General features: G+C 39.5%; 83 protein-coding genes and 1 tRNA gene (1 of these 84 running past the window's edge). 51 read left to right on the forward strand and 33 right to left on the reverse strand.

The annotated features are described in order from the left end of the window. Window positions 1-243 precede the first annotated feature (243 nt). From M2408_RS23120 to M2408_RS23160, 9 genes are all read left to right on the forward strand, one after another. Complete coding sequence (locus M2408_RS23120) at window positions 244-702, forward strand: hypothetical protein (protein ID WP_259186961.1); 459 nt, start codon at window positions 244-246, stop codon at window positions 700-702. 317 nt (window positions 703-1019) lie between these two features. Further along, complete coding sequence (locus M2408_RS23125; RefSeq protein WP_259186962.1) at window positions 1020-1997, forward strand: DUF3347 domain-containing protein; 978 nt, start codon at window positions 1020-1022, stop codon at window positions 1995-1997. An 11-nt stretch (window positions 1998-2008) separates the two neighbouring features. Beyond that, window positions 2009-2440: a hypothetical protein gene (locus M2408_RS23130; RefSeq protein WP_259186963.1), complete on the forward strand. Its 432-nt coding sequence runs from the start codon at window positions 2009-2011 to the stop codon at window positions 2438-2440. A gap of 11 nt (window positions 2441-2451) precedes the next feature. Further along, on the forward strand, window positions 2452-3102 hold the full coding sequence (locus M2408_RS23135) for a DUF3347 domain-containing protein (protein WP_259186964.1): 651 nt from the start codon (window positions 2452-2454) through the stop codon (window positions 3100-3102). Between the two features lie 4 nt (window positions 3103-3106). Then, window positions 3107-3571 carry a DUF2231 domain-containing protein gene (locus M2408_RS23140; RefSeq protein WP_259186965.1) on the forward strand — a complete coding sequence of 155 codons (465 nt, stop codon included), beginning with the start codon at window positions 3107-3109 and terminating at the stop codon, window positions 3569-3571. A 10-nt stretch (window positions 3572-3581) separates the two neighbouring features. Beyond that, window positions 3582-5858 (forward strand): multicopper oxidase family protein, encoded by a 2277-nt coding sequence (locus M2408_RS23145; protein WP_259186966.1) that lies wholly within the window; start codon window positions 3582-3584, stop codon window positions 5856-5858. Between the two features lie 345 nt (window positions 5859-6203). After that, a complete protein-coding gene (locus M2408_RS23150; RefSeq protein ID WP_259186967.1) occupies window positions 6204-7319 on the forward strand; it encodes a clostripain-related cysteine peptidase in 1116 nt (371 codons plus the stop codon). 367 nt (window positions 7320-7686) lie between these two features. Continuing rightward, window positions 7687-9333, forward strand: a complete 1647-nt coding sequence (locus M2408_RS23155) for a fimbrillin family protein (RefSeq protein ID WP_259186968.1) — start codon at window positions 7687-7689, stop codon at window positions 9331-9333. Between the two features lie 19 nt (window positions 9334-9352). Further along, complete coding sequence (locus M2408_RS23160) at window positions 9353-10801, forward strand: fimbrillin family protein (protein WP_259186969.1); 1449 nt, start codon at window positions 9353-9355, stop codon at window positions 10799-10801. A gap of 136 nt (window positions 10802-10937) precedes the next feature. Here M2408_RS23160 and M2408_RS23165 read toward each other — a convergent pair whose 3' ends face one another. Together M2408_RS23165 and M2408_RS23170 are read right to left on the reverse strand one after the other, a co-directional pair. Continuing rightward, entirely contained in the window at window positions 10938-11936 is a 999-nt protein-coding gene (locus M2408_RS23165; protein WP_120259534.1) for a beta-ketoacyl-ACP synthase III, read from the reverse strand. A gap of 305 nt (window positions 11937-12241) precedes the next feature. Continuing rightward, window positions 12242-13681: a PLP-dependent aminotransferase family protein gene (locus M2408_RS23170; protein WP_259186970.1), complete on the reverse strand. Its 1440-nt coding sequence runs from the start codon at window positions 13679-13681 to the stop codon at window positions 12242-12244. Between the two features lie 221 nt (window positions 13682-13902). Between M2408_RS23170 and M2408_RS23175 the strand changes: the two genes are divergently transcribed. Both M2408_RS23175 and M2408_RS23180 read left to right on the forward strand, forming a co-directional pair. Then, entirely contained in the window at window positions 13903-15069 is a 1167-nt protein-coding gene (locus M2408_RS23175) for an aspartate aminotransferase family protein (protein ID WP_259186971.1), read from the forward strand. Window positions 15070-15296: 227 nt separating this feature from the next. Then, complete coding sequence (locus tag M2408_RS23180) at window positions 15297-15713, forward strand: NUDIX domain-containing protein (RefSeq protein WP_259186972.1); 417 nt, start codon at window positions 15297-15299, stop codon at window positions 15711-15713. 20 nt (window positions 15714-15733) lie between these two features. On the opposite strand, the gene M2408_RS23185 is transcribed toward M2408_RS23180, so the two are convergent. The 3 genes from M2408_RS23185 to M2408_RS23195 all read right to left on the reverse strand — a co-directional run bounded on the left by M2408_RS23185 (window position 15734) and on the right by M2408_RS23195 (window position 21039). Further along, a complete protein-coding gene (locus M2408_RS23185) occupies window positions 15734-16267 on the reverse strand; it encodes a hypothetical protein (protein ID WP_259186973.1) in 534 nt (177 codons plus the stop codon). An 80-nt stretch (window positions 16268-16347) separates the two neighbouring features. Then, window positions 16348-17616 (reverse strand): hypothetical protein, encoded by a 1269-nt coding sequence (locus M2408_RS23190; protein WP_259186974.1) that lies wholly within the window; start codon window positions 17614-17616, stop codon window positions 16348-16350. 252 nt (window positions 17617-17868) lie between these two features. After that, window positions 17869-21039, reverse strand: a complete 3171-nt coding sequence (locus M2408_RS23195; protein WP_259186975.1) for an AsmA-like C-terminal region-containing protein — start codon at window positions 21037-21039, stop codon at window positions 17869-17871. A gap of 178 nt (window positions 21040-21217) precedes the next feature. Here M2408_RS23195 and M2408_RS23200 point away from each other — a divergent pair, with 178 nt between their 5' ends. The 7 genes from M2408_RS23200 to M2408_RS23230 all read left to right on the forward strand — a co-directional run bounded on the left by M2408_RS23200 (window position 21218) and on the right by M2408_RS23230 (window position 35893). Further along, complete coding sequence (locus M2408_RS23200) at window positions 21218-22567, forward strand: sensor histidine kinase (RefSeq protein ID WP_259186976.1); 1350 nt, start codon at window positions 21218-21220, stop codon at window positions 22565-22567. Window positions 22568-22877: 310 nt separating this feature from the next. Beyond that, the gene (locus M2408_RS23205; RefSeq protein ID WP_259186977.1) at window positions 22878-25481 is read left to right on the forward strand and encodes a zinc-dependent metalloprotease; all 2604 of its coding nucleotides are present in this window, start codon (window positions 22878-22880) and stop codon (window positions 25479-25481) included. 34 nt (window positions 25482-25515) lie between these two features. Then, complete coding sequence (locus M2408_RS23210) at window positions 25516-28854, forward strand: SusC/RagA family TonB-linked outer membrane protein (RefSeq protein WP_259186978.1); 3339 nt, start codon at window positions 25516-25518, stop codon at window positions 28852-28854. 20 nt (window positions 28855-28874) lie between these two features. Beyond that, window positions 28875-30194, forward strand: a complete 1320-nt coding sequence (locus M2408_RS23215) for a RagB/SusD family nutrient uptake outer membrane protein (RefSeq protein ID WP_259186979.1) — start codon at window positions 28875-28877, stop codon at window positions 30192-30194. A 76-nt stretch (window positions 30195-30270) separates the two neighbouring features. After that, the gene (locus M2408_RS23220) at window positions 30271-30996 is read left to right on the forward strand and encodes a LytTR family DNA-binding domain-containing protein (RefSeq protein WP_259186980.1); all 726 of its coding nucleotides are present in this window, start codon (window positions 30271-30273) and stop codon (window positions 30994-30996) included. A gap of 263 nt (window positions 30997-31259) precedes the next feature. After that, window positions 31260-34370 (forward strand): TonB-dependent receptor, encoded by a 3111-nt coding sequence (locus M2408_RS23225; protein WP_259186981.1) that lies wholly within the window; start codon window positions 31260-31262, stop codon window positions 34368-34370. A gap of 38 nt (window positions 34371-34408) precedes the next feature. Beyond that, entirely contained in the window at window positions 34409-35893 is a 1485-nt protein-coding gene (locus M2408_RS23230) for a RagB/SusD family nutrient uptake outer membrane protein (RefSeq protein ID WP_259186982.1), read from the forward strand. 309 nt (window positions 35894-36202) lie between these two features. On the opposite strand, the gene M2408_RS23235 is transcribed toward M2408_RS23230, so the two are convergent. Both M2408_RS23235 and M2408_RS23240 read right to left on the reverse strand, forming a co-directional pair. Then, a complete protein-coding gene (locus M2408_RS23235; protein WP_259186983.1) occupies window positions 36203-37384 on the reverse strand; it encodes a PepSY domain-containing protein in 1182 nt (393 codons plus the stop codon). Then, window positions 37385-39715 (reverse strand): TonB-dependent receptor, encoded by a 2331-nt coding sequence (locus M2408_RS23240; protein WP_259186984.1) that lies wholly within the window; start codon window positions 39713-39715, stop codon window positions 37385-37387. A gap of 485 nt (window positions 39716-40200) precedes the next feature. On the opposite strand from M2408_RS23240, the gene M2408_RS23245 reads away from it, so the two are divergent. Continuing rightward, window positions 40201-40971 carry a glycerophosphodiester phosphodiesterase family protein gene (locus M2408_RS23245; RefSeq protein ID WP_259186985.1) on the forward strand — a complete coding sequence of 257 codons (771 nt, stop codon included), beginning with the start codon at window positions 40201-40203 and terminating at the stop codon, window positions 40969-40971. Here the strand turns inward: M2408_RS23245 and M2408_RS23250 are convergent. The 4 genes from M2408_RS23250 to M2408_RS23265 all read right to left on the reverse strand — a co-directional run bounded on the left by M2408_RS23250 (window position 40968) and on the right by M2408_RS23265 (window position 48381). Then, window positions 40968-41393, reverse strand: coding sequence for a hypothetical protein (locus M2408_RS23250; protein ID WP_259186986.1), 426 nt, complete (start codon window positions 41391-41393; stop codon window positions 40968-40970). The two genes, M2408_RS23245 and M2408_RS23250, sit on opposite strands and share 4 nt — an antisense overlap. A gap of 103 nt (window positions 41394-41496) precedes the next feature. Then, window positions 41497-43044 carry a SusD/RagB family nutrient-binding outer membrane lipoprotein gene (locus tag M2408_RS23255; protein WP_259186987.1) on the reverse strand — a complete coding sequence of 516 codons (1548 nt, stop codon included), beginning with the start codon at window positions 43042-43044 and terminating at the stop codon, window positions 41497-41499. Window positions 43045-43048: 4 nt separating this feature from the next. Then, the gene (locus M2408_RS23260; RefSeq protein ID WP_259186988.1) at window positions 43049-46264 is read right to left on the reverse strand and encodes a SusC/RagA family TonB-linked outer membrane protein; all 3216 of its coding nucleotides are present in this window, start codon (window positions 46262-46264) and stop codon (window positions 43049-43051) included. Between the two features lie 584 nt (window positions 46265-46848). Further along, window positions 46849-48381: a sulfatase gene (locus M2408_RS23265; RefSeq protein ID WP_259186989.1), complete on the reverse strand. Its 1533-nt coding sequence runs from the start codon at window positions 48379-48381 to the stop codon at window positions 46849-46851. A 90-nt stretch (window positions 48382-48471) separates the two neighbouring features. Between M2408_RS23265 and M2408_RS23270 the strand changes: the two genes are divergently transcribed. Continuing rightward, the gene (locus M2408_RS23270; RefSeq protein ID WP_259186990.1) at window positions 48472-49653 is read left to right on the forward strand and encodes an exo-alpha-sialidase; all 1182 of its coding nucleotides are present in this window, start codon (window positions 48472-48474) and stop codon (window positions 49651-49653) included. Between the two features lie 406 nt (window positions 49654-50059). Here the strand turns inward: M2408_RS23270 and M2408_RS23275 are convergent, their stop codons facing one another. The 4 genes from M2408_RS23275 to M2408_RS26315 all read right to left on the reverse strand — a co-directional run bounded on the left by M2408_RS23275 (window position 50060) and on the right by M2408_RS26315 (window position 54015). Then, window positions 50060-50338: a hypothetical protein gene (locus M2408_RS23275; protein WP_259186991.1), complete on the reverse strand. Its 279-nt coding sequence runs from the start codon at window positions 50336-50338 to the stop codon at window positions 50060-50062. Further along, window positions 50335-51042, reverse strand: coding sequence for a hypothetical protein (locus M2408_RS23280; protein WP_259186992.1), 708 nt, complete (start codon window positions 51040-51042; stop codon window positions 50335-50337). Before M2408_RS23280 ends, M2408_RS23275 begins: the two co-directional genes overlap by 4 nt. A gap of 130 nt (window positions 51043-51172) precedes the next feature. Beyond that, window positions 51173-53410, reverse strand: a complete 2238-nt coding sequence (locus M2408_RS23285; protein ID WP_259186993.1) for a Tex family protein — start codon at window positions 53408-53410, stop codon at window positions 51173-51175. A gap of 86 nt (window positions 53411-53496) precedes the next feature. Beyond that, window positions 53497-54015 carry a twin-arginine translocase TatA/TatE family subunit gene (locus tag M2408_RS26315; RefSeq protein ID WP_310447568.1) on the reverse strand — a complete coding sequence of 173 codons (519 nt, stop codon included), beginning with the start codon at window positions 54013-54015 and terminating at the stop codon, window positions 53497-53499. Window positions 54016-54255: 240 nt separating this feature from the next. Here M2408_RS26315 and M2408_RS23295 point away from each other — a divergent pair, with 240 nt between their 5' ends. Next, on the forward strand, window positions 54256-55629 hold the full coding sequence (locus M2408_RS23295; RefSeq protein ID WP_259186994.1) for an MATE family efflux transporter: 1374 nt from the start codon (window positions 54256-54258) through the stop codon (window positions 55627-55629). A 138-nt stretch (window positions 55630-55767) separates the two neighbouring features. Here M2408_RS23295 and M2408_RS23300 read toward each other — a convergent pair whose 3' ends face one another. The 3 genes from M2408_RS23300 to M2408_RS23310 form a co-directional block, all read right to left on the reverse strand. Next, complete coding sequence (locus M2408_RS23300) at window positions 55768-57117, reverse strand: dihydrolipoamide acetyltransferase family protein (protein WP_259186995.1); 1350 nt, start codon at window positions 57115-57117, stop codon at window positions 55768-55770. Between the two features lie 112 nt (window positions 57118-57229). Further along, complete coding sequence (locus tag M2408_RS23305) at window positions 57230-58489, reverse strand: competence/damage-inducible protein A (protein ID WP_259186996.1); 1260 nt, start codon at window positions 58487-58489, stop codon at window positions 57230-57232. A 145-nt stretch (window positions 58490-58634) separates the two neighbouring features. Further along, a complete protein-coding gene (locus M2408_RS23310; protein ID WP_259186997.1) occupies window positions 58635-61265 on the reverse strand; it encodes a putative LPS assembly protein LptD in 2631 nt (876 codons plus the stop codon). Window positions 61266-61466: 201 nt separating this feature from the next. On the opposite strand from M2408_RS23310, the gene M2408_RS23315 reads away from it, so the two are divergent. Continuing rightward, window positions 61467-62267, forward strand: coding sequence for an N-acetylmuramoyl-L-alanine amidase (locus M2408_RS23315; protein ID WP_259186998.1), 801 nt, complete (start codon window positions 61467-61469; stop codon window positions 62265-62267). A 62-nt stretch (window positions 62268-62329) separates the two neighbouring features. Beyond that, on the forward strand, window positions 62330-63277 hold the full coding sequence (locus M2408_RS23320; protein ID WP_259186999.1) for an MlaD family protein: 948 nt from the start codon (window positions 62330-62332) through the stop codon (window positions 63275-63277). 68 nt (window positions 63278-63345) lie between these two features. Here the strand turns inward: M2408_RS23320 and M2408_RS23325 are convergent, their stop codons facing one another. The 5 genes from M2408_RS23325 to M2408_RS23345 all read right to left on the reverse strand — a co-directional run bounded on the left by M2408_RS23325 (window position 63346) and on the right by M2408_RS23345 (window position 68622). Continuing rightward, on the reverse strand, window positions 63346-65427 hold the full coding sequence (locus tag M2408_RS23325; RefSeq protein WP_259187000.1) for a S9 family peptidase: 2082 nt from the start codon (window positions 65425-65427) through the stop codon (window positions 63346-63348). 252 nt (window positions 65428-65679) lie between these two features. Beyond that, a complete protein-coding gene (creD, locus tag M2408_RS23330) occupies window positions 65680-67164 on the reverse strand; it encodes a cell envelope integrity protein CreD (RefSeq protein ID WP_259187001.1) in 1485 nt (494 codons plus the stop codon). Window positions 67165-67168: 4 nt separating this feature from the next. Then, window positions 67169-67660 (reverse strand): Coq4 family protein, encoded by a 492-nt coding sequence (locus tag M2408_RS23335; RefSeq protein WP_120259564.1) that lies wholly within the window; start codon window positions 67658-67660, stop codon window positions 67169-67171. A 51-nt stretch (window positions 67661-67711) separates the two neighbouring features. Further along, window positions 67712-68014 carry a transcriptional regulator gene (locus M2408_RS23340; protein ID WP_259187002.1) on the reverse strand — a complete coding sequence of 101 codons (303 nt, stop codon included), beginning with the start codon at window positions 68012-68014 and terminating at the stop codon, window positions 67712-67714. Continuing rightward, window positions 68011-68622 carry a hypothetical protein gene (locus M2408_RS23345; protein ID WP_259187003.1) on the reverse strand — a complete coding sequence of 204 codons (612 nt, stop codon included), beginning with the start codon at window positions 68620-68622 and terminating at the stop codon, window positions 68011-68013. The genes M2408_RS23340 and M2408_RS23345 overlap by 4 nt, the downstream gene beginning before the upstream one ends. Window positions 68623-68771: 149 nt before the next feature. On the opposite strand from M2408_RS23345, the gene M2408_RS23350 reads away from it, so the two are divergent. Both M2408_RS23350 and M2408_RS23355 read left to right on the forward strand, forming a co-directional pair. Beyond that, window positions 68772-68853 (forward strand) — tRNA-Leu (locus M2408_RS23350). A 68-nt stretch (window positions 68854-68921) separates the two neighbouring features. Next, the gene (locus M2408_RS23355) at window positions 68922-70247 is read left to right on the forward strand and encodes a trigger factor (RefSeq protein ID WP_259187004.1); all 1326 of its coding nucleotides are present in this window, start codon (window positions 68922-68924) and stop codon (window positions 70245-70247) included. 227 nt (window positions 70248-70474) lie between these two features. On the opposite strand, the gene M2408_RS23360 is transcribed toward M2408_RS23355, so the two are convergent. Then, on the reverse strand, window positions 70475-74860 hold the full coding sequence (locus M2408_RS23360) for a translocation/assembly module TamB domain-containing protein (RefSeq protein WP_259187005.1): 4386 nt from the start codon (window positions 74858-74860) through the stop codon (window positions 70475-70477). A gap of 51 nt (window positions 74861-74911) precedes the next feature. Here M2408_RS23360 and tsaD point away from each other — a divergent pair, with 51 nt between their 5' ends. After that, a complete protein-coding gene (gene tsaD, locus M2408_RS23365) occupies window positions 74912-75913 on the forward strand; it encodes a tRNA (adenosine(37)-N6)-threonylcarbamoyltransferase complex transferase subunit TsaD (protein ID WP_259187006.1) in 1002 nt (333 codons plus the stop codon). 54 nt (window positions 75914-75967) lie between these two features. On the opposite strand, the gene M2408_RS23370 is transcribed toward tsaD, so the two are convergent. Beyond that, complete coding sequence (locus M2408_RS23370; RefSeq protein WP_259187007.1) at window positions 75968-76789, reverse strand: hypothetical protein; 822 nt, start codon at window positions 76787-76789, stop codon at window positions 75968-75970. 72 nt (window positions 76790-76861) lie between these two features. Between M2408_RS23370 and M2408_RS23375 the strand changes: the two genes are divergently transcribed. After that, a complete protein-coding gene (locus tag M2408_RS23375) occupies window positions 76862-77767 on the forward strand; it encodes an energy transducer TonB (protein ID WP_259187008.1) in 906 nt (301 codons plus the stop codon). A gap of 128 nt (window positions 77768-77895) precedes the next feature. After that, on the forward strand, window positions 77896-78402 hold the full coding sequence (locus tag M2408_RS23380; RefSeq protein WP_259187009.1) for a hypothetical protein: 507 nt from the start codon (window positions 77896-77898) through the stop codon (window positions 78400-78402). 124 nt (window positions 78403-78526) lie between these two features. Here M2408_RS23380 and M2408_RS23385 read toward each other — a convergent pair whose 3' ends face one another. From M2408_RS23385 to aspS, 3 genes are all read right to left on the reverse strand, one after another. Next, complete coding sequence (locus tag M2408_RS23385) at window positions 78527-79663, reverse strand: acyltransferase (RefSeq protein ID WP_259187010.1); 1137 nt, start codon at window positions 79661-79663, stop codon at window positions 78527-78529. Between the two features lie 70 nt (window positions 79664-79733). Beyond that, on the reverse strand, window positions 79734-81122 hold the full coding sequence (locus tag M2408_RS23390; RefSeq protein ID WP_259187011.1) for a LutB/LldF family L-lactate oxidation iron-sulfur protein: 1389 nt from the start codon (window positions 81120-81122) through the stop codon (window positions 79734-79736). 96 nt (window positions 81123-81218) lie between these two features. After that, complete coding sequence (aspS, locus tag M2408_RS23395) at window positions 81219-82970, reverse strand: aspartate--tRNA ligase (RefSeq protein WP_259187012.1); 1752 nt, start codon at window positions 82968-82970, stop codon at window positions 81219-81221. Window positions 82971-83403: 433 nt separating this feature from the next. Here aspS and mraZ point away from each other — a divergent pair, with 433 nt between their 5' ends. From mraZ to M2408_RS23465, 14 genes are all read left to right on the forward strand, one after another. Then, the gene (gene mraZ, locus M2408_RS23400) at window positions 83404-83865 is read left to right on the forward strand and encodes a division/cell wall cluster transcriptional repressor MraZ (protein ID WP_120259576.1); all 462 of its coding nucleotides are present in this window, start codon (window positions 83404-83406) and stop codon (window positions 83863-83865) included. Window positions 83866-83869: 4 nt separating this feature from the next. Next, a complete protein-coding gene (gene rsmH / locus M2408_RS23405; RefSeq protein WP_259187013.1) occupies window positions 83870-84784 on the forward strand; it encodes a 16S rRNA (cytosine(1402)-N(4))-methyltransferase RsmH in 915 nt (304 codons plus the stop codon). A 15-nt stretch (window positions 84785-84799) separates the two neighbouring features. Next, entirely contained in the window at window positions 84800-85213 is a 414-nt protein-coding gene (locus M2408_RS23410; RefSeq protein ID WP_120259578.1) for an FtsL-like putative cell division protein, read from the forward strand. Between the two features lie 8 nt (window positions 85214-85221). Beyond that, window positions 85222-87339: a penicillin-binding protein gene (locus M2408_RS23415; protein WP_120259579.1), complete on the forward strand. Its 2118-nt coding sequence runs from the start codon at window positions 85222-85224 to the stop codon at window positions 87337-87339. Further along, on the forward strand, window positions 87339-88799 hold the full coding sequence (locus M2408_RS23420; RefSeq protein ID WP_259187014.1) for a UDP-N-acetylmuramoyl-L-alanyl-D-glutamate--2,6-diaminopimelate ligase: 1461 nt from the start codon (window positions 87339-87341) through the stop codon (window positions 88797-88799). Before M2408_RS23415 ends, M2408_RS23420 begins: the two co-directional genes overlap by 1 nt. 3 nt (window positions 88800-88802) lie before the next feature. Beyond that, on the forward strand, window positions 88803-90047 hold the full coding sequence (gene mraY / locus M2408_RS23425; RefSeq protein ID WP_259187015.1) for a phospho-N-acetylmuramoyl-pentapeptide-transferase: 1245 nt from the start codon (window positions 88803-88805) through the stop codon (window positions 90045-90047). A gap of 2 nt (window positions 90048-90049) precedes the next feature. Further along, window positions 90050-91423, forward strand: coding sequence for a UDP-N-acetylmuramoyl-L-alanine--D-glutamate ligase (gene murD, locus M2408_RS23430; RefSeq protein WP_259187016.1), 1374 nt, complete (start codon window positions 90050-90052; stop codon window positions 91421-91423). Between the two features lie 31 nt (window positions 91424-91454). After that, entirely contained in the window at window positions 91455-92660 is a 1206-nt protein-coding gene (locus M2408_RS23435; RefSeq protein ID WP_259187017.1) for an FtsW/RodA/SpoVE family cell cycle protein, read from the forward strand. Window positions 92661-92674: 14 nt separating this feature from the next. Beyond that, the gene (gene murG / locus M2408_RS23440) at window positions 92675-93778 is read left to right on the forward strand and encodes an undecaprenyldiphospho-muramoylpentapeptide beta-N-acetylglucosaminyltransferase (protein ID WP_259187018.1); all 1104 of its coding nucleotides are present in this window, start codon (window positions 92675-92677) and stop codon (window positions 93776-93778) included. Between the two features lie 9 nt (window positions 93779-93787). Continuing rightward, entirely contained in the window at window positions 93788-95143 is a 1356-nt protein-coding gene (gene murC, locus M2408_RS23445; RefSeq protein WP_259187019.1) for a UDP-N-acetylmuramate--L-alanine ligase, read from the forward strand. After that, window positions 95136-95972, forward strand: a complete 837-nt coding sequence (locus M2408_RS23450) for a cell division protein FtsQ/DivIB (RefSeq protein WP_259187020.1) — start codon at window positions 95136-95138, stop codon at window positions 95970-95972. Before murC ends, M2408_RS23450 begins: the two co-directional genes overlap by 8 nt. Before the next feature lie 25 nt (window positions 95973-95997). Then, on the forward strand, window positions 95998-97371 hold the full coding sequence (gene ftsA, locus M2408_RS23455; protein ID WP_223580597.1) for a cell division protein FtsA: 1374 nt from the start codon (window positions 95998-96000) through the stop codon (window positions 97369-97371). 141 nt (window positions 97372-97512) lie between these two features. Beyond that, window positions 97513-99213, forward strand: a complete 1701-nt coding sequence (gene ftsZ, locus M2408_RS23460) for a cell division protein FtsZ (RefSeq protein ID WP_259187021.1) — start codon at window positions 97513-97515, stop codon at window positions 99211-99213. 89 nt (window positions 99214-99302) lie between these two features. Next, window positions 99303-100445 (forward strand): sugar phosphate isomerase/epimerase, encoded by a 1143-nt coding sequence (locus tag M2408_RS23465; protein ID WP_259187022.1) that lies wholly within the window; start codon window positions 99303-99305, stop codon window positions 100443-100445. 23 nt (window positions 100446-100468) lie between these two features. Here the strand turns inward: M2408_RS23465 and M2408_RS23470 are convergent, their stop codons facing one another. Next, window positions 100469-101110, reverse strand: coding sequence for a response regulator transcription factor (locus M2408_RS23470; RefSeq protein ID WP_120259589.1), 642 nt, complete (start codon window positions 101108-101110; stop codon window positions 100469-100471). 284 nt (window positions 101111-101394) lie between these two features. Between M2408_RS23470 and mscL the strand changes: the two genes are divergently transcribed. From mscL to tsaB, 5 genes are all read left to right on the forward strand, one after another. After that, on the forward strand, window positions 101395-101802 hold the full coding sequence (gene mscL / locus M2408_RS23475; protein ID WP_120259590.1) for a large-conductance mechanosensitive channel protein MscL: 408 nt from the start codon (window positions 101395-101397) through the stop codon (window positions 101800-101802). 240 nt (window positions 101803-102042) lie between these two features. Then, on the forward strand, window positions 102043-102201 hold the full coding sequence (gene rpmH / locus M2408_RS23480) for a 50S ribosomal protein L34 (RefSeq protein ID WP_075991291.1): 159 nt from the start codon (window positions 102043-102045) through the stop codon (window positions 102199-102201). 60 nt (window positions 102202-102261) lie between these two features. Next, window positions 102262-102678 (forward strand): ribonuclease P protein component, encoded by a 417-nt coding sequence (locus tag M2408_RS23485; protein ID WP_259187024.1) that lies wholly within the window; start codon window positions 102262-102264, stop codon window positions 102676-102678. Continuing rightward, window positions 102641-102895, forward strand: a complete 255-nt coding sequence (yidD, locus tag M2408_RS23490; protein WP_120259592.1) for a membrane protein insertion efficiency factor YidD — start codon at window positions 102641-102643, stop codon at window positions 102893-102895. Before M2408_RS23485 ends, yidD begins: the two co-directional genes overlap by 38 nt. Before the next feature lie 14 nt (window positions 102896-102909). Continuing rightward, entirely contained in the window at window positions 102910-103611 is a 702-nt protein-coding gene (gene tsaB / locus M2408_RS23495) for a tRNA (adenosine(37)-N6)-threonylcarbamoyltransferase complex dimerization subunit type 1 TsaB (RefSeq protein WP_259187025.1), read from the forward strand. Here the strand turns inward: tsaB and M2408_RS23500 are convergent. Next, on the reverse strand, window positions 103606-104511 hold the full coding sequence (locus M2408_RS23500; protein WP_259187026.1) for a CorA family divalent cation transporter: 906 nt from the start codon (window positions 104509-104511) through the stop codon (window positions 103606-103608). The genes tsaB and M2408_RS23500 overlap by 6 nt on opposite strands. A 170-nt stretch (window positions 104512-104681) precedes the next feature. Then, the gene (locus tag M2408_RS23505) at window positions 104682-105299 is read right to left on the reverse strand and encodes an OmpH family outer membrane protein (protein ID WP_259187027.1); all 618 of its coding nucleotides are present in this window, start codon (window positions 105297-105299) and stop codon (window positions 104682-104684) included. A gap of 191 nt (window positions 105300-105490) precedes the next feature. On the opposite strand from M2408_RS23505, the gene gyrB reads away from it, so the two are divergent. The 4 genes from gyrB (at window position 105491) to M2408_RS23525 (ending at window position 113627) form a co-directional block, all read left to right on the forward strand. After that, complete coding sequence (gene gyrB / locus M2408_RS23510) at window positions 105491-107449, forward strand: DNA topoisomerase (ATP-hydrolyzing) subunit B (RefSeq protein WP_259187028.1); 1959 nt, start codon at window positions 105491-105493, stop codon at window positions 107447-107449. Between the two features lie 156 nt (window positions 107450-107605). Further along, on the forward strand, window positions 107606-109642 hold the full coding sequence (locus tag M2408_RS23515; protein WP_259187029.1) for a helix-hairpin-helix domain-containing protein: 2037 nt from the start codon (window positions 107606-107608) through the stop codon (window positions 109640-109642). Further along, window positions 109639-111729, forward strand: a complete 2091-nt coding sequence (locus M2408_RS23520) for a ComEC/Rec2 family competence protein (RefSeq protein WP_259187192.1) — start codon at window positions 109639-109641, stop codon at window positions 111727-111729. Before M2408_RS23515 ends, M2408_RS23520 begins: the two co-directional genes overlap by 4 nt. After that, window positions 111726-113627, forward strand: a complete 1902-nt coding sequence (locus M2408_RS23525) for an ATP-dependent DNA helicase RecQ (RefSeq protein ID WP_259187030.1) — start codon at window positions 111726-111728, stop codon at window positions 113625-113627. The genes M2408_RS23520 and M2408_RS23525 overlap by 4 nt, the downstream gene beginning before the upstream one ends. Here M2408_RS23525 and M2408_RS23530 read toward each other — a convergent pair whose 3' ends face one another. Together M2408_RS23530 and rpsA are read right to left on the reverse strand one after the other, a co-directional pair. After that, a complete protein-coding gene (locus tag M2408_RS23530) occupies window positions 113628-114467 on the reverse strand; it encodes a sulfurtransferase (RefSeq protein ID WP_259187031.1) in 840 nt (279 codons plus the stop codon). A gap of 99 nt (window positions 114468-114566) precedes the next feature. Then, window positions 114567-115343 carry the 3' portion of a 30S ribosomal protein S1 gene (gene rpsA / locus M2408_RS23535; RefSeq protein WP_259187032.1) on the reverse strand. It continues 1155 nt past the right edge of the window, so 777 of the gene's 1932 nt are visible here — the last part of the coding sequence; its start codon lies off the right edge, out of view; its stop codon occupies window positions 114567-114569.

Here is a 115343-nt window from a genome sequence, read left to right on the forward strand (position 1 = left end):
ATTGATTGATTGATTGATTGATTGATTGATTGATTGATTGATTGATTGATTGATTGATTGATTGATTGATTGATTGATTGATTGATTGATTGATTTTCCCGTCAGAAATTTTATAAAATAAAATAAAAATATTACAACAGCTGTTTCGGAAATAGTAACGATCTTTATCCCGTAATAGCTACATACAGGGTTATTTCCTGTAAATAAGGTATTATAGCATAAATAAAATAAATTTGAATTCCTATGTGGGCAAAAGTCAACATCTTGTTGGTCATCTGTATTTTGGGGCTATTTTTAGCACCAAGTCTGGGTTTTGCCTGCCATTCAGTCCCCGAAAAGCCGAAGCAGGAGAGGAAATCCTGTTGTGCAGAAAAAGGTCAGGATGTAAAGGATAGCGAGCAAGGTCAAGATCCAAAACATAATGACAAAGCGCAAGATGTAAAGGAGACTGACACGAAAGATTGCTGTAAAGATAAAAAACAGGATTCTGGAGCTTCAAATGATCACGGAGATGACTGTGGTAAACACTGTGCCGAAAAATCATGTCGTACTTCGATGCAATGTAATCCGATGATCTCTTTTTATGAAGTGGATCTTATTTTATCATCGGACACAGATCAGCTCAAATTGTATACCTTGTACAAGCAACCGTTTTGCTCGGATGCTTATTTTTCGATCTGGCAGCCTCCCAAAATAGCCTAATTATCGATGGTAGCCCATGCTACGTCTTTTTGGATCGCCATCGGCGTTCAAAACCCCTCTTAATATATAAGATGAAAATACCCATTAGATGATATGATCTAGTGATGGTCTAAGGCTTTTAGCGATGAATAACTGGCTATTGAGGAAGTTTTCGTTATTATTTATTTAAAATTTATTCGTCACCAGGTACTCTTATTTGAAAAGCATAAATACGAATCAAATTTTAGGGGGTATATCCTATACTATTAAAATATAAACTGAGTGTAATGCGTTCATTGATACCAATGAAAACAAACACCATCAATAAAAATTTACAGATGAAATATCCATGTTGGAAAAATACAAACACGTATGAAAATAGACGGGATATTCCATATGGCCATTTAAAAAAATATTTACAGATGAAATCCATTTCAATAATTGGCTTAGTAATCCTAGTATTACTGACCAATAACACGATACAGGCACAGATCAAAAATGCGAAAACAGCAACGGTAAAAGTCTTCGGAAATACCCCTGCCGCAAAAACTGTCATCGAGCAGGAGGGTAAGGCCGGAAAGACCGCCCAAGTAGACTGGAACCAGGAAACTAAAATTGCGACGATCACCTATGATGCTTCAAAAACAAATGAAGATGAGGTTTTAAAACGTATTGCCTTGGCAGGATTTGACAGTGAGAAGTTTCTGGCACCGGACGATGCTTATGCCAAGTTGCCCAAAGCAGATCAATACACAAGAACATTAAAACCTGTATCAAAATCGCAGGCTGCAACAACTGCAGAACCTAGTGGACAACATCAGTCGGGGCAAACAGATCATTCAGCTCATCAAAATGCTACAGCAGCAGCTACGGTAACCGGAAAAGTAACACAATTGACAAATGTGGTCGATCAATACTTTGCTTTAAAAGATGCGTTGGTCAAGACGGATGCCCAGACGGCAGCGACCAAGGCGGCGGCATTGCAGGAAGCGATCAAGGCTGTGGATATGAATAAGCTTGCATCCGCTGAACATACTGTCTGGATGAAGGTGATGAACAATTTGACTACTGATGCTACAACCATTGCGAAGAGCAAGGATGTGACCAAACAACGTGTTGCATTTGCCTCGCTTTCGACGAAGCTCTATGAACTGGCCAAAGTGAGTTCTTTCGGGAGTCCTGTCTACTATCAACATTGTCCAATGTTTAACGAAGGGAAAGGTGCAAATTGGTTGAGCAAGGAAAAGGCCGTTAAAAATCCATTCTACGGATCGCAAATGATTACTTGTGGAAGTACAGTTGAAACGCTTAACTAATAGCTGACCCCATGAAATATCTAGTTGCTATTATAGCAGTGTTTGTCCTCACATTGATGGCATGCACCAATCCACAAAGCAATTCAAAAGCAGCGCTTAAAAGTCCTGAAAAAGATACAACGATGCAGGTAACAGCTGCTGCAAAGCAGTACAAAAAAGGAGATCTCGTGCCTACTGAAGAGGTATGTATGGTCAACGATGCTTTTATGGCCAAGAAACAACTGCTGGTCAAACATGAGGGCAAGGCTTATTATGGCTGCTGTGAAATGTGTAAGGAACGAATCCCTAAAGAAGCCGCTGTTCGTGTTGCTATTGATCCCTTGTCCAAGAAAGAGGTTGATAAAGCCAATGCAGCGATTGCCATAACGGGTGATCAGGGTGAGGTTTCTTACTTTGAAAACGAAGAAAATTATCGGAAATACGTTGAAAATATAAACCAATAAATAGACTTAAAATGAAAAGAATAATACTGATTGTAGTTGCAGCAATGACACTTGCTGCCTGCAACAACTCAAAGCCGAATCATACGCATGCCGCACATACGGCGAAGGAAGATGAGGAGACAAGCGCAGCTACGGATAAAACGAAAGCAGATGCAGTAGTCGATACAACAGCAAAAGCGGTGGTTACTGAAACTGCTGCTAAGACAAAGACGGATGCTGCAGTCGCAAAGGATAGATCTCTTGATGAGGTGTACAGTGCTTACTTTGAATTAAAAGATGCGCTGGCAAGAGATAATGGGCAGACCGCACAGCAGGCCGCCAAAAAGATGCAGGCTGCCGTTGCGAAGATCGATGTCGCCAAGCTGGAGACCGCTACCGCTGCTGCTTGGAAACAGTATCAACGGAAATTGGCCTTTGATACAGAACATATCGCCGGGATTGATGAAAATGGACATCAACGTGAGCACTTTGTGACGCTATCCAAAAATATGTACGCATTGTTAAAAGTAGTGAAACCGGAAGCTCCGGTCTACTACCAGCATTGTCCGATGTATAATGAGGGTAAAGGTGCGCATTGGTTGAGCAAACAAAAGGCAATTGATAATCCTTATCTGGGCAAATCAATGCCTACCTGTGGATCTACTGTAGAAACAATTCAATAGCGTGATGGAGAAATTGTTTGAAGGGTTTCCCAGCTTGCACCCCTTGGTGGTTCATTTCCCTATAGTGCTGCTGCTTTTAGCTTTGCTCAGTCAGGTGGTGGCTGTAAGCTATAGCCGATATCGGCAGGAGTTAAATATAGTGACTTTTGTCCTATTGCTTTTGGGAACAATGGGGGCTTTTGCAGCAATCCAGACAGCATCCCATATTTCGGGAGATGCGGATGATGAAGCCTTTGCCGTTTTTGATATCCACCAACGTTATGCCTGGATCAGCTTCTGGCTGGCGGGGATAACCACAGTGGTGCGCTTCGTGGCATTGCGATGGAGTAAAGTCATCTGGACAAACTATTTGATCGTGATTTTGTTGATAAGTTTGTCTGTGACACTATTTATCACAGGACACCATGGCGCACGGCTGGTCTATCAGTATGGTGTGGGACCTAAAAGTAATGGAGTTTTAATTAAGTAATCGCATGAAAATGAGTAATAAGAGAAATATATTAATAATTGTTTTACTATTGATGACACAGGCTGCTGTGTTTGCACAAAAGGTGGTGCGTCACGAACTGTATGTTCGGGACACCATTGTGAATTATGCAGGCAAAGCAAAACGGGCTATTTCCGTAAATGGACAGATCCCTATGCCGACGTTGACATTTACTGAGGGGGATACCGCGGAAATTGTGGTTCACAACGAGTTGAAAGAAAGTACATCGCTGCACTGGCATGGTATCTTTTTGCCAAACAAAGAGGATGGTGTACCGCATCTAACGCAGGAGCCGATTAAGCCGAACTCAACTTATACCTATCGTTTCCCGATTATTCAACACGGAACTCACTGGTATCATTCGCATTCGGGCTTGCAGGAACAGATCGGCATGTATGGTAGCCTTATTTTGAACAAACGTGCGGATGACAAGACTTTTCGCAAAGGAATAGATGATTTACCGACTATTCCATTAATCATAAGTGAATGGACAAATTATAATCCAGATAATATCCAGCGGATGCTCCATACGGGAAATGACTGGGCGGCTATTAAAAAAGGGGCTACCCAATCTTACGCGGAGGCAATCAAAGAGGGCAAGTTTGGGACGAAAATTACCAATGAATGGAAGCGTCAGCTCGCCATGGATGTCAGTGATGTGTACTACGACAAGATCCTGTTGAATGGTGCCCATTCTACGGATCTAAAGGAAGTAGATGGAAAGAAATTGAAAGCGGGAGACAAGGTACGTTTGCGGATTTCCAATGGTGGTGCCTCATCTTATTTTTGGTTGCGCTATGCGGGTGGGAAAATTACCGTAGTTGCAAACGACGGGAATGATGTGGTACCTGTGGAGGTGGACAGACTGATGATCGCTGTTTCGGAGACCTACGATGTGGTCGTGACGATCCCGAATGAAGGGACGTCCTACGAGTTTATGGCGACAACGGAGGATCGGACGCAATCGGCAAGTTATTTTGTGGGTAATGGCATCAAGCAATTGATTTCACCACTCCCTCGTCTCAAATATTTTGAGGGAATGAAGATGATGAATGACATGATGAAGATGGATGGTAATCTGAATGATATGGGCATGAATATGAGCCTGAATCAGATGGATATGAATGTGGTCATGTATTCGGAAATTACCGGAGATGGAAAGAAAAAAGAAGATCACAGAAAGCATAGTGGTATGGATCATGGGAAGATGAAGGCGGAAGAGGACCCAAACCGTTACAATGCGAATGCACTGGGTGATATTGTCACATTGAATTATGCAATGCTGGAATCTCCCCATGAGACCGAATTGCCGAAGAATGCTCCTGTGCGGGATCTTAAATTTACCCTTACCGGAAATATGAGCCGCTATGTGTGGAGCATGGATAATAAAATCCTTTCAGAAACGGATAAGATTCCGGTGAAGAAAGGGGAAGTACTACGGATTACCATCTACAATAACTCCATGATGCGCCACCCGATCCATTTGCATGGCTTTGACTTTAGACTACTGAATGGCAAAGGTTCAAAAGCTCCATTGAAAAATGTGGTCGATATCATGCCAATGGAAACAGATACCATAGAATTTTTGGCAAATGAAGAAGGAGATTGGTTTTTTCACTGCCATATCTTATACCATATGATGGCCGGAATGAACCGGGTATTTGCTGTAGATGACTATAAAAATCCCTATTTGCCGGATAAAGCCAAAGCATATAAGGAGCTGCAACATGAAAGCAATATGACGCATTTTATGGCGCAGAATGACTTCGCGACCAACGGAAATGATGGTCAGGCAATGTTCCAGAATGCGCGCTGGCAACTGGGATCGGAATGGCGATTGGGTTACAACGACATGCATGGTTACGAGGTGGAGACACACTTGGGACGTTTTTTTGGAAAGATGCAGTGGTTTATGCCTTTTGTAGGTTTTGATTACCGTTACCGCCGAATGGGCGACGATGAACATGAAAAGAATATCTTCGGTCAGGCAAATAAAAAAGATAGCCGCAAAGCGGTGAGTCTGGGTTTTATGTATACGCTGCCGATGCTGGTGAATTTTCAGGCTGAAGTGTACCATGATGGTATTGTCCGATTGCAGATGATGCGTGAGGATATCCCGATTTCACGAAGAATACGTGGTGATTTTATGGTCAACTCAGATCTTGAATATATGGCCGGACTGAATTATATCATCACGAAGAATATGGCCTTCAGAACACATTACGATAGTGATATGGGCTTTGGTGTGGGCTTATCGTTGAATTACTAAAAAGCTTATTAAAGCAGGAAAAACAGGGTATCTCATGATGAAATACCCTGTTTTTTTATTAGATTCTCGATTACATGTCTATTTCAATAAACCCTTTGGAAATTTTAATACGCCTTCTATTATGTTTGTTCCTCTCAAAAAGACTTCTCCAATATAATTCATCATTAATATATAAATTATAATGTTGATTAGGATAAACTTTTACAAGAGATGCATCTAAACCAATTTAATCAAAGAACCCTCGTGACAGATCCTATGTTATGAAATTGTTATCAAAGCACAATAGTAATTGCTTTTATGTAAGTTTGAAATGATCTTGAGAGGTTTTAGATGAATGTAACTTGTATGAAGCTTTTCCTTTTAAATGGGCTTTTGGCTTTTGCTCTTTTCAGTAGCTGTAACGATAAAGAAGAGCTGGCTGTCAAAAGCGGCAATCGTGCGATTTTAGTTTATATGGGTGCCAATAACAATCTGGTCGCAGATGCCTACAACAGTATCAATGCAATGGAAGAGGGGCTAAGCGACTTGGATGCTGATATCTATGTCTATGCGACATTGGCAGGAACGACACCTAAAATCTATAAAATAGTTGGAGATCAAGGATCTGATATAAAGAGCAGGGTAATTAAATCTTATGAGCCTCATAATTCAGCAGATCCTGCTGTTATGAAGGAAATTCTGGGGACGATGCAAGGCTATGTTGCTGATAGGACTACAGGACTTATATTATGGTCTCATGCGACGAACTGGTTGCCTGATGCACCGGTTAAATTAATGTCTTTTAATAATGATAAAGGACGTAAGACTGACCTGAAAGATCTGGAGTCGATCTTACCTACTGGTCTTGATTTTTTAATGTTTGACGCCTGCTCAATGGGCAGTGTAGAAGTGCTCTATCAACTACGGGATAGAGCCCGATATACCATAGCTTCTCCGACCGAAGTGCTATCTACGAGTATGCCTTATCAACAGGTTTTAAAACACTTGCTCAATCCAGACCTTGAAAGCGGGGTAAAGTCTGCAGCAGCATCGTATTTTACATTTTATGATCAGCTATCGGGCCAATATCGCTCGGCGACCATCGCTGTCATCAATAATAGCCATTGGACTGAGCTTGCGGGCGAAATGAAAAAAACATTGATCCAACACCCACTTGCTACCATCTATCGAGATGGCCTACAGCGGTTGGATCTTGATGAAAAATCACTGTCGGCAGAGTTTGACTTCCTTGATTTTACCCATCAAAATATAGCTTCTTCGGCAACAGCAGACATTGATCGTGTTGTTGCTAAACTGGTCATTTATAAAGCACATACACCTACATTTTTAGGGAAACCGATCTTAAAGTTTTCAGGCCTATCCTGTTACGTTCCGGATGATCGCAATAAATGGGTACATCCTTACTATAAGTCCCTGCAATGGGCGAAGGATAGTGGCTTTGATTCCTTTGTTACGGAATAACGACAGGGGATAAATAATGTCGTCCAGACTCTTGTAATCTCAGGCTTATCCCAATAGCGGATTTTCTATTTTTACCCCCCCCCAGGTATTGATTTTTATAAAATTTGTTCTTCTTGCTTTTATGTTGTAGTCTATTGTTAATGTTAAGTTATCAATAGGTCGTATTTCTTTATATTATTAACATAAACTTGTTTTTGTATTAACTCTATTTATATTTCTAATGGTTTATTTTACAGCTGTCCATTATAATATATTGCTAGCGGAGTGTTGATTACTGTTTATGAATTTAAAGCAGTAGCGATTGCTCCAAAATGCTAGCATTAACCCTCATAAATAAAAGTCAATTTTTAACATAATCAAGTAAATAATGAAAATTAGAAATTTACATGTTGCATCGATTGCTGCACTCTTTCTATTAGCCACAGCCTGTAAAAAGGATAACACCATTGTGCCGGAAATTGTTAAGGACAATCGTATTGCGGCCCAATTTTCCGCATCCATTGATGGCGATATCCAAACCAAGGCTGCGGAAAGCAAGTGGGATGCCAATGATGCGATCGGCGTTTTTATGAAGACGGGAGATGGACTGACAAATGTACTTTCCACAAACAAAAATTACAATACAACAGGGGATGGTGCATTTAAAGCTGCAGCCACAGACCAGACACTTTTCTATCCCGAGAACGGGAGTACAGTAGATTTTGTTGCCTATTATCCATTCAAACAACAACTGGTCAATAATAGCTATCCTGTAGACATCGAAAACCAAAATAATCAGGCTGCAATTGATCTGATGTATTCGACCAATGCGGTTGGTCTGAGCAAAACAACCACAGCTGCTAATTTAATTTTCGCCCATCAGCTAGCTAAAGTTCAGATTACGATTAAGAACGGAGCGGGTGTGCCAGATCTGAATAATCTGACGACTAGTATCGTTGGTGTAAAATCGAAAGCCGATTTTGATCTATCCGCTGGTGTCATCAATGTTCAGAACCCAACAGCTACAATTTTGACTAAGACGAGTATTGCTGCTGGTACGGCTGTTTCAGAAGCAATCTTGATCCCTACGACGGATGAGACCAATACCAAAGTTGTCTTTGCTATTGGTACAAAAACATTCACCTGGACTCTACCTGCGGGTACAAAATTCGAGAAGGGTAAAAAATATAGTTATGAAATAGAGCTTAAGGGGTCGGGTAGTACAGCTACAGCGGTGGCGCTAAATGCAACGATTACCAATTGGAATACGGTTCCATCCGGAAGTTATAGCCTTGACCAGGAGACAGAGGTCAATCCGCCGGTAAGATATGGTTACATGGAAACCCCGCTTGTAAAAACCGACGAAAATACCATGTATGTGGCACATCCCTACCCTGGCAAATCTGGTGTACGTAACTATGCCATGTTATACGATAAGAGGTATAAGATGGCGTATTGGGTCGCCTATCCCATGCATACTTCATACATCGGTGGTTCGGGACGTTCTGATGCATGGGCTTTTGATCCGTCGATCGCAGCAAGCTTTCAGGTTGATCTGAGCAGCTCCTTTGGCAACGGCTACGACCGTGGTCATCAGATTCCCAGCGGAGACCGCACAGCGAGTAGAGACCTTAATGCGACCACCTTCTATTATTCCAATATGACGGCCCAGATTTCATCGATGAATCAGGGAATCTGGAACAACCTGGAACAGCAAGTACGGGTTTGGACCGCGCAATGTGATACGCTTTATGTAGTGACCGGAGCAGCGATTACCTCTGCAAACGATCAAAATATCACTTATTTAAAAGGGTCAGCCATTCCTAAATATTATTACAAGGCTCTTGCAATGAAAAAAGGTAATAATTATTACACGATCGGATTTCGCATCAATAACCAGATTATTCCATCGACTAGCAACTATAACAGCTATCGCGTCAATGTAAGTGATTTGGAAAAAGAGACCGGGTTTACATTCTTTCCCCAATTGGCCGGAAACCTAAAAGAAACAATTGACTCTAACATCTGGAAATAAATAAGAAAATAATAACGACATGAAAAATAAAAAAATTCTATCTGCAGCAGTTGTTATGCTGTTTGTCCTGTTCGGCTCGTGTAAAAAAGAAGGGTCGACGGGGACCGGAACTGAAATCGCTACAGGTATCAAATTTGCATCATCAATCAATGGGCAGATCAAAACCAAGGCCGTCAACGACGTTTGGGAAACAAATGATGCAATCGGTGTTTTTATGAAAACCGGTAATGGACTTAGCAATGTGCTCGCTGCCAACAAAAAATACAATACGGCAGGAGACGGGCAGTTTGCAGCTTCTTCGTCCGATCAGACGCTATATTATCCTGAGAATGGGAGCAATGTAGATTTTATTGCCTACTATCCTTTTAGACAGAATCTTGCAAATACGATTTATTCAGTTGATGTCAACAATCAAAGTAATCAGAGTGCAATAGATCTATTATATGCCAACAACGCTACAGGTCTAAATAAAACAAGTACAGCCGCTAACTTAAACTTTGTCCACCAATTGGCTAAAATCGAGTTCACCATTAAAGCGGGTGCTGGAATTACTGATCTAACAGGTTTAAGCGCGACTATTGCTGGTTTAAATACAAAAGCCAATTTTGATCTTGCGACAGGCACGTTGGGAACACAGACCGAGGTAGGTGACATTGTTGCAAAAACCGGTACCGTCAATAATGCTTTAATTTCTGAAGCGATTGTTTTGCCGGTTGCAGATGCCTCAGGTAAAGTAGTGACCTTTAGGCTGGCCACCGGTGTTTTCAAATTAACACTGCCAACCGCTACAAAATTTGAGCAGGGAAAAAAATATACCTATGCGATCGAACTGAAAAATGATGGAACAGCAACACCTCAGGCTGTTGCGTTGACCGCGACAATTACGGACTGGAATAATGTCCCATCTGGTTCTTATACAGTTGGTCAGGACGATGAAGTCAATCCGCCAGCAGGTGAGGATAAAGTGCTTGTTACTGAAACTTTTGGTACAGGAACTATATCAAGTACAGCGCGGCCAAAAATAGCGACATACAGCAACTTTGATAACAAGACCCTAAGTTTTACAGATAGTTACGGTACAGCAGACTTACGTACAATTTCTACCTATGGCGAAGGAACAAATGCACATGTCTGGTTACCAGCCAATAAAGATGCTTCACTCATGATTGCTGGAATTGCTGTTTCGGGCTATACAAAATTGAAGATTAAATTTGATGCTGCTGCAAATATCACTGGGACCAATACTGGAAATTTGAATATCATGAAAGTAAAGGTTAATGGTGTTGAATACGGAGTTACAGATCAGCCGATAGTGGGATCCACTGACGGAAATAAATTTTACACATTGGAAGTTTTGGGCAATGTTCCTGCCATAGCTATCAATACGGTTGAGTTTTATGGAGCAGCCAGCGCCAATAGTTTGGGTTTACGTTTGGATAACATTGTCATTACCGGTACAAATAAATAAGAAGAGCTGTTATTTAACGTGATAGATAGAATCCATCTCGCCGAAAAAAATATAAACAAAAAGCGCCAGAAATTGTTAGTTTCTGGCACTTTCTTTATGTTGTTCCGATTCTTTTAACAGATCGGGTTTTGATGTTTTAAATCATCCATTTAAATAGACTCGCTCCCCAAGAGAATCCTGCCCCAAAAGCAGTCAGCATCACTAAGTCTCCAGTATTCAGTTTTTTAATATTCTGCCAGATACACAAAGGGATTGTCGCGGCTATGGTATTACCTAGATATTCGATATTACTAAGTGCTCTATCTTCAGGAATATTGAGACTACGACCAACCGCATCGATGATACGTTGGTTGGCTTGATGTGGAATTAACCAGTTGATATCTTCAATTTTTAAGTTGTTGCGCTGTAAAACAGTATTGCAGGCATCACTCATCGATTGAACAGCATGTTTGAAGACTGTTTTGCCATCTTGTTTGAGAAAACGGTTGTCATTTACGGGTAGGTTGCTGTCGATCGGGTAGAGGGAACCACCGGCTTCGATCTTCAAAAATTCACGTCCAGCACCATTGCTACGCAGGTAGGCATCCATAACACCACCTTCGATTGAGGGTTCAAGCCAAATTACGCCAGCGCCATCTCCGAATAGAATATTAGTAGAACGGTCTTTTAGATCGACATAAGTACTGATGTTATCTGCGCCGACAACAAGCACATTTTTGTAACGTTGTGTCTCCACGAGCGACGAAGCCATATCCAACGCATAAAGGAAACCTGAACAAGCGGCATTGACATCAAATGCCCATACATTGGTCAGCCCCAATTTTTCGAGAATAATATTAGCCGTTGCTGGCATAGGCATATCTGGTGTAGATGTTGCTACGATAAGCGCATCTACATCCCGCAAATCTTTATTATATTGTTTTGCTAGATCCTGAATGGCTTTGACGGCCATATCCGATGTGGCAAGATTTTCATCCAATATCCTTCGCTCCTTAATTCCCGTACGTTTGATAATCCATTCATCGGAGGTCTCGCAAAACTGCTCTAAATCGGTATTGGATCTTCTGTTTGGTGGAATATATCCACCAACCCCAGTTATTGCTGCATACGGCCTGCTCGGTATTCTTTCAGTCATAAAATAATGTACTCTTTTCTCTCTTTTTCTACAGCCAAATCTTACAAATTAGTCAAGTTGTGATTTTGCGCCGTAAAACTACGGTTAATTTGTACAACTAAAGGGTGAAAAGATAGGTTTTTGACAAAATAATTACGTTTTTGAATAAAATTAACCGTTTTTAACTTTTGTCCTATACTATTCTTTTAATCGGTCTTGATTAGGCGAAATTATATGCTGCTGGTGGTGTATTTGTCGAAATTTTAATCTTTTTGATCTTTTCAAAAGGTCAAAACGGTCTAGCAATTTTTAACGTATTAGCGCACTTATCCAGAAATCCGGGCAAGTTTGAGCAGCTCCGCCAAGCTCCTGATTCCCTCTTCGATCAGCTCTTCTGAAATGGATCCATAACCTAGACGCAAGCCACCGTAACTATCGTCTTTATGATAGTTGTCGGGATGGGGAATATGAATTGATTTTTCTTTCAGCTTTTTGAAGAGCAATGTCCAGTCTACCTGATGTTTGAACGCAAGCCAGACTGCTAATCCACCTTGGGGACAATGGTAACTTACATGCTCTGATAGATGGAGATCGAGTTGCTTGACCATAAAGTCCCGCTTGCCTCGATAATAGTTGGTTGCTTTGCGGATATGTCTTCTTACGGTGCCATCCTGAATAAGTTCCAAAACAGCCTGCTCCATAATATTATCGCCTTGTATATCGATGAGGTAACGTAGTTGAGCAATAGCTTGCAATAAATGTTCATTTTTGCTGACAAGATAGCCTATACGAAGTGCAGGGGCTACGACTTTGCTCAATGTTCCGATATAGATCGAATGTTGCAATTCGGCAGCAGAGGCCAGCGGGTGATATGGTGTGTGATCGAAATGAAATTCGTAATCGTAATCGTCCTCGATAATCGTGAATCCATATGCATTGGATAACTGAATCAGCTCCGACCTACGGGCGGGGCTTAACGTAGCTGTTGTTGGATATTGTCGATGCGGTGTAAGGTATACAGCTTTGCTATTTTTTTTATCCTTTAGATGGGGTATCATTTCTTCGACAATGATACCCTCTGTATCAACAGGGATTTGTATAAGTTTTGCTCCGGTATGCTCGAATATCTTCCAGGCAGCGTGATAGCCGGGAGACTCTACAAAAATATAGTCATCCTTCTCCAGTAGACATTGTGCAATAAGATACATGGCCATTTGGCTCCCTCTGCTGATACATAGATTGTCCAGGGTAATATTCATATTGCGTTCCTGGTTGAGCATGTCGGCTATGGCTTGCCTAAAATCAATATGTCCCCTTGGGTCAGCGTAGCCCATCATCTTCCATCGGGCACTCCGCTTGAAAATTTGCCGATAAGCGCGTCCGAGCTGGTCGATCGGAGCAATCTTACTGTCAGGATTACCATCATCGAAAATAATGCGCAACGGTGCCTGAAGAGTGGATAGGGGGATGCTTTGGGTGGAACTTTCAGCTTTGGAAAGCAAAGACGGGAGCTGCTGGGCCACAAAAATCCCACGCCGCTGTTGACTAACCACCCATCCTTCGCTTAGGAGCTGTTGGATAGCTTCAACAACCGTATTACGGTTTAGCTTCAATTGTGTAGCAAGGGCTCTGCTGCTCGGTAAGGCTGTGCCACAAGCTAGTCTGCCCGATTGTATATCAGCGGCAATACTATCTGCCAGTTGTAAATAAATCGCCTTTGTGGAAGATCGGTCTATCTCCATTGTCAAATTCCAGGGTCTGAGCATGGGTCAATTTTATTCGGTAATTCACCCAAAGATACAATTGTTCTTTTGGATTGAAACCCTTTGCGATGATTCGATCGCACTTGTTGTTCGGGTATTGGGTTTGAGATGAGCTGTTTACTTCTGGTGATAGTAACTGGACTATTTGCTTTAAATTGATCCTGGACTACCTGTAAGGAAGGATTTAATCTGATTTTTGGGTTTAACTAAATCTTGACCATTTGATGAAACCATTTCCTGTATTTGAAAAATTGGATATCCAGATTGAACGTGCGGCTGGCTGTTTCGTATATGACCATCAGCAACAGGCCTATTTGGATATGTATGGCGGACATGCTGTTGTCGCTGTGGGGCATACACATCCGCATGTTGTCGATAGTACCTTGCAACAGTTGGGCAAGATTGGCTTCTATTCGAATACGATATACAATGACTTGCAGCATCAACTTGCACATCAATTGGGCCTGATGAGCGGATACACCGACTATGCGGTATTTTTTTCGAATTCTGGTGCCGAAGCAAATGAAAATGCTTTGAAACTAGCCTCGTTTTTTACAGGGAGAAAAAAGGTCTTATCCTTATCTAATGCCTTTCATGGCAGAACCTCCGGTGCTGTATCAGCGACTGATAATACGAGCCTCCGTGCTGCTGTAAATGATAATGGTCATTACTTTTTCAGTCCATTCAATGAGTTGTCCAGTTTGAGAAAACAATTGGAAACCGAGGCATATTGCGCAGTGATTGTGGAACCGATTCAGGGAGTAGGTGGAATTCAGGTCGCCACAGATGAATTTCTACAGGAAGTCAGAGCGATCTGTACAAAAACAGGCACCTTGCTTATTCTCGATGAAATCCAATCGGGATATGGCCGTACCGGAAAGTTCTTTGCGCATCAGCATGCCGGAATAAAGGGGGATCTGGTTACTGTGGCGAAGGGAATAGCCAACGGTTTCCCTATGGCTGCGACTATTATTTCTCCTGCTATCAATCCACTCATGGGGCAATTGGGGACGACTTTTGGGGGCAATCATCTGGCCTGCGCCACTGCAATAGCGGTATTGGAGGTTCTCCGGGATGAAAAGCTGATTGATAATGCGGCGCAGGTAGGTGGTTTTTTAATAAGTGAATTGAAGGATATCGCTGCTGTGGCTGAGGTGAGGGGCAAAGGGTTGATGATCGGCGTAGAGTTTGATGCTGATATACAACAACTGCGACAGGAGCTGCTATTTGACGAGAAGATCTTTACTGGATATGCCGGTGCTTATACATTAAGGCTGCTGCCACCGTTAAGCTTTACAATGGAGCATGCACAGATTTTTTTAAGGAGCTTAAAGAAATCGCTTGAAAAAAATAGCCGTTATTTCCAAAACCGTTCTTATCACATGGGATAGTTAGTGAAGAACTGTATACTGAAGCCTTTTATGCGAATAAAGGGAATTGCCTATCAGTTGTAATTCGTGAAGAACTGCATGTCGCTTTCCAGGGCCGTATTCTATTAATGAACCCTGTCTGAGGGGATGTTTTTTGAATGGGTGAGTTTAGCTTTTTTCTTGTATTAATGACGTCAAAAAAGTAATTTCACAACAGATACTTTAATTAGATAGATATACGGAAACAGATGTCGACAATTACAAAGGGTTTACCAACAGCCGGATTGATTAGTATAGCGGATAACAAAATATTACTGGCCTACAGCAATAATAAAAAAGCTTGGTACCTGCCGGGTGGTAAAATAGATGCGGGGGAGGATTCTTTACAATCACTCCGTCGTGAGATTTCAGAGGAATTGAACATAGATCTTGACCCGCAAAAGATTTCATACTATTGCCATATTACTGCTCCGGCCTATGGTATGATCCCTGAGCTGATCATGGAACAGGATTGTTTTCTGTATCCACTTACGGAAACGATACAACCAAGTAACGAAATAGGAGAAGTGAAGTACTTCTCCCATGAAGATTATTTACGCGAACCTATTCAGGTTATCGGTGTGTTGCATGTTTTTGATAAGTTGAAAGCAGATGGCCTGATTTAAGTTAAAGGCCATAACTATGCTTAAATACCATAGCCCTCATTGGCACAATTGATTGTTTTGGTATTTTGTATTGGATCTATCTTTCCAGTCTTGGTATTCAATCGCCAAGCTTTGAGAATCTTGTTGAAATATTCTTTGTCCTCCTCGACAACGCTAATAGCAACGATTTCGCTGTCAAATTTGTTGCCTATCCTACAGTTGCAAAGGCTAAGTTGTTCGTTGGCTTTGAGCTTACGAATATTGATTGTATCCAAGATCTTATATTTCACCTGGCCCTTTCCATTCTCCTTGTCATCAAGCAGTTCATTTAAAATACAGATCCCGTTTTTATCGCTGGTATAATATCCCGCCGCAAAGCGATAGTCACCACTTGCACTTTTGTTTGCGTCTATTACTGCACCTGATGCATGGGCATAGTTGGCCAATCCCGGAATTTCATTAATCTCCCGAAATATTTTTCCATATAATGGATTTTTCTGATTTTGAACGGTGTTAAAACCTGACCAACTGCAGATGGCCAATAATGCAAATAGTATACTTGTTAAATAACGCATAGCTTCGATTGATTTAAATACAGTATTAAAGATAATAAATCTCGTTAAATTCTTAAATTAAGATATTTATATTTTGCTCATCAACCTGTTAAGATGGACCATTCATACTTGGAAAAATCTACGGCAAATATACAGCGATTGACCTGACTGCCATTCTGTGCCCCGGCATTGGGTTCAAATTCGGTCAGACTCCAGAGATAACCATAAGTTGCTTCATAATATAGGGATTCGGCACCATAGGGCCATCTGTAACGGACGGTGTCATCTGCGCCATCGCTGTAGCGTGCCAATCTTGCATTGGATCCGTAGGAATTGCTCGGAGATCCTGTGCAGGATAGCCATGTCCGGTTTCCTTTTCGGAATACACCTTGGATCCCATGGGCATGGTTATCAGTAAATAGGCTGTTTTTTGGTGTAACTGTAACAATACCTGAATTTTGGAGTTTACCATCCGTATCAATGGGAAAGCCAAAAACTTGGGGTACGATTGCGGCATCAGCGCTGCCGGCATAGTATTGCCCGGTCCAAAATTGGGTTCCTTCATCATTGACTTGAATAGTTGAAAAGGGACTGGCATTATTGATCTTTTGATATCCTATTTGTGGTAGTATATACCGATAGTTGAATGCATATAAATTGCCATTGGCATCTTTTCCGCATTTCTCGCTGGTATCATCACCCGTGCTTACTTCAATAATTTTATCAAGATCGAACACCCTGACGCCCAGATTTGTGCTACTCAGGTATATTTTTCCTTTGAAGTAGGCGATTCCACCGGCATGTACTTTAAGTGGAGCATAAGTGCCATATTGTGTATGGCTTGTCGTTCCGCTAGGAATATCGGGTTGAACCAGAAGGATATGGCGGTAGGTCAGATAGGTACTCGAACTTGGGCTAATGTCGATCAGGGTAATACGGGAACCTTTGTGTTCAGCATTATTCCGAGCATACCAGCTGACCAAAAGATAACGGACTCCATCTTTTGTGAATCCGGCAATACCCTGTGGCCGCCAGATTGCCGTGGTTTCATCATCACTATTCCACCGGATACCCCGAACCCGATTTTCTTCGGGAATATTGAACCCATATACCTCGGTGTAAGCACTCCCACCAATGGCCTGACGGTTTTTGTTTACTTGGGAAGGATTTAGAAAACTGAATCCTGAATTGATATAGGTACTGGTATTGACATAATTGTTGACACTGACAGCTGCAGCAGTTGTGCTTGCTTTAAGTTTCGAAGCTGTTTCAGTTTCTGTGGACGTTGGAGCTATTTCATTTTTCTGACAGCCGACGCTCGCCACTGCAAGCGTAATAATCAATCCAAGTGTTTGTCTCTGAATCATCATTGTAGGTTTATGTAATCGTATACAATCCGAATAGCAAATAGTTTGTATGTTAATTGCGAAACTAAATGATTCAACTATTATTTGGATAAACGTAATATTAAATCTGTATTACGTTTGTTGTCTTTTTGTTTATAGTCGTTATTTTATGGGTTTTAGTGTTCCAACCTGCTGTAAATGAGTAGCCCCCTATCACTGATGTTATCTCATTAAACAAGATCAGTGATAGGGGGGTATATTTATCCGAAGCGCAACTTATTTTGCAGCCTCTGTTTTTTCTTTTTGGGATTCTTTGTATACTTTGCTATCTTCATCGTCCATGTCCATGTCGAGGTCCTCTTCTTTGTATTTTCCCATTTTAAGTTGAAAATTATCGGCGGTACCAGTGATGCGCATCGGTATTCCGAAGATTCCAAATGGTGGCAGTCCAAGTCTGAACCCGAGATTCATCCGTCCATCAAGTGTAACCTGGCCTTCAAATCGTGGTCTGAATCCCATCATCTTCATTTTGGTACGTTGGATGGTCATGACATTGTTCTTGATATGCGATTTGATGACGACTTTTTTCACTTCACCGTCTTTCAATTTTTCTTTTGAGGTGGATTCGCTGATGCCATTCAGTAATTTGAAACCTCTGAATTTAATCTGGTTCAAGGTCAGGCTACCCTCACCGACAATGGAAGGCATGACAGGTTGCATATTACCATTTAATAAACCGCCTAATTTATAATCCAGTGATACAAGACCATGTGCGTTTTTGGCAGCAGTGACCATTTCTCTAAACATTGGAATTTCCTTATAGGCACGTTGAATATCAAAGCTGTCCGCTTTTACGGCGTAGTCGAATGCGGCTCTGCGGGGATTTATTGGTCTATAATTTCCATTCATAGCTGCTTTTAATCCCGCTAGTTCAAAAGTGGTATTGTTGAGCGCCAGTTTGCCTTCTTTGACCTGTAGATCTCCCTTGAAATCTTTGATGTTCATGTTGTTGTAAGAAACAGTGTTGACTAAGCCCAGTACCTGAACATCCAGGTTTTTAGGCAAAAGGACCACACCTGTTTCTGAAGAAGAGGATGCTGCTGAAGGATTATCCGCGAAAACCATGAAATCATCAACGGTGATTTTTTTACTATTGAGTGTGAACTGTCCTTGTAAAGCGGCGTTGCTATTTGTCAGGTAGTTGATGATATTATTCATGTAACCTTTTACGGAGATCGAATTTCTACCGTAGTTGACCAGGAATCTGTCAAAGTTCATTTTCTCCTGATGGAAGCTAAAGTCACCACTTTTGATTGCAATAGGTTGAGGGAGTAGATCTGTCTGTACCTGGATCTTACCGATGTTGATGCGTCCACTATTGTGGAGTCTGGCATAACGGCCACTCGTCGCATCGCTCTGAAGACCTTTGAGACTGAAATCTGTATGGATAAAACCATCAACGTTGGTTCCGTCCAAAGCAAAAAACTTATAGATAGGACCAAGGTTGAGTTTTCCTTTGGACTGAATGTTATAGTTGATGTTATTGAAATTGCGCAGATCTGCATTTAGGAAAAATGGTTCTCCTGCGAAGGTAAATGAAACGGGTAGTATCTTGACGCTCAGATCACGTAAAGATCCCTTCTCGCTATTCACGAAGGCTTCAATATGTATATTTTCCATTGGAATAGGATACTCCTTGGATTTGATAAACCCATCTTTCATTACAATGGAAGTATTGGTTTCCGGAAAAATATTCCGTTTAAGATCAACATAACCTTTTGCATTGAGGTTTACATCGATCAACCCTGCTAGTTCGATATCTTTGATCGGGTAGAAGCTTTTGATATCGGCCAAATTGAATAAGGCTTTGAGATCAGACTGTACCGCAATTTTATTGAAATCTGTTATCGAAACATAACCTTTAATATAATTGCTGAGCGCCTGAATCGAGATATCGTGAATAGAAATGGATGCGCTTTTCATTTTGCCATCCGGATCTTTTGCTTCGAGACGATAAGCGATCTTGTCAAGTCCTTTTGGGAGATCAGCTAGTTTGAAATGGCCGTCTGTGAGGGTGTTTTTGATATCAAATGTCGGTATGGAAGCGATATACTCCTGCTCGCGTTTTTGAAGACCAATTTTGCGGATTGCTTTGGCATAGGTTCCGTTGATTTTTGCGTCAAGATTCCATCGTCCGCCCAAAGAGAAACCTGGGAATTGTAGTGAAGAATATAATATGCCCAGGTCGAGGTCGCTTTTCATATCAGCATGTACAGTCACAGGGTGCAGTCCTGCGATTTGTCCTTTTGCGTTGAAGTAACCCGATGCGACTTTAAAGTCAAATTGTTTCAGGTCAATCCTGAGCGAGTCAGGGTTTAAGGCCGGAAGATCAATCTTTAATTTTGCGTTCCAGTCAGTCAATGGATTATTGGATTGTTTATAGGCCATATATCCGTTGTTGATGGTGAGTCCCAGGGATAAATCAGGCATCTCATTATTGTCAACAATATAGTCGCCAATTAAATTCACAAATACTTCGGAAGTACCTTTGACGGATAGATCTTTTATCCATGATGCGTAACTATTGGGAACCAATGACAGCAATTCACTCAGGGTGCTCTCCTGGGATTTTAACTTGAAGTCCAGGTGGTAACCGTGCGATATAAAGGATAATAATCCCCGGAACCGAACTGGTAACTGGTTTATTTTTATGTCGTTTCGTTCGAATATGAATGATAAATTATCGGTATTGATGCGTGTCAATAAGTTGGCATCAATTGATTTTTTGTCGACATAGAGTTCATTGTCAAAGGAAAAAGAAAAAGCGGCAATCTTGGCTCTGGTATTTAAATCAAAGATATTCGACATCAGATCACCTTTACCCTCGTAGTCCAGATCTTTTGCGTCAATCCACAGTGGAATAGATTGGTCTTCGTAATGCAGATTGGTCTTTTCAAATTTAATCAGTTGAAAGGCCAATGCGTTACTCTCGGAATTATCTTTTGTCTTGGTGGAATCCGTTGGTGTAGACTTGTATATGTTGTAGTTGGCGTTACCTAAGGAATCAACCAGAATATTGATTTTCCCCTGGTTAACGATAAACTTGTCAATAATGATTTTTGATTTGAGTAGGCTCATGAGGTCAATCCCAAAGCTTACCTGCTTGGCTGCAAGCAGGGTGTCTTTTTTGAATGGTTCCGAGCCCTTTAACAACACATCATCCATTGACGCTGTCAATAGCGGGAATTGATCAAAGAAGGTCAATCTGACCTTTGTATAGTTGAGCTCCCCATTGATATGCTCGTTTGCCAGCGACTTAACTTTGTCGTTTACTTCTTTTTCGAAGACGTAGGGAATGGATAATATACAAAGAATGCATAGTGCTATGAAGCTTACTAACCCGATAGAGATTCGTTTGGCAAGCTTTAGAAATGTTGCTTTTGACACAGTGTTGTTTTTTTGTGGCTACAAAAGTCCGAAAATTATTGCTAAAGTCCATTGATAGACAGATTTATTTTGATACTACTAAAGAAATATGTGGTTTTTTATTGACAAATGAGTGGGCAAAGTCCTTTCTTATCAGGTAGTTTTGTATTGCTCGAAAATTTTCCTGTATTTTTGCAGGGTGAATTTTCGATTTAAAAATGCTGAACAGAAAAATAGTACCATCCTGATTTTCTGTTTGCTTTTGTTGTTGTTGATAGGTGGGGGGCTGCTCGGTATTATCCACCATAAAATAGATCGACTGAATAAAAGAATATTGGTAGATTTTGCCGATGAAAACATGTTGCTGGTGAATAAGCAGCTGGAATTGTTACAACAGGAGCTATACAAGTCTGAGAAAAGATTGGTTGATGCCGTACCATCAGGGGATATCCGTCGTGATTCCTTACTTATCCTCATTCCGGCTAGTCACTTGGACCGTGTCGACAATAAGATGTGGATACTGCTTAAAACGCGTACAATACAACATCGTTTATACCATGTCTATGTCGATATTGAAAAATTAAATGCTTATTTCGCCAATCTCTATTTTGGCAGAAGGGCTTATTTTGAAATATATAGCGATAAAGGGATCTGTATCGTTTCACCTGAAAACCGAAAATGGGGGCGCCCGAAGGATAGTGATATTATTACACAGGGAAAGATCGTCAAGTCGGATTACCTAAAGCTGGATGTGATGGTTACTTCCTACCCCTGTTCCATTATTTTTGTGGGCGGTGAAATTCGGGTAAGTGTCTTGTTATTGACTATTGAGGAGGAAGTCCAGGAGGTGATGACCTATAGTATTTTACTTGGAGTTGGTTTGATGCTTGTTGCACTAGCACTTATCTATTTTAATGTGCTTGAGCGGCGCAAAATTCAGCAGCTCAAATTAATGGCTTTACAGCAGGAAAACGAATATACGCAGATGCGTCTGGTCCAATTGCGGCAACAGATCAATCCACATTTTTTGTTCAATACGTTTGGTTCACTCCAATATCTCATCGGTAAGGATAATGATCTGGCCAAGTCATTCGTTGGCAAGATGACCAAGGTCTATCGTAAAATGCTGCGTACGGATGAGTCGGACTGGTCTTCGCTACAAGAGGAACTGGAACTGGCCAGAGCTTATTTCTTTTTGCAGCAGGTGCGTTTTGGAACAGCGTTGAAGGATATGGAGATCTCCATTCCAATGGATGTGATGGGAGCGAAGCTACCACGGTTGGCCTTGCAGATGCTGGTGGAAAATGCGATCAAACATACACGGATTTCGACGGAAAATCCACTTCAGATCCATATTGTTTATCTATCGGATGCCAATATTATCAAAGTAAGCAACAATTGGCAGCCACGACAGGGGACAGAGGTGGAAGGTGAAGGATATGGGCTTAATTATTTGGTATCTATGTATGCCCACTATACGTTGGATGGTTTTGACTTTGGAACAGAAGAAGGACGTTTTTTTGTCAACTTACCCTTGCTAGATCGTTAAAATAGCGTAAGGACAAGTCTGTTAAGCACGTGTTCATAGTTTCGATGCGCGTGTTCATACGTTGGAAATACGGGCTCGTCCCTTTCGTGATGATTCTGTACAATATTTTTAACAAATTTGGCTTCTGATCTAGGAATTTAATTGCAAGATTAACCTAATCTTATTCGGACGAAATGATCTTCAGCTCAATAGCGCTTGATAAGAGAACTATCATGAGTAGGTGATCACTACAATGCCATTGAAAAACAAACCGGGTGCAACAAATGCATGTATGCTATTGAAAAACAGCACTCAGAAATAATTATTCTAAATGAACAACACTTATACCAAGCTAGCCCTTAGCCTCTTGTTTTCGGCAGGCCTCATGCAATCTTGTTCTGTATTGCAAACTGTAGGTTTACGAAAAAAAGAGACTGTTACCTCTGCGAAAGATTCTACCGCCAAGAAAGATACGACGATTGCCTATGACAAACTGTTTAAAGACGCGCGCGTGGATAGCGGCATGTTTGGTGTGATCCGAAAGGAAAATAATTATTACTTTGAAATTCCATTGAAAAAAATGGGACAGGACATTCTCCTGATCCAAAAATTGTCTTCCGTTCCCTTGGCGCTGAATGAAGCTGGTGTAAATAAGGGAATGAATTATGAAAATAAGGTCATTCGATTTACCCTGCGCAAAGAAAAGAAAGAAGTCTGGGTTTCGGAGATTAAACCTCAGGTAGAAGTGCCTAAAGCTGATGCGATTGCTGCATCGGTTAATGATAATTATCGTCCCTCTTACATTGAATCGTTTAAAGTTGAGAGTTATTCAAAAGACTCAAGTGCCGTGGTGATAAAAGTCAATAAAGTGTTTGACGGATCGGAAAAGAGCTTTACGGATGTTTTCACCTCTTTGGGTTTAGGTACTTCTCCTAAAACCAGTATATCCACGATCGAAGAAATTAAGTCGTATTCCAATAATATTGTTGTGAAATCGGTACTGTCGACAAAAGTAACCGAAGGAAATGAATCGGTGCCGGTTTCATTAGAGGTTACAAGTAACCTTTATGAACTGCCTGAAACGCCGATGGTGGCGCGTTTTGCGGATCCCCGTATTGGCTTTTTTACGTCACCACGTTGGTACTTTAACGATAAACAACAGGAGCTGGATAAAAAAAAACTGGTTAACCGCTGGAGGCTTGAACCGAAAGATGAGGACAAAGCCCGTTACCTGAAAGGTGAATTGGTAGAACCAAAGAAACCTATTGTTTTTTATCTGGATCCGGCCACACCAAAACAATGGCGGCAAGCCATCATCAATGGTGTTCACGATTGGCAGGAAGCCTTTGAGGCGGCAGGTTTTAAGAATGCGATTTTGGCAAAACAGCAACCGGATAGTATCAAATTTGATCCCGATGATGCAAATGTATCTTCCATTGTATACGCTGCGTCAGCGCAGGCCAATGCGATGGGGCCATCTGTAGTGGATCCACGGTCTGGAGAAATTTTGGAGGCGGATGTTATCTGGTGGCATAACGTGATGACGATCCTAAATAGCTGGATGCGGATACAAACAGGTATCGTCGATACTTCAGTGCGATCGAATGTATTTTCGGATGAAAAAATGGCCCATGCCATTCGTTTTGTTTCTTCACATGAGATTGGACATACCTTGGGGCTGATGCACAATATGGGTTCGTCGGCAAGTTTTCCGGTAGATTCACTTCGTAGTAAAAGCTTTACCGCAAAAATGGGCGGTACGGCACCATCAATTATGGATTATGCGCGCTTCAACTATGTGGCGCAGCCTGAAGATGGTGTTGAACAGATTACACCAGTGATCGGAACTTATGACAAATATGCTATTGGATGGGCTTACCGTTGGTATGGCAAAACACAGCCTTGGGATGAAATACCGTTGTTGCGCAAAGAAATTGATGCCCATGTGCATGACCCGATATATCATTACGGTGAACAACAAGATTCCAAAAATATTGTTGACCCAAGGGCACAGTCCGAAGATCTTGGTGACGATGCAATGAAAGCCGGTGAATATGGGATGAAAAATTTGCGTCGCATGATGCCAAATATCATCAACTGGACCACGAATACGGGGGATGACTATTATCGTGCCGGTAAATTGTATATGGGCGTCGTTGGTCAATGGTATGCTTATGCTGACCATGTGCTCAATAATATTGGTGGTATTTATCTTGAAAATGCTGTTTTGGGCGACCAGAAAAATGCGTATAGCCCAGTACCTAAAGAGAAGCAGGTAGCTGCACTGGAATATTTAAAGAAAAATGTGTTCTATATGCCAGAGTGGTTATTTGTTCCGGAACTGATGGCGAAAACTTTCCCTTTAAGAGATTCACCTATGGGACCGTTTGAATATGCACCCTATAATCTGCAGCGCGAATTTCAGTATGCTATGCTCTACAAATTGGTCAACGATGAGCGCCTATTGCGCATGGTCGAAATGGAAAATCTCTTTGGCGACAAGAAAGCATGGAGTGCACCTGCATTTTTAGCATCGGTACGTAAAGAGATCTTTGCAAAAACGATCAGTGGACAGGCATTGGATCTCAAAACGCGCATGTTGCAACAGAATTACGTGGATGTACTGATGGTCTCTACGAATAAGTCCATGGAGAAATTAAATGCGAAGAAATTAGCTGGTGTCGAACAATTGATTGAGGGAACTCAACCTAATCTATGCTTGCATCCGCATCACACTGCTTCTGCTCAAACGGGTTTACGTAATGTACATGTCACAGGAATGATCCGTACATCGGATATGCTGACCTATAAACGTGCTGAACTGTATGAGATCTACCAATTGTTGAAACAGAAACAACGGACAGGAGATGCCACAACAAAGGCACATTATATGGATCTGCAATTGCGTATTGCAAATACCCTGGAATTGAACTAATATATTAACATCTATTATATCAACATCTACCAAAATGAATAAGTTTTTAATACCGCTGACCTTTATGTGTGTGCAAATGGCGCATGCACAGGAATCCAAGGAGCTGAAAGGAAAGGTACTGGATGCGGTCACATTAAAGCCAGTCGTGGGGGCGACGGTTGTTGTCGAAAGTTCGGCAGTAGCGGAAGACATTGGCGTACCCAATCAGGTACAACAATCTGCATTGGGGTCTTTGACTGACGCTTCGGGCGAATTTCGCCTAAAAGTTCCAGGAAACTTAAAATACGTCACCATTAGTTATGTGGGATACCAACGTATTCAGGTTCCGGTATTTCAGGATCACAGAACGATTTTGCTACAACCGAGTGGTGAATCACTGGATGAAGTAATCGTAACAGGGTATACCGATATCAAAAAACGTAAAAATACAACTGCATATAATAAAATCAATGTAGCTGATATCAAGCAGACAGGCGTTGCATCTATTGATGAAATGCTTGCTGGTCAGGTAGCAGGTTTACAATTGAGCAATTTTAATGGTGGTCCAAATAGCGCACCACAGATCCGTATTCGCGGTACAGTATCACTCAATGGTACAAAGGATCCATTGTGGGTTATTGATGGATTACCCATAGAAGGGACAGAATTGCCGAATCGGATTGATAAGGATAACCTGAATAGTCTGAATAATCTTCCGATCGCAGGAATCAATCCCGATGATATTGCAGATATCACGGTATTAAAAGATGCGGCAGCAACTTCGATCTACGGTGCACGTGCTGCTAACGGCGTTATTGTGATCACAACAAAAAGAGGTAAATCCGGTCCGGCGAAATTGCAGGTCTCAGCGAATACCTTTGTGACCGAACGCCCTGACTTTGGCAAACTCAACTTGATGAATGCTAACGAGAAGGTGGATTTTGAGCTATTGATGGCTAACCGCACCGACTTGAATTATCGTACAGGTAAGGGGGCAGTTATGCGTATCCTGGATAACGCAGATGCATTGGATGCTTATCGTTCGGGTGGATTAGCCGCTTTATCTCCGGATGTGCAGCAATCTATCAATCAATTGCGCCTTCAGCAAACAGACTGGGGAAAAGAGTTGTACCGTCAGGCATTAAACCAGCAGTATTCAGCCTCGATATCTGGGGGTAATGACGCGCATCGTTATTATCTGTCCAGCGGTTTTTATGATGAAAAAGGAGCAACTAAAGGAGCAGATCTACGCCGTTATTCATTGACATTAAACAATGATTTCAATATCAACGATCGGTTTAAAGCGGGAATTAATCTACTAGGGTCGATTTCAAACAGACGAAACCCGATCCAGGATGACGATGCATTTACCAATCCGAGTAATTATATGCGTTTGGTTAATCCATATTTGACTGTACGCGATCAATCTGGGAAGTATAGCTACGATCCGGATATCGAAGGCTATGAAAAAGATACTTACATTCCTTTCAATGCAATAGAGGAGCGGGAAAATACCAAATATGCATTGACAAATAAGGCATTGAAAGCGATTGGTTACCTGGAATATACCATTATACCACAATTGTCTTTACGTACCGAATTTGGCTTGCAGTTTGATGAAAATAGTATGGAACGATTTGCCGATCAGGAAAGTTACAACACCCGTAAATTGCGTGCTGCAACAAGGTATTACGATTCCGCGAGTAAAACGTTTAAATATTTTTTACCTACGGGCGGTAAAATTGAAAATAACCATAATAGCATTTTTCAATACAACTGGAAAACTTACTTAAAATACAACAAAACCTGGAATGAAAAGCATGAGCTGGAACTCATGGGCGGAACAGAACTGAGACGGAGTAAGAATACAATGGTTTCATCCAAAGGTTTTGGGTATAACCCATCAACTTTGACCACACAGAATATTGTTTTTCCGAATAGCAACTATCAGGATGATCAACGATTTAATCCCTACAAAAAAGGGTTTATAGAGAATTCATATGCCTCTTTTTATGGAAATGCGACTTATACCTTTGACCGCAAATATAATGTCTATGGTAGCATTCGTTATGATGGTTCCAATATGTTTGGGGTAGATCCGCAATATCGTTTTCTGCCGATCTGGTCATTGTCTGGATCATGGAATGTGTTGGAAGAAGAATTCATCAAAGGCAAGACGGCTTTATCTGATCTCCGTGTCCGTGCTTCCTATGGTATTCAGGGAAATGTGGATCGCAATACCTATCCGTTTATTGTTGGAAACTATGACAATTCAACGATACTACCTGGATATCCAGAAGGAACAGTAGTGGTAGGTATGCCTGCCAATGACAAATTACGTTGGGAACGCACACAATCTTATAACGCTGGAATTGATTTGGGGCTTTGGAAAAATAGGCTGAATATTACAGTTGATTATTACAATAGAACAAGTAAAGACCTGATTGCAAATAGTGCCTTACCTATGGAAAATGGTTTCCAGGATGTCCAGGTAAACTGGGCTTCGGCAAGAAATCAGGGGGTGGAATTGACTATATCAAGCCGTCAGATTCAGACCGAAAAATTCTCCTGGTCAACGGATTTTAACATCGCCCACAATAATAATAAATTATTGAAGGTTATGAATAATCCCAAAGCTTATGCACCAGAGACACAAGAGGGGCGTCCGATCAATGGTATGTATGTACTGGAAACAGCTGGATTGGATAAAGACGGTGTGATGCAGTTCAGAAATCAGGATGGCTCTGTTTCGAGCTTTGAAGAGTTTTACGGATTATATGATCCTTGGGCAGATTTCTTACCAGGATACACCTCCCAAACGAGCATGACTGCAGCAGATTACCGTGCTAAATTTAAATATAAAGGCAGTAAAGATCCGAAATTTGTAGGTGGTATGACCAACCGTTTCCGCTATGCGAATTTTGATCTGGCGATTTCAGCTGTATTCAATTTAGAGCGTTGGGTAAGCCGTACACCAACTTACAATCCGGCTAAAGTAGATCGAGGGCAAAATTATACGAAGGATCTCCTGATGGCACTTCAGGGGAAAGCAGCCCTGCCAGCATTGGGAAGTATCAGTTCGGAACTAAATGACCGTTGGATGGCTTATGGTTGGATGGAAAGCAATGATCCGATCAATTCATTTAATCAGTACGATATCTGGGCGAAGAAAATGAGTTATGTTCGTATCAATAGTATCCGTCTAGGGTATACGTTGCCAGCGGCCATGAGCAAGAAGATTGGTGCTAGCAATTTACGTGTGAATGTAGAGGGACGAAACCTGTTTGTTTTCGGAGCGAATTATGAAGGATATTTTGATCCAGAAACCTACGGTAACTATTATGCACAGCCGATCAGCAAATCTTTTGCTTTTGGTCTTTCGGCAAGTTTTTAATTCTTTTAATTGATTATAAAATGAAGAAGATAGTTTATTTTGGAATGATCATGACAGCTAGTGTATTGACTTCCTGCAATAAATACTTAGATATACAACCGGTGGGGACGGTCATTCCTACCTCGGAAAGTGATTTTAGAGGCTTGATGACGAGCAGTTATGTTGGCTTTCCGGCACATAAATCGTATCTGTCTTTACGTACTGACGAATTACTTTTGGATGAAAGTTCTACAGATGCTGCCCGAACCAAAGATATTTATCTCTGGAATGATCAAAATCCCGATCCGGCAACCATTGCTTATCCGTATTTGGCCTTCTATAAGAGTATTTTCTATAGTAACCAGATCATCAGTACGATTGACGAAAAATTGACGAGCAACGCTAACGTCGATCAGATCAAAGGTGAGGCTTACCTGATGCGTGCCTATGCGCATTTTGAATTACTGAATTGCTATAGTGAAGTCTATTCACCAAGCAATGTAGGTTTGCGAGGAGTTCCGCTGTCGACCAAAATCGACCTGGAACAACGTTTTGTGCCGGCAACCATAGGCGACTCGTATACTCAGGTGTTATCAGATATGGAGAAGGGGACAGCATTGCTTACGGTAGACGATCAGGCCAAAGGCGCAAATTACCGTTTTAGCAAGCGTGGAGCATATGCAATGGCATCACGTCTTCATTTGTATCGCGGGGAATGGAAAGAGGCAATTGAAACAGCTGAAAAAGCATTGACTATAAATAGTAAATTGGTCGATCTAAACGCTATTGGAAGTAAGCTGCCGAACGATTTTGAGTCGGAAGAGATGATTATGGCGTTGGAGAAAGTATCTATTCCAGAAGTTCGTTCGAGTTCATTTATTTCGCCCTCTCTATTGTCGTCTTACTCAGATGGTGATTTGAGAAAGGGACGTTACTTCCAAAAAAGAGGTGGTGACTATGTATCTCTTAAAGGCGGAGAAAATCGCTTTAATGTCAGTTTCAGAAACGCTGAACTTTATTTGACGATCGCCGAATGCAATGTGCGTTTGGGAAATACGGCGGAAGCGCTAAAATATCTATCCGCATTGAAGAAAAACAGATTTACGGCTGATACCTATACAGAACAAGTCAAAGCTGACGCGAATTTGTCCAAAGAACAATTGCTGGATGCTGTATTACTTGAACGTAAACGTGAATTAGCACTCGAAGGTTTACGTTGGTATGATTTAAAACGCACAACGAGACCTACCCTAACACATACTAGTTTTGGTAGAACGGTGACCTTGCAGCAAAACGATCCGCGTTATGTGATCCGTTATCCACAGGAAGCGATCAATAATAATCCAGATCTATTAAAATAAGGTCAATTTTTTTTAATCCTTTATATATTAATCCATTTTCTTTCTTAGGAAATGGATTTTTTATTACATTCAACCCATGGGATGGAATATATTGATTGTCGAAGACGAAGACTGGGCTTTTGTAGGCTTAAAGGAGATGTTGACAGACCTTTATGGGGACAGCACATTGACCTTTACCAATGCAAAGGAGATCCAGGAAGCCGTGAAGACCATCAATAAGCATCATTTTGACCTGATCTTTATGGATATCCATCTGATGGATGGACTGAGTTTTGAAATATTTAAACAGGTATCGATTGATGTGCCGCTTATTTTTACAACTGCCTATGAACAATATGCATTGGAAGCTTTTCAAAATCAAGGTTATGCCTATCTGTTAAAACCTTTCGAGGCAGAGGAACTCGCGCAGATCATGAAACGTATTGAGCCACTATTACCCAAAGCTGAGTTGCGTCTAAAGAAGCGCTTTTTGGTGAAGTATGGTAACTTTTTAAAGTCCTTGGCGATTGCCGATATTGCCTACTTTATGGCAGAAGATAAAGAACTATATGCGGTGGAAAAAGAGTCAGGTGTAGCCTATATTATTGAAGATAGTCTGGTCCACTTGGTGACTCAGGTAGATCCATTCGTTTTTTTTCAAATTAATAGAAAATTTCTTATTCGTATTGATTCCATTCAGTCTATGTTAAAAATAAGTCGGAATAGAATTAAATTGGAACTAATTCCCCAAACTCCAAAGGGAATTGAAGTTATTGTTAGCGAAGAGCGTTCCCCAAATTTTCAGCGCTGGCTAGATCAATAATAATTTGTTAGCTTGCTTACTATCAACTTGTTGTCCTGGGTGGCATCTGTAATCGTTTGTTTTTCAATTATTTATTTTTTTATAAAAAATGTATAGTAAATTAGTATAGATTATATTATATTTGCGATCTGATAAAATCTATCAATTTAGTAGATTTTTAAACACACTACGTTTTGCCATATTTTTTGGTGATATAATTACATTGAATTTATTTATTTTCTATATATTTATTATACTTAACTCATTTATTAAATATCCTTAATATGCACTCAACATTCAAATACATTCCTATTGTAGCATTAGCGCTGTCTAGTACCAGTATGAATAAACTGTATGCACAGCAACGTTCCATTCAGGGGAAAGTGACCGATGCCAATACTGGGCAGGCACTTCCTGGCGTAAGTGTGCGTGTATCTGATCAAAATAAATCGACACTGACGAACGCTAAGGGGGAGTTTACGATCAGTACCACAGGTAAAGATGACCCGTTCCTGGAGTTTTCTTTTATAGGTTACGAATCGCAACAACTGAGAGCCACCGGAGGTACTATCTCTTTGGCTTTGAAACCATCAAGTACAGACCTGGATGAAGTCGTCGTGGTGGCTTATGGCACTTCTAAACGTACAAATATCACGGGGTCAGTGAGTACTGTGAGTAGTAAAGCGATCGAGAACAGACAGGTTTCTAATATTACTAAAGCACTGGAGGGGCAGGTACCGGGATTACAATCGGTCGCGTCTTCAGGTCAACCAGGAACTGGGGCTAGTATACGGATTAGGGGTATTGGATCAGTCAATGCTTCGAGTGCACCATTGATTGTTGTGGATGGGAGTCCGTATATGGGGGATATCAATTCATTGAATCCAAACGATATTCAGTCTATTTCGGTATTAAAGGATGCTGCCTCCAGTGCACTTTATGGTTCTAGAGGGGCTAATGGTGTTGTTATTATTACCACAAAATCAGGTAGAGCTTCTGACGATACCAAAATTACGCTCAATTTTACACAGGGATATTCAACACGAGCGGTTCGTGATTACGATAAGGTGACCACAGATGAATATTTTCAATTGTATTGGGAAGCTTTATATAACAAAGAGTTGACCAATCCAAAAAATACCGCAGAACAGGCTGCCAAAAATGCAAGCGCATTGGTGCTTGAAGATTTAAATATCAATCCTTATGGTAGCAACTTTCCACAACCAGTAGGATTAGATGGAAAACTTGTGGCTGGGGCGAAGGCGCTTTGGGATGACCCCTGGACAGATGTTCTACAGCGAACAGGTGTACGTACGCAGGCAGATTTGGGTTTTAGTGGTGGTGGAGCAAAAAGTACCTATTATATTTCTGGTGGATATCTGAATGATCAGGGAATTGCAATAGAATCTGGTTTTAAACGCTATAACCTGCGGGCAAATATTGACAGTAAAGTCAAATCCTGGTTGAATGTCGGTCTAAATATCGGTGGTAGCAGTACACTACAGAAATATCCGCAATCGGAGGACAGTAATACAGCCAATATCATCAACTTTACCAGACTGGTTCCTTCCTTTTATCCGTATTATGAACGCAATCCTGATGGATCCTATGTGGAGAAAGATGGAAAAAGGGTCTATGATTTTGGTGAGTATAGGCCTAGTGGTGCTACTCCACGAAATAATCTAGCCGCTTCATTGCCACTGGATAAAAATGATATCCGTAGAGACAATCTGTCAGCACGTGCTTATCTGGAGGCCTTATTGACCAGTAATCTTAAATTGAAATCGACTTATAGTGTTGATTATATTAATGGGAATACACATAATTATACAAACCCATTGCTGGGTGATGGTGTAAATACGGGCGGTTCGGTATCCCGTTCAAGTGCACGTACTGTTTCCCAGACCTGGAACAATCTATTGACCTACGAGAAACAGTTCGGGCTGAATTATATCAATGTGTTGGGTGGGCAGGAATATTATACTTTTAATAGTAGTAATATCAGTGGTAGCCGCGATCGTTTTGTTCTGCCGGGCTTCTATGAGCCTGCAGCTGCCTCGCAATTAAATGATTTTACGGGATCTAGTGTTGACTATCGCTTATTGAGCTTTTTAGGAAGAGCAGAATATAACTACAATAGCAAGTATTATTTATCAGCTTCATTACGAACTGACGGTTCTGCTCGTTTTCATAAAGATACTCGTTGGGGGACTTTCTGGTCTGTCGGTGGTTCATGGAAAATAGCGGAAGAGGAATTTTTGAAGGGTAAGACGGTATTGGATCAATTGACGCTTAGGGCAAGTTATGGTGGGCAGGGAAATGATAATTTACCCACATATTATGAGTATCAAGCACTCTATGAAATTGCCAATAATAATGGTAAAGGTGGAACTTATACGGAAAGGTTGGGAACACCACTCCTGAAATGGGAGTCCAACCTCAATATGAATGTGGGGCTTGATGTTTCGGCTTTTAAAAATAGAGTTGCCTTAAATGTCGAATATTATATCAGAAAGAGTAAAGATCTTTTATTCACCATGCCAATGGTTCCTTCTACGGGTTATACCGGATACAGTGCAAATGCGGGGGCAATGCAAAATACAGGGATAGACGTTGATATCCGTACAATACCTGTACGTAATGAGAATTTCAGGTGGAATCTAGATGTGAATTTTTCCCACTTTAAAAATAAGATCACATCCCTGCCTAAGGATAATAAACCGATCAATACAGGTAATAAGTTGATGCGCGTAGGTGGAAGTTTGTACGATTTTTTTATTCCTGAATGGGCTGGCGTTAATTCGGAAAGTGGGCTGCCAGAGTGGTATATTGCAGATAAGGACGGTTATAGGACGGATGCAAAAACCTCCGAGTATGGAAAGGCGGGCAATGTTATTGGACCAAGCGCTTTGCCTGATCTTATGGGTGGTATCCAAAACAGTTTTACTTACAAAAATTTTGATCTGTCCGCATTAGTCAGTTTCAGCTTGGGTGGAAAAATTTTAGATAGCGATTATGTTCAGGTGATGCATAATGGTAGTAATCCCGGGAGAGCCTGGTCAAAGGAAATATTGGAGCGTTGGACACCTGAAAATACACAGACTGATGTGCCTAAATTAACAACAGATAACCTGAGTTGGACATCATCATCGACACGCTTTTTGTACAGTGCGACCTATGCACGACTTAAAAATGTAAGTCTGGGCTATAGCTTACCTGCAGCTCTTACCAAGCGGATTAATATTGATAAGCTTCGTGTATTTGTTACTGGTGAAAATTTATTGACGTTCTATGGTCATCAGGGAATGGATCCAGAGCAGACTGTCAATGGTGCTACTTATTTTCGTTATCCAGCAATGCGCACGATTTCAGGAGGCCTTCAACTTGCTTTTTAAACCGCTGGACTGTTAATTAAAAAAATCAAATAAGAATCATGAAACTAAAAATTGTATATATCGTATTGGCACTTTCATTGGCAAATACCGCCTGTAAAGATGCTTTGGAGACATCTCCAACTACATCAGTGCCAGCGGATGAGATTTATAAGAATACGGACAACATTGCTACAGTGATCAATGGAACCTGGGGATACCTGAATGAAACGTTTAATACTTTTGCAAATCCGGGGTATACCGCTGTGATGAGAACAAGCGATGCCATGGGAAGTGATGTTGCGGTGACCACAAAATATGGGTACAGGGATGCTTATGCATTCACTGAATTAAGCAATAGTCGTTCAAGTCGTGTAGCCTTTTTTTGGACCTTATTTTATAAGGTGATCGACAATGCTAATAATGTGATCGCAAAAGTTGATGGCGCTGTCGGACCAGTGGAAGCTAAAAATGTATTAAAGGGGCAGGCTAAAGTATTACGAGCTTTTTCCTACCTTAATTTGGCTTCTTTTTATCAGTTTAGCTATTTGAAAGACAAGAGTGCGAAATCGGTTCCGATTTATACCGAGCCCAGTACATTGGAAACTCAGGGACATCCAAAAGCAACACAGGAAGAAGTTTATAAACTTATAGTGCAAGATTTGAAAGATAGTGAAACCCTTCTTGCGACTGCTAAACGCGAAGCAAAGTATGATATTAACATTGATGTCGTGAACGGATTGCTTGCACGGGCGTATCTACAGATTGGAGAATGGAAGCTTGCAGCTGAATACGCTGGCAAAGCTGCCAAAGGTTATCCACTGATGAGTGCCGCCGCTTATAATGAAGGGTTTAATGATCTGGGTAATTCGGAATGGATCTGGGGACACTTACAGACGAATGAACAGAGTGTAGCGAGTTATTCATTCCATTATATGGATGTGTCGTCTGCAGGCTCTTATTATTATAGCTATATGGCTGATCCATATTTTAAACAATTATTTGACAATGGTGATATTCGTACTAGCCTGTTCGAGTGGGATGGTTTAAAAGGAAGAGAAGGATTTTTACGTTATAAAAAGTTTAAGTTTAAATCGAATTTAATCGGTGATATCGTTTATATGCGTTCGGCTGAGATGGTTTTGATCGAAGCAGAAGGTTATGCACAAGCTGGAGAAAAAGAAAAAGCGATAAGCGCTTTGAATACATTGCGCAAAGCAAGGAATGCAAAGCTATTTGTTGACGGTGACCAGGCTAAATTGATTTCAGAGATTTTAATTGAGCGTAGAAAAGAGCTTTGGGGTGAGGGGTTTGCACTGTCGGATATCCTTCGGACACAAGGAAAGGTTGATCGGAAAGCGTACGTCGATGATAAAGGCAATTCAATTATGGTCGATGTAGTTGGAGAAGATGGAGTTGTAAAAAAAGTTAGCGCCAAAGGTCATCGTGTCATTCAGTTTCCTAACAATACCCAATTTGTAGAAAATAGCCCTTATTATTTGTTTTCGATTCCGTTTACGGAAATTGATCGAAATGAAAACCTGTAAGAGGTATGGTCACTTATTCGTGTAGGTGGCATATGCCTGAAAGGTGATAGTACCTCTAAGACGGGAATATTTAAACAAAATATTGCAGAGGAGCGAACAAAGTTAAAGGAGAAAAGGGTTGTCCAAATGTTGGACAACCCTTTTCTCAATTTTGGTTCAATTTGTTTTATTACGATCGCTGGATTCGAACCTATTCAGCTTGTTCATTTACGACTATAAGCTATTACGAGTTGAAATCCTGATTGCTTACTTTTCCACATTATGTTGATAACTGTGTTGAGAAACTGTTTAAAAGAAAATACCCGGTTATTAACAGCACTTATTAACATTATGTTGATAACCCTTCTTTTTCTTTGTCTTCTTGCTTTTGTTCAGCCAGATAATATACCCTGTGATTGGCAGGGAAGCACAAAAAAGACTGGCGATAAAAGCAATAATCTTTGTTCCCAAGCCACCGATACTGCCGGTGTGGATGTCATAATTGAGCGATCCAAGTTTATCTCCGAACCGCAAGTTGTCACCGCTTTTGATTTGTTTTAAACTGGCCTCTTTTCTGTCGAAATATAACCAGTTAAAGACACCGCTTCGTTTTTCATACCTTCTGATTTGAATATCGACTTCTTGCTCTGTTTCTTTTTTCAACCGGATGGAAAGCATTTCGGCCTGCGGATAATTTTTGAGACTATAGTGCAGTGCATTGTCCTGAAATTTTTCATAAGCTAAGGGGATTGGTGTCGGGACAGCTAGCGTTTTAGATGTCGCTTCCTGTTGAAAAAGATTAAATGTAGCGATATAGGTCTTTTTGAATCCCGGAAATGCGAATGCCAAACCTGTAATAGCAAAAGCCAGTGCAATAAAAAGGCTATAGAAGCCAATCACATTGTGCAGATCGTGATTTAACCGTTTCCATTTAACTTTTGTGTCTACCCAAAAGCTCCTGCGGAGATTTTTTCCCTTCCATTTTTTCGGCCACCACAATACGATCCCGCTCAATAGAATGACAATAAATAGCGCTGTAGACCAACTGACTAAAGCATGACCATATTTTTTTCCCAGCAACAAATTGAGATGGAGTTGTAATACCAGTTGAAAAAACTCTGTCTTTGTGTTTTCAACCTGTTGCACCTTACCTGTATAAGGATTGATGAATACCCTTTTATAATAGCGAAAGTAATTCCAATGGCCAAAGGCTGTCTCATCTGTTTTCATGGCACGAAATACCCAGGTTCGATCTTTCGCGGGATAGAGGTCTACACGGGAGATTTTCTGCCCCTCGTCAAGACTATGCTGCGCATTATGCAGTAAGGTGCTTAAAGGGAGTGGATCTGAGGAGCTGTCAACAAGGGATATAAAATACTTTTCGGGATAAGCCCATAGTTTGAGCTCATCCTGAAAGGTATATATACATCCTGTTATACTTAAAATGAATACAATAATGCCGGTGATTATCCCGAGCCATTTATGCAGCCAAAGTATGCTCGACTTGATCATCTAAAATTTGTAATTGATATTAAAGGAAGCCATCATTCCCTGACCTCTTACATATTCCTCATTTAACGCACGGTATTGACTTACAACTGGGTAGTAGTTCTTATTGAAAAGATTTTCAACGCCTAGTCCCAATGACCATTGTTTGTTGATCTGATAATTACCATTTAAGTTAAAAAGATCTACTGGTTTAACCGGCCCCTCGCTGTTTTTATATACACCTTTGTCGTTAGGCAGGAATCTGTCACGAGCCCCGGTATGTACCCAGAATAATTGAAAGGTCAATGGTTTGATCGGGGTATAATAGATATATCCCGTCGCTTTGATCGGAGCGATACGTGAGCCATTGAGGTAGGATTTCGTGCCGTCTTCTTTTTTCGATTTTCCCTCCACATAAGCATAAGTTCCACCTACAGTCAGTTGGGGACTGATGGTTGCACTTAGGGCTACTTCATATCCATAGACATCCTCAGGAAGTCGTTGTGGCATCAGATAACCACCAATGTCTACAAGTTCCACACCCATTTTTGAAGTACTATAATAGTAGGAAGCAGATAATTGGAAAATACTGTAGTTGCTGGAAAACCCGATTTCATAGTTATTGGTAATGATGGGATCTGTTTTTAGACTATCTAGATCGTTGTCGGTTGCCCTGCGGACAATTCTGCCAAGTTCATTGATGGCAAAACCCTGTGAAAAGCTTATGAAAGGGTTAAAGAACGAATATTTATTATAACGGAGACCGGCATTGAACGTAGCTCCTTTATACGGTATTTCGCCGCCTTTAACAGCGATGCTACCCGCATTGTCCGGACCTGTAGCAATGGTGTTGAAATCTTTTATTTTGACGGTTGCATTTTCATAACGGACCCCACCTTTGAAAATTAGATTTTCTAGAAAATCAATCTTTACTTGGGCATAAGGCGCCACGTTGAGCATATTCATATAAGGAATATAGACTCTACCGTCTGTCAGGTTTTGATCCGTGACATCATTCAGGAGATCAATTCCGTAAGTGACATCCGCGTTAGAACCAAATACTTGAAAAGGCGTGTTGAGATTGATACGCAATCCTTTTTTCTCGGAGTTGATCTGTGTTTGGCCGGGACCATACCATGCCGATGCTTTTTCAACATAACGATTCATGGATCGAAAGGTGTTGTAATAGGCCGATGCAACGAGAGAAGTGGAGGCAAAAAGATTATTTTTCGTATAAGTCAGCATCGCATTGTGGTTGTAAGGCGTGCCGGCAGGTTTGCCAGGATCATCTCCTTTTACACCGATAGTCGGGGATTGTCCATAGACACCCGTTTGGCTGATGTATCTGTTGTGCTGGTTGCTTCGATAAAAATTATATACAGCGGATAGATTGGAACTGTTATCGATGCTGTAGCCAAGTTTGAGGAATGCATTGTATTGATAGGTATTTGAAAGACCATCTGTCTGACCGAGGGCTGTTCCATCACCATCGCGCTGAAGACCCACATAATCCGCCGATCCGCTGACGGTGTAATCCCAGCTGTTTTTTCGGCCATATAATGTTTGGGCGGCACGATAGCCCAACGTTCCGCCACTGTTTATAGGATTGAAGGTTGTTCTCAGGCTGGTAATTCCTTGGATAGGAGCTGAATCTTTTGCTGGATTGCGCGTGATGTAGTTGATAATCCCGCCGGCTGAGCCATTTCCATAGATGGAGGTTGCTCCTTTAATAACTTCCACGCGTTCAATAACACTGGGATCAATAGTGCGTAGATCGCGCTGTCCATTCATTAATGGTGTGGATTGTGGGATCCCATCTATTAAAACCAGTACAGATCGCCCGCGTAAAGTCTGACCTGAATTGGTTGCTTTGTTGGTAGCCGTACCCAGTCCTGGAATTGTATTGCCAAGTATTGTTGAAAGATTGGTGCTGATCTGGCTCTGTGCCTCGATCTCTTTTGTTGTTAAAATGGATACAGACGAGGGAACTGTAGAGATACTTTCGGCTTTACGACCAGCGGTAACAATAATCTCGTCTAAAGTCTGTGTTGCATTTAACTGAAATAGGATAGGACCACTGACCGTATCTAAACTCACCATTTTTTCAAGGGCTGAGTAACCGGTATAGGAAACACGAAATTGAAGTGGGCCATTTGTCGGTACTTTAGCGAGATAAAATTGCCCCTGCTGATTTGAGTAACCAATGTTTTTCCCATTGAGCCTGATATTAGCTTGAGCCACTGGTTGATTTTCTGTATTTTTAACGAGGAGAGATAACTCTTGTGCATGTAACTGAGTCCCGAGAAGGACAAGGCTTCCTGCTGCGAACATCATATATCGTGTTCTATTCTTCATGGTAGTTTATTTAGATCAAATATAAATTGATGCAAATATAGAATATTTAATTTTTCTTCATCTAAAAAACTGCTATTTTTTTCGCTTAATATGCTCATCTAGCGGCTGTCTCATTCAAAAAATTACCAACTATAAATAGGAATACAATTTGGAGGGGCTTTCTTGATCATCAGGAATATTAAGGAATAGAGGAATGTTTTACCATCGTATAGGGGCTGTAGCAGAAAATCTATTCGATGTTGTTAAGCTGCTCGTTTTATTTTCTTTATTTTGAGTACATATTTTGTTTACGATTTATTGATATAGGATGGCTATTTTAGCAATTCATATTTCCATAATTAAATAGGTAGATGGCTGCTTCAGATCACAATGATATACGGTTGAAAACGATTTCTGTATTTCTATTATTATTTTTATCTAGTTTATTATACACGAAAGTTTTAGCTCAAAGCAACCAGAGGCTAAAGTTTGAATCTGTAGAAGCCATGCGTGCATACTTTAAGTATGCTGAAGGAAAGAAAATCATAAGCGGTCACCGCGGGACGATAGAAGATGGTCTTCCTGAAAATTCTATTGCGGCTTTTGAGGCTGTGTTACGTAAAACTCCAGCAATTTTTGAAATAGATCCACGCTATACGAAAGATAGTGTTGCGGTATTACTCCATGATGCAAACTTGGAGCGGGTGACAAATGGGGGCGGTCGGGTGTCGGATTATACATGGGCTGAATTGCGTACACTTCGTCTCAAAGACCATGCTGGAAATATTACTAAATATCCTATAAATACCCTAGATGAAGTTATTGAATGGGCAAAAGGGAAAACCATTTTAAATCTTGATAAGAAAGATTTACCACTGTCAGCGACCGCAGCTATATTGCGAAAGCATAATGCATATAGTTGGGTTTGGGTAACCGTACATAATGTTGAGCAGGCGGCCTACTATTTGGCTCAAAATCCGGATCAGTATATGTCTATGCATATCAAAGATCAGTCAGCCTTAGCTAAATTTAAGGCTTCGGGATTGCCTTATGACCGGATGATCGTCTATATAGGTCCTGAGTTAAAAGAATCGAATGCAGAAATGTATCGCTTTTTTAATGGGAAAGGGGTGATGTGTATGATTTCGTCAGCGCCAACTTATGACAAGCTAACAAAGAAAGAGGAAAGAAAGGAAAAATATAGGGCGATATTCGCCCAGGGTGCATCTATTCTTGAATCTGATTTACCAATGGAGGTGGCAGATGCAATTGATTAATCCAATTCGACGTTATCAGCCAGAAAATTAAAATATTTTGGTGATTCCTCTTCAAAAATTTCCTTTCCTTCCATCATATAGGCGCGAAGAAGGTATTCTTGTGCAGATTCGGTATTAGCTGTTTCCAGGTAACACTGTCCTAATCGCAGCATGATAAAAGGATTTTCATAAGCATTTTCGATGATATTGCCTTTGGCATTTTCAAAGTGTGGAAGTGCATTTTCGAAGTCGTCCTCTAAGAAATAAGCATCTCCAATGGAGGCTTCCAACCAAAGACTTTCAGCGTGGACATTTTGTGGGTTAGGGATTAAATTGAGCGCCTCAGTCCATACCCTAATTGCTTCGCGAAAGTTCTCTTCATCACAATAGGCATTACCCTCTTCACTCAGTTGGTCGATTTTATCTAATATTTGATCATCCATGGCATTCTTTCTTAATGGTCTTTTACGAAGTTAGGAAATAATTGGAAAAAAAAACACCTGAAATCTTAAACTTCAGGTGTTCAAAGGGGTAGAAAATGCTTTTTTATTTATTCCACCATACTTTGGTGTTGATCACATCATCTCCTTGTTGTGCCAGGGCTGCTTGATAATTTGATCTATTTGTACTTTGTTCCTTTAACGGGTAAACAAAACGACTGGGTATTTCTTTTCCCACTTCTGGTGTAAAGTAATAGGTGACAGTTTCACCATTAATAGTCCCTGTCCAAAGTGCATCGCCTGCTTTTGTCAGGAATAATGGATATCCCGTTCTTCTGATCTCTGACCACGCTTCGATACCTTGATTGAAAAGTGCCAGGTATTTCTGAGTAAGCACGTACTCTTTGTTCGCAGCGGGAAGTTTGCTTATATAGGCTGTGATATCGTCTTGTGGGACACCCCATTTTTCCAAAGAGGCTTTTGTGCCTTTTTCGTAATTGATTTGATCCCAGTTGCTATTTTCGGCTTGGATAAATGCTACTTCTGCATATTCCATAAGAACTTCGCTATAGTCTGCCGCATTGATCAGGTCACTTGGCAACGATATTTTATCGACCGGAAACAGATTTCCAGCAGCTAAAGGCAGGCCGTAGGGTTGGCCTACAAATTTTCCATCTGCGGCTGTTGGCTTGGCAAATTTAGCTAACCTTGGATCTGCAATTTTAAAAGGACCACGCGTACCTTGAAGGGTTTTAATAAGCACATCGGAGATCGCGAAATCTTTCCGGTTAGCCGTTACAGTGGCGCGGAATAAAGGCGCTTCGTTGGGTGAGGTTTTCGAATATTTGAATACAGCGTTGTCACTATTGGACGTAAAAACTCCTTTTGCCAGTGCATCTGCAATATGTGCTGTAGCCAAAGCGGCATCTTTGATCTTGATACGATTGGCTACCCGTAAGCGGAGGGAATTGGCAAATTTTGCCCAGTTCGCATTAGACCCCTTATAGATAATATCGGCATTACCAAATGTGGTTGCTGTTGCATATTTCGTTAAGGTATCAGCTGCTTGTTGTAGTTCATTGAGGATATCTTTATATATTTTCTCTTGACTCGCATATTTAGGAGTTAAGTTGTCGGGGTCCTGTTGCAGAGCTTGGAAATCAGCATCTTTATTGCCATAGGACTCATAGGGGATATTTCCAAAGACATCGGTTAATGACTGAAAAGCATAAGACTTGAGAATTCTTACAATGGCAATTTGATTGGCATTGGTACCAGCTGTCCCTGCCGTGGCGATTGCTCTGGTGCTTTCATCCGTATTGAGTTTGATAATATCATTCAGGTTATTCAACGATTTGTATGTTGCTGTCCAGTAATTATCCGAATAACTCTGATCTATTCTGTAGCGGGATTGGTCAGTATAAATATTCTGACTGAAATATTGGGCGAATAATTGCCCCCCCCGAAGACTAATCTCTTCACTCCGTAAGGCATTGATCAACTGTTTCTCCGCAGTAACCAATAACGTAGGCGTTGGTACCGAAGCCGGACGATTGGGATCGGTATTAATTTCAGCAAATTTAGCTTTGGAGCACGAAGACGCAAAAAGTGAGATGCCGATTGCACCTGTATATAGTATATTTAATAATTTCATTTTTTTAGAATTTTAGATTCACATTAAAACCATAAGTAACAGGCAATGGAATAGCACCGCCTTCGATGCCTTGTACATTACCACCACTCGACGTGAATTCAGGGTCAATGTATTTACTTTTGGTATAGATATTCCAAAGATTCCGGCCATAGACACTAACGCCAATATTCTTAATGACTTTGACATTGGCTAGTTTGAAATTATAGCCTAAAGTGACTTCTCTGAGTTTGACGTATGTTGCATCGAAAATGGAAAAAGTTGTAGGCCCATTGTATTCATTGCGGGCCCACTGCTGTGCATCAATGTTGGTTGTGTTTGGTGTAATATTTTTGACATCGTAGGTTCCGTCACTATGAAAGGTAACATCTCCTTTGACACCATCGAGTACAATACCTGTTTCGCGGATGTTATTGGCAGCTGTTTTGTCCAGAATACCGGAGTACATGCCAACTTTATATGTTTGGGAGAAGAATTTTCCACCTACACGACCGGATACTAAAAAGCCGAGGGCGAAGTTTTTATACCGGAGGCTGTTTTGGATACCAAAGGTGAAATCAGGCAGAATAGATCCCAGAGGAACCAATTGAGAGGTCTTCATATAGGTACTATTCTTAATTAATTTACCATCTTTATCTTGCGTATCTTTTTCTAGTACACGTTGTCCATCTGGTGCATACACGAAATCATTTCCAAGGAATTGGCCATACGATTCCCCTTCACGTGCGACCAATTGAACCAGTGAACTGCTTAAGCTTAATGTATTCACTTGATCGTCTAATTTGACCACTTTGTTTTTGTTCTTCGCCCAATTGATTGTTGCGTCCCAGGAAAAGTTTTCGCGTTTGATTGGTGTGCCGTTAAGCACAATTTCAATGCCTTTATTGTTGATTCTACCTGCATTAAGCCATTTGCCTTCGTATCCGAAAGAAGACGATACCGGTACAGCCAGAATTTGGTTTCTTGAGTTGTTATTATAATAGGTCAGATCCAGGCCTAATCGGTTTTTGAATAACTGAAGGTTGATCCCGGTTTCCCATGAACTTGTTCGTTCTGGAAGCAGGTTGTTGTTTGGTTTGATCGGTGGTAATGTATAGGAAGGATTACCTTCAAAAGGCTGATCCGGGTTATAAGCCTTAGCCAGCTGGTAAGGATCTGTATCATTTCCAACATCGGACCAGCCTAATCGCAGTTTACCAAAGCTTAACCAGGATAAGTTTTTGAAAGCCGCTAAATTGCTGAATAGAAAGCTTCCAGCCACGGATGGATAAACATAAGACCAGTTAGAAGTAGGAAGAGTAGAAGACCAGTCGTTTCGAATGGTGGCATCGATATAAAGCAGGTCATTATAGCCCAACGACACACTGCCGAAAACCGATGCGATCCGTTTATGATAACTGAAATTATCGACCTTAATCGCACTTGCATTTTTGAGGTTATAGTAGTTAGGGATAATCAGTCCGCCTTGTGTAATCGCATAATTGTTTTGCGATTTCTTATCTCTGATATTACCGCCAGCAAAAGCAATGAGTGAAAATTTATCCCAATTTTTTTTGGCTGTTGCAATAAACTCGTAATTATATTCATTGAGCTTGTTGTTTGTTTCTTCGTACTGTGAAGCGCTCCGTGAATATACAGCGATACGGTCCTGTGCCTGTAAGGAATAGATATCGGCGTGAACTTTGGCCCCGAGCGTTAACCAGCTATTGACATCATATTCTGCTCCGATATTACCATAAAACCGATCTCTGTTATCTTCCATATACGATTCGTAGGCCGACCAATAGGGATTATCGATAAAACGTGTTGCTTCGGCAGCGGGTGTATTTTGCCAACCAGTACGGTTCCACGCTAGTGGGGTTCCGTCAGCCCGTTTATAGTTCTCCAGTATCTTGTAATCGACCTGTACAGCCCCCCATTGAAATGCTTCAAGGATAATATTTCTATTGGAAGCACCAGTCCAAGGACGTCCTAGAGAAGAACTGCGGATATAATTAAATGTCGAGTTGATTTTTAATTTACCTAATTGCGTACCACCCGAAAAATTAAATGCATTTCGATGTAAATTTGAGTTAGGCGTCGTACCTGTTACATTTTTGTTTGTATAGGAGAAACGATAATTGGTGTTTCCACTATTGCCTCCTATGGAGAAATTATTGGTATTCGCTACGCCTGTACGGAAGAAATAACTGACATCATTTTTTGGATAAAGCCAGGGCGAAGGCTTGAGATAATTTGCCTCATCTTCGGGATTGAGATTGTACCACTGTAAAACAGGGGTGCCATCCAATTTTGGTCCCCAACTTTCATCGGAAGCATAATCTACGATTTTATAGTCAGTACCAGCGATATTTTGTGTTTGGAAGCTGGTAGAATAACCCTGACCGTAGAGATGCTGTCTTTTTGGAAGACGAACAATATTTTCGAAATCGATCCCTGTATTCAAGGAAATTTCGACTTTCTCACCTTTTGAAGCACGTTTGGTCGTAATCATGATAACCCCATTTGCTGCTCTGGAGCCATACAATGCTGCCGCTGTCGCTCCTTTTAGAACAGAGATGTTTTCAATATCATCCGGATTAAGGTCCTGTATCATGTTTCCAATATCCTTACCAGCGCTTCCGTTGATTGTAGCTGATGAATTGAAGTCAGTATTGTCGATAGGTGTTCCATCAACAACATACAGCGGTTGATTGTTTCCTGCGATTGAATTGATGCCGCGTAATACAACATGTGTCGAACCGCCCATATTGCCGCCTGAACTGGTCACCTGAAGTCCTGCAACTTTCCCTGAAAGTGCGCTTAGCGCGTTGGTTGGACGAGTCTGCAATTCGGTGGATTTTACCTCCTGTACAGCATAACCTAGGGATTTTTTCTCTCTGGAAATACCCAAGGCTGTTATAACAACTTCATCCAATTGGGAACTCGTCGGTGAAAGTTGAATTGTGGTAAGCCCGCTGGGATTGGTTTGGACGGTTTTGGAATCAAAACCAATATATTGAACTTGGATGCTGATGGAATTACCATTTGATGGTAATTCGAATAGGCCACTTGCATCCGTTTGCACCTGTTTTTTGCTTATTATTTCTGTAATCGTTGCACCTTGAATAGGGGCATTGTTGTTGTCGACTACTTTTCCTTTTATGGTGGATTGAGCGTATAGCGTGCTGCTGCTTAAGCAAAGCGCTGCCAGTACGACAAAATTTATATTATTTTTTGCCATATTAATTTAATGATAATGAATGGTTTTTTTTGTTTACGGTTATAGGAGATCGTTTGAATCGAACTGGAAAACATCTCCTAGAAGCATTCGTTTTACAGGTATATGTATTGCACTGATTTTCATGTGTTAAAAAATGTTAATGCAAATATATAAAATCTACCTAATAACTATACTTTATTTTTTATTTTTTTGTAATTATGATGTCAGAATGCCCATGATAATCTTATTGGCTAGATACGACTACCGTTTTTACCTCAATGGAATACTGAGCGGATATCTTTGTCATAAAATAACTTGTTGGAATTACGCTTATAATACAAATGGAATACCAGTAAAGCACCTTTGTCGTATAGGTACAGTATAGATACAATATAGAATAAGTATTCATAAAGTATTGCTATGGGTACATAAGCTAATGTTTAACCAGTACCATATTTTTGCCAGAAGCGTGTTTATAAGTTGGAGACTATAGATAATTCAGGGAACAATACAGTGGAAGAAGGGATTTCCTTGCGGATTAACAAGAATAGGATGAAGGTCTGAAATGAAACAGGGTATCTCATTTATGGATACCCTGTTTTTGTTTAACGGTCAATGTTTACTTGATAAATTGTTTCGGCTTCGTCATCATCAAATTGCCGGATTTGCGCGATGAGTTTTTGTTTCATTTTAGTGACTACGCGCTGATAGGTTGGGTCTTTATAAACATTTCGAAGTTCATTTGGATCTTTTTGAAGGTCGAAAAGCTCCCAGTTTTCAATACGTTTATAATAACGAATCAGTTTGTAGCGATCATCTCTGACGCCAAAATGAGGGCTCACAGCATGCTCTCCGTTTTCGAAATAATGGTAATATATATCCTTGCGATGTTCTTCTTTTGTATTTTTTAGGACATGAACAAAGGATTTTCCTTGTATGTCAACAGGTTTTTTGATTGCGGCCAACTCAAGTAGGGTGGGAGCGATATCGGCATTCACCAATTTTGCTTCGATTTTTGTCGCAGGTTTAATCAATGGGGGGTAACGCATTAACATCGGTGTCCGGAATGACTCTTCGTACATCCATCGTTTGTCAAACCAGCCGTGTTCGCCCATATAGAATCCCTGATCCGAAAGATAGATCACGATGGTATTTTGGCGGAGAGATTTCTGATCCAGATAGTCCAATACTTTACCTATATTGCGATCCATAGATTGAGCGGTATTGAGATAATCGATCATATAACGTTTGAACTTCCACTCGGCAAGCTGTTTGCCTGTTAGCTTGCCTTGTTGCAGTTGTTCATAAATGGGGCGGTAATAGGCAACGTAACTATCCTTTTGTGCTTGGTCCATTCGTTTGAAATTACCATCATTCATCATTTCTTCCAATGAGTTGAACATTTTGAGATCATAACCCATCTTCATATCCTTATCGATTGACATTTCCTGTAACGCGGCGGCCTGTCTGCTTTGGTAATTATCATAAAATGTTGATGGTAGGGTAAAATTCACGGTATCATAGGTTCCGAAGTCTTTTGGGTCGGGCATCCATGTGCGGTGTGTCGCCTTATGACCGATGACCAGACAGAAGGGCTTGTTTGAATCTAGGGTATCCAGCCAATTGATCGATTTTTCTGTCACGATATCTGAAACATAGCCTTCAGTGCGCTTACGCCCTTGTTTGCTTATGAAATCTGGATTGAAATACGTGCCCTGACCCACCAGGATATCATAATAATTGAACCCTTGGAGCTTTTCTCCCAAATGAATTTTGCCAACCCAGGCTGTTTGGTAGCCCACCTGTTGTAACTGTTTGACAAATAAATCCTGGTTGAAGTCAAATTCGGAAGTTTCATTGTCCTTAAATCCATTCTTGTGGCTATACTTGCCTGTTAGTAGTGTGGCTCTGGCTGGACCACAAATGGAGTTGTTAACATATGCATGGTTGAAAATTGCCCCTTCAGTCGCAATACGATCAATTTGCGGCGTTTTAGCATAAGTTGAGCCATAGGCACTAATGGTTTGATAGGCATGGTCGTCTGATATAATGATCACGATGTTAGGCCTATTCTGCCCCAGTACCTGGCTGCATATGCTCCATAGTATAAGCGCTAAACAAATAGAGGTAAATTTCATTGTAATAATGGTTTTATTGTTGATTATGATATCGTTTCTTTAAAGATAGAAGATTATTCTATTTTTATAGTTAAAAAGTGAAAAGTAAGTATGATAAACACAATTTGGATCCGAATAAGAAAAGTCTTTGTGACTGCAATATTTGTAGGATTGTATGCCTTGGTAGGTGCACAGGAGGTAAATGTTTTTGTATCTGGCGAAGATGGTTATAAAAGCTATCGAATACCGGCAATAGTAAAGGATAAAACAGGACAATTGATTGCCTTTGCCGAGGGAAGAGTGGATCATGCGGGGGATTTCGGTAATGTAGATATTGTTTATAAAATCAGCCCGGACGATGGTAAAACTTGGGGTCCATTGCATATTGCTGTTGATAATGATAATTTGCAGGTCGGAAACCCTGCTCCCCTAGTAGATTTGTTAGATCCGGCATATCCGAATGGACGACTGCTACTTTTTTACAATACAGGTGATAATCACGAAGGCGAGGTTCGTAAAGGCAATGGTATACGCGAATGTTGGTCAATTAGTTCAACAGATGGTGGTAAAACCTGGTCCGATCCACGGAATATCACACTTGAAACTCATCGCCCGAATCAGCCTTCAGTAAATACACGATATACTTTTCATGAGGACTGGCGGGCCTATGCGAATACTCCAGGGCATGCATTGCAATTTGATTCTGGTAAATATAAAGGACGTATCTATATTCCTGCGAATCATTCCGAAGGGAGCCCAAAAGAGAATGGTAAGGATTATTTTGTCCATTCTTACTACTCGGACGACCACGGTAAAACATTCCAGATAGGGGCTAGTGTGAAATTCGAAGGATCAAATGAAACTATGGCTGCTCAGATCTCTGAAACAGGATTGTATATGAATTCCCGTAATCAGCAAGGCAATGTGAAAGAGCGAATCGTATCCTACTCGAACGATGGCGGAGTGACCTGGGATACGACCTATTTTGATAAAAACCTTCCCGATCCCGTTAATCAGGGATCTGTGCTCTCTTGGCAAAGGAAAGGAAAATATGTGTTAGCTGTTTGCAATGCTGCAACCACAAATAGAAGAGATAATTTAACGCTTCGATTAAGCAGGGATCAGGGAAAAACCTGGTATTTCAATCATGTCGTTTCAAAAGCTCCTGCGGATGTAAAAGGGGATTATACAGCCTATTCCGATTTGGTGCTTTTAAATAAAAATAGAATAGGTGTTTTATTCGAAAAGGAGAATTATCGAAAGATTGTGTTTGTGCCGGTCCAACTAAAATAGTTGTAATTATATAACAAAATACATCGTATCTGATTTTTATGCTATAAAATCTGGATGTAACTTATTAAAGAATAAATTTTTGGTTTAGTGACAACAGCTTATAAGTGTAATTAACGATAATCTATAACTATAAAAAAACACCTGAAGTGGGGAACCTCAGGTGTTTAACCTAACCAATTATTAACCTAAATTTATGAAAAGTATACTTTTTAAAGTATAGAAAGTTATATTCAATATTCATGCCATTTTGAGTTCTGACCTACTGTAGTTTTTCTTTTGTGTTATTTTTGTTACTAAAATTACTTCTTCAATTTGTTTTAGTAATATTAATATACTATACTTTGTTGTTTTGTGATAATTAATAAATTATTTTGGTTTACCTCCGTAAAGCAGCTACAAATAAAATTCATGTCAAATATAATCGGAACAATTCCTCCCATTCGGCATCTAGACTGCCAGTATATACTGCCTGTCGAGCTCGATTATACCAATAGCGGGCATTCCAAGGGTCTCCTTCCTTGCGGTGAAGGTAAGCATGTACGTGAGCGGCTTCAATACCATCTAACTGATCGATGAGGTCGTGTGCGGTTTTCCAATCCCCCTTTTTGTCATACCACAATGATTTTTGTACAGTAGACCACTGATGAATAGGACTGTCTAATAATTGAAATTCTTCTATTGTCATTTTGTTAATTCTTTGCTCCAGATTTCATAAATATCATCTCCTTTAGAGCTTTTTCCACTGTGATGCCATTTGTTATCTTCCAGCTTTCCATTAAAATTCAGTTCTTGCCCGACCTTATTATTGTCTCTTGAAAAGAATTGTATTGTCTCTGTGTAACGATTGTTTTTGTAACTGTAGCGTCCGCCACCGGTTCCATAAAATCCTTTTTGGGCCGGATTAATGGCAATCCATTGGAAGTAACCGTCGACCAGAATCTTTATTGTTTTGCGATCTGCTTTTGAAATCTCGTGCATCTTTGCATCTTGTTGTCTACCCGTAATTCTCCACAAAGCATCTAAATCTTGGCTGATGGTTTTCTGTTTGACAAAGATCTTATTGGAATCGGGCAACTTTATCTGGATGTTACCTTTTTCGGTTTTAACATACAAGTTGGTTGATTTACCGATGTCGATACTGTCTTTCGTGTCATATTCGATAACTACACTGATCGTGTTGTCTTGCTGCTGGATTGCGCCGCCCCAAGTATAACCAAAATGCTTATTGGTCTCATCATATTGTATGAAAGAAAGGTAGTGATCCTTGATCAAAATTAGGTTTTTGGTGGTTCCTGCCGTGGAAATATATGCGCCATCAGCAAGTTGCGCCTTAGCTTGGAAATGTACAGCTACAAGCGATAAGCACAATAGTAAAATACAGTTTCTCATAACAAATCAAAGCATGTTGTCTTTTAAAGATACAAAATAAAAATGTTGAATAGTGTACTGGGGATTGCAGACTCATAAAAAAGGCTGATTCTTTGTTAAAGAATCAGCCTTTTTTAGCGGAATATATGATTTATTTGAATTTACTCGCTAATGCGGCAAGCTTACTAGCCATATCCGTTTGCGGTTCTGGCTGTCTTTTGCCTTCATTTCTCTTATTCTTTGGAAGAACAGGTTTTTCATCTGTTTTCATCGATAAAGCAATGCGGTTACGTTTCTCATCCACCTCTGTAACCGTGACTGTGACATGTTGTTGTACTTTGACCACCTCATGTGGGTCGGAGATATAACGGTTGGACAGTTGGCTCAGGTGTACTAAGCCATCTTGATGTACGCCAATATCAACAAAAGCGCCAAAGTTGGTAATGTTGGTCACGATGCCGGGAAGTTTCATGCCAATACGTAAATCGCCAATGCTATTGACACCGTCAGTGAACGAAAAGGCTTCAAACTTTTCCCTTGGATCAAGACCGGGTTTGGCTAGTTCATTAATAATATCATTTAAGGTTGGTAGGCCCACTTCCGCAGAGATATAGTTTTTCAACGGAATGGATTTTCTTAATTCAGCATCTTTGAGTAGGTCTTCTACTTTTTTACCCAGGTCTTTTGCCATTTGTTCGACCAGTGCATAACGCTCAGGGTGTACAGCCGAAGAATCCAATGGATTGGCAGCATGTCTTATCCGAAGGAAACCTGCAGCTTGTTCATATGCTTTGTCACCAAGACGAGGTACTTTTTTCAATTCTCGACGTGAGGAAAATGGACCATTTTCATTTCTATATTTAATAATCTGCTGGGCTAGAGATGGTCCTAATCCAGAGACATAAGATAGAATTTGTTTTGAAGCGGTATTCAGTTCTACACCAACCGCATTTACACAGCTGATGACGGTATCGTCCAACGATGTCTGTAGCTTATTTTGGTCTACATCATGTTGATATTGACCGACACCGATTGATTTTGGATCGATTTTAACCAACTCGGCCAATGGATCCATTAATCTTCTTCCGATTGATACTGCACCACGTACGGTGATATCATGGTCCGGAAACTCTTCCCGTGCTGTTTCTGATGCGGAATAGATTGAAGCTCCACTTTCATTGACCATAACAATGGTCACATTGTCGAGGCCTAGTTTCTTTATAAAGTCTTCAGTTTCACGTCCTGCCGTTCCATTACCGATCGCAATGGCTTGAATATCGTGTTTGGATACAAGATAGTTGATTGTCTTTTGTGCTTCGGCAAGTCCATTTGCTCCATTGTGTGGAAAAATAGCCGTATTTTCTTTCAGTTGGCCTTGCTCGTCCAATACAACGGTCTTACATCCAGTTCGGAAACCGGGGTCTATTGCAAGTAATCTTTTTTGTCCTAATGGTGCTGCTAAAAGTAATTGACGAACATTGTCCGCAAAAACTTTGATAGCCTCTTCATCCGCTTTTTGACGGGTCAATACACGGATTTCTGTTTCCATAGATGGTTTCAATAATCGCTTATAGCTATCTGTCAATGCCAATCTTACTTGTGCGGCAGCATCGTTGGATGCTTTGATATAAAGTGATTCAATGGTCGGAAGGATATTTTCTTCATTGATGTCGATATCCAGATAAAGTAATTCTTCTTTTTCGCCACGACGCATCGCCAAAACGCGGTGTGAGGGGGCGTCTTTTAGCGATTCGGACCACTCGTAATAATCTTTGTATTTAAGAGCAGCTTCTTCCTTTCCTGGAACTACTCTGGATACGAATTCAGCCTTTTCTAGGAATATTGCTCTCGATTTGGATCGTACTGTCGCGTCTTCGGCAATGATTTCAGCAATGATGTCTCTTGCTCCAGCTAGTGCTTCGTCGCTATTGTTTACTCCTTTTTCTGCATCTATTAACGAACTTGCAAGTTCCAGATAATCTGTTTTGTCCTGCACTAAAAGAAGATCTGCCAGTGGCTGAAGTCCTTTTTCTCGAGCGACGCTGGCTCTTGTTTTACGTTTGGGTTTGTAAGGCAGGTAGATGTCTTCCAGGTTCGCCATAGTCTCGGCTGTCAAGACCTGTTGTTCAAGTTCATGTGTCAATTTACCTTGATCATTGATGGATTTTAAAACAGCTTCTTTACGTTTATCCAGATCCTTCAGTTGTTGGGAACGATCTCTGATGTTTGTAATCTGAACCTCATCCAGACTTCCTGTCATTTCTTTCCGGTAACGGGAGATAAATGGAACAGTAGCGCCTTCTTCTAATAGTTGAATTGTCGTGCGAACCTGTTTTTCGCTTATGGATAGCTCGTTAGCAATAGTAATTTCGTGTGATAATAAGCTCATTGTAGATTTTACTTTAAAAAGGAAAGCTGTTGAATGGTTATTCAACAGCTCTATGAAATATCTGATTGTAAATTAATGCAATGGAATTACGCAGGTTTGTTTGTGTTTTCCTCTTGTTCTGTAGGTTTCTTTTCTTCTACTTCGTTGTTTTTGGCCTCCGCAAAGTGGTCATTGTATCCGTAAGTGATATGAGAAGGTTCCTCTCCGTAATCTAATTGCTTATGTGGATTGTGTTCCACGACTCCCGCAGGAGTTGTAAATTCATACTTTTTCTTCGCTGGTTCAGATTCTGAGCTTTCAGCAGTTTCTACGGACTGGGATTCTTGCTCAGCTTTGGCTTGTTCTTCCGCAACTTTTACATCACTAGGGACGGTTTCCTCTTTGACTTCCGTCTTAACGTCTATGTCTTTTTCAAAATTATTGATCTGATCTGAAATCTCACGCTTGATGCCTTCGGATGCATCTTTGAATTCTCGTATCCCTCTTCCTAAACCTCTTGCCAATTCAGGAAGCTTCTTGCCACCAAAAAGTAACAAGATCGCAAACACGATTAAAATCATCTCCTGTGTTCCGATGTTTAGAAATGTTATTACTGGATTGTACATACTCTTTTCCTCTTCTTTTGATTACTAACTAGATGCTAAGTTACACTTATATTTCTATAGTTCTTAGACTAACAGGTAAATTTAAGATAATTTTAAGGTATTTGAAACATAAAAATTACTTAACAAAGGGGCCGTATTTGGTGAGTAAATTTTGTTATATTTTTGCTAAATATTTTTTAATATGACGATAGAGCGGAAATATCTTTGTATTTTTGTGCCTATTTTTTTGAGGAATTGATTATGTTGGGAAAATTTAAAACATTCAAGCCGTATTACAAAAGTACGATCGTATTGGCCGGTCCAGTTGTCATTTCGCAATTGGGACATACATTGGTGCATACTGCGGATAGCGTTATAGTCGGACATTTTGCTGGAACGATTCCATTGGCCGCAGTGTCATTGGTGAACGCTGTCTTTATGATCGTTATGGTAGTCGGATTGGGAATTGCCTATGGGATCACACCATTGATCGCACAGGAAAATGGTCGCGATAATAAGGAGGAGTGCGCTGTATTATTATCAAATAGCTTTTGGTTGAATATCATTACCGGTATATTGTTGTTCTGCTTGGTCTATTTTGGTTCTATGCTCGCAATTGATCATCTGAATCAGGATCCAGCTGTTGTAAAGGAGGCGAAACCTTATTTACTGATTTTAAGTCTTTCTATGTTACCGCTGATGGTATTCAGTACATTTAAGCAATTTGCCGAAGGTCTGGGCTTTACCAAGCAAGCGATGAATGTAACCATCTGGGGAAACGTACTCAATATTATATTGGCAATCATCTTTGTCAAGGGTATGTTCGGAATTACGCCGATGGGTGTAAAAGGGGTCGGATATAGCACGCTGATTGACCGTATCTTGATGATGGCGGTGATGATGACCTATGTGTTGCGATCGCAAAAGTTTAAGGGCTATATACAACATTTTAAAATTACAGTAATAGACAAGGTAAGACTAGGGAAAATATTGCGGATCGGTGCACCTGTTGCAATGCAATATGTTTTTGAAATTGGTGCGTTTGCCGGAGCGTCTTTACTGGCCGGAACGATCAGTGCTACTGCACAAGCTTCCCATCAGGTAGCAATCCAGTTAGCTGCAATGACCTATATGATGGCCAGCGGTATTGCTGCTGCTGCAACAATTAAAGTGGGCAATAGCTATGGAAATAGAAACCTGTTCCGCTTGGAGCGTTTTGCCATAACTTCTTATCAGTTGGTTTTGATTTTTATGTTGATTACGGCGTCATTGTTTGCGATTTTCAATAACTATCTGCCTTACATTTTTACGTCTGATAAGGCGGTAGTCGTTATCGCTGCTCAATTACTGATCATCGCTGGTCTTTTCCAGTTATTTGATGGTACACAGGTTGTGGGACTAGGTGTTCTGAGAGGTATGGGCGATGTCAATATCCCTACGATCATCACTTTTATTGCTTATTGGATTATCGGACTGCCAAGTGGTTATGTGATGGGGATACTTTTTGATTGGGGTATTAAAGGGATTTGGTACGGCTTGACCCTTGGTTTATTGACTTCATCGGTATTGCTCTATTTGCGGTTCCAATTAGTGATCAAGAGAAAGAAGGTCCAATTTGAAAAGAGCATATTATAGAATCGTAAATGAAAGTTTCTGGAAGATAAAACACCATTTTATAGCTGAGAGTATATTCAAATGAGAATATATATATATGGTATTAAATAAAAAAGTGGCTGTCCTTTTGGACAGCCACTTTTTTATAACTTGTTGCTGTTAAATTTCTCTGTTGCTATCCCAGTTTTCGAGATAGTCTGCAACCCGTTTCAAGAATGTGCCGCCTAGGGCGCCATCTATTGCACGGTGATCGTAGGATAGGGACAGATACATCATATGTCGGATTCCGATCATATCACCATATTCTGTTTCGATTACCGCAGGTTTCTTTGTTATTGTACCGACTGCCAATATCGCCGCTTGGGGCTGATTGATAATAGGCGTTCCCATAATATTACCAAAAGCACCAATGTTGGTAAATGTGAATGTCCCATCTTGTGTATCATCGGGTTTTAATTTATTTGCCCGTGAACGCTGTGCAAGGTCGTTCACTGATTTGCTTAGCCCCACTAGACTCAACTGATCAGCATTCTTTATTACCGGTACGATGAGATTGCCATTTGGCAGCGCTGCAGCCATACCGATATTGATATTTTTCTTTTTAATAATATTATAACCATCTATTGATATATTAACCAAAGGAAAGTCTTTTAAAGCCTTGGTAATGGCTTCTATAAATAGTGGTGTGAACGTAATATTTTCTCCCTCACGTTTCTTATACGCATCTTTTACTTTATTGCGCCATAGTACTAGGTTGGTTACATCTGCTTCCACAAATGAACAAACATGCGGGGATACTTGGACACTCTTGACCATATGATCGGAAATCAAGCGTCGCATACGATCCATTTCAATAATTTCGTCGCTACCGTTTACAACAGTGTGGACTGTTGGAGTCGGTGTAACTTGAGTCGGTTCATTTTTGATCAGAGGGGCATTTGTTGGTTTCGCATGATCTGTGTTTTGCTGAGTGCCTCTATTGGCTACGTACAACAGAATATCCTCTTTCGTAACTCTACCCTCGGCTCCTGTGCCTTGGATACGATCAAGTTCTTCCTGAGATAATCCCTCATGACGCGCGATGTTTTTTACTAGCGGCGAATAAAAGCGGACACTTTGTTCGTAATGTGTATTTGTTGTTTCTTCGACTGGACTACCCAATTGCGCTATCCCTGGTATTTCCAAATTGGTAGTTTCGCTTGAAAATGTAGGTTGATCGACTATGCTCTCCTGCGATTGAACAGTAGGTTCGCTTGTTTCGGTATCTCCTTCTATTTCTATAATTGCAACAACATCACCAACCTGAACGATTTGGTCTGCAGTATAAAGTTGTTCCTTCAAAATTCCCCTAACAGGAGAAGGTACCTCTGAATCAACTTTATCCGTTGCGATTTCCAATAAAGTGTCATCTTCTTCAATCAAGTCACCAGGTTGTTTCAGCCATTTGGTAATTGTTGCCTCCGATACACTTTCTCCCATTTTTGGAAGTAAGAGTTTATATAAAGCCATATTTTTTAGCAATCTCGTTATAGAAAAACGAAGTTAATTAAATTGTGGTTTACTTTCAACAATTTGAAATATTATTCCTTAAAAAACGATTTTATTAAAATTTTATTTTAAGTTACTCAAATTTTGCCCCTTCTTCTTTTACTAGTAGTTTCCAGAGTAGGAGAAGCGCATTCATGCGCGTACGTTCGATGTTTATGCGCCTATCATTGTTGAATTGAAATTTCTTTGTGATCACTTCTTTTTTTCCCGCTACGGCCACCCAGACTGTCCCTACAGGTTTCTCAACAGAACCGCCGCCCGGACCCGCTATTCCTGTTGTCGCAATGGCATAGTCCGTGTTAAATTTTGCTTTTGCGCCCGCAGCCATTTCTATGGCCGTCTGCTCACTGACAGCGCCAAATTGCCCCAACGTTGTTTCATTGACATTTAGCAATTGCTGTTTTAGTTTATTGGAGTAGGGGATTGTTCCTCCGACGAAGATTTCGCTACTTCCGGGATTCGCAGTTAATGAAGCCGCCAGACTTCCGCCTGTACAGCTTTCAGCTGTAGTCAAGGTAAGTCGTTGTTGAGTAAATTGCTTAATTAAATATGCTTCAATAGTGGTGTCGTAATCCGTAATTACATAATTTTTTAAGCGATTCAAAAGTTTGCTCTTAAAGAGCTTTACTTCTTGAATAATATCAGCTTTGTTTTTACTTTTCCCGGAAAGCCGTAGGCGAATAAAAGCTAATGTGGGTAAATAGGCCAATTTAATAGTTGAAGGAAGTTCTTCTTCAATATCCTTTATTTCTTCAGCGAGATAGGACTCTCCGATACCGCCTACAAGTATCGTTTCGTGATGGATGAAGATATCTTTATTTTGTTGTTCGATCAAAGGAAAAACACGCTGTTCCATTAGATGTTTCATTTCAAATGGTACACCGGGCATAAAAATATAGTGTTTTTGTGCCTCAGAAACCAACATACCTGGTGCTGTACCATAATCGTTGAATAATATTTCACAGTTTGCCAAAACATCTGCTTGCTGTCGATTAATCTCTAGCATTTCCATATTGCGGGACTCAAAGAAACTTGTTACATGTTGGAGCACTTTTTCGTCACGGATTAATGTTGTGCCAAAATATTTTGCCGCAGTTTTTTTCGTAACATCGTCTTTCGTTGGACCAAGCCCCCCAGTAATTAAAATCAAATCGGCTCTTGTGGATGCGTTTTTTAATGTGTTGAAAATTGCTTCCTCCGTGTCGGGAATGGATGTCATCTGGACAATATCTATCTCGAATTTTCCCAATTGTTGTGCAATCCAGCTGGAGTTGGTATCGATAATCTGGCCTATCAGAATCTCATCTCCGATCGTAATAATTTCTGCTTTCATAGTATAAACTTACATAAAATTACGGATCAACTATACGCTAAAATTGTTTTGATTAAAAGAATTTAAAGATGGTCTTTTTCGCGTAGTAACTGGGTTTGAATTTTTGGGTGTATACCGGATTAATTGTATAAAAAAAGCAGTTATTTTAAAAATAACTGCCTCCAGAACTTGCTCTTTTTGTCAATTTGAGATCTTGCAATATGGATGCCTTCGCTCGAATGGTGACATTATAACTTCGATATCGTCCAAATGGCATCCACCCAAAGGACATATCCCAACAGTGTAAATCTCGATAGATATTGAAGGAAGTCATGACAACTTCTTTTTGTTTAAAATCGTACCCGGATTGAAATGTTACTTTCCATTTAGGTGTAACACTAAAGTCTCCATGTAAATTCAGTGTACTCGTAATCTGATTGTCCATGCGTCGTGTACTCGTATTAAAGAACTTGGACATATTAAAACTGAACGAAGCTGCTAGGTTCCAGGGAATATTAAAGTCTACAAAAGCATTTGGATCGGAACTGATTCGGGCCAAAGCCTGTGCCTGCTCTGGTGTCATTCCAGCATTGGACATTTGCTTTCTCAGTGAATCGATGTTGTCACCCCGTGATTTGGCTGCTTTCGGATTTAGACTATAGTCAAAGGATAAACCGAAATTTGTCAGACGGGCCAAACTTCCATCTTTAATCGCATATCTGTTGACGCGGACACCATTGTCATTTACAGAATAAGGGTCAAATGTACCATTGAAGTTTACATTCATCTTCTGATCGAAAAATGCTGTCCGACCAGAGAAAGTTATCGGAGATAGTTTTAATGAATCTGCAACAAAATTATAATTTCCACTAAAAGTCAAGCCTTGGAGAATCGGTATCTTTTTGAAGCCACCATCGGTGGTGTCAGATTTGCTCTTCACCTTGGCCTCAATATTGTTGTCAATTGAGAAGCCTATACCCGCAGATTTTCCGGCAGAAGGCGAACCATATACTCCCTGCGAAAAGATGGAATATACATTACGATTGCCATATTGATCATTATATTGTTGATAGAATCCATAACGTGGATCGGAGAAATCCGGTCTGTAGTTAAAATTGATGGATGGTGTGACCACATGTCTGATCGCTTCGATTTTTCCGATCTTTGGATACATACCGTATATCTTGGTCGAAAGACCAGTAGATACAGAGTAATCGTAAGCACGATTAAATCCCTGTAGTGTATCAAGCCGTTGTTTGTAGCCTGCAGGTGTGTTATCAATACGTTGTCTGGTACTTTGTAGATACCAACGTTCGGTGTAGTTTACACTGGTATTGAATTGAAAGTATTTAAATGCGTTAAGCGATAAGCTGATAGGAATGTTATGCTGGAAACCATTCTGGAACCTCTTGAAACCTCCAGAACTGAATAACAAGCTGTCTTTGGTATTGACTGTATTTTGCGCCTGAAAACTATAACCAACATTAATACGTTGGTACCATTTCTGTTCGCCTACACGATCTTTGCTATCAAAGGGGTTGAATGAAGAAACGTTTAAACTGATATTTGGTAAGCTTAACTGAATACTTCTGTCAGCCATATTCTGACTATGGGTTAAACTTGCTGTTAGATTCACTTTTCCATCGGCAAACACTTTTCCATAACTAATGGATGACCCCATTCTGTTCTGGGCCAGATTTTCATAAGTTGTTTGATTACTTCCTGTACCTGTGTTGCGGAAATAGGAGGCGGTACCAAAGTTTACACTAGCAGAAAAAGATGTTCCCGGGTTAGCTTCTTGACGTTGGGTATGATTCCAGGTTACATTAAAGTCTTTATTGGAACCGTAATCTTTTGTTCCTTCCACCCCTGTTTTCGTATTTGCATAACGTATATTAAATCCACCGTTGAATTTATAATTTACGGTATAACGTGTGTTCATGGATACTTCCCATGAACCTTTTGAATACAATGATCCTCTAATTTCACTATCCCAGTAATCGTTGAAAGCGAGATACCAACCAATGTCGCGCATGGAGAAGCCTCGCGTATAATCTTCACCAAAAGATGGGAAAAGAAATCCTGAGGCTCTTTTGTCGGGTTTAGGGAAAAAAGCAAATGGGAAGGCTACAGGCATAGGGACACCCATTACCACTAAATAAGCAGGACCAGAAATGATCTGATTTTTGGTCACAATTCCTTTGGATATATGTATACCAAAATGGGTGTGTGGCTCCGGTAAATTACAAGTACTATAGAGTCCCTTGTAGATTGACATCTCATCATAGATATTCTTTCGGACGATATTGGCTTGGATAAAGCCTCCATCTACCTCGGTCATAATACCATAGGTATTCCCTTCCTGCTTTTCGTAGTCATAATAGAGGGAATCTACTGTTTTAGGAGATTCTCCATTTCCCATGATAACAATAGGACGGCCTACATATTTGCCGTTTTTATCATAGATACCTGATGCGAAAATCTTTTTTTGATTGCGGTCGAGTCGGATGTAATCAGCGGAAAGTTCAAAATCCTGATACTTTACTTTTGCACCACGATATAAATGGCTAATATTCTTTGCTACTTCCGATTTTTGGGAATCGACGGCGATGATGCTGACTTCCGCCTGCAATCCACTGCCTTTTTTCTTAGTGGTATCCTGTCCGGATTTAGTAGAATCAGCAGGTTTTATTTTTGTTGTATCCTGCAGTTTACTGGTCGTCGAGACAGGGTCCTTACTTTGAAGTCCGTTCTGTTTTAATGGAATATTGCTCTGAGCTAATGTTGAATTGCTCATTGCAAGAATGATAAATAGTGTTAAAATGTTGATTAACGACTTCAAAATTAAAGACAAATGTTATTTTTGTGAAATAATGTTAAACTTCGAAGGACAAAATTAGTCAAAAAACAAATAGAAAATATGTTAAATATCGTTATCTATTAAAGAAATAATATTGACTCATTTTGTATCGTTTATAGTAGAGCAAATAATTATTCAATGAAATCAGATTTAAGAATTAGAAAATGGTGTAGCATTATGTTGGCTACTTTGGGATTTTTTTTATTGAATTCTTTCAAATTAAACAACGGCCAACCCGAACCACCCGACTATCAGATTAAAACAATCGTTATTGATGCTGGGCATGGTGGAAAAGATACCGGTGCACAGGGCCGTCGATCCCTAGAAAAGAATGTAGCGTTGGACGTGGCGTTAAAGCTCGGACGACAAATTCAAAAAGATATTCCGGGAGTTAAGATTATCTACACACGGACTTCTGATGAATTTGTGGAATTGTATAAACGTATTCGTTTGGCGAACGCTAACAAAGCGGATTTATTTATTTCCATTCACTGTAATTCCGGTGGTTCTAGCGCCCATGGGACGGAAAGCTTGGTTTCTGGTTCGCATCGTTTAGGGCAACAGGATGCTGCTGTCCGCGAGAATGCATCGTTATTGCTCGAATCAAATTATAAAGAAAATTACCAGGGATTTGATCCTAAAGACCCCGAAAGTGCTATTATTTTTTCATTGATGAAGAACAGATTCCGTGAAAAAAGTATTCGTTTGGCACAGATGATTGAGGGAGAGTACGTGAAATCCGGAAGACATAGCCGTGGGTTCTGGGAAAAAGGGTTAGCTGTACTAGCAGAAGCGGGAATGCCAGCTGTTTTGACAGAAATAGGATTTATCAGCAATAGGGAAGAGGAAAGCTATCTTTTATCAGATGAAGGGCAACAAGAAATTGTCAATAATCTGGTTTCGGCTTTAAAAATTTATAAAAATTCTGTTGAACGCTAAACAGATTTGCTTTTATGCTGTTTTAAAGTTATATTAATGATGCATTACAAAAAAAATGATTTGTGAAAATATCAAATGAAACAAAAGTCGGCATATTAGCAACAGTTGCAATTGCTCTATTATTTATAGGGTATAGTTTTTTAAAAGGAAACGACGTCTTCAGTAGCGATAATACATTTTATACCACTTACCCCACCGTCGACGGCTTGACTTCTTCCAAGCCGGTTTTAGTTAACGGTTATCAGATAGGGCGGGTGTCAAAGATGACCTTACAACCAGATGGTAAAATAAAAACGGAATTTAAGATCCATTCCCATTATAAAATCCCTAAAAATACCATCGCTCGTATTTCCAGCACAGATCTATTGGGTAGTAAGGCAATTGTTTTCGAGATGGGCAATAGCACAGAAATGGCCAAAGATGGCGATTTTCTAAATTCAGGTATCCAACCGAATATCATGGATAAAGTTGAACCAATTCAAAAGCGAATTGAAACAATTACGATCAAACTGGATTCTACATTAACGGTGGTGAATACGGTGCTAGATAAACAATTTCAAGATGATTTTAAGAATAGTATTCATAGCATATCCACTTCCCTGAAAAATGTCGAAGGAATCACAAAAGATGTAGAGGGGCTTGTAGGAACTGAAAAGGGACGGTTAAATAGAATTATGGCCAATCTGGAATCGATCACATCCAATTTCTCACAAAATGGTGAGAAAATCAACGCAATAATGGCTAATCTAAATAATATAACAGATAAAGCGGCACGATTGGATTTTGAACAAACCATGAACAAGGTAAATGCAACCATGTCCGATTTTCAAAATATTACCAGCAAGATTAATAGTGGTAAGGGATCAATTGGTTTGTTGCTTAATGATGAAGAATTATACCACAATCTAAATAACGCATCTAAAGAAATGGATAATCTGATGAAGGACGTCAAGGAGAAACCTGGTAAATATATCAAACTTTCTATTTTTGGAAAAAAAGGTGAAAAATAGATCTTTTGTACGTATTACAGATTTATAACATAAAAAAGCCTGCTATTACTATAGCAGGCTTTTTTATGTTATAAGGTTTCTTTAAGCCATGTAAAGAATTCTCTTTGCCAGACCTGAGCATTGTGGCCTGATAGCACCCAATGGTTTTCATCAGGTAAATAGACAAGTCTACTCTTTATTTTCTTCAACTGAGCGAGCTGAAAGGCAGCCAAACCTTGTCCAATAGGAACACGGTAATCTTTTCCGCCTTGAAAAATCAGAATTGGTGTATGCCAGTTATTTGCCTTTTCAATCGGATTAAACTGGGTATAAGATTTTTCGTTTTTGCTATCCCAGTATGCACCGCCCAATTCATGATTGGCAAAGAACAATTCTTCCGTCGTACCATACCAACTTCTCATATCGAATAAGCCGTTATGTGCAATGAATGTTTTGAAACGATTTTGATGGACTCCGGCTAACTGGTAAACGGAATAACCACCATAACTAGCGCCAATTGCTGCTCTACGCGCTGTATCCACATATGTTTCTTTAGATATGTCATCTATAGCAGATAAATAGTCTCTGATCGGCTGTCCGCCCCAATCTTGTGAAATCGCCTCATTCCATTTTACTCCCCAACCGGGCATGCCTCTACGATTTGGTGCGATAACAATGTAACCTTGTGAAGCAATTAATTGCAGGTTCCAACGGAAAGAATAAAACTGCGTGAGCGCAGATTGTGGGCCGCCTTCACAGTAGAGTATAGTTGGGTATTTTTTTGCAGGATCAAAATTTGGAGGATAAATTACCCATGAAAATAAATCAGCACCATCGGACGCTTTTGTAATACGTCTTTCAATTTTGTTTTCTGCAATTGCTGCATACTTGTCGTCATTGACCTTGGTGACCGCTGTCAAAGATTTGTTTTTGAGATCAAAGCTAAAGACTTCGGTTGCACGCGTGAATTTGGTCAAAGTAACAATCAGCTTATCTCCTGTTTGACCAACAATACCCGTAATATCAAAGTCTCCAGTTGAAATTTGTTGGATCTTCGGAAGACTTTTTGACTTTATATTCGAAGGCACCTCTAATTCAAATAACTGCACAGTACCTTTGGTGGCAGCAGTAAAGTATATTTTGCGATTATCATTACTCCAAATAAAACTGTTGACGGTACCATCCCAGTGTGCTGTTAAATTTAATCGGATTGAACTGTTTTTATCAAATAGGATGATGTCATTTTTGTCGGACTCATAACCATCGGTTTTCATACTGAGCCAGGTTAAACTTTTACCATCTGGAGAATAACTTGGTGCAATGTCATAGCCGTTCATGCCTTCCGTAAGATTGGTGGTTGCACCAGAAGATAATTCATAGCGATAAATATCTGTGTTGGTACTCACGGCATAATCTGTCCCAAATTTTTTCTTGCAAACATATAATATCGCCTTGCTGTCGGGAGACCAAATGAAATCTTCTGCACCACCGAAAGGTGCCTGCGGACTGTAGTAAGGTTGATCCTTCAGTAAATCAACGGGATCTCCTATTTTTCCATTATTATAACTCGCCACAAAAGGGTGGTTGAATTTTCCATCATTGAATGTATCCCAATGTCTGTAATCTAAGTCGTCATAAATATAGGCATCTGATTTCGGCAATTCTGGGTATTTATCTGTGCTATGGTATTTTTTGATTAATACAGATTGGCTAAAAAGAATATGCGTTCCATCTGGAGAAAATTTAACATTTTCCAGGGCCATTTCACCGGATGTCAGCTGAGTTGCCTCTCCCTTTGTCAGATTTTTTTTCCACAAGTGACCTTTGGATAGATAAATCACATCACCATTTTGTTCGATCTGGACTACTGCTTCGCCTCCTTTTTGATCCGTAAACTGACCACCGGCACCATTGGCCAATGAGATGGTATAAAGATTCTTCTCACTCGTATTGCTTTCCAAGTTGTAATTAGAAACACCGTACAGCAATGTTTTGCCATCTGAAGAAAGTCCTTCAGCCGATACACGTCCGAGATCCCAAAGGGTGCTAGGGCTAATCGGTTGTGGTGTTTCAGTAACCATCTTAAAACTGGATTTTCCACCTTTGCTTTCTTGCGCATTGCTGAGGTTGCATGCCATAATCGCTAATGTAAATATTGTAAGTTTTTTCATCCGTATAAATTTGTTTTTCAATTGTGATGAAGCTATCAGATTTATTCACTCTTCAGTGCGATTGAATAAATCATGATGGTTTCATATATATAATGCTGAAAAATGTCCTCGCAAGTTACAGATTTTGCTACTAAAAGCTAAGCAAAGGATGAAAATAGCCGTCTTATTTAGTAAAAAGACGGCCATTTGTTCGGATAAGTTTATTTCTTGAGCAATATGCCGATAATTACCCAATAGATTTTGAGATGTTGCTTAGTGATCAGCATGATTGTTGTCAAATTGATACCAATTAATTTTTGTGGAAACACGCATCAGGATTGCCAAAATAATAAAGATACCGATCGTTCCCGCTATGAGTGAGTAATCTCTAAGTTGCATGAGTACATAGATGAATAAATAGAATGTACCCAAAATAGACCCGAGTAAAAGTGCAGATTTAAGATCTTTTGTAATCGCTTTTATAAAACTTGCAATGAGCATTACGGTCGCGATTGCTGCGATTAAATACGCGAGATTAAATCCGATATGTTCTGATAATGCTAATAATAGTGTATAAAAGAGTACCATGGCTGCTCCAATTAGTACATATTGGATAATATGGATTCTTTTTTTCTTGATGATTTCAGTGAATAGGAGCGAAGTGAATGTCAAGAGGATGATCAAAATACCATATTTAGCAACTCGTGTCGTTTTTTGATAGTTATTGATGTCTGGTAGAAAATTGATGGTGATCATATCCGAGTTGACCAACATGTCACTAGGTACGTTTGTGTCAGATGCAGCACGGGCGGTGGGCTGGGGGGGCTCAGATTCATCTGTCAGGTTGCCCCTGTTTTTTTCGAAAAGATAGATTGGATAAATATCTCCTGACCATTGTTGGGGCAGCTTGCGGCTAAAGGAAGGAATCTCCCAGGATGCTGAAAAATTGGCGTTGTCGACTGTTCGTTTACTGGGTAAGAAGGCACCGGCAAAACTCGGATTAGCCCAATTTCCCTTTACAGAAATATTTGTTTGATCACCGAGTGGGACAAAATTTAATGATTTTGAGCCTTTTAGATCTAGTGTGATTTTGAAAAGGTTCTCGCTTTGGGGATTGATTGAAATGGGGCAGACTAAATTTTGATTGAATAGTTTGAGGTTGTTGAAATCAGGATCGAAAGCTGACTCTAGACCATTCCATTTGAGAACAGGGCGTTTACCTAATCCCTTAAAATCTTGTATACCAAATACTAATCGACTTCCTTTCCAGTCAATCTTTTCAATTGGGATTTCCAGCTTTGTTAGATCGATTTTATTAAAGCTACCTTCGATCGAGATATGACTGTTATATACCACAGTATTATAGATCCCCCTGGAAAGATGCTGCGGGCTGATGTCTGTGCTGATATTCGAGCTTTGGGGTAGGATAAATATCCACTTTGTTTGTTTGTATTCTAATGTTGCTGAGTTTTTATTTTTTTCAGCGGGCTTTTGAATCATTTCGCTGTAGGGGATTGCTACGACGGGACCGGAGATGACCTGCTCCTGGCCCCAATTAAGTGCAATGCCTTCGGATACGCTTTGCTCGCGAGTTTTACGTTCTTCAATTAGATCGCTGATCAATGTCAGTGGTATGAGCAATAGTAGTGAAAGAAATAAGATGACAAATAATTTTAGGACAGTTGAGTTGCTAATTTTGTCAAAGAGCGAATACTGTTCTGCTGCAAATGAGCTTTGGGGTGTATTTTGGTTTTCCATGATTTCATTTGTTTAAATCAACCTGAATATTTTTACTGTATAATGCAATTTGGAGTTCGGTAAGCTGGTAATGAAGTATCTCTTTGAATTCAATATGATGGAATCTTTGTAGGGATCGGCCTTTCTGGAAGGTTTTCTTGTAATATTTAAAATGCTCTGGAAACAGGATGCCACCAATCGCGATCATTCCCATTAAATATAGACTAACTTTTCCGTTACCCAACAGAAGATATTGCATGGCAATTTCATCTTGAATTTCGGTTCCTGTTCCCGTTATAATGTGGAAGACATCGTGATTTTCCAATTTCGGCATGACATCAAATCCCTTACTTGCATAAAAAAGACCCAAACTATGGCCAATGCTCCCAATTGGGTAGGTTAAAAATTCCTCTTTGCTAATTCCCCATGCTTTTTTGTTCCATTTGAAAATATCTGCATACACTTTGGAAGACCAGTTGTAGAGATGAAGCATGAGTTTTAATCGAATTCCTTTCATGTTTTATTGTTTTAAAAGTACTTTGAATTTCAAAGTGTTTGGGTAAAAAAATTATTTATATTGTTGTTTTATTAAATTTTCTAATGCAATAAGGTGGTTTTCAAATGCTTTTAAACCTTTTTTTGTCCTTTTATATTTGGTATTGGGCTTGCGGTCGACAAAACTTTTCTCCACGACAATATACTCTTCCTTCTCCAATGTCTTGAGGTTGGAGGCTAGATTTCCATCAGTTACTTCCAATACTTCTTTGAACGAATTGAAGTCATATTCTTCATTCACAGCAAGAACGCTCATAATTTGTAAGCGGACTCTATTTTCGAATATTTTGTCATATAAAGAAAGATCTAATTTCACGATTCGTACTTTTTGTAAACGATAAAACCATAGATGATATGTAACACACCAAATCCTAATCCCCATAACATCAGTCCGTGGTCTGGAAGACATACTGCCATTAAACCTAAGCATATTTCTAGTATGCCTAACCATTTCACTTCTGTGAAGGTGTAAATGCTGCCAGCAGCTAAAGCCAAGCCATAGAAAATCAGCAGTATCCCAGCAATCAAATGATAATAACCTTGAGAAAGTAGGAGTAATGCTAAAACTCCTCCAGTTGTCAAAGGGATTGAAACTGCAAATAAAAGAGATTTGCTGGTAATGTTCCAAATCGACTGCCTATTTTTCTTAGCTTTCTTTCGAGCCATTAACCATCCGGTCAATAATGAGAGCGTCAGAATCAATAGAGCAACTATTAAAAAGAATGTAGGAATAGTCAGACCAGAGGTGAACCGATTGATCACAGTTTCGGGACTTGCTATCGCATAGTAGCCAAGTAAAGTCCCTAATAACGCATAGCAGCCGATAAGAACACCTGACAAACCGCTTATCGAAACAAATTTGGAGGATTTCTCCATCAATAATCTGATCTCTCCAAGCTCTTTAAATAAATCTTTTTGTTCCATAAAAGTACTTTGATATTCAAAGTAAATGAATAATAATGAATTATGCAAGAGGTAGAAAGAATATTGAAAAAAAATAAAAAAAAGAGTGGAAAATACTTGCAAGATATAGGTTTGGTTTCTATCTTTGTGGCATCAAAAGAAATCCTAATGCGGAAGTGGCGTAATTGGTAGCCGCACCAGACTTAGGATCTGGCGCCGCAAGGCGTGGGGGTTCGAGTCCCTTCTTCCGCACTTGATGTCCTCCCGAACTTAAAACCTCGGGAGGATTTTTTTATGAATGCGATATAGCTAAAAAGAGTATGAATATTTCACACGAGAATGTAGATGCAATCAATGCGGTCGTCAACGTCGCATTAGCACCTGAAGATTATAATCCTCAAGTCGACAAAGAGATTAAAGCGCAAGCTAAAAAGGCAAAATTACCAGGTTTCCGTCCGGGTCAAGTTCCTGTGGGACATATCAGACGTACTTATGGTAAATCTATTTTATTTGATGAGATCAATAAATTGGTGAACGATAGAATCACGAATTATATTTCAGAGAACAAATTAGAAGTTTTAGGTCAGCCACTTCCTTTGGAAGATGACGCACAATATAGCTGGGACTATAAAGACAATTTCAATTTTAAATATGAGATTGGTTTAGCTCCTGCTTTTGAATTACCTTTTACTGCTGAGACTGAGTTTGCTGTTTACGATATCAAAGCTGATCAAGAGACTTTGGCAGATCGTATCAAAAACTTACGTCGTAGCTATGGAAAGATGACTAATCCAGAAGTATCAGAAGAAGGGGATGTATTGTATGCTACCTTGAAACAAGATAAAGAGGAAGGTCTTGAGAAAACAACTTCGATCCGTACGGATATCGTTGAAGATGCAAAAATCAAGAAATCTTTAGTAGGTCTTAAAAAAGACGATGCTGTTAAAATCGATGTTAAGAAAGCTTTCAAAACAGAAGATTTAGCACGTATCTTAGGTATCACTGAAGAAGAAGCTTCAGCTTTGGATGTAACTAAATTCGAATTGACTGTTAAAAACATCAACCGTTTAGAAGAAGCTGATCTTAACCAAGAATTTTTCGATAAATTGTTTGCAGAAGGTGAAGTAACTGAAGAAGCTCAATTTACTGAAAAAGTAAAAGAAGAAGTAGAAAACTTGTTCAAGCAAAACTCAGATCAAAAATTACGTAACGATATGTATACTTTTGGTATGGACAAAGTTGATGTAACTTTCCCTGAGGAGTTCTTGAAAAGATGGTTGAAAGCGACGAACCCTAGCATTTCTGAAGAAGAGCTTAATGAAGGTTTTGCTGATTTCTTGAATAATTTGAAATGGACAATCATCGAAAACCGTGTCGTTACTGAAAACGGTCTTGAAGTTAAATATGATGAGGTAATCAATTTAGCGAAAGAACGTATCTACGCACAAATCAAAATGTACAATATCAACGAAGAGCCTTCTGATGAGCAATTGAATCAGTTTGCAATTCAATTATTACAAGACAGAGAGCAAGGTAACCGTTTGTTCGAAGAAGCTAAAGCTTTGAAAGTATTTGATCACTTAAAAGGTTTGGTTAAATTGAACAGCAGTGATATTGAATTTAAAGAATTCGAAAAATTAGCGTAAGCGATTTTAACATTATTATAAGAAGGCCTTCCAGATATTTTGGAGGGCCTTTTTTGCCTTCTAGGAAGTCACCTATACTATTGATCGGTTTTTGATTTATTTAAGCGACCCGCTAATAGCATGCACCTTGCCTTAATCTTACCATTCGGTAATCACTGATTCATTCAGCTTTTTTGATTGTGATGGATAGCTGGACTAGCTTTTACTATTATTTTAGTAGCCTATTGTTAGTTGGGCTGGCTTTTCTTTACATCTGTTTGGGTTGGAATAAAGAAATTATTCTTCTTTCCCAATGGAAATAGCCTTTTCAGAAATTCAGAGAAGGTATTAAACTCTTGCCGATATAATAATCCAAAGGCGCTGATATATTCCCCATCGTTTGGACTAAGAAGAAAGTTTCGTGTGTTTAGGCGGTTGGAAGCCCTAAGTACAAGGCGACCATCTTTGCGCAAATAAAACATAGCTTCTGCATCAGTTGAAACACGATCTGAGAATACATTCAAATCTGTTAACGCCTGACTCCTGCGATCCGAAATACCGCCTGTGAGAACTAACCTGTCATTAAATAAACGAAGGGACGCAGAGGCGTCATTCAGTGATTTAATATTGATATCAAAGAAATTGATATTGAGTGATTGTGCGATGATATTATTGATTTGATTGAAAGCAATTTCGGTGCCCGCTGATAGTAATGTATTGTTGACTTCTTTCCCAAAATCGCTTTGTGTTCCGGGGGTGAAGCTACGTCTCACAATTAAACTGAGCGCTTGCTGGTTGACATTATTGGCATCAGAGAAATACCCTTGCAGCTCGTCCTTCACACCTGGGTTCTGTGGGAAATTGATGTCAAATGTAATATCGGGTTGACTCAATTGACCTTTTAAAATCATGTCCGCTTGTGCTAGTACACGCTCAGGGTTTTCCTCTCTTCCAGCAGCATTGTACAGTGGAGCTAAGCTGGTTCTCTGTTGGTATATCGCGTTGATATTGATATTGGCTTCAGTCGGATTGCCAGCCCATCGTACAGTTCCACCCTCCTTTAAGTCAAATATTTTGTTGATATAATCCTGTGCGGTGAAATTGAACTTACCACTGTTTACGATGAAATCACCGAACATTTCAAAATCTCCCAGTGAAGATATTCGCATATTCAGGTTACTATTTCCTTTGCCCGATAGTTCCCCCATACTTGAAAAAAGGTTGATTTCAGCATTAGGTGTGATCAGTAGATCCATATTCATCGTCAAACCATTAAAATCCCGTTTCTTTTGATTTTTCTTGATTTTGGTGGAATCTTTTTCTATAAAGTAGATGAAATCACTATCGGAAATTGTACTTGCGCTATTAAAAGGTATATTGATGACCGTGTTTTCTTCTGATTTAGCACGTATATTGATATTCATTGCTGATGTCAATCCCTTAAACTGGAAGGTTCCGGAAGCATAAGCGGTACCATAGTAAGTATTGTTATCTTTTATTGTTGTATTCAATACCATGAAATTCTTTGCCTCGGCTGTCACATCTATATCCGGGTCACTTAACTTGTTAAGATCAACAATGCCGTCGATGGTCGCTATATTGTTTTTTTGATCGTATATTTTGAGACCAGTAAGGAAAATTCTATTGTTGGTCACATTGATTTCTTCGGAAAGACGATAGGGGGTTTTGAGGTAATTGATAACCATTGAAGCATTGTCAAGCTTTCCCGATCCACTAATTTTGGGGTTTAGGATATCACCTTCTATGTCAAGGTCTGCATTTATCTTACCTTTAATGTTGGAAACTAGACTTCGCAGAAACGGTTGAAAAACAAATACATCTGTATTAACCAACGTTGCCCTAAGGTTGAGTTTGTTATTTTCACTTAGGTGGTTGTAGGAACCCCTTAACTGAATTAATTTATCACCTTCTTCTATTTTACTATCTAGTTTTACCAATTGGTTTTCAGGGTCATAATTAGCACTAAGTGCTAATGCTCCTATTGGGATATTGTTGTAAAGGATGGGGGATGTCTTGATGTTGGCAACGATAAATGGAGACTTAAAAACAGAATTAACCTCAATCTTTCCATTTAAATTTCCTGACAAATTGATACCGTGTGGTTTTGTGATACCATTGAGCGAACTGAGATTAAAATCCTGGAATCTTAAATTGATTTGATCTGAAACGTCATTTGATAATATGCCATCAATATGCACTTTCTGCTCAGCATGACTCAATGTGAGTTTCTCAAAATACCATTTGCCTTTTGAAATTTTTAATTGTGCATCATTGTTGACAAGCCACTGTTCTTTGTTGATAAGTATATTGGATGGGTAAAAATTGATGAAAGCTGGTTTTGCATGGGCAAAACGGATAACGCCATTGAGATCTAAGCTATTGCTGGCTTCCAGTTCTGACATTTTTATGTTGAACTGTAGACTGTCATTGACTAAGGTGTTTGAAATATTTACATTCTTGATGTAAGTGCTATCCGTAAAATTGATCTGGTCTATGGAAGTCTGTAGTTCCATATTTTTAAGATTGGCATTTTGGTCAATAATCAAATGGGTTAGACGTATGCCATTGTATTTAAATTCAGGTGCATAAAAATTAAAATTTGCGGTCTGCTTTTCGCTGGCAAATTTTGCATTCAATGTTGCTCCACTATCCAGGGCGATGTCTTTTCTAAAGAACGTTGCGATAGGTCTAAATGATTTTATATTGATATTGAGGTCAAAATCCTGACGGTTAAAGTCATTCTTTTCAAATCCAATTGCAGGGGCGTAACGCATCGCTAGTGCCTTAAAATAGGGGACAATCGTGTTTAGATCAATTCTTCCTTTGAGGTCTATATGGCCAATAGCGGACTGCAGTGTTAACGACCGCGCTTCTTGATCTCCTTCTGCGAGGAAATTGATGTTTTTGATCACAAACTTTCCTTTGGAGGAAGTAAAACTTACACTATCGGATTTAAATTCCCCGGTAATATTATTGATGTTATCCCCAATTAAGCTCGTATGTAATTTGGTGTCTACAATATTGATTGAGTCACCTTGAAAGAAATTGAGCTTTTTTAAATTGGCCTGTTGTATATCCGCATCCAAGTGATAGTTAGGCTGGGCGGACCAGTCTATATCTGTCGTAAACTGTAACCTAAGATGTGGGTCATGTATTGTTCCCGAACCGAGAAATAATTGTTTGTCTATATCGCCTTTAACCTGAATCTGCTGATAGGTATATTGTTTAAAACTGAAATTAGTTAGATTACCTGCTATATTAAGCTTTAAATACTTGGGATCAGTACCTGTTCCATCGAGCTGTAGATCGAACCCGGAACTGCCTAAGTCTTTTAATTTAGTAGCCTTACCAAGATCAAATTTTTTAGACTGAAATTTGCCGGCATATTTTATCTCTTTTCTAAGGTCTAGTGTTCCATCAGCTTCTACATTACCAATGTCAGTAGCGAAGGTACCAATCGTTTTAAACTTATTGTACTTTCCAAGTAAGCTGCCTTTGAATGTGAATTTATTGAAAAGTGTGACAATCTCAGGAAGTTTGAAGTTTTTTAAATTGCCGAGTTCACTAATAATATTTTTGAGATCACTATGTTCAGAGGAAATAAAAACATGTGGAACAATAAAGTCTGTCTTGTCTATATCAGGTAGGCCTATAATTTTTAGATCGCCCGCTAACTTGGTATTTTTTCCAATGGTCAAATCTACTTGTGAGGCATCGATGGCTGCTACAGTGCCCTTCAGGTTCGATTTTTTGATCTTTACATCAAACTTGACCTGGTGCATTGGGGATGAAAAGAGGGCAATATCTTCGGAGTGTATGCGCGAATCGCGTGCACGTATCTCGACATTGACTTTATGGATAAAGTCTGAAAAATCTGAGAAATTATTGTAGCTTAATTTTATATAATTTTTGACTGTGGAGCGATTGGTTGTGAGCATGAGATCTGTCAGTTCAATGCTTTTGTTACTTACTGAAGCATGGGCGAGAAGTCCCTTAATAACCAATCCTTTTTTCTCATTAAGATTGAAGCCTTTGATGTCTGCTGAGATACGATTGGAGTCAATTTTTATATTACTAAAGTGTGCATTTAATTTTGATATGCCTAAATCGCCAAAATCAACAACTTTGTTATAGTGTTTTTGCCTGTGGTTAACATAGTTGAATGAGTTGTTGTTGATAATAAGTTCTTTAATGTCAAAGATTATTTTTTTTGAACTTTTCTTTTTCTCTTTCTTTGGTGGGTTGAAATATCGGATTAAAAATGAGATATTGCTGCTATCCTTAAATTGTTCGAAATTACTTTCCGTATTTTCAATCTTCAACTTATTAATGACAACCCTGTTCAATTCTATTAGTTGGGATAGATTTACAATTGCCTCTATTTTTTCGGATTTTATGATTTTTTGACCTTCTGGGGTATAAATTTCGAAGCCCTCTATCACAACAGATTTAAAGGGTTTAAAATAAATACTTTTTAAACTGATTTTGGTATCCAGCTCCTTGGATAAATACTTGATGGCCTTTTGTGCAACAAAATTTTGTACAGGTTTCAGCTGTAGCGATAATGCCAATGCAAGCAGTATAATGAATATACTACCCAGGACTATTGACATTATTTTTATTATTTTTTTGATACTTTTGTATTCTAATTTATAACTCCAGCTATGGCTATTATTTTAGGGATTGAATCCTCTTGTGATGAAACCTCCGCTTCTATTTGTATTAACGGTGAAATTCATTCAAATGTTATTGCTACTCAGGCAATCCACGCAAAATATGGTGGAGTTGTTCCCGAGTTAGCTTCACGTGCTCATCAACAAAATATTATTCCTACGGTGGACGAAGCCATTCGTCAAGCAAAAATAAGCAAAAATCAAATAGATGCAGTGAGTTTTACGCGCGGACCTGGATTATTAGGTGCTCTTTTGGTCGGAACTTCTTTTGCAAAATCATTTGCACTTGCTCAGAATATTCCGTTAATCGATATAAATCATATGCAGGCGCATATTTTGGCCCATTTTATTGAAGAACCGAAACCGAGTTTTCCTTTTTTATGTCTAACTGTTTCAGGTGGGCATACACAAATTGTCCTGGTAAAAGATTACTTCGAAATGGAATTATTGGGCGAAACTTTGGACGATGCTGCAGGGGAAGCTTTTGATAAGACGGCTAAGATCCTTAACCTGCCTTACCCCGGTGGACCGCTTATTGATAAATATGCAAGCCAGGGTAATTCCAACACTTACAAATTACCAGAACCTCAAATTCCTGGACTTAATTTTAGCTTTTCAGGGTTAAAGACAGCAATACTCTACCTCGTTCAAGATCAGTTAAAACAGAACCCTGATTTCTTGACAGAAAATATCGCAGATCTCTGTGCTAGTGTGCAATCTCGTATTGTCTCTATCTTATTAAATAAATTGAAGAAAGCCGCAAAGCAAACGGGTGTGAAAGATATCGCGATTGCGGGGGGTGTTTCTGCTAATTCTGGGCTAAGAAAAGGATTGATTGAAATGGGGGAGCAATACCATTGGAATGTCTTTATTCCTAAATTCGAATATTGTACAGATAATGCAGCGATGATCGCCATTGCTGGATATCATAAATATTTAAAAGGGGACTTTGTTGGTCAGGATGTAGCTCCGATGGCGAGAATGCATTTATAAAATATTATTAAAGAACGTTTCCCTAATAATCTAACTAGGGAAACGATAATTTCCTTATAAAGGAGAACTGTAACCGTAGGCTTGTGCTGCTGAAGTAAATTTATCTTTTTTAGGCTGATAGAAGTTCAATTCATAACCTTCTGCTCCCCAAAAAATGCTAACAAAACTAATTCCTGCTTCTGAACGCAGTACAGTGAGAACCTGGAATGCCTCATTATCAAACTGACCACCATCATCGACTCGCCAAGTACTAATATCATCATAGGTGGCCGGAAAATCCAAATTAATTAATTGATCTTCTTTGACATAAGAAAATACCGCCAGTGCCGAATCTTGTTGGTTTTCAAAAACTGTGAGATTGAATTCAGCTTTATCTTTCAGGACTGCGACTGTCGTACTTTTGTTTATTTTCCTTTTATATTTTTTTTCCAGTATTTCCTTTACCTCAGGAGTTGTCTCGCGCTCAACTTTTGTAAAAGGTTCTATTTTATATTGACTCAAGAAAGCTTGATTGACCAACATTCCAAAATCACCGGATTTAATTTCATTCTTTATCGTGAACAATGAGCCTTCGCTATTGGCAAAGTTTTGTGCTGTCTGCCTTCCATTGCTTTCCTTATTGTCCGTTTTATTCTGTATAAATCCCAATGGGCTAACTTGATTTTCTATAATGACATAGTTGTATTTTTCGGGACTCTCCATGGCCTGATCCATTGGAAGGGCAATTAATGAATCTTTTTGCTGATTCAAAAAGCCAAAATAAGGTGAAATTAATTGCTCTTTATTTTCACTCTTAACCGGAGGTTTGGATTGATTTTGACTGTTGTCACAACCGTATAATGTAAGTAGAAGAATAGCTAAAAAAAGTGATTTCATAAGAGTGTGTAAAATTTTTATGAAATATAAGGCTTTCGCGCATCATAATGAAAAGATTTAAACTTTAATGTTATGATGAACTCAAAATTGAATATCTATCGCAAGGAATGGCTGGATGTTATCTTTGCAGGTCGCAACAAGATGTATGGTGCATATGAATTGCGGAATTTGTCAAATAAAGCAACGAATGTGGGGCTCGCTATTGTTGTTTCCTTTGCTTTCCTTTTGATTGTGGGTTCTTACGGGTATAATAAATATTTTAAGAAAGCCATGCCAGTAACAACTACTACGATTGTGGATTTTCCTGATGATTTAGAAGAACTCCAGAAAGAGACCGAGAAAAAAGATGAGGTGAAAGAAGAACCTATTTTAATGCAGGAGAAAGCACCGCAGCAGATCGCACAGGATCTTTCGAAGTTTGATTTGGTGCGTCTGCCGGAACCTAAGATTACGAAGGCAAAAGAAGTAACTGAGGATGTTGCTACGCAGGATGAACTGAATAAACCTAATACAATGACCGCGCGTATTACATTAAAAGCGAATGCCGCTGGAACGCATATCGCAAGAGGTGAGTTTGGTCCCTCTAAGAAAGATGGTGGAATTACTGGACATGAAGCAGGGGCCGTGTCGGGAGGGGGAACAGATGGAAATGCTGACCAACCTTTTATTACGGTGGAAATCATGCCTATTCCGGTAGGTGGGCTCCCGGCTTTTATGAAGTGGGTCTCAGAAAACTATAGTTTCCCACAGTTAGCTTTGGACCAAGGTGTATCGGGGGTTATCGAGGTATCTTTTGTTGTGGAACGAGATGGATCTTTGACAGATATTGCGGTAAAACGGGATATGAATTTTGGAACTGGTGAAGCCGCAATTAATTTATTAAAAAAGGCGCGAAAGTGGAAACCAGGCGTTCAGAATGGACGTGCTGTGCGGGTGGCTTATACTTTGCCTATCCGTTTAAGCGCAGTATCTCAATAAAACCAATCTTAACTTTATTTAACAGATGAGGTTTTAAACTTTTGATGGTCAGTAATACTCTTATAGATAAATAGGTTGGAAAGTCAATCTATTAAAATTGAAAGATTGTTGATTTAAAAAATAGAGAGATGAAAAAATTGATGTTAAGTTTGGCGTTATCCGGATTAATGTTGACAGGTTTCGCACAGGAGAAAAAGGATCTTAAATCAGATACCAAAGAAATGACGGCTCCATTGCACGAGCATTCGAAGGATAGAAAGCACGATGGCTTAAAAAATAAAAATCCTGAAGAATTGGCTAAGATCAAAACAGATCGCATGGACCAAAAGTTGAAGTTTACAGATCAACAGCGTAAAGAGGTGTATGCATTTCATTTGAAGCAAGCGCAGGATCATAAAAAAATTGCAGCTGAGCGTAAATTGTATCGTGAAAAAATGAGAAAACAACGTGTTGCGGATCATGAAAAAATGATGGGATTATTGACTCCAGAACAACAAAAGACATTAAAAGATTCTTATGCTGAGAACCATAGAACACATAGAGAGCATTGGAAAAAGGATCGACAAATGCGAAAAGGTGATTTTAAGAAAGGCGAGGGTGAAAAAGTAGTTGATGCTGAGTCAAAAACAACTTAAGGTTAAAAAAAGAGTAGTTTTCATATTAATAATTGGTGAGTGTTAGTTGAAAAGGGGATCATTGATCCCCTTTTTATTTTTTATAGTGTGCAAATATCCGATATGTTGTTTTTGATCCGTTGTTTTAGCGAATAAATCTTCGTGTAATTGAGTTTGTATCAAAAAGCTTCGTAACCAAATAGCTCAAACCAAAACTTAGAAGGGCAATTGACAGAATTTTTAGGGAAGCGGGAAGATAATCAATATTCAGAAATGTATCTGTCATCGCCTGTACAATAACAAAATGACATAAATAGATGCCAAATGTGGCTCCTGCTATATTTTTTATCCACTTGGATTCGCGAATATTTAGTTTTTGCACGATGAGAAATATAGCGACAGTCATCATTGCGACATTGATATTACAGAAATACCAAACAATCTCCAAATTTGCGTAATTTCCTGGATAATGTTTTTGGGTTAGCAGGAAGCCTGAAAAGGTAATGATAAAGCCTATTACAAAAAGTGGAATAGCAATTGAAATAGTCTTAGCCAGGGACCATTGAAAAGGATATTTTACCAGATAGTACGCTAATATGATATAACCTAGGAAACCTGAGAAATAATAGAATGTGCCAAATTCATTCCAATTGCAGACTCCCCATAGTCCCATTTGTCCATAATTGCCCGTATAACCCAAAGTTGGGGCAATCATTTTGATGTAAGGTGCTAGCAGTGTAATTCCCCAAAAGCTGAGAAAATATTGAATATCTTTTTTACTGGCTTGATTTAACCAGCTTCCGATAATTGGAATGATGAGATATAAACCGACTAACATATACATATACCATAAAGGTGTTGTATCATAATTGAAGTTGAAGACTGCAGTATAGATTTTTGTTAAGGTTGCTTGTACCGTAAAATTATTCATATCTATCAAAGCACTCGAGCTGCTCTTAATAAAGTTCAGATAGATAAAAAAAGTGAACGGTAAGACGATTGACCAAAATAATAAAGGAACAAGTATTCGACCTATTCTCTTTTTATAGAAAGTAGCCACATCGGTTTGTACAGGAAATAGTAGTATACCTGACATCATTGCAAATAGTGGTACACATGCACGAACAATGCTACCCCAAAATACACCTTGATGAAATGTGCTACTATTGTCGAATGTACCAACAAAGGCGTCGCAGCTGTGCGATATTAAGACCATAAAGCAAGCCAAAATACGGAGAAAGTCTATCCAAGGAAGATACGTTTTTATATTTTTTGAAGTCATTAACAGTAGGTTTGGAGCGAAGCTAATAAAAAAAGTGGCATTAGTTTGATAAGCTAATGCCACTTTTGTGTTATTCTTTGTTTTTTTGCTGCTCTTTCCATTGTTTGGAAAAGGATTTTTCCGCTAGCTTGGGCAATTCCCGTTGATCGCCCCAGGTATTTTTAAAAAACTTTCGGAGAAAAAAGTTCTTGAATTTCCCACCGAAGAAATCAATCAATTTTCGACGTTGAATACCATATGTAAACCAGCTCCAGACTTTTTGTTCTGTTTTAGTTGATAAACCCTGCTCTACGGAGTCTTTTCTGTTGACAAGAAGCATACGTTGAATATCGATGCCTACAGGGCAAACTTCTGTACATTTACCGCAAAGGGTAGATGCATAGCTTAAGTGCTTAAACTCCTTCATCCCATTTAAATGGGGAGAAATGAGAGATCCGATTGGTCCTTGATAGGTTGTTTCATACGTATGTCCGCCTATATTTTGATAAATAGGACATACATTTAAGCAAGCTCCACAGCGAATACAATATAGGCCCTGACGTTGTTCTTTTTGTGCAAGGAGATTACTACGTCCATTGTCAAGCAGGATAACATACATCTCTTCCGGTCCATCAGACTCGTAAGGCTGTTTTGGTCCTGTGAGTAACGTGTTGTAAACTGTTAAGTTTTGACCTGTACCATGTGTGGATAAAAGTGGCCAAAATACTTCCAGATCTTGTAGTGTGGGAATGATCTTCTCAATGCCCACCACAGCAATATGTGTTTTTGGAAAAGTAGAAGTTAGACGTGCATTCCCTTCATTTTCTGTAATCGCTATACTCCCTGTTTCAGCAACTAAGAAATTAGCTCCGGTAATACCGACTTCTGCTGCTAAATATTTATCTCTTAATAACTCGCGCGCTTTTAGTGTTAACTGTTCTGCAGATGCATCCAAAGGAGTGTCAAATTTTTCATGAAAAAGCTTAGCAATATCTTCCAAGCTTAAATGCATAGCAGGTGTGACAAAGTGGTAGGGTTTCTGGTCTAGCAGTTGAATAATATATTCTCCAAGATCAGTCTCGATGGCTTCTATGTTTTTGGATTCCAGAAAATGATTTAATTCAATTTCTTCGGTAGCCATAGATTTAGATTTTACAATCGATCGTGTTCTTTTTCGTTCGATGATTTTATAAATCTCCTCCCGCGCCTCATCGGCATCATTAGCCCAGATTACTTTTCCACCACGTGCAGTAAAATTTGCCTCAAATTGTAATAGATATCGATCGAGATTTTCCATTACTTTCCATTTGATCAAATTTGCTTTTATTTTGGAGTTTTCGAGATTTGCAAATTTGCTTTTCCCCTTTTCGAAAGCAATACTGTATTTGTCGATATTGTAATTTATAATATCGCGATGTTTGGTGTCAAATGCTTTCTGTGCACTTTCTTTTAAAAACGTATTTGCCGTACTCTCTGACATCTAATCTGCTGATTTTTCACAAAAAAAGTTGGTCGTTTCCTACCAACTTTTAAATATAGTGTTAATAAATTGTTTCTCGAAAATCGAGCTTGAAATTTATTCTTTTATATTAATATTTAAGCTTAATTCATCCAATTGTTCCTGGTGAATAGTTGATGGAGCATCAATCATGATATCTCTTCCCGAATTGTTTTTTGGAAATGCAATCACATCACGTATGGAATCTATACCAGCTAATAGCGATACAAGTCTGTCAAAGCCAAACGCTAAACCACCATGTGGAGGAGCTCCATAGGTGAACGCTTCCATCAAGAAACCAAATTGTTTCTGTGCTTCTTCGGGACTAAATCCAAGGTGTTTAAACATCAGTGACTGCAGGTCTCTGTCATGAATACGGATAGATCCACCGCCCACTTCGACACCGTTTAATACAAAGTCATAAGCATTTGCTCTTACTTCGCCAGGGTTTGTATCCAGTAACGGAATATCTTCCGGTTTTGGAGAGGTGAAAGGATGGTGCATGGCATGATAGCGTGCGTTGTCCTCATCCCATTCCAATAAAGGGAAATCGATAACCCATAACGGCGCAAAGGTGTTTTTGTCGCGAAGACCGAGCTGTGAGGCAACTTCTAGACGCAATTCGTTTAATTGTTTACGAACTTTATCTTTGCCACCCGCCATAATTAGTAAGAGGTCACCTGGTTTCGCGTGGAACTTAGCGGCGATAGCCGTTAATTGTTCTGGCGTAAAAAATTTATCAACAGAAGATTTAACTGAGCCATCTTCATTCACACGGGCATAGACTAAACCTGTAGCGCCGATTTGAGGACGTTTAATAAAATCGGTTAAGGCATCCAGTTGTTTTCTGGTATAATCCGCGCAATTCTCGGCATTGATGCCGACAACCAGCTCCGCAGCATCAAATACAGGGAAGCCCTTTTCTTTGGCTACATCATTTAATTCAACAAACTGCATTCCGAAACGAATATCCGGTTTGTCGGATCCATATAGATGCATGGCATCAGCATAAGTCATACGTGGTACAGCACCAAGGTCTATGCCTTTGATCGTTTTGAAGATGTGTTTTGCCAATCCTTCAAAAATATTCAGCACATCTTCTTGTTCTACAAAGGACATCTCACAGTCTATTTGTGTGAACTCTGGCTGGCGGTCGGCACGTAAGTCCTCATCGCGGAAACATTTGACAATTTGAAAATAACGATCAAAACCTGATACCATTAATAGTTGTTTGAATGTCTGTGGTGACTGAGGTAATGCATAAAATTCACCTGGATTCATGCGGGATGGAACCACAAAATCTCGCGCTCCCTCTGGAGTAGATTTGATGAGATATGGTGTCTCTACTTCTAAGAAATTTTGAGAGTCAAGGTAACGACGTACTTCCTGAGAAGTTTTATGTCGTAAAATAAGGTTCTCACGTACCGGATTACGACGTAAATCCAGATATCTGAATTTCATTCTGATATCATCGCCACCATCTGTTTCATCCTCTATTGTAAAAGGCGGTAATTTAGCTGCATTTAATATCTCAAGATTTGAAACCTTGATTTCGATATCTCCAGTGGAGATTTTAGCATTCTTATTGGAACGTTCAATAACCTCTCCGGTTACCTTTATGACATATTCTCTTCCCAGTTCACGGGCACTAGCACGTAAAGACGCGTCATCATCTGCATTGAACGTTAATTGTGTGATACCATATCGGTCTCTAACATCGATGAAAGTCATACCGCCTAAATCGCGGGATTTTTGAACCCATCCACTTAGGGTAACCGTTTTCCCTAAGTCAGCTAATGTTAATTCTCCACAAGTGTGTGTTCTGTGCATATCTTAATAAAAATAAAATTTATGCAAAATTATTGGTTTTACTCGACAATAACGAATTCTACTGTTCTTATTTGAATGCTGTTCTCCCACTTTCAACCACGCTGGAGTTTATCTGTTTTTCAGCCCTCCACTTTCTCCCATTTTTCCAGAAAAAGGAAGCAAAATTAAATTTCTAAAGAGGAAATTTTTACAATTCATATCCTTTTTTTTGAAAAAAAAGCGAGAAATATCTGTCCGTGTTTTGAAGATATATTTGATTGAAATACGTGTTTAACTGTTTGTAAATAAGGTTTTATGCGTTGTAGTAAAAATGGATGTTATTTTTTCTTGTAGCTATTTTTCGATGTGGAAAACTTTTTTATGTTGTAAAGTGGGGGAAAGTGGGAGAAAGTGTATACTTTTACATTTAAATTAGAATAGGATAATTGACGATATGACTCAGTTGATCGGAGAATTCGAATGCAAGCTAGACGCCAAAGGAAGGATGGTGTTGCCAGCGGTGCTCAAGAGGCAGATGCCTCATGTTGAGCGCGATGGGCTTGTTGTGAATCGCGGTTTTGAGAAGCATTTGGTTTTTTATCCACGCGAGGAGTGGGATCTGATGACAGCTAAACTGGCTAAGTTGAATCAATTTGATCCGAAAGTACGGGCTTTTGTGCGTGCTTTTACACGTGGAGCTACAGAGCTGACTTTGGATGCGGCTGGTCGTGTTTTGTTGCCAAAAAGCTTGCTTGAATTTGCAGGAATAACAACAGAGTTGGTTTTGGCTTGTCAGTTTAACAAGATAGAAGTTTGGTCTAAAGAGGGGTATGATGATTTGATGGGTGACGGAGGTGTGGAAGATATATCGTCTTTAGCGGCAGAGGTAATGGGGGATATTAATTTTGGAATATAGTAATATGGAGAATGTGTATCATGTTCCGGTAATGTTGCAAGAATGCATGGATGCTTTGGCGATCAAGCCGAATGGTATTTATGTGGATGTAACCTTTGGTGGAGGTGGTCATTCTCGTGAAATACTGAAAAGACTGGGGCCGGAGGGAAAGTTGTTTGCTTTTGATCAGGATCCAGATGCTTTGGGAAATGTGATTGATGATCCTCGTTTTACATTGATTCATCAAAATTTCAGGTTTTTAAAAAATAGTCTTCGTCTACATGGTGTGCGTACAGTGGATGGCATTTTAGCTGATTTGGGTGTCTCATCGCATCAGTTTGATGCGGCGGATCGTGGTTTTTCAATCCGATTTGATGCGGATTTGGATATGCGTATGGATCAGGTGGGAGATTTGGATGCGAAGGCCGTGTTGGCGACTTATGCTGAAGAAGATCTTCATCGGATTTTTGGTATGTATGGTGAGATTATGAATGCAAAGTCATTGGCGAAAACAATTGTAACAGCTCGTTTGGCACAGCCGATACATACGGTTGCCGAATTAAAAGAAGTTATTCAGCGGATGGTTCCAAAGGGAAAAGAACATAAATATCATGCGCAGGTTTTTCAGGCCTTACGTATTGAGGTTAACCGTGAATTGGAGGCTTTGCAAGAGTTTTTGTTGCAAACTGTCGATGTACTGAAAAGTGAGGGGAGATTGGTGGTGATGTCTTATCATTCCTTAGAAGATCGTTTGGTCAAGAATTTTATGGCCAAAGGGAAATTTAAAGGAGATGTTGAGAAAGATTTTTTTGGAAATGAAATCAAGCCGTTCCATGTGTTGAGCCGTAAGGCGATTACAGCATCGCCGCAGGAACTGGCTGTAAATAATAGATCGCGCAGTGCGAAACTGCGTATTGCTGAAAGGTTGGATTTGTCTTAAAAATGGAGCGAAAAGATGAGCAGGAATACAATAAGACAGAAAGAATTGAGTGAAGAAGTTCAGGAAGAACTACAAGAAACTGTCGAGGAAAAGGCGGAAGAAACAGAAGCGTTTATTAAAACGCTTTTTACCGTTGGAGACCTTTCCTTAAACAAAATATTGGAGTATCTCCCTTTTGGGGCTTTCATCGCCTTTTTGATGTTGTTGTATATCTCTAACCGTCACTTCGCTGAACGAACTATTCGAGGTATCGATAAAGTAAGTAAGGAAGTCAAAGAATTAGGCTGGGATCATAAGTCGCTATCTGCAGAGCTGATGAAAATGTCCACGCAAACGGAGATCGCAAAGCGTGTGGACTCATTGGGTTTGAAAGAGCGGGTGGAGCCGCCGATCAAGATTGAAGTTGTAGAGAAAAAAGAAGATAAATAGAGAGAGTTATGAGTATCAGAAACACGATTCTTATTCGCGTCTATTTTGCCTTTGGACTTATTGTGCTTCTTGCATTTATGGTATTTGGGAAAATGCTGAAGTTGCAATATGTGGATGGGCAACATTGGAAGGCTTTGGCGGATAGTCTTTCTATTCAAGAACGTGAGGTTGAAGCTGCACGGGGGAATATCTATTCCAACGACGGAAGCTTATTGGCAACTTCTGTTCCTGAATATGAACTTCGTTTTGATGCTATGGCTATTCCCGAAGAAGAAAATGAATATTTCAATCTCAAAGTTGATTCTCTCGCGATTAAATTGGCTGATTTTTTTAAGGATAAATCATCTCGGCAATATTTGACATTACTAAAACAGGCGCGGAATAAAAAACAACGCTATCTACTAATCAAGCGAAATGTGTCACATCAGGATTTAAAGAAGGTGAAGCAATTTCCTTTGTTTAAATCAGCTCGTGTTGAAAAGGAACGTTTTCCTAGCGGTTTGATTACCGACAGACAGAATAAACGGATTTTGCCGTTCGTTAATCTGGCGGCAAGAACTATTGGGTATAAAAATGTAAAGGAAAATATCCATGTCGGATTAGAGGGGGCATACGGTGAATATATTGATGGAAAGAGTGGAAAGAGATTGATGCAGCGTATTGCTGGTGGTGTTTGGATCCCTGTCAATAGAGATATTGAGGTAGCACCTGTTGATGGTTCGGACATCATATCTACAATTGATGTGAATATGCAGGATATGGCTCAAAGAGCGCTGGAGAAACAGATGATTGTGAGCAATGCTGATGAAGGTTGTGTTGTGATGATGGAAGTGAAAACAGGTGAAGTGCGGGCTGTTGCAAATTTCATGCGGGATAAAGATGGTGTTTATCGGGAGAAGTTCAATCTTGCCATTGCGCAAAGTGCGGATCCGGGCTCAACTTTTAAACTGGCCTCTTATCTAGCTTTGATTGATGATAAGAAAATCGATTCAAGTACAACCATAAATATCGGAAATGGTAACTGGCCGATTTACAAGCATACAATCCGCGATTCGCATGCACCAAAAAAATCTATAGTTTCGGCTAAAAGAGCTTTTGAAGAATCGTCGAATGTTGGGGTTACAAAATTTGTCTATCAGGCTTATAAAGATAACCCAGATCAGTTTACGTCGAAACTGCATTCTTTTGGATTCGGTAAGACGTTAGATCTGCAGATTCCGGGAGAGGGAGTTCCATTGGTGAAAACATCGAAAAGTAAATCCTGGAGTGGATTGTCATTGGTTCAGATGGCTTATGGTTATGAGATGAAGATTACGCCATTACAGACCTTGACATTTTATAACGCTGTTGCAAATAACGGTAAATTGATTGCACCACTATTTGTCAAAGAGATAAGGCATTTGGGGAATACGATTCAAAGCTTTCAGGCGAAGGTCATCAATGAAAAGATCGCTTCGGATCATGCATTGGCAGAGGTGAGGGGAATGATGGAAGGTGTCATGACGGAGGGTACAGGAAGAAGTGTTGCCAGCCCATTGTATACATCGGGAGGTAAGACGGGAACAGCCCAGATGGCTGATGGTTCAAGAGGTTATGGGGCGAGGAGATACCAGTCATCTTTTGCAGGCTATTTTCCTGCTGAAGATCCAAAATATTCGATTATTGTGGTGATCCGAAATCCTAGAAATGGTTATTATGGTGGATCGGTGGCCGGACCTGTTTTTAAAGAACTTGCGGATATGGTTTATGCTAATGATATGGAGATGCAGGGAAAAAAATCATTTAAAGCAGTTAATGTTGGCGGAAGAATGCCATTGACTTTGCAAGGGTCAAGAGAAGCGAGTAAGAAAGTATACGATAAGTTGGGAATTAATACAGTGAATTGGGATATGGTAGCCAGAGGCGAGGTAGATACATCGAATAGAGGTGTGCCATTTGTGGATTTGAAATATAAAGAAGGAATTGTACCAAATGTAGTGGGAATGGGATTGATGGATGCATTGTATGTGATGGAGAATGCGGGATTTAAAACACATGTATTTGGAAAGGGAAGAGTGGGAGCACAATCTTTGACTGCGGGTCAAAAACTTCCATTTGGAACAGCGATAAATTTAGAACTTAAGTAATGATGGATTTAAAAAAAGTATTGCATGCTATCCCTGTTCAACAGGTGGTGGGAAACCTCGAAGAGGTCGATGTGCACTCTTTGTGCTTTGATTCCAGAAAAGTGGAGCTGGGAAGTTTGTTTATCGCTGTGCGTGGTGTTCAGACAGATGGACATTTATTTGTCGATAAAGCAATCACTTCCGGGGCAAGGGCAGTTATTGTTGAAGAACTTCCTGCGGAAACATTGGACTCTGTGGCTTACATTTTAGTGGCAGACTCGGCATATGCCTTGGGAGTTGCTTCTGCTAATTTCCATGGTAATCCATCCGAGCAACTCAAGTTGGTTGGAGTGACGGGAACCAATGGAAAAACAACAGTAGCGACATTGTTATTCCAATTGTTTACTGAGCTGGGATATCATGTTGGTTTGCTGTCAACAGTGCAGAATCAAATTGGTCCAAAGATAATTCCCGCAACACACACTACACCGGATCCGATCCAGTTGAACCAACTCTTACGGGATATGGTAGACCATGGTTGTGATTACGCTTTTATGGAAGTCAGTTCGCATGCTGTGGTGCAGGAGCGTATTGCAGGGTTAGTGTTTGCAGGTGCAATATTTACGAATATTACACACGACCATCTGGATTTTCATAAAACTTTTGACAACTATATCAAAGCAAAGAAGAAGTTCTTTGATGATCTGGATGTACATGCGTTTGCTTTAACAAATGCGGATGATCGAAATGGTCAGATCATGTTGCAAAATACAGTTGCCCATAAAAAAAGCTATGGCTTGCGTTCTGGGGCTGATTTTAAAGCTAAAGTTATCGAAAGCCATTTTGATGGCATGTTGATGAGTATTGATGGGCAGGAAGTGTGGGTCAAATTGATCGGCGATTTTAATGCATATAATCTTCTAGCGGTGTATACCGCAGCAATCCTATTGGAGCAAGAGACAGTAAAGGTATTGACGGCCTTAAGTACCCTGAAAGGGGCAGAAGGACGCTTTGAAACGATGAAATCTACCTCCGGTGTTTTTGGTATTGTGGACTATGCGCATACACCTGATGCTGTTGAGAATGTGTTAAAGACCATTAGTTCTTTAAGACGTCCAGAGCAAAAGATTATTACTGTTTTGGGTTGCGGTGGTGATCGTGACAAAACCAAAAGGCCTGAAATGGCAGAAGCGGCATTACGCTACAGTGATCGTTTCTTGATTACATCTGATAACCCACGTACAGAGGATCCATATCAGATTATCAAAGATATAGAAGCTGGTGTAGGGGCTGATCAAAGGTCAAAAACACTGTCCATAGCAGACCGTAAAGAGGCGATACGTACAGCGTATCAGTTGGCAAACCCTGGAGATATTATCCTGGTCGCCGGAAAAGGACATGAAAAATATCAAGATGTGAATGGTGTCAAGCATCATTTTGATGATAAGGAAATTTTAGAGAATACATTTAACGAAAAATAGAATATGTTGTACCATCTATTTACGTGGCTTAGCGAATATATCCATATACCAGGAGGAGGTTTGTTTCAATACATCTCCTTTAGAACATCTATGGCAGTAATTGCTTCATTAATTATTACCACGGTTTTTGGGGGAAAATTGATCCAGTTCTTGCATAATAAACAAGTTGGGGAGACAATTCGTGATTTAGGGCTAGAAGGTGAAAAAAAGAAAGCTGGTACGCCCACAATGGGAGGAATAATTATCATCGCAGGGATCTTGATTCCGACGTTATTATTTGCCAAGTTGACAAATATCTATGTGATCATCATGATTGTAACAACACTTTGGATGGGGGCAATAGGTTTTCTGGATGATTATATTAAAGTTTTTAGACATAATAAAGAAGGGTTAGCTGGGAAATTCAAAGTTGTTGGTCAAGTAGGCCTAGGGGCTATTATTGCCTGCACGATGTATTTTCACCCCGATATTGTGGTACGTAAAGGTGTGGATAAGCCAACTTCAACTAAACCGGTGGAAGTGGTTATTAACGAGGGGACAGGAGAAAAAACATATGCTGAAAATGTAAAATCTTCTAAAACAAATATCCCGTTTTATAAGAATAATGAGTTTGACTACGCCAAGGTTTTCAAGATGTTTGGCTTGCAAAGTGACTATCTGACTTTTGTAGTCTTTTTAATTGTCGTCATTTTTATTGTTACTGCAGTATCCAATGGTGCTAATATTACCGATGGTATCGATGGTCTGGCCACGAGTACGTCCGCAATAATTGGGGTTACCTTGGCAATTTTGGCTTATGTGTCTGGTAACGTAATTTTTTCAGACTATCTCAATATTATGTATATCCCCAACTCTGGTGAGCTTGTGATTTTTGCAGGTGCATTTGTGGGAGCTTGTGTCGGTTTTCTATGGTATAATACCTATCCAGCACAGGTTTTTATGGGTGATACCGGTAGCTTGGCAATTGGTGGTATCATTGCGGCATTTGCCATTTTGATCCGTAAAGAATTGTTGATTCCGATTTTATGTGGTGTGTTTTTGTTGGAAAATCTCTCCGTGATCCTACAGGTTTCCTATTTCAAATACACCAAAAAGAAATACGGTGAAGGAAGAAGGATATTTTTAATGTCCCCTTTGCATCACCACTTCCAAAAGAAGGGGTATCATGAAGCGAAAATTGTAACGCGTTTTGTCATTGTGGGAATAATTTTAGCCATTCTGACAATTGTAACATTAAAAATTAGATAACGATGTCAAATATATCAACAGCATATTACCCTCAATCGGGAAGCTTGGTCATTTTAGGCGCAGGTGAAAGCGGTGTGGGTACAGCAATCCTGGGGAAGGAAAAGGGCTATGATGTTTTTGTATCGGATAAAGGGCTCATAGCAGATCATTATAAGGAGCAATTGAAAGTGGAAGGCATTGCTTTCGAGGAAGGGAATCATGATGAATCTCGGATATTGAATGCTGCTCTTGTTGTCAAGAGCCCAGGAATTCCAGAGACAGTACCCTTGGTGGTCGCCCTAAAGGAAAAAAATATTCCGGTTATTGCCGAAATAGAATTTGCTGCCCAATATACTGCTGCTAAATTAATCTGCATCACAGGATCAAATGGCAAATCTACGACAACCATGTTGACATATGAAATGCTAAAACATGGTGGCCTTAATGTTGGTTTGGCGGGTAATATTGGAAAAAGCTTTGCACTTCAGGTAGCGCGTGAGAATTTTGACTGTTACGTATTGGAAATTTCAAGCTTTATGCTGGATGATATGTACCATTTTAGAGCTGATATCGCTGTAATTCTAAATATCACGCCAGATCATTTGGATCGTTACGACCATAAAATGGAGAATTATGTGGATTCCAAATTCAGAATGATCCAAAATCAGACGGAAAAAGATTATTTTATATACTGTCTAGACGATCCTGAGACGATCAAAGGATTGGAGAGACACCATAGTAAAGGGACTTATTTACCTTTTACACAAGAACAGCTTGTTGAATTGGGAGCCTATTTAACTGCCAATAAAACAATGATTATTAATACACCAAATAACGATACATTCACTATGAGAACTGAGGAATTGTCATTGCAGGGGAAGCATAATATTTATAATAGTATGGCTTCTGGATTGATTGCAAAAGTGCAGGAGTTGAGAAATCAAGCGATGAAAGAGAGCATGGGATCGTATGTGAATATTCCACATCGTCTTGAACATGTTGCTTGTATCGGCGGTATAAACTACGTTAATGATTCAAAGGCAACGAATGTTAATTCGGTATGGTATGCTTTAGAGAGTTTTTCGACACCGATTGTGTTGTTATTGGGTGGTGTAGATAAAGGAAATGACTATACAATGCTTGCTGATTTGGTGAAAGACAAAGTGCACGCTATCGTGTGTTTGGGAAAGGACACAGCAGCAATTCATAAGGCCTTTGAGCAGGATGTTGAAATTATCGTTAACAGCACATCGATGCAGGATGCAGTTATCTTGTCTTCACATTTAGCTAAAAAGGGCGATACTGTATTATTGTCCCCAGCTTGTGCGAGCTTTGATTGGTTTAAAAACTATGAAGATCGTGGCGATAAATTTAAAGCAGCTGTAATGGAATTATAAATAAATGGTACAACCATAAAGGAAGAAGGATATGCTACAGAACATAATGTCTAAATTAAAAGGTGATCGATGGATATGGATCATTGTGATTATCTTATCGGGATGGTCACTTTTGGCTGTATACAGTTCGGTCGGAACCTTAGCCTATAAAGAAGGAAAGGGGACAGAGATGTATCTGTTGAAGCATTTTTCTATCATCGCCATCGGATTTATTTTGATGTATCTCTCACATAAGCTGGATTATCGGTATTATGCAGGTATTTCTAAAATCTTAATGGGGATCACGATACCTTTATTACTATTTACTTTATTATTTGGAAGTAGTGTAAATCAGGCGAGCCGCTGGTTAACTATTCCTGGTACAGGCATGACATTCCAGACATCAGATTTGGCAAAATTGTCGTTGATTGTTTTTCTTGCGCGGATGTTATCTCGAAAACAGGAGGAAATCAAGGACGTTAAAAAGGCATTTTTACCCATAATGGGGTCGGTGTGTGGTGTTTTCGTTCTGATCGCTTGGGCGAATATGTCTACTGCGGTTATGTTGTTTGGTGTGAGTGTTTTATTGCTTTTGATTGGTCGGATATCGTTTAAACAGATCGCTATTGTTTCGGCGGGGGTTGTTTTATTGGGGATTATAGTGGTGTCTGTTGGCCCTAGGCGTGCGACGTATTATAGTCGTGTTAAGTCTTTCTTTGGAGTAGAAAAGAAAGATGATGCAACACCAGTTTCGTTCCAGGATGATAAGAACTATCAAGCAAATAACGCAAAGATCGCAATTGCTACAGGAGGGCTCTTTGGTAAAGGCCCGGGAAATAGCGTTCAGCGAAATGTATTGCCGCATCCATATTCCGATTTTATTTATGCAATTATTATAGAGGAGTATGGTACAGTTGGAGGGGTGATCCTGCTATTTCTATACTTGGCTTTTATGTATCGATGTATACGTATTGTCACGATGAGTCCCAAGGCGTTTGGGACGTTCTTGGCGGCGGGTTTAGGTTTCAGTTTAACCATACAAGCTCTGGCGAATATGGCGGTGGCAGTAGGGCTGGGGCCAGTAACTGGGGTACCATTGCCCTTAGTGAGTATGGGAGGTACATCCATTTTATTTACAAGTGTAGCCTTAGGAATTATCCTGAGCGTGAGCAGAAATATTGAGGAATTAAAAGGTAAAGAGCAGCTGGACGAAAAGCCGAGGCCTAAAAAAGTGGTGATCGGTTCAATTCCAGCCTAAACAATATATTGAGCATGGCAATTCGAGTAATAATAAGTGGGGGTGGTACCGGAGGACATATTTTTCCGGCGATTTCAATTGCAAATGCATTGAAGACGATGGATCCTGCAAATGAAATTTTATTTGTAGGTGCCAATGGTCGGATGGAAATGGATAAGGTCCCCGCTGCAGGCTATACTATTGTTGGACTTGATATTCAGGGAATCAATAGAAAGCAGCTTTGGAAGAATATCCTATTACCATTTAAATTAATGAAGAGCCTCCGTAAGGCAAAAAAGGTAATTCGGGACTTTAAACCCGATGTCGCAGTAGGTGTTGGTGGTTTTGCTTCGGGACCTTTATTGATGATGGCGAATAAATTGGGTGTTCCCACCGTAGTTCAGGAGCAGAATTCTTACGCTGGCGTAACAAATAAAAAGGTTGGCGCAAAAGCGGCAAAGATTTGTGTAGCCTATGAGGGGATGGAACAATTCTTCCCTGCTGATAAAGTGTTGTTGACTGGAAATCCGATACGAAGGGAGTCTGTTTTGATCGAGGGAAAAAAGGCTGAGGCTTTGGAGTTTTTTGGATTGGAACAACACAAAAAAACAATCTTGGTATTAGGCGGGAGTTTAGGGGCCAGAACATTGAATGAAAGTGTTGTCGCCTATTTGGATTCGCTGTCCAAAGAGGATGTCCAGGTGATTTGGCAATGTGGTAGCTTTTATATCGACACACTTCGGACGGACTTGGAAGGGAAACTGCCAGCGAATGTGAAGATGATGGCATTTCTTCAAAAAATGGATTATGCCTATGCCGCTGCTGATTTGATTATTAGTCGAGCTGGAGCAGGTACAATCTCGGAACTGTGTGTTGTGGGGAAACCTGTTATTCTAGTTCCTTCGCCAAATGTTGCGGAAGATCATCAGACTAAAAATGCAATGGCATTGGTCAATAAGCATGCTGCGCTGTTGGTGAAAGATATAGATGCCGTAAAAACTTTGATTCCAACAGCTTTGGATTTATTCGGAAATCCGGATCAAGTGGCACAGTTGAGTGAAAATATAAAAATACTTGGTAAGCTGGATGCTGATATTCAGATTGCAGAGCAAGTGTATAAATTGGCAAATAAGAAATAGATAAAGCGTATGAATCTAGATGCAATAAAACAAGTTTACTTGATCGGAATTGGCGGAATCGGCATGAGTGGCCTTGCACGCTATTTTAAGCATTTGGGCTGTGAGGTGAATGGATATGACCGTACGGAAACTGAATTGACCAAGACATTGGTCAAAGAAGGTATTTCGATCACATATCAGGATGATGTGAATTCTATTGATTCTATTTTCCATCAGCCTGCTGCTGCTACATTGGTGATATTTACACCTGCGATTCCTAAAGATTCTAGGATTAAAGCTTTTTTTGAGTCTCAGGGTCATGTATTGTATAAAAGATCACAAGTACTCGGTATCATTAGTGAAAGTAGGTTTACAATTGCGGTAGCTGGAACACATGGCAAAACGACTACTTCAACGATGGTCGCACACCTGTTGAAAGATTCGGGCTACGATTGCTCCGCTTTTTTAGGCGGTATAAGCTCTAATTACGATACGAATGTTCTTTACGGAAACAATAACACCGTAGTGGTTGAAGCTGACGAATTTGACCGTTCATTTTTAACACTTCATCCGAATATCGCGATCTTAACTTCTTCGGATGCAGATCATTTGGATATCTACGGGGATAAGAGTCATTTGCTTGAATCTTTCCAATTGTTTTTGGACAAGGTCGTTGATGGTGGCACACGTATAATAAGGAAAGGACTGGAATTTAAAGGTCAGATTAGTTATTCTGGCCAGGAAGTGGCAGATGCGTATGCGTCCAATGTTCATGTAAGAGAAGGGGAGTTCTTTTTCGATTACCAGGATGCCAATGGGAAAATTGAAGATATTCATTTGGGTATTCCTGGGATTCACAATGTTGAAAATGCTGTTGCAGCAATTACAGTAGCACGTCTGCTGGGAATTTCGACAGAGGCAATTAAGACCGCTTTGACAACATTCAAAGGAGTTAAAAGGCGTTTCGAGTATATCGTTCGTACACCGGAGGTGGTCTATATCGACGATTATGCGCACCATCCTGAAGAGTTACGGGCATTTTTGACATCCATGCGGAAATTATATCCCACAAAGAAACTAAATGTTGTATTTCAGCCACATTTGTTTACGCGTACCAGAGATTTTGTGGATGGTTTTGCTGAAGTGTTATCTACAGCGGATAACCTACTCTTAATGGAAATATATCCAGCACGGGAACTTCCGATAGAGGGTGTTAACTCAAGATGGTTGTTGGATAAAATTACAGCGCAGCATAAACAGATTGTTACGGCCGAAGAGGTATTAGATTTTGCACGAAATGAAAGACCGGATTTGATCGTGACAGTAGGTGCGGGAGATATAGATAAATTGGTAAAACCATTACAAGCGATTTTTGAACATGCTTAAAAAATTACGTGACATACAATGGAATCGTGTACTCTACTTTACCCTATTTTTTATTGGGGTTATAGTGGTGGTTGTAATCATGGCCATTGTGGGGAAGCGTGATGAACAACAGCTTTGTAAGGATGTGAAAATAGTCATTGAAGGAACAGAGGCTTTTATTGATCAAGCAGATATTTCAAAACTGATTGAGCAAAACTATGGAAGTTTTGTAGGAAAGAAGGTCAATGGTATTCCTTTTCAGCGGGTAGAAAAGACGTTGAAAAAGTTGCCCTATGTATCGAATGCGAGTATTCATGCCGATATGGACGGAACAATACGGATTAATATCGATCAGCGCGAAGCGGTCATGCGGATTATCAATAAAAATGGACGTGAGTTCTATGTTGATCCCAAAGGTTTAAAGATACCAACTACATTAAAGTATATTCCGCACATCATGGTGGCAACTGGCAATATCGCCGAAGGATACAACGAGGCATTGGATACAATATCAACTCCATTGGTGAAAGATCTAGTGAAGGTGGCGGAGTTTATTGGAAAAGATGAATTGTGGAGTAACCAGGTTGTACAGATCTATGTGAATGCAGATCATGACATAGAACTTGTACCCCGTGTCGGAACACAACAATTGATTGTTGGATCTGCCGATTCGTTGGAACAAAAGTTTGAATTATTAAAAACATTTTATACGCAGATCATGCCAAAAGTAGGTATCAATGCCTATGGCGTGGTGAATGTAAAATACGGAGGACAGATCATTTGTGAAAAGCGAGGAAATTGGAACTTCTCAGATGATCAAACAAAAAAAATAGCAAATAATACATTATAGTAATACAGCAACAATACAGGAAATTATGAACTCAAAGGCAGCAGAAATTGAAAGAGAGAATCCAATTATCGTGGGACTCGATATTGGTACTACCAAAATTTGTGTTACGGTTGGGAGACGTAGCTCAGGGAACAAAATCGAATTATTAGGTGTGGGCAAAGCCGACTCTGCGGGTGTGAGCCGAGGAGTGGTTGCCAATATCCAAAAAACTGTGGGAAGTATTTTGGAGGCGGTAGAAATTGCCGAAGCACAATCTAATGTCGATATTAAGGTTGTCAATGTGGGGATCGCTGGTCAGCACATTAAGAGCATCCAACACCGTGGAATATTTACCAAAACAGATGGTGATGATGAAATCATTCGAAGAGATATCGAACGATTGATTTCGGATATGTATAAACTGGTACTGCCTCCAGGAGAAGAAATTATACATGTTTTACCTCAGGAGTTTACGGTGGATAATGAACCGGGTATCCGCGAACCTATCGGCATGGCTGGACGTCGTATAGAAGCAAATTTCCATATTATTTCGGGAAGAGTTACCGATATCAAAAATATTAAAAAATGTATTGATAATTCCAACCTGGAAGTTGCTGAACTGATCCTTGAGCCTTTGGCATCTTCAGAAGCTGTATTGGATGAAGATGAAAAAAATGCTGGTGTTGTATTAGTTGATATTGGTGGTGGAACGACAGATGTTGCAATCTTCCATGAAGGAATTATTCGTCATACTGCTGTAATCCCATTGGGCGGTAATATTGTGACCGAAGATATTCGCCAAGGTTGTTCTGTATTGCGTTCGCAGGCGGAATTGCTGAAAACTCGATTTGGATCTGCTCTTGCAGATGAAAATAAAGAAAATGAGGTGATTTGTGTTCCGGGGCTGAAAGGTCGTGAGCCGAAAGAAATTTCGGTTAAAAACTTAGCTTATATTATTCAAGCTAGAATGGAAGAGATTATCGAGCACGTGTATTACGAGATCAAATCTTCTGGTTATGAAAATAAATTGATAGGCGGTATCGTTATCACAGGAGGTGGAGCTCAATTGAAGCATTTGGTACAACTTGTTGAGTACATCACCGGAATAGATTGTCGTGTCGGTTTTCCTAACGAGTATCTTTCGAAGAATGAAGTATTACCGAAACCACTATTTGAAGAATTGAAAAGCCCGTTATACGCAACAAGTATTGGTTTGTTGATCAAGGGTATTCAATCGCATGAAGAAGAGGAAGATAGTCGTAGAGAAGTGCATGCTCCTGCTAAAAAAGTGCAGGCGACCACGACGACGAAGGAAGTTTCGGAACAACAGCAGAAAGAGCAAGGATTGTTATCATGGTTCAAGCGATTTATTAAGGATGGTAACGAAATTGATGACGCAAGTTTTTTAGATAAAAAGTAAGTTTTCCACAATGATTGAAGTTTTCCACAATTTCACAAATGTGGAAAACTTTTGTTGAAATTATATTATTATTACATTACATATAGTGGGTTTGGTTCATTTTTGATATCGTGTTCATTATAAGTTAAATAGGGATAAGTTATGTCAATACAGTTTGAAATGTTAAAAGAGCAATCTTCAATAATCAAGGTTATTGGGGTTGGTGGTGGTGGCGGCAATGCCGTAAACCACATGTATAAACAAGGAATTAGTGGTGTAGATTTTATCGTGTGTAATACTGATGCGCAAGCATTGGAATTAAGCCCGATCCCAAATAAAGTTCAATTGGGAATAAGTCTAACCGAAGGTATGGGTGCTGGAGCAGATCCTGATGTAGGTGAAAATTCGGCTATCGAAAGTATTGAAGATATCAAACGCATGTTGGGCACCAATACCAAAATGTTGTTTATTACTGCTGGTATGGGCGGTGGTACAGGTACTGGAGCAAGCCCCGTTTTGGCTAAGGCCGCTAAGGAATTGGGCATTCTTACTGTTGCGATCATTACCACACCATTTACATTCGAAGGTAAACGTCGTCGCTCACAGGCGGAAGAGGGACTTTCGGAATTGCGTAAATATGTAGACTCTTATCTTGTTATCTCCAATGATCGCTTGCGCGAAATCTTTGGAAATCTAACGATGACAGCAGCTTTCGCAAAGGCAGATGACATATTGACCACTGCTGCAAAAGGTATCGCCGAAATTATCACTATCCCTGGTTATGTAAACGTCGATTTTAAAGATGTTCGTACAGTTATGAACGATAGTGGTGTAGCGATTATGGGTAATGCGATTGCCGAAGGCGAAGATCGTGCATTACGTGCAGTAGAAGGTGCTTTGGCTTCCCCATTGTTGAAAGACAATGAGATCGAAGGAGCTCGTTATATTTTATTGAATATTACTTCTGGAACAAAAGAGGTAACTATGGATGAAGTTGCAATCATTACAGATTATATCCAAGAAAAAGCAGGCTTGTCTGCCGATTTGATCTGGGGTAATTGTATTGACGAAAACTTTGAAGATGAATTGTCAGTAACAATTATCGCAACAGGTTTTCAGACTTCGGAAGAACGTGATAAAGAGCGCGAAAATACAAAAGTATCTATGCCCTTGACACCTGAACCGGTAAATTCTTTTGTTAAACCTGTTTCTCAGGTGGCTCCAAAAGAAGCGCCAGTTGCCAATAGTTTTGTCACTCCGGTTCAACGTGTGGATACACCAGCTCCTTCAACAAATACTTCGACGCCAAATAATCTGCAGTCTGACTTATTTACTTCTCCCAAAAATGTTGTGCAACAACAGCAAGTAGTGATTGAAGAACCACAGGTAATACGTCATGATTTGGGGTTTGATGGCGCTTATGAAGAGGAAACTCCATTTGCTGAAAGTGATTTTCAATTGAAAACTTCACCTTCTGTTTTTCAGTTTCAAATGCCAACAGTATTCGATTCCTATTCGGCTCCATCTGCATCAGACTATGAGGAAAAACCAACTTTCTCCTCAAGTACAACAAATGAACAAATAGAAGTTCCGCAGGTAGAAGAAGAGCAGGTATCGTTTGAGGATCAATTGGTACGTACCAAAGAGCGTATTCTACGCTTGAAAGAACTAAGCATGAAATTGAAATCTTCGAATGGTCTTCATGAGTTGGAAAATGAGCCAGCTTACAAAAGAAAGCAGATGTCATTGGAGGATACACCGCATTCTTCGCAGTCACAAGTCTCTCGCTTTACATTGTCATTTGAAGATGGCAATACCGAGATTCGACCAAATAATTCCTTTTTACACGACAATGTAGATTAATTGAATTGACATAAAATACTAAAAAAGCCATCCAATCGGATGGCTTTTTTAGTATCTTTAAATACCGATATATTACAATTATACAAGCTATGACTACAAAATTAAATAACCCTGTATGGGTGATGAGTTCTGCCTTTGATAAATTGTCACTACCAGAATTGATTCAAACTACAAAAAGAATTGGCGCGGGTGGAATTGACCTTTGTGTTTTTAGAAAAGATGGCACGCGTGAGGATCATACAGCTACACATTTGGACTATGAGGGATTTACACCAGTAAAAGCTAAAGAGACGCTAGAATTGTTTAATCAAGCCGATTTAAAGCTTTCACTTGGAGCCTTTGAGAATATGATTGGAGGAGATCCCGAGCAACGTGTGAAAAATCAGAATCACCTATTAAAATTGATCCGGATTGCCCATTTGCTGGGTGGTGATGAGAATAATATCAAAGTTGGTACTTTCGTCGGTTATAATCACGAATTGGGAAATCAGCTCGATGGATTTCAGAAAAACCTAGATGAATATAAGCGCGTATTTGCACCAATTGTGAATTACGCTGAGAGTCTTGGGGTAACAATATTATATGAAAACTGTCCTATGGAGGGCTGGCGTTCTTCAAGGTATAGTTCTACCTACAACAACTTACCAGGAGTCTTGGCAGCACGTAAATTGATGTATGCAATGATACCTAGTAAAGCACATGGTGAAATTTACGATCCTTCACATGATGTTTGGCAAAATACAAACCCAATTGACGTCATTCGTAATACTGATATCAGTCGATTGCAGCGTATACATGTGAAAACCACACGTAACCTACAGACAACTGCTCGTGTAGATTGGGGCGGAATGTATCCTATGCAACATGTCGATGCTGAACTAGCAAAAAAAGCAAATGTGAGTATTCCGGGGCATGACTGGGATAGACATCACTATGAAGCGATGCTTCCTGGATTTGGTGGATCAGATAGCATGGATTGGCGTGGTTTTGTTGATCTACTTCAGGAACGTGGATTCAAAGGGCCATTTGAAATTGAAAATGAGGCGAAAAATTCAAAAGATACAGGAGATTTTTCGGCAACAGTACAGGGATTTACGACTTGTCTTAATTTCTTAGCCCCTATGTTATGGGATTTGGAAGCTGAGGTAGGTTACGCTTATAAAAAATCTGAACCTCTAAAAGATATCAATGTGAAAGATATTCCAGTTATTACAATGGATGATCTAATCTAAAGAAGATACACTCCAACAACATTTTAATTGTTGGAGTGTATTCTGAAAAGTTCAATTAGCTCAGGAATATTGGAAACATTTAATTTTTCAAATATTCTGCTTTTATAGGTGCTTACAGTTGATGGGCTCAGCTCGAGTAGGCCCGATACTTCAATGATTCCTAGACCTTTGATCAGTTGTTTTGCCACATCCACCTCTCTGTTTGACAAGCGTGCCAATGGATTCAATTTCGTAAGCTCGGATTTACTCTGAGTCAATTTTTGAACATATAAATCCTGTACATTGCTTGACATATACTTACCTCTCTCTTGGATAGCTAATATAGCGTGACTCAATTCTGCCATCGCGGTAGTTTTATTGAGATAGCCTACTGCTCCAGCTTCAATATAGCGTAAAGCATATAATGATTCATCATAAGATGAGAAAATTAGAATTTTGATAGTAGGTTGAATCTGTAGGATTTCTTCAACAACTCTAATATTATTTCCTCCGGGCATATTGATGTCCAGTAATAATAGGTCGAAATCTTCCAGTTTTATCTTTTCTAGTACCTCGTCAAAATTTTCGGCTTGAAATATTTCTGCTTTTTTAAGGGTCTCCTTAATAATAACGGAAGCTCCGAGTCGTACAATACCGTGGTCGTCTGCAATAAGAATCTTCTTCATAGATACTTTATATTATTCTGGGCTTTAATTACCGTACGAAATTTAAAGTACTATCAATATACAATATATCTTGATATTTTGCCCTAGTTAACGAGCAAATATAGCAAATTAAGTTAATAAAAAACTTGAGCATATCGTTTTAGGTCATAATTTTAAAAATAGGATTTAAGATAAAAAAATATAGGACAATAAAAGACTCGCGATAAAAAAGTGGTTTATTTTAATTAGATTTATGTGACAATTACTAGTTTTGGTAAAATTTTAAAAGATTAAATGGTTTTAATATGGGATTTTTAAAAGAATTTAAAGAGTTCGCAATGCGCGGTAGCGTTGTTGATTTGGCTGTCGGTGTTGTTATCGGTGGGGCATTTGGTAAAATTGTTACCTCATTGGTTGACGATATTATCATGCCACCCATAGGTTATTTAACAGGTGGCGTAGATTTTGCATCCAAGAAAATTATACTTAAAGTTGCTGACGAGGCCACAAAACAAGCTGAAGTTTCTATTAACTATGGGAATTTTATCAATGTGGTCATCCAGTTTATAATTGTTGCATTATGTATTTTCACTGTCATTAAAGCATTAAATTCGCTAAAACGTAAAGAGGAGGCTGCTCCTGCCGCTCCAGCTGCACCGACAAAAGAAGAAACATTGTTGACTGAGATCAGAGATATTCTGAAAACTAAATAATTTCAAATTTTTATTTGATTTCGAATAAAACAGAGGAGTACCACTTCTCTGTTTTTTATTCTTGTGCAATTTGTAAATTGGTTTTTTAGGCTGTCACTGAATAAATTAGAGATGACTTTTTACTTAAAGTCTAAATGTTCTCAATATTGTTTGTTTTTGTCTAAAATAAACTTTACTTTTGCATTCCTCTTGGGGAGTTTTGTATTAATTGAAGTAAGAACAAATTAGCATAATAGCGTCATGAAAAGAACATTTCAGCCATCGCAAAGAAAAAGAAGAAACAAACACGGTTTTAGAGAGCGCATGAGCTCTGCAAACGGTAGAAGAGTATTAGCTTCACGTAGAGCTAAAGGTAGAAAACGTCTTACAGTGTCTGACGAATACCGTCACAAAGGTTAATCTTTGACAAGGATCGGTGGCCGCTTATAAGAGATTTTTCTGATAAGATTAAGTCATCGTATGAGAAATACATTTACAAAAGAAGAACGGTTATGTGCGAAAAGGCGTATTGATGCGCTTTTTAAAAGCGGTTCTTCTTTTGTTTTGTACCCTTTTAGAATTGTTTTTGTATTTGAAAAAAACAATGAGACTGAAAATATTCCCCCCTGTCAGTCTATTATATCCGTTTCCAAACGTAGGTTCAAAAGAGCAGTAGATCGCAATGCGATAAAACGTATGATGCGTGAAGGCTATCGTCTCCAGAAATCGAATGATTTGATTCCTTTTTTGTTAAAACATAATGTAACTTTGTATTTAGCTATTCAGTACGTGGGCAAACAGATCTTAGCATATGATGTGTTCCATACCGCGATGAATAAAATGCTGAAAAAATTACAGGATGAATGTGCTGATGCTTATTTGGAAAAAGGGAATTAAACCTTTCTTTAGTTTTATTTTCTTAGCTATTATTCGTTTCTATCAACTATTTATTTCACCATTCTTGGGGGCCAATTGCCGGTATACACCTACTTGTTCTCAATATGGCAAGGAGGCTATTCTAAAATATGGACCTTTTAAAGGGGGCTGGATGGCCTTGAAGCGAATTGGACGTTGTAATCCCTGGGGCGGCCATGGCCATGATCCTGTACCTTGATCTCAATATAAACGATGAATAATTTAATTTTACAAATTGATACCTCAACCACCGTTTGTTCGGTTGCCTTAAGTGAAAATGGACAGACATTGGCTGTGATAGATCTTGATGAACCTAATGCGCATGCGGCCAAGGTGACTGTTTTGATCGAACAAATTTTATGTGAAACAAAACGTTCTATGAAAGAACTGATAGCGATAGCGGTGAGCATGGGACCAGGATCTTATACAGGGCTGCGTATTGGGGTGTCTACAGCAAAAGGTCTTTGTTATGGTTTAGATATACCTTTGATTGCAATCAATACGCTTGAAGCATTGTTTTTTGGATATCAAGAGCAATTTGGATTACAGGAAGGTGAAGCTTTTATACCAATGCTAGATGCGCGCCGCATGGAAGTATATTCTGCAGTATATGACCATAAGCGTGGACTTGTAAAACCTACTTCGGCAGAGATCATTGACGCTGATTATTATGAAGAACTGTTGACTAAATACAATCGTGTTAATCTATTTGGCTCAGGTGCTGATAAATTTGATACATTGTTTGAGACGAACGATCGGGTGAATGTGCAGTTGGGGTTTAAAGATTCGGCTGCGTTTTTATCGCAGTTGGCGTTTGACAAATTTCAAAATAAAGAATTCGAGGATGTTGCCTATTTTGAGCCTTTCTATCTGAAAGACTTTGTGGTAATGACAAAGAAAAAGGTTGGCTTATAGCCAACCTTTTCTTTTGAACCAGAAGTAAATGGCCATCGAAATAGCAACCATGATTGCCATAGCAATGGGGTAACCATAATACCATTCCAGTTCTGGCATATTTTTAAAATTCATTCCATATACTCCAGCCACAAATGTAATCGGCATAAAAAAGACTGAGAAAATCGTCAAAATACGCATGATTTCGTTCGTGTGATTTGATGATATATTAAAGAATACGTTCAATAATTGCGCAACATTCTCAGATAAGTTTTCATACAATGTCGAGGTGCGTATTTGAAGATCTTTTAAGTCTCGTGTGTACACGTCTTTTTTGGAGGATGAATGAAAATGTTCGATGACCTCCTTATACAAGAAAATAACCTTTCTGGCGACATCTATTTGCCGTTTAATGAAATATAGATTTTTCAGTACAGGTTGTTGCTTCATACGTTTCAAAAAAATCAGTTCCTCATAAGAATCGATACGTGTTGACAGTTGTTCCAATGTTTTACTGAAAGTGAAAACCGCAGCTGTAGTAATAAATACAGCCAGTTTTCGACTATTTTTAGTCTTTATGCTCGTAAACTCAATGTTTTTGAGCTTCTCTAAAAACTCAATACGGCGTTTATGTACAGTGATTACAAAATTGCTCCCATAGAAAATCGTTAGGCGATCTGTTACTTCGCCTATACTGTCCGAATTCTCTTTGAAATTATCAGACATGACCCGGAGAATAACAAACGTGTAGTTTTCAAATTCTTCAATTTTAGGGAGATGATCCGGTTCCTTGGAATCCTTGATGGAGGCATCATTTAGATTATATCTTTCCTTGATGAACGCAAAATCTTCTGAGGTAGGCTCGGAGATATCAATCCATTCGTAATTTGCGATTTCTTTTTCAACAATCGTTTTGATCATAAATCTAATTTATACAAAGACAAGATACTAAACAATTTTGTTTGTTGCCAATACCTGCAGAAAGGTGATAATTGAGGTTTAATTTTTAATTGGCAGGCTTGGAAGCTTAATAAATATCAAAAAAGCCATCAAATGGTATGATGGCTTTTTTGATATTTATTTTAGTCTTCTTATTTGTTGGAAGATTTGTATTCGTCATTTAACTGTTTGATTACTTCATTGGTGATTTCCAGAGAAGGATCAGCATATAATACAGTAGGGTTGGATTTAGAATAAGTCAGTACAAGTTTATAACCGTTATCTGCAGCATGTTTTTTCAAAAACTCAGTGATTTTATTATACACGTTGTTGAATTCTTCTGACTCATCTTTAGCGAGGGATGAAGAAGCCGTCTGATCCAATCTTGCCAACTCATCTTGTTTACGCGCTAATTTTTGTTCGGTAGCTTGTCTATCTGCAGCAGACATTGTAGCAGCATTTTTTTGATAGTCAGCAACCTCACGTTGAAACGCAGCACTTTTAGCTTGAAGATCAGCTTGCGCTTTTTTTACTTTGTTTTCAAGCTTTGATTTGATGTCTTTAAAATATTGATATTTTTCCGAAAGTGAATCAGAATTTAAATAAACTATTTTATCCTTATTACTGCTTTGGCTTTCTTTGCTTACAGCGTTTGAATCATTTTTGGAAGGTTCATTTTGCGTTTTCGCACCTTGATTACATGATACGATTGTTCCAGCCAATAAAAGACCAAAGGAAACTTTCGATACAATTGAAAATATAGTGTTCATTTTTTTATTATTTGCGAATTAATACTGAAACAAACCTAACATAAAAAAATCGAAATTCTAATTTTTAAGCATAAAAAAGTAAAATTATCGACCATTTGATTGTTTCGGATTATCCGTTTAATACTTCACCGTAGACTTGATAAATCGGCCAAAATTTCGTATTTTTGAATATTACATTTAACAGTTTTTCAATGAGCGAAGAAAAGAAAAATGCATCCACCTACTCGGCCGATAATATTCAGGTATTAGAGGGTTTAGAGGCGGTTCGTAAGCGTCCATCCATGTATATTGGTGATACCGGTGTAAAAGGATTACACCATTTGGTATACGAGGTTGTAGACAATTCAATCGACGAAGCTGTAGCAGGGTACTGTACAGATATCTTTGTTACTATCCATAAAGACAATTCAATTTCTGTTCGGGATAACGGTCGTGGTATCCCTACCGGAATCAACAAAAAAGAGAATAAATCAGCGTTGGAACTCGTTATGACGGTATTACATGCTGGTGGTAAGTTTGACAAAGATACATACAAAGTATCTGGAGGTCTACACGGTGTGGGGGTATCTTGTGTGAACGCATTGTCTACACTTTTGAAAGCTGAGGTACACCGCGATGGAAAAGTATACCAACAAGAGTATCAAATCGGTAAACCTTTATATGATGTAAAAGAAGTTGGTGTCTCTGATAAGACAGGTACAATTGTAACATTCCATCCGGATGCAACAATATTCACACAGACCACGGTATATAATTACGATACTTTGGCCAATCGACTTCGTGAGCTTGCATTTTTGAATAAAGGAGTAAGCCTAACTTTGGATGATGAGCGTGAAACCAACGAAGACGGATCAGAAAAGAAAGAAACTTTCCATTCTGAAGGTGGGTTGAAAGAATTTGTCAAATTCTTGGATGGCACACGTCAAGCATTGATTCCTGAACCAATCTATGTAGAGGGAATTAAACAAGGTATTCCTGTGGAGTTGGCTTTGCAGTATAACGATACTTATTCTGAGAATGTCCATTCTTATGTAAATAATATCAACACGATCGAGGGTGGTTCACACGTAGCGGGTTTCCGTAGGGGTTTGACACGTACCTTGAAAGCGTATGCTGATAAATCAGGTTTGCTTAAAAACTTAAAAGTCGAAATTACAGGTGATGATTTCCGTGAGGGGTTGACTGCTGTCATTTCGGTGAAGGTTGCAGAGCCTCAATTTGAAGGGCAGACAAAAACCAAGTTAGGTAACTCTGAGGTAATGGGAGCTGTAGATGTGGCTGTTGGTGAGATTTTAGGTGTTTACCTTGAAGAAAACCCACGTGAAGCAAAATCTATTGTTCAAAAGGTTGTCATCGCTGCTCAAGCGCGTGCAGCAGCGCGTAAAGCACGTGACCTGGTACAACGCAAAACTGTCATGGGCGGTTCAGGGCTTCCAGGTAAATTGGCCGACTGCCAAGATAATGACCCTACCAAATGTGAGATTTATTTTGTCGAGGGGGATTCTGCGGGCGGTACAGCGAAGTCTGGCCGTGACCGGAAGCACCAAGCCATTATGCCATTAAGGGGTAAGATCCTGAACGTTGAAAAAGCAATGGAACATAAGATCTATGAAAATGAAGAGATCAAAAATATGTTTACCGCTTTAGGTGTAAGCGTTGGTACTGCTGAAGATGCCAAAGCGTTGAATATTGACAAATTACGCTACCATCGTATTATTATCATGACCGATGCCGATGTGGATGGTTCCCACATTACGACTTTGATCCTGACATTCTATTTCAGGTATATGAAGGAATTGATCGAAAGAGGATATGTGTACATTGCTACTCCTCCTTTGTACCTTGTGAAAAAAGGTAAAGAACATGAGTATGCTTGGAATGAAGACCAACGTATGAATGCGATCCAACGCCTAAAGGGAACAGGTAAAGAAGATAGTGTACATGTACAGCGCTATAAAGGTCTCGGTGAGATGAATGCGGAACAACTATGGGATACAACAATGAATCCTGAAACGCGTACTTTGCGTCAAGTAACTATTGAAAATGCAGCTGAATGTGACCGTATTTTCTCGATGTTAATGGGGGATGAAGTTGCACCTCGCCGTGAGTTTATTGAGAAAAATGCACGTTACGCAAAAATTGATATCTAAGCACAATTTTATAACGGAAATAGAAGGTCTGATGAAAATTTCATCAGACCTTTTTTTATTCCATTTTATTTTCTAACTTAATACAGAGGAACCATTTTTCTGCCGGGATAAGTGCTTCTTCAACCAACGGATAGCCAATATTTAATAGAACCTATTATGAAATATTGTAGCAAAATTTTGCTCTTTATAGGTTATTTTATTGGGATAACCTGTATAGCGCAAACAAATGAAAAAATCAACCTTGAAGAGCTATTTGAAAGTTTATCGGAGGAACTACCCGAAGACACTGATTTAAGCGAACTAAGTGAAAAATGGACCTACTATCTAAAAAATCCAATTGATCTGAATAAGACTGATGGGACAGAACTCATCGAATTACAATTTATAGATCCTCTATTGTTGCAGCGGTTGATTGAGCATCGTCAGGTTTCTGGCAGCTTTATCAATGTCCTAGAGATACAGTCCATTGAGGGCTTTAATACTCGGATCGTGAGCTTATTGTTGCCTTTCGTTAAAGTCGGAGAGGCTAGTCCATTTACGGGAAGCAAATTCAATGATTTATCGCACGAAGTTATGTTGCGATATGGACGTACCCTAGAGAAAACAAAAGGATACCAAATTATAGATACCACAAGATCCCGGTACCTGGGGGACCCCAACCGATATGCCATTCGATATCGGGCTAATCTAAAAGATAAAATTCGCTTGGCAATCAATATGGAAAAGGATGCTGGTGAGCCATTTTTTAAGGATAGGCAAAAATTGGGATTTGATTTTTATGGAATAAGTCTATTCGTTAAGTCTATTGGTCCAGTTCGCAACCTTGTCATTGGAGATTATGCATTGCAATTTGGTCAGGGACTTAGTATGTGGAATGGTTTGAGCTTTGGTAAAGGTGGGCTGATACAGAATACCGCCCGACAGGGAATCGGAGTGAGGCAATACACCTCATTAAATGAGGTTAATTTTATGCGCGGAATTACTGGAACATTACAGCTCCAGCGATTTGAGATCACACCATATTTTTCATACCAGAACATTGACGCCAATGTAGTCGATAATATAGAATCTAAGGTAATTAAGACAATTGCGAAATCAGGATTACACCGAACAGCAACTGAGCAACGCTATAGAAATGCTGCACATCAAATGACCTATGGAATGAATGTTTTATGGCGATACAATCGTTTCAAAATAGGAGTCAATTTCAATCAATCTCAATTGGATGCGATTAAGCTCAAAGGGACCGGCAAAAGACAGCAGTATGATTTCGAAGGCGATGTGCTGCAAAATATAAGTCTCTATACAAACTATACGTTCCGAAATGCCCATCTATTTGGAGAATACGCCAGTAGCCTTGATGGTGGATCGGCTATGTTATTGGGGTCAATTGTCAGCTTACACCCACGGGTATCCACTGTTGTTCTTGTTCGAAATTACAGGAAAAATTACCATACTTTTTATGGACAAGGTTTTGGTGAATCGAGTAACACCTCAAATGAAGAGGGAATTTATGCAGGACTAACCTATCAATTGGCAAGAAAGTTAGTTTGGTCCAGTTACATCGATATATTTAGCTTCCCAGAGGCTAAATATCAGGCCGATACCGGATCTGTAGGTGCGGACTTTTTTAGTCAACTCAGTTATATATGGTATAAGAAGGGACAACTCACGTTGAGGTACAGAAATCGACTAAAACAGACAGATTATTTGGGGGAGGGGCAAACTGAATCAGGACTGGCGAATAGCTCAAAACAACAGGTACGCATAGAGTTTCAATATAAATTGAATCGTATCTGGACTATTCGTTCCCGAGCTGAAGCTAATTTATTCCAGAAAGAATATGAGGATAATAGTCTGGGCTATCTATTTTATCAGGATGTCTTCTGGAAACCTGATGTCGGAAAAATTCAATTGAATTCACGGATAGCCTATTTTCAAACCGATACTTATGACAATCGGATTTATGCTTATGAGAACGATGTGTTATATGCTTCCGGATTTGGAATGTATAATATGAAAGGCTGGCGTGCATATCTGAATTTAAGGTATAGAATAAACCATAATGTTGATATATGGGCAAAGTATGGTGTTTATTATTACCCTGATAAAGAAGTCATCGGTACAGGATTGGATGAAAGCGATGGTAACAGAAGGTCCGAAATCAAGCTGCAATTGAGATGGCAATTATGAAGGAATTGAGTTTTTATCAAAAGCTGGAACGAATTCCTATATTAAAGTTGACGGTTGTTTACGCTATTGGGCTCTTTACAGCTCGAGTGCTAAAGCTCTCACCAGTATGGTTTCAATACCTACAATATAGCTTGTTCCTGTTAACTGGAATAATCCTTTGTTGCTATATGATCAAAGGAAGATTCTTTATATATAGCTATCTTATCGGATATTATATGCTGATCCTGTTATTTGCTGCGTGGCAGTTTTGGCGTAACGACCCACTTTATGTTAGAAATCATTTTTCGCATTTTGAGTTGGATAGCTATGTTGTGGATATTACTGAGGAACCTAAAGTTAAGTCCGGTATCATACGATTCTCAGCTGAGGTAATAGGCGGTTATAGTCAGGGAAGTTTTATCGCAACTACTGGCAAGATCATAGTCTCCTTAAAATCTAGAGCGAAAATCCAGTTTCAATATGCCGATCAGATATGGTTAAAGGGGAATATGTTGAGCGTACCTCCGCCATTGAACCCCCTCGAATTTGACTATAAAGAACACTTGGAAAGAGCTGGTATCTATCATCAAATTTTCTTGCGCGCAGATAACTATGGCCTAATTGCACAGGGAGCTTCGCAATCCACCGATATCACTGGTATGGCATTAAAAACACGAGGATATTTTTTAAGAAAACTGCGACATTATTTTGAGAAGGAGGAATACTTCTCCATTGCAGCTGCTTTGTTATATGGTTTTCGTGGCGACGTTGATGAAGAAACTATCAGAACATTTACAAATACGGGAACGATACATGTATTGAGCGTTTCTGGAATGCATGTAGCTGTGCTTTTCGGATTTTTATCACTTGTGTTTAGATATATCCCCTTGCGCCCAATGTTGAACTGGTTACCTTTTGTAATAACATTTTCAGCTATTTGGCTATATGCTTTTATTACGGGGTTAGATCCACCTATTGCTCGTGCTGCTATCATGATAAGCTTTGTTTTATCAGCGCAGTATTTTAAGCGAAATAGCTCAACTTTAAATGCGCTGGTGGCTGCCGCAACAGTTATTTTGCTCTTGTCTCCTAGAGCGATTATGAATGTGGGATTTCAGCTCTCATTTTTGGCGGTTTTAGGCATGATATTATTTTTGCCAATTTTTGAAAAAATGATTGTTGCAAAAAATCTTGTGTTGCGTTTTTTTAGGGATACTGTTGGCATTTCTATAGCCGCACAAATTTTGACAACACCACTTACGCTCTATTATTTTGGACAATTTCCTACCTATTTTTTACTGGCTAATCTATTAGTTGACTTCCCTTCAACTTTAGCAATGTATCTGGGTTTTGTGATGACGATCAATCCTATTGATTGGTTAAATGAGATCTTGGGAAATCTTCTAGAAAATTTAATCAGATTTATGCTTTATTGCCTGAATTCCATTGATCATTTGGCCTTTTCAACTATCAAAATCAATATCATTGACAATGGCCTCCTTTTTCTTTCATATGCGGCTATTTCTTCATTTTTATATGCTTACCAATGGAAAGACAAAAAGTATCACTATCTGGGGCTCCTTTGTGTAACAGGGATCATGATCATAGACATCAACCAACAGATGATAAATAAAAATACGGAGCGATTTCGTGTGTACAATACAAGAAATGAATTAACAGTAGCTTATTTTAAGAATAGACGGGCTATAATTTACAGCACCTTTGATTCATTAAATCATAAAGCCCTGCAATATGCTTGCGGTCGGGAAATCCAGGTATTGACTGCTGATGGCAATATTCAATTTATTCCATTAAATGGTAAAGCTATAAGGAATAATTATTTAATAGAGCTACCAATAGGAAAGGTAGTCGTTATGGAGTATTTTGAAGATGCGTTACCACAAGCAGATCTATTGGTTATTAGGAAGAATGCAATTCATAAACTATCTGCTGCAGTACGTATAATTTCACCCAAGCAAGTTATCCTTGATGGCTCCAATTCTTTGAAGAAATCCTTACAAGCCCAGGTTGTGCTGTACAGTTTGGGGATAAAGAGTTATATCATAAAAGATAATTTTGCGTATGTTTGGGATAAGGAGAGCTTATGACTTTAGATAGTATATCAATCTTAAGGCAATATTGGGGTTTTGAATCATTTCGACCATTACAGGAAGAAATTATTCAGTCAGTTATTTCTGGTAAAGATACACTTGCTTTACTACCTACAGGAGGGGGGAAATCCATTTGTTTTCAGGTGCCAGCATTGATGATGGAGGGAATCTGCATCGTGGTAACACCGCTGATTGCGCTGATGAAAGATCAAGTAGAACATCTGAAGAAAAACGGTATTCAGGCAGTCGCTATCTATTCAGGGATGAAAAAGAGGGAAGTGGATATTACCTTGGATAATTGTGTCTATGGAAAAATAAAGTTTCTTTACCTATCTCCCGAACGATTGTATAATGATCTTGTGAGGGAGCGGATCAGATTTATGAATGTTAATCTGTTCGCTATCGATGAAGCACATTGTATTTCTCAATGGGGTTATGATTTTAGACCGCCATACCTGGAGTTGGCGAAACTGAAGGAGCTTCATCCTAAAGTGCCATTTTTAGCGCTGACAGCAACCGCGACTGAACGGGTTATTGTTGATATACAACAGAAGCTAAATTTTCCAGCGGAAAATGTATTTGTCAAAAGTTTTCTTCGAGATAACTTAGCTTATATGGCTATTGAGGAAGAAGACAAAATGGGACGGATGGTGCGTGTTATTCATAAACTGGGTGGATCAGGTATCGTGTATGTTCGAAATCGGAGAGAGACGCAGGAAATAGCACGTATTTTAATCAACAATGGAATAGCATCAGACTACTATCATGCAGGGTTGCCCGGACAGGAGCGTGATCAAAAGCAGAATGGCTGGATGACTAATGCTGTTCGTGTTATCGTTGCCACAAATGCTTTTGGAATGGGAATCGATAAACCCGATGTTCGTTTTGTCATTCACTTGGATCTGCCTGATTCGCTGGAAGCTTATTACCAGGAAGCTGGTAGGGCCGGACGTGATGGTAAAAAAGCTTATCCAGTTATTCTTTATCAAAAGAATGATGAAAAGAAGCTTGTTGATACATTGGAGGCCAGTTTTCCGGATGTCCCTTTCATTCAACAGACTTATCATTATTTGTGTAATCATTTCCAGATCCCCTATGGAGCAGGCGAAGGTCTTACGGTGGATTTTGATGTGGTTACGTTTGCCAAAAAATATCAATTACCTTTGGTACCAGTCATGAATGCATTGAAATTTTTGGAACGTGATGGTTGGTTGACATTGTCAGAAGCAGTAACGATACCTTCTCGTTTCAAATTTGAAATTGATAGCACAGAATTGTATAAAGTCCAGATACAATATGTGAAATATGATAAATTGATTAAGGCAATTTTACGTACCTATGGTGGGGTTTTTGAGAATTATATACTAATTAATGAATATGAATTTGCAAATAAGCTTGGAGTTCCATACGGTCGGGTGGTAGAACTGCTAAAATCACTGGAAGCATTGGAAATTGCGAGTTACCTTCCCTCTACGGATGCACCACAGCTTATGTTTTTGCAAAATCGTGTGGACTACAAACACCTGTATATCGATCATATCTTTATTCGTGACCGCCATCAGGTCAAAGGGGAACAGGTCAATGGAATGATAGATTATATCGAAAAATCCCATTGTCGTAGTCAGTCCTTGCTGCTTTATTTTGGCGAAAAGAATGCGGGTTTTTGCCAGGTATGTGATCTCTGTTTAATGCGTATACACAAAGAAAGCCAGCGAACTAAAATTAAGGAAGAGATAAAAAACAGCTTGTTGTTGGGACCTAAAAGTCTTCACGATCTGATTGAAAGTTTGACCCTTGGAACTGAAAAAAGAAGAATAGAGATTGTCCGTGATCTACTGGATGCCGAAGTAATTCGTTTGGAGGACAAGCTCTATTCCTGGAATACTTTATTTTGATTATTTTTCTATTGGTAGGTTAAGTTCTTCTCTGCCCCATTCAGACCAGGAACCATCGTATACACGTATGTTTGCGTGGCCTGAGATATACGATGCAAAGGCGAGGATAGAGGCTGTTACCCCCGAACCACAGGAAAATACGTATTCACTTCCTGTTGTTTTAAATTGATCAAATTGCTGCTTAAGTTCGTCAGTTTGCTTGTAATAAATACCATCAAGCAAATCTTCGAAAGGCAGGTTTTTAGAATGGGGAATATGCCCGCCATTAAGGCCTTTTCGGGGTTCCGCAACTAAGCCGATAAATCTTCCTTTACTTCTAGCATCGAAAATACTTACTTCTGGTGCTTTATAATGTGCTAAGATATATTCTTTGTCAGCGTAAAGGTTTTTTTGAAATTGTGCTTTAAAATTTCCCGTTTTGTGCTGCTGATTATAATTGTCTGTTAGTTCAAATTTGTTTTTTTTCCAGGCAGGAACTCCTCCATTTAAAATATAAACCTGATCAAATCCCATTACCTTAAACATCCACCAGGCACGTGGACTGGAATAAACACCCCACCTATCATATAAAACAATAATGCTGTTCTGATCAATTCCCAATGCTTGAGCCTCTGACTCAAATACTTGTTCAGAGACCAAGGTATGGGGCAATTTAGCAGCATGGTCTGAAAATTTCCCCTCGATATCAAAAAATAGTGAATTTGGCAGTAATTCTAATTTTGAATCTTTTAAGGATTGACCGACCTTATCGATGGTACAATCTAGTAGGATCACATTTGCATCTCTTGTCAATGTATCCCGAAGTTCGGATGGACTAATTAAGGCTGATTTGAATGACATAACAATTATTCTTATGTATACAAAATTACAAAGCAGACCGTTAAAAACAAAGAGGCTGTTCTTTTGGAACAGCCTCTTTTTATGGATTGAAAATGCTAATTACTTAGCGTTTTTGTCATTTTCCATTTGCTCTTTCAATTGAGCTAACACGTCTAAATCGCCTAAAGTAGATTTTTCAACAGAATCTTTTACTTTTTTAACAGCTGAAGACTCAGCTTTAGCGTCTTTTTTACGGTTGCTAGACTCTTCTTTGCGAGCTTCTTCTTTCTCTTCTTCCCAGATACGAGAGTGAGAAATTACCAAACGTTTGTTCTCTTTGTTGAACTCGATGATTTTGAATGAAGTAACTTCATCAACTTTCAATGAAGAACCGTCTTCTTTAACAGAGTGTTTAGAAGGACAGAAACCTTCAACACCATATTGTAGAGCAACGATATCACCTTTGTCACCAACTTTGATCACAGTACCTTCATGGATAGAACCTTCAGTGAAGATTGTCTCGAAAGTATCCCAAGGGTTTTCTTCCAATTGTTTGTGACCTAAAGATAATTTACGGTTTTCTTCATCTAATTCTAATACAACTACTTCTAATGTCTCACCAACTTTAGTGAATTCGTTAGGGTGGTTGATTTTTTTAGACCAAGATAAATCAGAGATGTGGATCAAACCGTCGATACCTTCTTCTAACTCAACAAATACACCGAAGTTAGTCATGTTTTTAACAACAGCTGATTGTTTAGAACCAACAGGGTAACGCTCAGTGATGTTTTTCCAAGGATCTGGAGTCAATTGTTTGATACCTAAGCTCATTTTACGCTCATCACGATCTAAAGTTAAGATTTGAGCTTCGATCTCGTCTCCAACTTTTAAGAACTC

Origin of the sequence: Sphingobacterium sp. BIGb0165 (genome assembly GCF_024810095.1) — a bacterium.
GTDB classification, from domain to species: domain Bacteria; phylum Bacteroidota; class Bacteroidia; order Sphingobacteriales; family Sphingobacteriaceae; genus Sphingobacterium; species Sphingobacterium detergens.

Coding starts and splice junctions, on each gene's coding strand:
- M2408_RS23305 (WP_259186996.1), bottom strand. CDS start 58,489: ATGAAAGCAGAAATTATTACGATCGGAGATGAGATTCTGATAGGCCAG.
- M2408_RS23500 (WP_259187026.1), bottom strand. CDS start 104,511: ATGATCAAAACGATTGTTGAAAAAGAAATCGCAAATTACGAATGGATT.
- M2408_RS23155 (WP_259186968.1), top strand. CDS start 7,687: ATGAAAATTAGAAATTTACATGTTGCATCGATTGCTGCACTCTTTCTA.
- mraY (WP_259187015.1), top strand. CDS start 88,803: ATGTTGTACCATCTATTTACGTGGCTTAGCGAATATATCCATATACCA.
- creD (WP_259187001.1), bottom strand. CDS start 67,164: ATGGAAAACCAAAATACACCCCAAAGCTCATTTGCAGCAGAACAGTAT.
- M2408_RS23135 (WP_259186964.1), top strand. CDS start 2,452: ATGAAAAGAATAATACTGATTGTAGTTGCAGCAATGACACTTGCTGCC.
- M2408_RS23450 (WP_259187020.1), top strand. CDS start 95,136: ATGCTTAAAAAATTACGTGACATACAATGGAATCGTGTACTCTACTTT.
- gyrB (WP_259187028.1), top strand. CDS start 105,491: ATGAGCGAAGAAAAGAAAAATGCATCCACCTACTCGGCCGATAATATT.
- M2408_RS23145 (WP_259186966.1), top strand. CDS start 3,582: ATGAGTAATAAGAGAAATATATTAATAATTGTTTTACTATTGATGACA.
- murG (WP_259187018.1), top strand. CDS start 92,675: ATGGCAATTCGAGTAATAATAAGTGGGGGTGGTACCGGAGGACATATT.
- M2408_RS23325 (WP_259187000.1), bottom strand. CDS start 65,427: ATGAAAAAACTTACAATATTTACATTAGCGATTATGGCATGCAACCTC.
- ftsA (WP_223580597.1), top strand. CDS start 95,998: ATGAACTCAAAGGCAGCAGAAATTGAAAGAGAGAATCCAATTATCGTG.
- M2408_RS23505 (WP_259187027.1), bottom strand. CDS start 105,299: ATGAACACTATATTTTCAATTGTATCGAAAGTTTCCTTTGGTCTTTTA.
- M2408_RS23525 (WP_259187030.1), top strand. CDS start 111,726: ATGACTTTAGATAGTATATCAATCTTAAGGCAATATTGGGGTTTTGAA.
- M2408_RS23485 (WP_259187024.1), top strand. CDS start 102,262: ATGAGAAATACATTTACAAAAGAAGAACGGTTATGTGCGAAAAGGCGT.
- M2408_RS23410 (WP_120259578.1), top strand. CDS start 84,800: ATGAGCAGGAATACAATAAGACAGAAAGAATTGAGTGAAGAAGTTCAG.
- M2408_RS23280 (WP_259186992.1), bottom strand. CDS start 51,042: ATGAGAAACTGTATTTTACTATTGTGCTTATCGCTTGTAGCTGTACAT.
- M2408_RS23205 (WP_259186977.1), top strand. CDS start 22,878: ATGAACAACACTTATACCAAGCTAGCCCTTAGCCTCTTGTTTTCGGCA.
- M2408_RS23245 (WP_259186985.1), top strand. CDS start 40,201: ATGCGTGCATACTTTAAGTATGCTGAAGGAAAGAAAATCATAAGCGGT.
- M2408_RS23300 (WP_259186995.1), bottom strand. CDS start 57,117: ATGGCTTTATATAAACTCTTACTTCCAAAAATGGGAGAAAGTGTATCG.
- M2408_RS23285 (WP_259186993.1), bottom strand. CDS start 53,410: ATGAGCTTATTATCACACGAAATTACTATTGCTAACGAGCTATCCATA.
- mscL (WP_120259590.1), top strand. CDS start 101,395: ATGGGATTTTTAAAAGAATTTAAAGAGTTCGCAATGCGCGGTAGCGTT.
- tsaB (WP_259187025.1), top strand. CDS start 102,910: ATGAATAATTTAATTTTACAAATTGATACCTCAACCACCGTTTGTTCG.
- M2408_RS23150 (WP_259186967.1), top strand. CDS start 6,204: ATGAAGCTTTTCCTTTTAAATGGGCTTTTGGCTTTTGCTCTTTTCAGT.
- M2408_RS23435 (WP_259187017.1), top strand. CDS start 91,455: ATGCTACAGAACATAATGTCTAAATTAAAAGGTGATCGATGGATATGG.
- rpmH (WP_075991291.1), top strand. CDS start 102,043: ATGAAAAGAACATTTCAGCCATCGCAAAGAAAAAGAAGAAACAAACAC.
- aspS (WP_259187012.1), bottom strand. CDS start 82,970: ATGCACAGAACACACACTTGTGGAGAATTAACATTAGCTGACTTAGGG.
- M2408_RS23335 (WP_120259564.1), bottom strand. CDS start 67,660: ATGAAAGGAATTCGATTAAAACTCATGCTTCATCTCTACAACTGGTCT.
- M2408_RS23520 (WP_259187192.1), top strand. CDS start 109,639: ATGAAGGAATTGAGTTTTTATCAAAAGCTGGAACGAATTCCTATATTA.
- M2408_RS23345 (WP_259187003.1), bottom strand. CDS start 68,622: ATGGAACAAAAAGATTTATTTAAAGAGCTTGGAGAGATCAGATTATTG.
- M2408_RS23420 (WP_259187014.1), top strand. CDS start 87,339: ATGATGGATTTAAAAAAAGTATTGCATGCTATCCCTGTTCAACAGGTG.
- M2408_RS23210 (WP_259186978.1), top strand. CDS start 25,516: ATGAATAAGTTTTTAATACCGCTGACCTTTATGTGTGTGCAAATGGCG.
- M2408_RS26315 (WP_310447568.1), bottom strand. CDS start 54,015: ATGTACAATCCAGTAATAACATTTCTAAACATCGGAACACAGGAGATG.
- M2408_RS23160 (WP_259186969.1), top strand. CDS start 9,353: ATGAAAAATAAAAAAATTCTATCTGCAGCAGTTGTTATGCTGTTTGTC.
- M2408_RS23355 (WP_259187004.1), top strand. CDS start 68,922: ATGAATATTTCACACGAGAATGTAGATGCAATCAATGCGGTCGTCAAC.
- M2408_RS23270 (WP_259186990.1), top strand. CDS start 48,472: ATGATAAACACAATTTGGATCCGAATAAGAAAAGTCTTTGTGACTGCA.
- M2408_RS23230 (WP_259186982.1), top strand. CDS start 34,409: ATGAAACTAAAAATTGTATATATCGTATTGGCACTTTCATTGGCAAAT.
- M2408_RS23515 (WP_259187029.1), top strand. CDS start 107,606: ATGAAATATTGTAGCAAAATTTTGCTCTTTATAGGTTATTTTATTGGG.
- M2408_RS23530 (WP_259187031.1), bottom strand. CDS start 114,467: ATGTCATTCAAATCAGCCTTAATTAGTCCATCCGAACTTCGGGATACA.
- M2408_RS23235 (WP_259186983.1), bottom strand. CDS start 37,384: ATGATCAAGTCGAGCATACTTTGGCTGCATAAATGGCTCGGGATAATC.
- M2408_RS23165 (WP_120259534.1), bottom strand. CDS start 11,936: ATGACTGAAAGAATACCGAGCAGGCCGTATGCAGCAATAACTGGGGTT.
- M2408_RS23185 (WP_259186973.1), bottom strand. CDS start 16,267: ATGCGTTATTTAACAAGTATACTATTTGCATTATTGGCCATCTGCAGT.
- M2408_RS23295 (WP_259186994.1), top strand. CDS start 54,256: ATGTTGGGAAAATTTAAAACATTCAAGCCGTATTACAAAAGTACGATC.
- M2408_RS23170 (WP_259186970.1), bottom strand. CDS start 13,681: ATGCTCAGACCCTGGAATTTGACAATGGAGATAGACCGATCTTCCACA.
- mraZ (WP_120259576.1), top strand. CDS start 83,404: ATGACTCAGTTGATCGGAGAATTCGAATGCAAGCTAGACGCCAAAGGA.
- rsmH (WP_259187013.1), top strand. CDS start 83,870: ATGGAGAATGTGTATCATGTTCCGGTAATGTTGCAAGAATGCATGGAT.
- M2408_RS23375 (WP_259187008.1), top strand. CDS start 76,862: ATGATGAACTCAAAATTGAATATCTATCGCAAGGAATGGCTGGATGTT.
- M2408_RS23275 (WP_259186991.1), bottom strand. CDS start 50,338: ATGACAATAGAAGAATTTCAATTATTAGACAGTCCTATTCATCAGTGG.
- M2408_RS23390 (WP_259187011.1), bottom strand. CDS start 81,122: ATGTCAGAGAGTACGGCAAATACGTTTTTAAAAGAAAGTGCACAGAAA.
- M2408_RS23120 (WP_259186961.1), top strand. CDS start 244: ATGTGGGCAAAAGTCAACATCTTGTTGGTCATCTGTATTTTGGGGCTA.
- M2408_RS23465 (WP_259187022.1), top strand. CDS start 99,303: ATGACTACAAAATTAAATAACCCTGTATGGGTGATGAGTTCTGCCTTT.
- M2408_RS23315 (WP_259186998.1), top strand. CDS start 61,467: ATGAAATCAGATTTAAGAATTAGAAAATGGTGTAGCATTATGTTGGCT.
- M2408_RS23310 (WP_259186997.1), bottom strand. CDS start 61,265: ATGAGCAATTCAACATTAGCTCAGAGCAATATTCCATTAAAACAGAAC.
- murD (WP_259187016.1), top strand. CDS start 90,050: ATGTCAAATATATCAACAGCATATTACCCTCAATCGGGAAGCTTGGTC.
- M2408_RS23260 (WP_259186988.1), bottom strand. CDS start 46,264: ATGGCAAAAAATAATATAAATTTTGTCGTACTGGCAGCGCTTTGCTTA.
- M2408_RS23215 (WP_259186979.1), top strand. CDS start 28,875: ATGAAGAAGATAGTTTATTTTGGAATGATCATGACAGCTAGTGTATTG.
- M2408_RS23265 (WP_259186989.1), bottom strand. CDS start 48,381: ATGAAATTTACCTCTATTTGTTTAGCGCTTATACTATGGAGCATATGC.
- murC (WP_259187019.1), top strand. CDS start 93,788: ATGAATCTAGATGCAATAAAACAAGTTTACTTGATCGGAATTGGCGGA.
- M2408_RS23470 (WP_120259589.1), bottom strand. CDS start 101,110: ATGAAGAAGATTCTTATTGCAGACGACCACGGTATTGTACGACTCGGA.
- yidD (WP_120259592.1), top strand. CDS start 102,641: ATGAATGTGCTGATGCTTATTTGGAAAAAGGGAATTAAACCTTTCTTT.
- M2408_RS23125 (WP_259186962.1), top strand. CDS start 1,020: ATGAAATATCCATGTTGGAAAAATACAAACACGTATGAAAATAGACGG.
- M2408_RS23140 (WP_259186965.1), top strand. CDS start 3,107: ATGGAGAAATTGTTTGAAGGGTTTCCCAGCTTGCACCCCTTGGTGGTT.
- M2408_RS23255 (WP_259186987.1), bottom strand. CDS start 43,044: ATGAAATTATTAAATATACTATATACAGGTGCAATCGGCATCTCACTT.
- M2408_RS23240 (WP_259186984.1), bottom strand. CDS start 39,715: ATGAAGAATAGAACACGATATATGATGTTCGCAGCAGGAAGCCTTGTC.
- M2408_RS23130 (WP_259186963.1), top strand. CDS start 2,009: ATGAAATATCTAGTTGCTATTATAGCAGTGTTTGTCCTCACATTGATG.
- M2408_RS23415 (WP_120259579.1), top strand. CDS start 85,222: ATGAGTATCAGAAACACGATTCTTATTCGCGTCTATTTTGCCTTTGGA.
- M2408_RS23220 (WP_259186980.1), top strand. CDS start 30,271: ATGGGATGGAATATATTGATTGTCGAAGACGAAGACTGGGCTTTTGTA.
- M2408_RS23190 (WP_259186974.1), bottom strand. CDS start 17,616: ATGATGATTCAGAGACAAACACTTGGATTGATTATTACGCTTGCAGTG.
- M2408_RS23180 (WP_259186972.1), top strand. CDS start 15,297: ATGTCGACAATTACAAAGGGTTTACCAACAGCCGGATTGATTAGTATA.
- M2408_RS23385 (WP_259187010.1), bottom strand. CDS start 79,663: ATGACTTCAAAAAATATAAAAACGTATCTTCCTTGGATAGACTTTCTC.
- tsaD (WP_259187006.1), top strand. CDS start 74,912: ATGGCTATTATTTTAGGGATTGAATCCTCTTGTGATGAAACCTCCGCT.
- M2408_RS23380 (WP_259187009.1), top strand. CDS start 77,896: ATGAAAAAATTGATGTTAAGTTTGGCGTTATCCGGATTAATGTTGACA.
- ftsZ (WP_259187021.1), top strand. CDS start 97,513: ATGTCAATACAGTTTGAAATGTTAAAAGAGCAATCTTCAATAATCAAG.
- M2408_RS23225 (WP_259186981.1), top strand. CDS start 31,260: ATGCACTCAACATTCAAATACATTCCTATTGTAGCATTAGCGCTGTCT.
- M2408_RS23175 (WP_259186971.1), top strand. CDS start 13,903: ATGAAACCATTTCCTGTATTTGAAAAATTGGATATCCAGATTGAACGT.
- M2408_RS23370 (WP_259187007.1), bottom strand. CDS start 76,789: ATGAAATCACTTTTTTTAGCTATTCTTCTACTTACATTATACGGTTGT.
- M2408_RS23250 (WP_259186986.1), bottom strand. CDS start 41,393: ATGGATGATCAAATATTAGATAAAATCGACCAACTGAGTGAAGAGGGT.
- M2408_RS23360 (WP_259187005.1), bottom strand. CDS start 74,860: ATGTCAATAGTCCTGGGTAGTATATTCATTATACTGCTTGCATTGGCA.